Source organism: Streptomyces sp. NPDC093018 (genome assembly GCF_040684035.1).
Taxonomy (GTDB): domain Bacteria; phylum Actinomycetota; class Actinomycetes; order Streptomycetales; family Streptomycetaceae; genus Streptomyces; species Streptomyces murinus.
In genome coordinates, this window is record NZ_JBFBFF010000012.1 from 1 (window position 1) to 98,691 (window position 98,691).

91 protein-coding genes are annotated in these 98,691 nt (G+C 72.4%); 44 read left to right on the forward strand and 47 right to left on the reverse strand.

The genetic code is table 11. The annotated features are described in order from the left end of the window. Positions 1-314 (reverse strand): sugar phosphate nucleotidyltransferase (locus tag AB0N90_RS24790; protein WP_365200043.1); only part of this gene is annotated, 314 nt, incomplete at its 3' end. Then, positions 311-2,113: a DUF5941 domain-containing protein gene (locus tag AB0N90_RS24795; RefSeq protein ID WP_365200044.1), complete on the reverse strand. Its 1,803-nt coding sequence runs from the start codon at positions 2,111-2,113 to the stop codon at positions 311-313. The genes AB0N90_RS24795 and AB0N90_RS24790, both read right to left, overlap by 4 nt. Positions 2,114-2,448: 335 nt before the next feature. On the opposite strand from AB0N90_RS24795, the gene galE reads away from it, so the two are divergent. The 3 genes from galE (at position 2,449) to idi (ending at position 5,328) form a co-directional block, all read left to right on the forward strand. Continuing rightward, positions 2,449-3,420 carry a UDP-glucose 4-epimerase GalE gene (gene galE / locus AB0N90_RS24800; RefSeq protein WP_365200047.1) on the forward strand — a complete coding sequence of 324 codons (972 nt, stop codon included), beginning with the start codon at positions 2,449-2,451 and terminating at the stop codon, positions 3,418-3,420. Between the two features lie 134 nt (positions 3,421-3,554). Then, entirely contained in the window at positions 3,555-4,496 is a 942-nt protein-coding gene (locus AB0N90_RS24805; RefSeq protein WP_365200049.1) for a cation diffusion facilitator family transporter, read from the forward strand. A 238-nt stretch (positions 4,497-4,734) separates the two neighbouring features. Next, positions 4,735-5,328 carry an isopentenyl-diphosphate Delta-isomerase gene (idi, locus tag AB0N90_RS24810; protein ID WP_365200054.1) on the forward strand — a complete coding sequence of 198 codons (594 nt, stop codon included), beginning with the start codon at positions 4,735-4,737 and terminating at the stop codon, positions 5,326-5,328. Between the two features lie 42 nt (positions 5,329-5,370). Here idi and AB0N90_RS24815 read toward each other — a convergent pair whose 3' ends face one another. Both AB0N90_RS24815 and AB0N90_RS24820 read right to left on the reverse strand, forming a co-directional pair. Next, positions 5,371-5,862, reverse strand: a complete 492-nt coding sequence (locus AB0N90_RS24815) for an ATP-binding protein (RefSeq protein ID WP_365200454.1) — start codon at positions 5,860-5,862, stop codon at positions 5,371-5,373. Positions 5,863-6,010: 148 nt separating this feature from the next. Then, the gene (locus AB0N90_RS24820) at positions 6,011-6,592 is read right to left on the reverse strand and encodes a DUF308 domain-containing protein (RefSeq protein ID WP_361676010.1); all 582 of its coding nucleotides are present in this window, start codon (positions 6,590-6,592) and stop codon (positions 6,011-6,013) included. A 163-nt stretch (positions 6,593-6,755) separates the two neighbouring features. Between AB0N90_RS24820 and AB0N90_RS24825 the strand changes: the two genes are divergently transcribed. Continuing rightward, positions 6,756-7,511 (forward strand): enoyl-CoA hydratase-related protein, encoded by a 756-nt coding sequence (locus AB0N90_RS24825; RefSeq protein ID WP_365200057.1) that lies wholly within the window; start codon positions 6,756-6,758, stop codon positions 7,509-7,511. Positions 7,512-7,779: 268 nt separating this feature from the next. After that, positions 7,780-8,064: a hypothetical protein gene (locus AB0N90_RS24830; protein WP_365200059.1), complete on the forward strand. Its 285-nt coding sequence runs from the start codon at positions 7,780-7,782 to the stop codon at positions 8,062-8,064. Between the two features lie 95 nt (positions 8,065-8,159). Here AB0N90_RS24830 and AB0N90_RS24835 read toward each other — a convergent pair whose 3' ends face one another. Together AB0N90_RS24835 and AB0N90_RS24840 are read right to left on the reverse strand one after the other, a co-directional pair. Beyond that, positions 8,160-8,795 carry a DJ-1/PfpI family protein gene (locus AB0N90_RS24835; RefSeq protein ID WP_361675753.1) on the reverse strand — a complete coding sequence of 212 codons (636 nt, stop codon included), beginning with the start codon at positions 8,793-8,795 and terminating at the stop codon, positions 8,160-8,162. 33 nt (positions 8,796-8,828) lie between these two features. Then, a complete protein-coding gene (locus AB0N90_RS24840; RefSeq protein ID WP_361675750.1) occupies positions 8,829-9,800 on the reverse strand; it encodes a DJ-1/PfpI family protein in 972 nt (323 codons plus the stop codon). 194 nt (positions 9,801-9,994) lie between these two features. On the opposite strand from AB0N90_RS24840, the gene AB0N90_RS24845 reads away from it, so the two are divergent. Together AB0N90_RS24845 and AB0N90_RS24850 are read left to right on the forward strand one after the other, a co-directional pair. Then, positions 9,995-12,436 (forward strand): Tex family protein, encoded by a 2,442-nt coding sequence (locus tag AB0N90_RS24845; protein WP_365200063.1) that lies wholly within the window; start codon positions 9,995-9,997, stop codon positions 12,434-12,436. Between the two features lie 202 nt (positions 12,437-12,638). Beyond that, a complete protein-coding gene (locus AB0N90_RS24850; RefSeq protein ID WP_361675744.1) occupies positions 12,639-13,310 on the forward strand; it encodes a hypothetical protein in 672 nt (223 codons plus the stop codon). A gap of 57 nt (positions 13,311-13,367) precedes the next feature. Here AB0N90_RS24850 and AB0N90_RS24855 read toward each other — a convergent pair whose 3' ends face one another. Then, a complete protein-coding gene (locus AB0N90_RS24855; RefSeq protein WP_365200065.1) occupies positions 13,368-15,008 on the reverse strand; it encodes an ABC-F family ATP-binding cassette domain-containing protein in 1,641 nt (546 codons plus the stop codon). Between the two features lie 173 nt (positions 15,009-15,181). Between AB0N90_RS24855 and AB0N90_RS24860 the strand changes: the two genes are divergently transcribed. Beyond that, positions 15,182-16,099 carry an FAD-dependent oxidoreductase gene (locus tag AB0N90_RS24860; RefSeq protein WP_365200457.1) on the forward strand — a complete coding sequence of 306 codons (918 nt, stop codon included), beginning with the start codon at positions 15,182-15,184 and terminating at the stop codon, positions 16,097-16,099. Positions 16,100-16,201: 102 nt separating this feature from the next. Here the strand turns inward: AB0N90_RS24860 and AB0N90_RS24865 are convergent, their stop codons facing one another. Further along, on the reverse strand, positions 16,202-18,178 hold the full coding sequence (locus AB0N90_RS24865) for a Xaa-Pro dipeptidyl-peptidase (RefSeq protein ID WP_365200067.1): 1,977 nt from the start codon (positions 18,176-18,178) through the stop codon (positions 16,202-16,204). A 184-nt stretch (positions 18,179-18,362) separates the two neighbouring features. Between AB0N90_RS24865 and AB0N90_RS24870 the strand changes: the two genes are divergently transcribed. Further along, positions 18,363-19,850 (forward strand): M1 family metallopeptidase, encoded by a 1,488-nt coding sequence (locus AB0N90_RS24870; protein ID WP_365200069.1) that lies wholly within the window; start codon positions 18,363-18,365, stop codon positions 19,848-19,850. A gap of 208 nt (positions 19,851-20,058) precedes the next feature. On the opposite strand, the gene AB0N90_RS24875 is transcribed toward AB0N90_RS24870, so the two are convergent. Together AB0N90_RS24875 and AB0N90_RS24880 are read right to left on the reverse strand one after the other, a co-directional pair. Next, positions 20,059-20,538 carry an Appr-1-p processing protein gene (locus AB0N90_RS24875; protein ID WP_365200071.1) on the reverse strand — a complete coding sequence of 160 codons (480 nt, stop codon included), beginning with the start codon at positions 20,536-20,538 and terminating at the stop codon, positions 20,059-20,061. Positions 20,539-20,580: 42 nt separating this feature from the next. Next, positions 20,581-22,044 (reverse strand): amino acid permease, encoded by a 1,464-nt coding sequence (locus AB0N90_RS24880; RefSeq protein ID WP_365200074.1) that lies wholly within the window; start codon positions 22,042-22,044, stop codon positions 20,581-20,583. 264 nt (positions 22,045-22,308) lie between these two features. Here AB0N90_RS24880 and AB0N90_RS24885 point away from each other — a divergent pair, with 264 nt between their 5' ends. Continuing rightward, positions 22,309-23,055, forward strand: a complete 747-nt coding sequence (locus AB0N90_RS24885; protein WP_365200460.1) for a MerR family transcriptional regulator — start codon at positions 22,309-22,311, stop codon at positions 23,053-23,055. On the opposite strand, the gene AB0N90_RS24890 is transcribed toward AB0N90_RS24885, so the two are convergent. The 3 genes from AB0N90_RS24890 to AB0N90_RS24900 all read right to left on the reverse strand — a co-directional run bounded on the left by AB0N90_RS24890 (position 23,044) and on the right by AB0N90_RS24900 (position 27,697). Beyond that, a complete protein-coding gene (locus tag AB0N90_RS24890; RefSeq protein WP_365200077.1) occupies positions 23,044-25,224 on the reverse strand; it encodes a 3-hydroxyacyl-CoA dehydrogenase NAD-binding domain-containing protein in 2,181 nt (726 codons plus the stop codon). The two genes, AB0N90_RS24885 and AB0N90_RS24890, sit on opposite strands and share 12 nt — an antisense overlap. A 41-nt stretch (positions 25,225-25,265) precedes the next feature. Further along, positions 25,266-26,480 (reverse strand): acetyl-CoA C-acetyltransferase, encoded by a 1,215-nt coding sequence (locus AB0N90_RS24895; RefSeq protein WP_365200080.1) that lies wholly within the window; start codon positions 26,478-26,480, stop codon positions 25,266-25,268. Positions 26,481-26,542: 62 nt separating this feature from the next. Then, positions 26,543-27,697, reverse strand: coding sequence for a CaiB/BaiF CoA-transferase family protein (locus tag AB0N90_RS24900; RefSeq protein ID WP_365200082.1), 1,155 nt, complete (start codon positions 27,695-27,697; stop codon positions 26,543-26,545). A gap of 218 nt (positions 27,698-27,915) precedes the next feature. Between AB0N90_RS24900 and AB0N90_RS24905 the strand changes: the two genes are divergently transcribed. Continuing rightward, positions 27,916-29,085, forward strand: coding sequence for a saccharopine dehydrogenase NADP-binding domain-containing protein (locus AB0N90_RS24905; protein ID WP_365200084.1), 1,170 nt, complete (start codon positions 27,916-27,918; stop codon positions 29,083-29,085). Positions 29,086-29,175: 90 nt separating this feature from the next. After that, entirely contained in the window at positions 29,176-29,364 is a 189-nt protein-coding gene (locus tag AB0N90_RS24910; protein ID WP_365200086.1) for a hypothetical protein, read from the forward strand. Here AB0N90_RS24910 and AB0N90_RS24915 read toward each other — a convergent pair. Next, positions 29,313-30,062, reverse strand: coding sequence for an endonuclease V (locus AB0N90_RS24915; RefSeq protein ID WP_365200088.1), 750 nt, complete (start codon positions 30,060-30,062; stop codon positions 29,313-29,315). The genes AB0N90_RS24910 and AB0N90_RS24915 overlap by 52 nt on opposite strands. Before the next feature lie 60 nt (positions 30,063-30,122). Here AB0N90_RS24915 and AB0N90_RS24920 point away from each other — a divergent pair, with 60 nt between their 5' ends. Then, entirely contained in the window at positions 30,123-30,419 is a 297-nt protein-coding gene (locus AB0N90_RS24920; RefSeq protein WP_365200090.1) for a YciI family protein, read from the forward strand. Between the two features lie 13 nt (positions 30,420-30,432). Here AB0N90_RS24920 and AB0N90_RS24925 read toward each other — a convergent pair whose 3' ends face one another. Both AB0N90_RS24925 and AB0N90_RS24930 read right to left on the reverse strand, forming a co-directional pair. Further along, positions 30,433-30,771, reverse strand: a complete 339-nt coding sequence (locus tag AB0N90_RS24925; RefSeq protein ID WP_365200092.1) for a plasmid stabilization protein — start codon at positions 30,769-30,771, stop codon at positions 30,433-30,435. 96 nt (positions 30,772-30,867) lie between these two features. Next, the gene (locus tag AB0N90_RS24930) at positions 30,868-31,965 is read right to left on the reverse strand and encodes an oxidoreductase (protein WP_365200093.1); all 1,098 of its coding nucleotides are present in this window, start codon (positions 31,963-31,965) and stop codon (positions 30,868-30,870) included. Positions 31,966-32,197: 232 nt separating this feature from the next. On the opposite strand from AB0N90_RS24930, the gene AB0N90_RS24935 reads away from it, so the two are divergent. The 5 genes from AB0N90_RS24935 (at position 32,198) to AB0N90_RS24955 (ending at position 38,041) form a co-directional block, all read left to right on the forward strand. Next, entirely contained in the window at positions 32,198-32,611 is a 414-nt protein-coding gene (locus tag AB0N90_RS24935) for an SsgA family sporulation/cell division regulator (protein WP_361675704.1), read from the forward strand. Between the two features lie 150 nt (positions 32,612-32,761). After that, positions 32,762-33,775 carry an alpha/beta hydrolase fold domain-containing protein gene (locus tag AB0N90_RS24940; RefSeq protein WP_365200095.1) on the forward strand — a complete coding sequence of 338 codons (1,014 nt, stop codon included), beginning with the start codon at positions 32,762-32,764 and terminating at the stop codon, positions 33,773-33,775. A gap of 309 nt (positions 33,776-34,084) precedes the next feature. Then, positions 34,085-35,719, forward strand: coding sequence for an ABC-F family ATP-binding cassette domain-containing protein (locus tag AB0N90_RS24945; protein WP_365200097.1), 1,635 nt, complete (start codon positions 34,085-34,087; stop codon positions 35,717-35,719). Between the two features lie 338 nt (positions 35,720-36,057). Then, entirely contained in the window at positions 36,058-36,834 is a 777-nt protein-coding gene (gene ddaH, locus AB0N90_RS24950) for a dimethylargininase (protein ID WP_365200100.1), read from the forward strand. 229 nt (positions 36,835-37,063) lie between these two features. Continuing rightward, entirely contained in the window at positions 37,064-38,041 is a 978-nt protein-coding gene (locus tag AB0N90_RS24955) for an acyl-ACP desaturase (protein ID WP_365200101.1), read from the forward strand. 61 nt (positions 38,042-38,102) lie between these two features. On the opposite strand, the gene AB0N90_RS24960 is transcribed toward AB0N90_RS24955, so the two are convergent. Beyond that, positions 38,103-38,348 (reverse strand): WhiB family transcriptional regulator, encoded by a 246-nt coding sequence (locus AB0N90_RS24960; protein ID WP_037659718.1) that lies wholly within the window; start codon positions 38,346-38,348, stop codon positions 38,103-38,105. 257 nt (positions 38,349-38,605) lie between these two features. Here AB0N90_RS24960 and AB0N90_RS24965 point away from each other — a divergent pair, with 257 nt between their 5' ends. Continuing rightward, on the forward strand, positions 38,606-39,385 hold the full coding sequence (locus tag AB0N90_RS24965) for a VOC family protein (protein ID WP_365200102.1): 780 nt from the start codon (positions 38,606-38,608) through the stop codon (positions 39,383-39,385). Between the two features lie 175 nt (positions 39,386-39,560). On the opposite strand, the gene AB0N90_RS24970 is transcribed toward AB0N90_RS24965, so the two are convergent. After that, the gene (locus AB0N90_RS24970) at positions 39,561-40,661 is read right to left on the reverse strand and encodes a LacI family DNA-binding transcriptional regulator (RefSeq protein WP_365200105.1); all 1,101 of its coding nucleotides are present in this window, start codon (positions 40,659-40,661) and stop codon (positions 39,561-39,563) included. 73 nt (positions 40,662-40,734) lie between these two features. After that, the gene (ligD, locus tag AB0N90_RS24975; protein WP_172624586.1) at positions 40,735-41,754 is read right to left on the reverse strand and encodes a non-homologous end-joining DNA ligase; all 1,020 of its coding nucleotides are present in this window, start codon (positions 41,752-41,754) and stop codon (positions 40,735-40,737) included. 132 nt (positions 41,755-41,886) lie between these two features. Here ligD and AB0N90_RS24980 point away from each other — a divergent pair, with 132 nt between their 5' ends. After that, complete coding sequence (locus AB0N90_RS24980; RefSeq protein WP_365200108.1) at positions 41,887-42,957, forward strand: ATP-dependent DNA ligase; 1,071 nt, start codon at positions 41,887-41,889, stop codon at positions 42,955-42,957. An 86-nt stretch (positions 42,958-43,043) separates the two neighbouring features. On the opposite strand, the gene AB0N90_RS24985 is transcribed toward AB0N90_RS24980, so the two are convergent. After that, positions 43,044-44,234: a zinc-dependent alcohol dehydrogenase gene (locus AB0N90_RS24985; protein ID WP_365200110.1), complete on the reverse strand. Its 1,191-nt coding sequence runs from the start codon at positions 44,232-44,234 to the stop codon at positions 43,044-43,046. Between the two features lie 199 nt (positions 44,235-44,433). Here AB0N90_RS24985 and AB0N90_RS24990 point away from each other — a divergent pair, with 199 nt between their 5' ends. Continuing rightward, positions 44,434-45,417, forward strand: coding sequence for a DUF3048 domain-containing protein (locus AB0N90_RS24990; RefSeq protein ID WP_365200112.1), 984 nt, complete (start codon positions 44,434-44,436; stop codon positions 45,415-45,417). 22 nt (positions 45,418-45,439) lie between these two features. On the opposite strand, the gene AB0N90_RS24995 is transcribed toward AB0N90_RS24990, so the two are convergent. Then, positions 45,440-48,118, reverse strand: coding sequence for an AAA family ATPase (locus tag AB0N90_RS24995; protein ID WP_365200115.1), 2,679 nt, complete (start codon positions 48,116-48,118; stop codon positions 45,440-45,442). Between the two features lie 174 nt (positions 48,119-48,292). On the opposite strand from AB0N90_RS24995, the gene AB0N90_RS25000 reads away from it, so the two are divergent. The 3 genes from AB0N90_RS25000 to AB0N90_RS25010 all read left to right on the forward strand — a co-directional run bounded on the left by AB0N90_RS25000 (position 48,293) and on the right by AB0N90_RS25010 (position 52,327). After that, positions 48,293-49,633 carry an MFS transporter gene (locus AB0N90_RS25000; RefSeq protein ID WP_365200118.1) on the forward strand — a complete coding sequence of 447 codons (1,341 nt, stop codon included), beginning with the start codon at positions 48,293-48,295 and terminating at the stop codon, positions 49,631-49,633. Continuing rightward, complete coding sequence (locus AB0N90_RS25005) at positions 49,624-50,829, forward strand: anhydro-N-acetylmuramic acid kinase (protein WP_365200120.1); 1,206 nt, start codon at positions 49,624-49,626, stop codon at positions 50,827-50,829. Before AB0N90_RS25000 ends, AB0N90_RS25005 begins: the two co-directional genes overlap by 10 nt. Positions 50,830-50,902: 73 nt before the next feature. Beyond that, entirely contained in the window at positions 50,903-52,327 is a 1,425-nt protein-coding gene (locus tag AB0N90_RS25010) for a DUF2510 domain-containing protein (RefSeq protein WP_365200123.1), read from the forward strand. Positions 52,328-52,470: 143 nt separating this feature from the next. On the opposite strand, the gene AB0N90_RS25015 is transcribed toward AB0N90_RS25010, so the two are convergent. After that, a complete protein-coding gene (locus tag AB0N90_RS25015) occupies positions 52,471-53,085 on the reverse strand; it encodes a TetR/AcrR family transcriptional regulator C-terminal ligand-binding domain-containing protein (protein ID WP_361675665.1) in 615 nt (204 codons plus the stop codon). Between the two features lie 211 nt (positions 53,086-53,296). Between AB0N90_RS25015 and AB0N90_RS25020 the strand changes: the two genes are divergently transcribed. Next, positions 53,297-54,097 (forward strand): phosphatase PAP2 family protein, encoded by an 801-nt coding sequence (locus AB0N90_RS25020; RefSeq protein WP_365200125.1) that lies wholly within the window; start codon positions 53,297-53,299, stop codon positions 54,095-54,097. Next, positions 54,094-55,065 (forward strand): hypothetical protein, encoded by a 972-nt coding sequence (locus AB0N90_RS25025; protein WP_365200127.1) that lies wholly within the window; start codon positions 54,094-54,096, stop codon positions 55,063-55,065. Before AB0N90_RS25020 ends, AB0N90_RS25025 begins: the two co-directional genes overlap by 4 nt. Positions 55,066-55,188: 123 nt before the next feature. Here AB0N90_RS25025 and AB0N90_RS25030 read toward each other — a convergent pair whose 3' ends face one another. From AB0N90_RS25030 to AB0N90_RS25040, 3 genes are all read right to left on the reverse strand, one after another. Next, entirely contained in the window at positions 55,189-56,064 is an 876-nt protein-coding gene (locus AB0N90_RS25030; protein WP_365200130.1) for a phospholipid scramblase-related protein, read from the reverse strand. Positions 56,065-56,130: 66 nt separating this feature from the next. Continuing rightward, positions 56,131-58,179, reverse strand: coding sequence for a phosphocholine-specific phospholipase C (locus AB0N90_RS25035; RefSeq protein WP_365200132.1), 2,049 nt, complete (start codon positions 58,177-58,179; stop codon positions 56,131-56,133). A 118-nt stretch (positions 58,180-58,297) separates the two neighbouring features. After that, positions 58,298-58,969, reverse strand: coding sequence for a hypothetical protein (locus AB0N90_RS25040; protein WP_361675651.1), 672 nt, complete (start codon positions 58,967-58,969; stop codon positions 58,298-58,300). 261 nt (positions 58,970-59,230) lie between these two features. Here AB0N90_RS25040 and AB0N90_RS25045 point away from each other — a divergent pair, with 261 nt between their 5' ends. Then, a complete protein-coding gene (locus AB0N90_RS25045; RefSeq protein WP_361675648.1) occupies positions 59,231-59,887 on the forward strand; it encodes a helix-turn-helix transcriptional regulator in 657 nt (218 codons plus the stop codon). Positions 59,888-60,006: 119 nt separating this feature from the next. Then, positions 60,007-60,237, forward strand: coding sequence for a hypothetical protein (locus AB0N90_RS25050; RefSeq protein WP_365200135.1), 231 nt, complete (start codon positions 60,007-60,009; stop codon positions 60,235-60,237). A 163-nt stretch (positions 60,238-60,400) separates the two neighbouring features. Here the strand turns inward: AB0N90_RS25050 and AB0N90_RS25055 are convergent, their stop codons facing one another. The 3 genes from AB0N90_RS25055 to AB0N90_RS25065 all read right to left on the reverse strand — a co-directional run bounded on the left by AB0N90_RS25055 (position 60,401) and on the right by AB0N90_RS25065 (position 63,370). Then, a complete protein-coding gene (locus tag AB0N90_RS25055) occupies positions 60,401-61,084 on the reverse strand; it encodes a 4'-phosphopantetheinyl transferase superfamily protein (protein ID WP_365200136.1) in 684 nt (227 codons plus the stop codon). After that, positions 61,032-61,949, reverse strand: coding sequence for a metallophosphoesterase (locus tag AB0N90_RS25060; RefSeq protein WP_365200139.1), 918 nt, complete (start codon positions 61,947-61,949; stop codon positions 61,032-61,034). Before AB0N90_RS25060 ends, AB0N90_RS25055 begins: the two co-directional genes overlap by 53 nt. A gap of 83 nt (positions 61,950-62,032) precedes the next feature. Then, positions 62,033-63,370, reverse strand: a complete 1,338-nt coding sequence (locus AB0N90_RS25065; RefSeq protein WP_365200140.1) for a 6-phospho-beta-glucosidase — start codon at positions 63,368-63,370, stop codon at positions 62,033-62,035. Positions 63,371-63,637: 267 nt separating this feature from the next. Here AB0N90_RS25065 and AB0N90_RS25070 point away from each other — a divergent pair, with 267 nt between their 5' ends. Both AB0N90_RS25070 and AB0N90_RS25075 read left to right on the forward strand, forming a co-directional pair. Beyond that, entirely contained in the window at positions 63,638-64,480 is an 843-nt protein-coding gene (locus tag AB0N90_RS25070; RefSeq protein WP_361675633.1) for a hypothetical protein, read from the forward strand. 136 nt (positions 64,481-64,616) lie between these two features. Continuing rightward, positions 64,617-65,015: a hypothetical protein gene (locus tag AB0N90_RS25075; protein WP_365200143.1), complete on the forward strand. Its 399-nt coding sequence runs from the start codon at positions 64,617-64,619 to the stop codon at positions 65,013-65,015. Here the strand turns inward: AB0N90_RS25075 and AB0N90_RS25080 are convergent. From AB0N90_RS25080 to AB0N90_RS25090, 3 genes are all read right to left on the reverse strand, one after another. Beyond that, on the reverse strand, positions 65,006-65,371 hold the full coding sequence (locus AB0N90_RS25080) for a MerR family transcriptional regulator (protein WP_365200145.1): 366 nt from the start codon (positions 65,369-65,371) through the stop codon (positions 65,006-65,008). The genes AB0N90_RS25075 and AB0N90_RS25080 overlap by 10 nt on opposite strands. A 112-nt stretch (positions 65,372-65,483) precedes the next feature. Beyond that, positions 65,484-66,446 (reverse strand): aldo/keto reductase, encoded by a 963-nt coding sequence (locus AB0N90_RS25085; RefSeq protein ID WP_365200148.1) that lies wholly within the window; start codon positions 66,444-66,446, stop codon positions 65,484-65,486. A 41-nt stretch (positions 66,447-66,487) separates the two neighbouring features. Next, on the reverse strand, positions 66,488-67,390 hold the full coding sequence (locus tag AB0N90_RS25090) for an AraC family transcriptional regulator (protein ID WP_361675621.1): 903 nt from the start codon (positions 67,388-67,390) through the stop codon (positions 66,488-66,490). Between the two features lie 146 nt (positions 67,391-67,536). Between AB0N90_RS25090 and tkt the strand changes: the two genes are divergently transcribed. The 8 genes from tkt to AB0N90_RS25130 all read left to right on the forward strand — a co-directional run bounded on the left by tkt (position 67,537) and on the right by AB0N90_RS25130 (position 77,245). Beyond that, positions 67,537-69,612 carry a transketolase gene (gene tkt, locus AB0N90_RS25095; RefSeq protein WP_365200150.1) on the forward strand — a complete coding sequence of 692 codons (2,076 nt, stop codon included), beginning with the start codon at positions 67,537-67,539 and terminating at the stop codon, positions 69,610-69,612. A 19-nt stretch (positions 69,613-69,631) separates the two neighbouring features. After that, the gene (gene tal, locus AB0N90_RS25100; RefSeq protein WP_085567561.1) at positions 69,632-70,777 is read left to right on the forward strand and encodes a transaldolase; all 1,146 of its coding nucleotides are present in this window, start codon (positions 69,632-69,634) and stop codon (positions 70,775-70,777) included. Further along, positions 70,774-72,360, forward strand: a complete 1,587-nt coding sequence (gene zwf / locus AB0N90_RS25105) for a glucose-6-phosphate dehydrogenase (protein ID WP_365200153.1) — start codon at positions 70,774-70,776, stop codon at positions 72,358-72,360. The genes tal and zwf overlap by 4 nt, the downstream gene beginning before the upstream one ends. After that, the gene (gene opcA, locus AB0N90_RS25110; protein WP_361675608.1) at positions 72,357-73,283 is read left to right on the forward strand and encodes a glucose-6-phosphate dehydrogenase assembly protein OpcA; all 927 of its coding nucleotides are present in this window, start codon (positions 72,357-72,359) and stop codon (positions 73,281-73,283) included. Before zwf ends, opcA begins: the two co-directional genes overlap by 4 nt. Before the next feature lies 1 nt (position 73,284). Beyond that, entirely contained in the window at positions 73,285-74,943 is a 1,659-nt protein-coding gene (gene pgi / locus AB0N90_RS25115) for a glucose-6-phosphate isomerase (RefSeq protein WP_365200156.1), read from the forward strand. 2 nt (positions 74,944-74,945) lie between these two features. Then, entirely contained in the window at positions 74,946-75,824 is an 879-nt protein-coding gene (gene gnd, locus AB0N90_RS25120) for a phosphogluconate dehydrogenase (NAD(+)-dependent, decarboxylating) (protein ID WP_136103119.1), read from the forward strand. Between the two features lie 2 nt (positions 75,825-75,826). After that, positions 75,827-76,420 (forward strand): histidine phosphatase family protein, encoded by a 594-nt coding sequence (locus AB0N90_RS25125; RefSeq protein WP_365200159.1) that lies wholly within the window; start codon positions 75,827-75,829, stop codon positions 76,418-76,420. 150 nt (positions 76,421-76,570) lie between these two features. Beyond that, positions 76,571-77,245, forward strand: coding sequence for a TetR/AcrR family transcriptional regulator (locus AB0N90_RS25130; RefSeq protein ID WP_365200160.1), 675 nt, complete (start codon positions 76,571-76,573; stop codon positions 77,243-77,245). Positions 77,246-77,278: 33 nt separating this feature from the next. Here the strand turns inward: AB0N90_RS25130 and AB0N90_RS25135 are convergent, their stop codons facing one another. After that, entirely contained in the window at positions 77,279-77,875 is a 597-nt protein-coding gene (locus tag AB0N90_RS25135; RefSeq protein WP_365200162.1) for a helix-turn-helix domain-containing protein, read from the reverse strand. On the opposite strand from AB0N90_RS25135, the gene AB0N90_RS25140 reads away from it, so the two are divergent. Continuing rightward, positions 77,768-78,895, forward strand: a complete 1,128-nt coding sequence (locus AB0N90_RS25140) for an NAD(P)-dependent oxidoreductase (protein ID WP_365200165.1) — start codon at positions 77,768-77,770, stop codon at positions 78,893-78,895. The genes AB0N90_RS25135 and AB0N90_RS25140 overlap by 108 nt on opposite strands. 14 nt (positions 78,896-78,909) lie before the next feature. On the opposite strand, the gene AB0N90_RS25145 is transcribed toward AB0N90_RS25140, so the two are convergent. The 3 genes from AB0N90_RS25145 to AB0N90_RS25155 all read right to left on the reverse strand — a co-directional run bounded on the left by AB0N90_RS25145 (position 78,910) and on the right by AB0N90_RS25155 (position 80,885). Beyond that, the gene (locus tag AB0N90_RS25145) at positions 78,910-79,347 is read right to left on the reverse strand and encodes a PPOX class F420-dependent oxidoreductase (RefSeq protein WP_361675590.1); all 438 of its coding nucleotides are present in this window, start codon (positions 79,345-79,347) and stop codon (positions 78,910-78,912) included. Between the two features lie 176 nt (positions 79,348-79,523). Further along, on the reverse strand, positions 79,524-80,234 hold the full coding sequence (locus AB0N90_RS25150) for a YcnI family protein (protein ID WP_361675587.1): 711 nt from the start codon (positions 80,232-80,234) through the stop codon (positions 79,524-79,526). Positions 80,235-80,279: 45 nt separating this feature from the next. After that, complete coding sequence (locus AB0N90_RS25155; protein ID WP_365200168.1) at positions 80,280-80,885, reverse strand: hypothetical protein; 606 nt, start codon at positions 80,883-80,885, stop codon at positions 80,280-80,282. Between the two features lie 348 nt (positions 80,886-81,233). Between AB0N90_RS25155 and AB0N90_RS25160 the strand changes: the two genes are divergently transcribed. Beyond that, positions 81,234-81,917 (forward strand): hypothetical protein, encoded by a 684-nt coding sequence (locus AB0N90_RS25160; RefSeq protein WP_365200170.1) that lies wholly within the window; start codon positions 81,234-81,236, stop codon positions 81,915-81,917. Between the two features lie 23 nt (positions 81,918-81,940). After that, on the forward strand, positions 81,941-82,312 hold the full coding sequence (locus tag AB0N90_RS25165) for a hypothetical protein (RefSeq protein ID WP_365200172.1): 372 nt from the start codon (positions 81,941-81,943) through the stop codon (positions 82,310-82,312). Between the two features lie 302 nt (positions 82,313-82,614). Here the strand turns inward: AB0N90_RS25165 and AB0N90_RS25170 are convergent, their stop codons facing one another. The 6 genes from AB0N90_RS25170 to AB0N90_RS25195 all read right to left on the reverse strand — a co-directional run bounded on the left by AB0N90_RS25170 (position 82,615) and on the right by AB0N90_RS25195 (position 88,820). Next, positions 82,615-84,015 (reverse strand): GH1 family beta-glucosidase, encoded by a 1,401-nt coding sequence (locus AB0N90_RS25170; RefSeq protein ID WP_365200175.1) that lies wholly within the window; start codon positions 84,013-84,015, stop codon positions 82,615-82,617. Further along, the gene (locus AB0N90_RS25175; protein ID WP_361675998.1) at positions 84,012-84,851 is read right to left on the reverse strand and encodes a carbohydrate ABC transporter permease; all 840 of its coding nucleotides are present in this window, start codon (positions 84,849-84,851) and stop codon (positions 84,012-84,014) included. The genes AB0N90_RS25170 and AB0N90_RS25175 overlap by 4 nt, the downstream gene beginning before the upstream one ends. Positions 84,852-84,858: 7 nt before the next feature. Further along, on the reverse strand, positions 84,859-85,848 hold the full coding sequence (locus AB0N90_RS25180; protein ID WP_365200176.1) for a sugar ABC transporter permease: 990 nt from the start codon (positions 85,846-85,848) through the stop codon (positions 84,859-84,861). A 5-nt stretch (positions 85,849-85,853) separates the two neighbouring features. Then, on the reverse strand, positions 85,854-87,170 hold the full coding sequence (locus AB0N90_RS25185; protein WP_365200178.1) for a sugar ABC transporter substrate-binding protein: 1,317 nt from the start codon (positions 87,168-87,170) through the stop codon (positions 85,854-85,856). Between the two features lie 172 nt (positions 87,171-87,342). Next, positions 87,343-88,086, reverse strand: a complete 744-nt coding sequence (locus AB0N90_RS25190; protein WP_365200181.1) for a MerR family transcriptional regulator — start codon at positions 88,084-88,086, stop codon at positions 87,343-87,345. Positions 88,087-88,220: 134 nt separating this feature from the next. After that, the gene (locus AB0N90_RS25195; RefSeq protein ID WP_361675564.1) at positions 88,221-88,820 is read right to left on the reverse strand and encodes a TetR/AcrR family transcriptional regulator; all 600 of its coding nucleotides are present in this window, start codon (positions 88,818-88,820) and stop codon (positions 88,221-88,223) included. Positions 88,821-88,943: 123 nt separating this feature from the next. On the opposite strand from AB0N90_RS25195, the gene AB0N90_RS25200 reads away from it, so the two are divergent. After that, on the forward strand, positions 88,944-89,957 hold the full coding sequence (locus AB0N90_RS25200; protein ID WP_365200184.1) for a zinc-binding dehydrogenase: 1,014 nt from the start codon (positions 88,944-88,946) through the stop codon (positions 89,955-89,957). 149 nt (positions 89,958-90,106) lie between these two features. Here the strand turns inward: AB0N90_RS25200 and AB0N90_RS25205 are convergent, their stop codons facing one another. Continuing rightward, positions 90,107-90,916: a helix-turn-helix domain-containing protein gene (locus tag AB0N90_RS25205; protein WP_365200186.1), complete on the reverse strand. Its 810-nt coding sequence runs from the start codon at positions 90,914-90,916 to the stop codon at positions 90,107-90,109. Between the two features lie 241 nt (positions 90,917-91,157). Between AB0N90_RS25205 and AB0N90_RS25210 the strand changes: the two genes are divergently transcribed. Next, positions 91,158-92,426, forward strand: coding sequence for a S53 family peptidase (locus AB0N90_RS25210; RefSeq protein WP_361675556.1), 1,269 nt, complete (start codon positions 91,158-91,160; stop codon positions 92,424-92,426). Positions 92,427-92,580: 154 nt separating this feature from the next. Further along, a complete protein-coding gene (locus AB0N90_RS25215) occupies positions 92,581-93,000 on the forward strand; it encodes an ASCH domain-containing protein (protein WP_365200189.1) in 420 nt (139 codons plus the stop codon). Between the two features lie 58 nt (positions 93,001-93,058). Here the strand turns inward: AB0N90_RS25215 and AB0N90_RS25220 are convergent, their stop codons facing one another. The 5 genes from AB0N90_RS25220 to AB0N90_RS25240 form a co-directional block, all read right to left on the reverse strand. Then, positions 93,059-93,940, reverse strand: coding sequence for an alpha/beta hydrolase (locus AB0N90_RS25220; RefSeq protein ID WP_365200191.1), 882 nt, complete (start codon positions 93,938-93,940; stop codon positions 93,059-93,061). Between the two features lie 227 nt (positions 93,941-94,167). Then, entirely contained in the window at positions 94,168-95,295 is a 1,128-nt protein-coding gene (locus AB0N90_RS25225; RefSeq protein WP_365200194.1) for an aminotransferase class V-fold PLP-dependent enzyme, read from the reverse strand. After that, positions 95,288-96,631 (reverse strand): hypothetical protein, encoded by a 1,344-nt coding sequence (locus tag AB0N90_RS25230; protein ID WP_365200196.1) that lies wholly within the window; start codon positions 96,629-96,631, stop codon positions 95,288-95,290. The genes AB0N90_RS25225 and AB0N90_RS25230 overlap by 8 nt, the downstream gene beginning before the upstream one ends. After that, entirely contained in the window at positions 96,628-97,464 is an 837-nt protein-coding gene (locus AB0N90_RS25235) for an alpha/beta hydrolase (RefSeq protein WP_365200199.1), read from the reverse strand. Before AB0N90_RS25235 ends, AB0N90_RS25230 begins: the two co-directional genes overlap by 4 nt. A 20-nt stretch (positions 97,465-97,484) precedes the next feature. Then, a complete protein-coding gene (locus AB0N90_RS25240) occupies positions 97,485-98,336 on the reverse strand; it encodes a class I SAM-dependent methyltransferase (protein WP_361675537.1) in 852 nt (283 codons plus the stop codon). Positions 98,337-98,691: the final 355 nt, after the last annotated feature.

Genomic DNA, 98,691 nt, shown 5'->3' on the forward strand with positions numbered 1-98,691 from the left:
AGCGCGTCGCGCCCGCACCACAGGGAGTAGGCGTTGTTCCACTCCTCGGCCTTGTCGTTGTCGATCAGGGTGAGCTTGAGGCCGTACTTCTCCTCAAGGGCGGCCTGGCGCGCGTAGACGGCCTCCTTGCGGTAGCCGACGATGATCGCGACCTCGGTCAGCCCGATCTCCGCGAAGTTGCCGAGGGTGAGGTCGAGAACCGTGGGCTCGCCCTCCATGCCCGCGGGCCCCACCGGCACCAGCGCCTTGGGCAGGGTGTCCGTGTAGGGGCGCAGACGCCGTCCGGCGCCGGCCGCCAGCACGAGGCCGATCATGCGGTTTCTCCTTCATCGTGTACGGCGGGTGCCCCTGCGGACACCCAGAACCGGATGCTCTCCGCGAGCACCACCAGGGCGACGATCACGGCGAGCACCGTGAGCGCGGCCGTGAACTGCGCGGCGGTGAGCGCCGCGGCCAGGACGGTGACGAGCAGGGTGCGCCCGTCGTGCCCCCCTATGGAGCGCACCAGCCAGGCCGGTGGCGCTCCGGCGTTGCCGCGGATGCGGTACACCGTGTCGTAGTGATGGTAGGCGACCGCCGCCACCAGCCCGAAAGCCGCGGGAAGCGCCCCGTTCACGCCCGCTTTACCGGCGAGCGCGAGGACGGTGCCGTACTCGGCGGCGCGGAAGAACGGCGGGACCAGCCAGTCGAGGGCGCCCTTGAGCGGGCGGGCGACGGCGAGGGCCGAGGTGAGGACGTAGACCAGCGCGCCGATCACCGGCACCACCGAGCCGTGGCCGGAGAAGGCCGAGCAGGCGACGACCGCGGCGCCGCCGAGCAGGGCGACGGCGGGAACGGCGAGGCCGGGCAGACCGCGCCGGGCGACCCGCCCGACCGCCTCGGCGAGCGGGCCGGAGTCGGCGAGGTCGGCCAGCGCCTGCGCGGCGCGGTCGGTGCGGTGCGCCTTACGGGTCAGCGAGCGCAGCACCCGGCCCGCGGTGGTGTACGTGGCGGCGAAGGCGCAGCCGACGAGCAGCGCGTAGAAGGTGATCCGGGGGGTGGTGACGGCGGTCAGGACCGCGATCATCGCCCAGCGCTCGCCGATCGGCAGCACTATCATCCGGCGCACCCAGACCGTCCAGCCGACGCTGTCCAGCTTGTCGGAGAGGGCGGCGGTGGGGCTGGTGTTGGCGGTGGCGTCGTGGTTGGCCTCGTTGAAGGAGAAGTCGACCACGTGCCGGCAGGTCTGGAGGACCATCGCGCCGAGCGCGAGCGCCCAGACGTCGTCATGGCCGCCGCGGGCCGCGCCCAGGGCGAGCCCCGCGTAGTAGGCGTACTCCTTGGCCCGGTCGAAGGTGGCGTCGAGCCAGGCGCCGAGGGTGGAGTACTTCAGGGCGTAGCGGGCGAGCTGACCGTCGGTGCAGTCCAGCACGAAGGAGGCGATCAGCAGCACGCCGGCGGCTATGAAACCGCCGCGGGTGCCGGTGGCCGCGCAGCCCGCCGCGATCAGCGCGGTGAGCAGCGAGGCGGTGGTGACCTGGTTCGGGGTCAGACCGCGGCGCGCGCACCAGCGGGCGATATAGCGCGAGTACGGGCTGATGCAGTACGTGGTGAAGAAGCCGTCGCGGGACTTCACGGCCGACTTCAGGCGTACGGCCTCGTCGTCCACGGCGGCGACGGCCTGGCGCGCCTCGTTGCGGGCCTGCGGGTCGGCGGGTACGACGGCGACGAGGCTGCCCAGTTCGGGGCGGTGGACCTCGCTGCCGTCGGCGTCCAGCTCGGTGACGATCCGGTCGGCCAGGCTGCCGACGGCGACCGCGGTGCCGCCGCCCGAGGAGGTCTCGCGGGCCACGGCGCGGGTCAGCGCCTGCCGGGCGGCCGGCTGCGCGGTGACGGCGCCGGGGACGGCGGCGAGCGGGAAGCGGGGGTCGGTCAGGCCGAGCCGCAGCGCGTGCGCATGGCCGACGAAACCGGCGTCGACCACGGCCACACGGTCACCGGCGGGAGCGGCCGCGAGCAGCGTCTCGGCCTCGGCGGTGCTCTCCGCCGTCCGGACGTCGAAGCCGAGGGACCGCAGATCGCTCTCTAGCGACGATCCGGGGACCGGCTGACCGGTGACGATGGCGGTCGGCAACCGAACTCACTCCCTGGGTGCCGGCGCGTCGGCGCCGGTCTTCTGCATGGTGGGACGCCCCTTGCCTGCGGCACCCGGGCGGCATGTCGGCAGAGGGTATCGGATGAACCGAAGCCCGTGTTCACCGGCCGTTCACGACCTGTCCCGCGTCCGGGGCCCCGCCCTTTGCCGCGATCATCATGAGCGATTTTGCCCCCACCCCACAAACCGCGGCCGCAGATGCGGGCATCCGGGACACGTGGGTCGACGAGGGGTGTGCGGTCGGTCGCCGAGGGCTACGGACCGCCTCACCGGCGCCGGTGCGCGATCCCCCGCGGAGCATAGGGTGAGGAAACATGACCTGGCTGATCACCGGCGGTGCCGGATACATCGGGGCGCATGTGGCACGCGCCATGGCCGGCGCCGGCGAGAAGGTCGTCGTCCTGGACGACCTCTCCGCCGCCGTGCCCGCACGGCTCCCCTCCGACGTCCCGCTCGTCACCGGCTCCACCCTGGACGGCACCCGGCTGCGCGAGGTCCTCGCGGAACACGGCGTCACCGGCGTCGTCCACCTCGCCGCCCGCAAGCAGGTCGCCGAGTCCGTCGCCGAACCCACCCGCTACTACCGGGAGAACGTCGGCGGCCTCGCCACCCTCCTGGACGCCATGGCGGCCTCGGACGTCCACCGGCTGCTGTTCTCCTCCTCCGCCGCGGTGTACGGCAACCCGGACGTGGACCTGATCACCGAGGACACCCCCTGCGCGCCGGTCAACCCCTACGGGGAGACCAAGCTGGCAGGCGAGTGGCTGGTCCGGGCGGCCGGGCGGGCGTACGGGATCTCCACCGTGTGCCTGCGCTACTTCAACGTGGCGGGCGCCGCCGCGCCGGAGCTCGCGGACACCGGTGTGTTCAACATCGTGCCGATGGTCTTCGACCGGCTCACCCGCGGCGAGGCCCCCCGGATCTTCGGCGACGACTACCCGACGCCGGACGGCACCTGTGTGCGGGACTACATCCATGTGGCCGACCTCGCCGAGGCCCACCTCGCCGCGGCGCGCCGCCTCGCCGGGGACGCCCCGGCCGGCGATCTCACGCTGAACATCGGCCGCGGCGAGGGCGTCTCGGTCCGGGAGCTGATCACGGTCATCGGGGAGGTCTCGGGCGACCTGAGGGAACCGGTCGTGGAGCCCCGCAGGCCCGGCGACGCGCCCCGCGCGGTCGCCTCCGCCGAACGCGCCGCCCGGGAGCTGGGCTGGCGCGCCCGCCGCGATGTCCACGAGATGGTCGCCTCGGCCTGGGAGGGCTGGCGGCTGCACCACGGGAAGTAGCCGTCGGCGCCCTGACCAGCGGATCGTTTCCGCAGGTCAGGGCACATGACAACGGTGTTCAGTACCGCGTTGCCCCATACCCCCCGCCCGTAGTTCACTGGGCCTCCGGACGACCACGGAAGGACGGTTCCGCCATGGGGGCTGGGCACGATCACGGGCATGCGCACACCCATGCGCCACCCACGGGCACGGCCGCGGCCGCCTACCGCGGCAGACTGCGGATCGCCCTCTGCATCACGCTGACGATCATGGTGGTGGAGATCGCCGGCGGGCTCCTCTCGGACTCCCTCGCGCTGATCGCGGACGCCGCGCACATGGCGACCGACGCGGTGGGCCTCGGCATGGCGCTGCTGGCGATCCACTTCGCCAACCGCCCGGCGAGCGCCAACCGCACCTTCGGCTACGCCCGCGCCGAGATCCTCGCCGCGCTGGCCAACTGCGTGCTGCTGCTCGGCGTCGGCGGCTACGTCCTGTACGAGGCGATCCAGCGGTTCGTCACCCCCGCGGACACCCATGGCGGTCTGATGATCGTGTTCGGCGCGATCGGTCTGGTGGCGAACTCCGTCTCGCTGACCCTGCTGATGCGCGGCCAGCAGGAGAGCCTGAACGTGCGCGGTGCCTTCCTGGAGGTCGCCGCCGACGCGCTGGGCTCGGTCGCGGTGATGATCTCGGCCGCCGTGATCCTGCTCACCGGCTTCCAGGCCGCCGACCCGATCGCCTCGCTCGTCATCGGGCTGATGATCGTGCCGCGCACCCTGAAGCTGCTGCGGGAGACGCTGGACGTGCTCCTGGAGGCGGCGCCCAAGGACGTCGACATGGCGGAGGTCAGGGCGCACATCCTGGCGCTGGACGGCGTGGAGGACGTACACGATCTGCATGCCTGGACGATCACCTCGGGCATGCCGGTGCTGTCCGCGCACGTGGTCGTCAGCTCGGAGGTGCTCAACGCCATCGGGCACGAGAAGATGCTGCACGAGCTCCAGGGCTGCATCGGCACGCACTTCGACGTCGAGCACTGCACCTTCCAGCTGGAGCCGGGCGGACACGCGGAGCACGAGGCGCGGCTCTGCCACTGACCCGCCCGCGGACCGCCGCCGTACCACCGGCGGTCCGCCGCCGTACCCGACACGGAAGCCATTCATCCGTTCGATAGCACCCGGGCGGTTCCCTCCCGTGGCCTGAGGGCACGATGATCTACCGGGTCCCCCTTCCGGCGCCGTCGCACGCTCTGACATGCGGGTGTGCCGGGAAGTGCCGGGAGTGCCGGATTCGTACGGCAGACTTGGGGGGCGAAGACCGAGGCGAAGGATGGGTATGCCGATCACACCTGCCACCGAGACGCACAGCTCGACGAACGGCGCCGCACAGGCGATCCTGCTGGAACTCGTCGACGAGAAGGGCGTGACCATCGGCACCGCGGAGAAGCTCGCGGCCCATCAGGCGCCGGGGCAGCTGCACCGCGCGTTCTCGGTGTTCCTCTTCGACGAGCAGGGCCGGCTGCTGCTCCAGCAGCGGGCGCTCGGCAAGTACCACTCCCCCGGCGTGTGGTCCAACACCTGCTGCGGCCACCCCTACCCCGGTGAGGCGCCGTTCGCGGCCGCCGCCCGGCGTACGTACGAGGAGCTGGGCGTGTCCCCCTCGCTGCTGGCCGAGGCGGGCACCGTGCGCTACAACCACCCGGACCCGGCCTCGGGCCTGGTGGAGCAGGAGTTCAACCACCTGTTCGTCGGCCTGGTGCAGACGCCGCTCGCGCCGGATCCGGAGGAGGTCGCCGAGACCGTCTTCGTGACCGCGGGGGAGCTGGCCGAGCGCCATGCCCGGGACACCTTCTCGGCCTGGTTCATGACGGTGCTGGACGCGGCCCGCCCCGCGGTCCGGGAGCTGACGGGCCCGGCCGCGGGCTGGTGACGCCCCGCGAGGCGTCCCGAATCCCAGGGATACGCGGGAGCCTCAGGGATACGCGGGCTTGAGCGGCAGGGCGGCCCAGATCACCTTGCCGCCGCTCGCGGTGTGCTCCACGTCGACCACTCCGCCCGCCTCCCGGGCCACCTCGCGCACCAGGAGCAGCCCCCGCCCGCCGGTCCGGCCGTGATCGGCCTCCAGGGCCGTCGGGCGGTAGGGGTGGTTGTCCTCCACGGACACCCGCACCCACTCGGCGCCGACCGCGACCTCCACGGCCACCGTGGGCGAGAGCAGCGCCGCGTGCTTCACGGCGTTCGTGACCAGCTCGGAGACGATCAGCAGCAGGCCCTGCACCAGTTCCTCGGAGACCGGCACGCCTTGGCGCAGCAGCAGGTCCCGCACCGCGTGCCGGGCCTGCGGGACCGAGGCGTCCACCGCGGCCGCGGTGAACCGCCAGACGCCCTCGTACGGCAGTGGGTGGGGCGCACGCTCGGCGCCCCCCGCTGGGCGCGGGCCGTCCCCGCGCCCGTGGTTGTCCATCGTCCGGTCGCCACCCTCGCGCTCGATTGTCACCACGCGTCGAGTGTTGGTAACGACCGCCTCCGCTCCGGACGTCTGACCAGAAGTCGCCGGGTATCGAGCGCTTTCTGACCGACTGCTTATGACAACGTCACGTGTCGGACTGTTTTCATCCCTCCCGCTGCTCGCTGACGAGTCCGACGATCCGGCGGCCGCCGTAGCCGGTGGCGATCAGGCCGAGGCCGTCGAAGAGCAGCGCGAGCGAGAAGAAGGCGCCGATGACGTACTGGCTGCTGCTGGGCCAGTGGGCGAGGACCAGGATGCCGAGCAGCAGGTCGAAGACGCCGAGCAGCAGGGTCCAGCCGAACTGGGGGCCGCGCACGACCATGCTGCCGACCATCCGGAAGAGGCCGGCGGACAGGAAGAGCAGCGCGGCGAACATGGTGAGCGCGGCGGCGGCCGCGTGCGGCACCCGGATGACGACGACGCCGGCCGCGATGTTCAGGGCGGCCACGATCACGCCGAGCCAGAAGTAGTTGGTGCCGCGGGCCTGGATCGCGTGCAGCAGTCCGACGATCCCGCCGATCAGCAGCAGCCAGCCGAACAGCAGCATCGAGGTGAGCGTGGCGACCCCGGTGTAGACGAGCCCGACGAGTCCGGCGAGGACGAGGATCACGCCGAGCACCGCGAGCAGGCCGAACCCCTGGCGCATCGATGTCGCCCTGTCCTTGGGCTTGCGCGCCCTGGCCATCGCCACCTCCTCGGGAATCAGCGCCGATTCCGCCAATTCCGCCGTTTCCCCTGGAATCCCGTGCATCTTGAATCCCATGAATCCTCTTTGTGAGCATTCTCCCTTTATGTCCCCCTCGGGGGCGGTCTCGTAACTCCGGAGGCGGGCGGATAGCATCCGGCGCATGGAGCCCCAGCTGTCCCACCAGGTCACCGACTCCGTCGCCACGGTCGTGATCGGCAATCCGGCCAAGCGCAACGCCATGACGGCCGAGATGTGGCGGGCGCTGCCGCCGCTGCTCGCGGACCTCGCGCGCGATCACGGGGTACGCGCGCTGGTGCTCACCGGCGAGGGCACCACCTTCTGCGCGGGCGCGGACATCTCCACGCTGCGGGGGTCGGCCCATCCGGCGCAGGGTCTCGCGGTGGCGGCGGAGGAGGCGCTGGCCGCGTTCCCGAAGCCGACGGTGGCCGCGGTGCGCGGGTACTGCGTGGGCGGCGGGGTGCAGCTCGCGGCGGCCTGCGACCTCCGACTGGCCGAGGAGGGCTCCCTGTTCGGGGTGACCCCGGCGCGGCTGGGCATCGTCTACGCCTCCTCCTCGACCCGTCGGCTGGTGTCGCTGGTGGGCCCGGCCACCGCCAAGTACCTGCTATTCACGGCCGAGTTGATCGACACCGGGCGCGCGCTGCGCACCGGCCTGGTGGACGAGGTGCTGCCCGAGGGCGAACTCGACAAGCGGGTCGCCGAGTTGACGCGGACGCTGGTCTCCCGCTCGGGACTCACCCAGGCCGCCGCCAAGGAGTTCGCGAACGGCCGCGAGGACCGGGACGCCCACTGGACGGAGCAGGCCCGCACCGCCGAGGACACCGCGGAGGGCGTGGCCGCCTTCCTGGAACGCCGCTCCCCGCACTTCACCTGGACCCCGCCCGCCTCTCGATAGCCGGCGGAGCGGCGCCGGGGCCGCCCGATCGGCGCACACTCTGTTACTCACTTTCGGGTGAGCGCGGGGGCGCACAGGGGCGTGAAACCGCAGGAAGAGGGCGCATTCAGGGCATAAATGGTTGCTACAGGCGACTGTTACAGAAGTCCCTTATATCCGTAATGGCGTCCGCGCGTCCCCCGTGGCGGCCGGGGTGCGGGTCGCAGGGTGTGGGCGTGCGGCCGACCGGTCGCCACCTGCGCACCACACCCTTGTGAAGGGGGACCTCGTGTCCGTTCTCGCCTCTGTCCGCAGACTGACCGCCGCCGGTGTCCTGGCCGCCGCCCTCGTGGGCGCGGCCGCCCTGCCGGCCGCCGCCGCGGGTCAGCCGACGGCTCGTCCGCACCACGCCGTCACCACCGACGCGCGGCACTTCCCGTACCCCGGCGGCCGCTGGGGCCATGACCACCGGCGCGGCGGGGACCACCGCGGCGACGGCCTTCGCAACGGCCACCGGCACGGCTGGGACGGCCGCTTCGGCGACCACGACCGCCGCGGGCACCGCTGGCACTGATCCGCTCCACGAGCCGCCGTCGGCATCGGGGCTCGCCGGGGCCGGGCAGGACATCTCCTGCCCGGCCCCGCCGCGTGCGCGCGGCCCCTTCGCGGTCACGACAGATCGAAACGGCCGCCCGCCCGCAGTTCCTCGACCAGGTGGGCGGGCGCCTTCTCCGGGGACCCGGCGTCGTAGGGCGGCTGCGGGTCGTACTCGGTCCACAGCTGGACGGCCTGGGCGTGTTCGTCGCCCGCGATCCGGCCGACCAGGGTGAGCGCCATGTCGATGCCGGAGGAGACCCCGGCCGCGGTGACGTACTTGCCCTCGGTCACCACCCGCTCGCCGGTGGGCCGGGCGCCGTACTTCTCCAGCATCGGCAGCACGGCCCAGTGGCTGGTGGCGCGGCGGCCCTCCAGCAGCCCGGCGGCGGCGAGCAGCAGCGAGCCCGAGCACACCGAGGTCGTCCAGGTGCTCGTCGCATCGGCGGCGCGCAGCCAGTCGAGCAGTACGGGGTTCTCCAGCTGGGCCAGGGTGCCGGGGCCGCCGGAGACGACGACGATGTCCGGGTCCGGCAGCTCGTGCAGGGCGCGGTCCGCGGTGAGGGCGAGGAAGCCGGTCTCGGTGCGGACGGCTCCGGCCCGCTCGGCGACGAAGGTGAGGCGGGCGTCCGGGAGGCGGCTGAGGATCTCGTAGGGCCCCACGACGTCGAGGGCGGTGAAGCGGTCGTAGACGACGACGGCGATCTGCACGGCGGTTCCTTTCGGTTCGGTTGACGGTGGTCCTCAGTCGACGGCGGCGGGGCGGAAGCGGCGCCGGTACTCCGCCGGGGCCGTGCCGAACGCCTTGAGGAAGGCGCGGCGCATGGCCTCGGGGGTGCCGTAGCCGCTGGCCCGGGAGATCTCCTCGACGCCGTCGGGGGTGTCCTCCAGCAGACGGCGGGCGTGTTCCAGCCGGACCCGGTCGACGTAGCGGCCGGGGGTCACGCCGGTCTCGTCGCGGAAGGCGCGGGCGAAGTGGCGGGGGGAGAGCGCGGCGCGGGCGGCCAGGGCGTCCACGCTCAGGTCGGTGTCCGGGTGCTCGGTGATCCACCGCTGCACGTCCCGCAGCGGCTCGCGCAGGGCGGTCTGGGCGGCCAGCTGGACGCTGAACTGTGCCTGGTTGCCGGGGCGGCGCAGGAAGACCACGAGATGCCGGGCGAGACAGAGCGCGACGTCCCGGCCCAGGTCCTCCTCCACCAGGGCGAGCGCGAGATCGATGCCCGAGGTCACGCCCGCCGAGGTGGCGATGCGGCCGTCGCGGACATAGATGGGCTCGGGGTCCACGCGCACCGCCGGACGGTCGTGCGCGAGTTGCTCGCAGTAGGCCCAGTGGGTGGTGGCCCGGCGGCCGTCGAGCAGTCCCGCGGCGGCGAGCAGGAAGGCGCCGGTGCACACCGAGACCAGCCGCTGGGCGCGCGGGCCGTGGGCGCGCAGCCAGTCGACCAGCCGCGGGTCGGGGGCGTGGGTGCCCTCGCCCCCGGGGACCAGCAGGGTGTGCGGGTCCGCCGCCCCGGTGCGCGCCCCGGTGAGCGCCTCGTCCGGGACGAGCGTCAGTCCGCTGGATGTGCGCACCGGGGCGCCGTCCAGGGACGCCGTGCGGATCCGGTACGTGCCGGGGGTGTGCGCCTCGGCACCGGCGAACACTTCGAGGGGCCCGGTGACGTCCAGGCTCTGGACCCCGTCGAAGACCAGGAAGAGAAGGGTGCGCTGCGGCATGTCCCCGATTCTTCGGGACCGGGCGGATGACCGCAATGACGAATTTCCCACCTTTTCTGCCATCGGGAACATGCGCGGGCGACAGGGCCCGGCGCCGGGTCCGGCGCCCCGCCGGGAGACGCCCTGATCCACGGTTGTCGGTGTCACCTGCCACAATTGCCGCGCAACCTCAGTGGAGAAGGCGGTACGGGATCGTGACGACACCCGGGTCCATCGAAGCAGGATCCATCGAAGGCAGGATCGCCGAGGAACTCGGCGTACGGGAGCGGCAGGTGAAGGCCGCGGTCGAACTGCTCGACGGCGGTTCGACCGTGCCCTTCATCGCCCGCTACCGCAAGGAAGCGACCGAGATGCTCGACGACGCGCAGCTGCGCACGCTCGAGGAGCGGCTGCGCTATCTGCGGGAGCTGGAGGAGCGGCGGACCGCGATCCTGGAGTCGGTGCGCGAGCAGGGCAAGCTCACCGAGGAGTTGGCGGCCCGGATCCGCGGCGCCGAGACCAAGGCGCGCCTGGAGGACATCTACCTCCCGTACAAGCCGAAGCGGCGCACCAAGGCGCAGATCGCGCGTGAGGCGGGCCTGGAGCCGCTGGCCGAGGGCCTGCTGGGCGATCCGTCGGTGGAACCGCTGTCGGCGGCCGCCGCGTTCGTGGACGCGGACAAGGGCGTCGCCGATCCGGGGGCGGCCCTGGAGGGCGCGCGGGCGATCCTCACCGAGCGGTTCTCCGAGGACGCCGACCTGATCGGCGAGCTGCGCGAACGCATGTGGGTGCGCGGGCGGCTGGCCGCGAAGGTGCGGGAGGGCAAGGAGGAGGCGGGCGCCAAGTTCGCCGACTACTTCGAGTTCGCCGAGCCGTTCACCGACCTGCCCTCGCACCGCATCCTGGCGATGCTGCGCGGCGAGAAGGAGGAGGTGCTCGACCTCGTCCTGGAGCCCGAGGAGGCGACCGAGGGGCCCTCTTCGTACGAAGGGATCGTCGCCCACCGCTTCGGCATCGCCGAGCGCGGCCGCCCTGGCGACAAGTGGCTGACGGACACCGTCCGCTGGGCCTGGCGCACCCGCATCCTGGTGCACCTCGGCATCGACCTGCGGCTGCGGCTGCGCACGGCCGCCGAGGACGAGGCGGTGAACGTGTTCGCGGCGAACCTGCGCGACCTGCTGCTCGCCGCCCCGGCCGGCACCCGCGCCACGCTGGGCCTGGACCCCGGTTTCCGCACCGGTGTGAAGGTCGCCGTGGTCGACGCCACCGGCAAGGTCGTCGCCACGGACGTGATCCACCCGCATGTCCCGGCCAACAAGTGGGACGAGGCGCTCGCCAAGCTGGCCCGGCTCGCGCAGGAGCACGCGGTCGATCTGATCGCGATCGGCAATGGCACCGCCTCCCGCGAGACCGACAAGCTCGCCGCCGAACTCATCGCCAGGCACCCCGAGTTGAACCTCACCAAGGTGATGGTCTCGGAGGCCGGCGCCTCGGTGTACTCGGCCTCCGCGTACGCCTCCCAGGAACTGCCCGGGATGGATGTGTCGCTGCGCGGCGCGGTCTCCATCGCCCGGCGCCTCCAGGACCCGCTGGCCGAGCTGGTGAAGATCGACCCGAAGTCCATCGGTGTCGGCCAGTACCAGCACGACCTGTCCGAGGTGAAGCTCTCCCGCTCGCTGGACGCGGTGGTCGAGGACTGTGTGAACGGCGTCGGCGTGGACGTCAACACCGCGTCCGTGCCGCTGCTCGCCCGGGTGTCGGGCGTCTCGGCGGGCCTCGCGGAGAACATCGTGGCGCACCGGGACGAGAACGGCCCCTTCACCTCCCGCTCGGAGCTGAAGAAGGTGGCGCGGCTCGGCCCGAAGGCGTACGAGCAGTGCGCGGGCTTCCTGCGCATCCGCGACGGCGCCGACCCGCTGGACGCCTCCAGCGTGCACCCGGAGTCGTACCCCGTGGTGCGGCGCATGGTGAAGACCTCGGGCCAGGAGGTGGCCTCCCTCATCGGCAACACGGGCGCGCTGCGCTCGCTGCGCCCTGCCGACTTCGTGGACGACACCTTCGGTCTGCCGACCGTCTCGGACATCCTCAAGGAGCTGGAGAAGCCGGGCCGCGACCCGCGTCCGGCGTTCAAGACGGCCACCTTCAAGGAGGGCGTGGAGAAGATCTCCGACCTGTCCGCCGGGATGGTCCTGGAGGGTGTGGTGACGAACGTGGCGGCCTTCGGCGCGTTCGTGGACATCGGCGTCCACCAGGACGGCCTGGTCCATGTGTCGGCGATGTCCAAGACGTTCGTCAAGGACCCGCGGGACGTGGTGAAGCCGGGCGACATCGTCAAGGTGAAGGTCCTGGAGGTGGACATCCCGCGCAAGCGGATCGGGCTGACCCTGCGTCTGGACGACGAGGCGGCTCCGGCGGACCGGTCCGGCGGCGGCAGGCGCCAGCGCGGCGCCCGCCCGCCCCAGCAGCGGCAGGGCGGCCAGGGTCAAAGCCAGGGCCAGGGCCAGGGTCAAAGCCAGGGCCAGCGACAGGGCGGTCAGGGGCAGCGGCAGGGCCGCGGTGGCGGTGACCGGGGCGGACGGCAGGCGCCGGCCCCCGCGAACAGCGCCATGGCGGACGCGCTGCGCCGCGCGGGTCTGCTGAACCCTAAGCAGCGCTGACCCGCCGGCGGGGCCGGAGCCGGGACGGCTCCGGCCCCGCCGCATGTCTTCCGCACCAGGGGATACCGGCCGAACCAGACTTTTCCCCGTATCGAGGGGTTTGAGGCAAGGAAACGCACGAAGCGGGCACAGCGCCCACCCGCCCCCTCCACACTCACTTCTGTGCACGTGACCGTGCACGCGAAGCAATGGGGAGGACTCTGTGTTCCGCACTACCAAGCAGCGCCTGGCGGCGTGCACGGCCGCCGCAGCCGTCGCCGCCGCGGCGGCCACGTTCGCCGCTCCGACGGCGGCCACCGGCGCCGCGGCCCGAGGTGAACTGACGTACGGCAGCGTCATCCTGCTCCAGAACCAGTACGGCGGCGACGGCGGCTACCTCGACACCAACGGTGTCTCCAGCCAGCCGGGTGCCACCTACAACGTGAGCACCAATGACCGGCCCAACAGCCGCGGTCCGGCCACCTCGGAGTGGCGGGTCGTCTCCGCCACCGGCAAGGCCACCGGTGCCCGGGTGGTCAGCGGTGACGTCGTCTACCTGATCAACCAGTACGGCAGCCACCACACGTACCTGGACACCAACGGCGTCTCCGACCAGGCGGGCGCGAAGTACAAGGTCTCCGCCACCACCACCAAGGACCGGGGTCCCGGCACCGGCAAGTGGCACATCTTCGGCGTGCGGTCCTCGCCGGCCGACGGTCACATCCGCACCGACGACATCGTGCATCTGCTCAACGACTACGGCTCCGCCAACGGTGGCTTCCTCGACACCAACGGCCGCTCCTCCCAGGGCGGGGGCGCCAAGTACGGCGTCTCCACCAGCCCCTACAGCGACCGCGGCACCGGCACCGGGTCCTGGAAGGTACTGCCTTCCTGACCTGACGCCATGACCCGCCGGGCCCCGGGGACGCCGTATCCCCGGGGCCCGGCGCCGTCAGTGCTCGGTCACCTTGCCCGCCGCGACCTCCCAGCGCCTGCTCAGCCGGACCGCGTCGAGCATGCGGCGGTCATGGGTGACCAGCAGCAGGGTGCCCGTGTAGGCGTCCAGGGCGGACTCCAACTGTTCGATGGCGGGCAGGTCGAGGTGGTTGGTGGGTTCGTCCAGGACGAGCAGGTTGACGCCCCGGCCCTGGAGCAGGGCGAGGGCGGCGCGGGTGCGTTCGCCCGGGGAGAGGGTCGCGGCCGGGCGCAGCACATGGTCCGCCTTGAGGCCGAACTTGGCGAGCAGGGTGCGGACCTCCCCCGGTTCGGTGTCGGGGACGGCCGCGCAGAAGGCGTCCAGCAGCGCCTCGGGGCCGTGGAACAGGCCCCGGGCCTGGTCGACCTCGCCGACCAGCACGCCCGAGCCGAGGGCCGCGTGCCCGGAGTCCAGCGGGACCCGGCCGAGCAGGGCGGCCAGCAGGGTCGACTTGCCCGCGCCGTTGGCCCCGGTGACCGCGACCCGGTCGGCCCAGTCGATCTGGAGGCTGACCGGCCCGAAGGCGAAGTCGCCGCGCCGGATCTCGGCGTCCCGCAGCGTCGCCACCACCGCGCCGGAGCGCGGGGCGGAGGCGATCTCCATCCGCAGCTCCCACTCCTTGCGCGGCTCCTCGACCACATCGAGGCGCTCGATCATGCGCTGGGTCTGCCGGGCCTTGGCGGCCTGCTTCTCGCTGGCCTCGCTGCGGAACTTGCGGCCGATCTTGTCGTTGTCGTTGCCCGCCTTGCGCCGGGCGTTCTTGACGCCCTTGTCCATCCAGGACCGCTGCATCTGGGCCCGGTCCAGGAGGGCGGCCTTCTTGTCGGCGAACTCCTCGTACTCCTCGCGGGCGTGCCGCCGGCCCGTCGCGCGCTCCTCCAGATAGGCCTCGTAGCCGCCGCCGTAGAGGTTGATCCGCCCCTGCGCCAGGTCGAGTTCGAGGACCTTGGTGACGGTGCGGGTGAGGAACTCGCGGTCGTGGCTGACGACGACGGTGCCCGCGCGCAGCCCGGTGACGAACCGCTCCAGGCGCTCCAGCCCGTCGAGGTCGAGGTCGTTGGTGGGCTCGTCCAGCAGGAAGACGTCGTAGCGGGAGAGCAGCAGGGAGGCGAGTCCGGCGCGGGCCGCCTGGCCGCCGGAGAGCGAGGTCATCGGCTGGTCCAGGCCGACGGCGAGGCCGAGGGAGTCGGCCACCTCCTCCGCGCGCTCGTCCAGGTCGGCGCCGCCGAGGTCGAGCCAGCGCTCCAGGCTCACCGCGTAGGCGTCGTCCGCGCCGGGCGCGCCGTCCACCAGCGCCTGGGTGGCTTCGTCCATGAGCCGCTGCGCCTCGGCCACGCCGGTGCGGCGGGCCAGGAACTCACCGACGCTCTCCCCCGGCCTGCGCTCGGGCTCCTGGGGCAGATGGCCGACGGTGGCGGTGGGCGGGGACAGGCGCAGTTCGCCCTGCTCGGGCGTGAGCAGTCCGGCGAGCATCCGCAGCAGCGTGGACTTGCCCGCGCCGTTGGCGCCGACCAGCCCGATCACCTCGCCGGGCGCCACGACGAGGTCGAGCCCGGAGAAGAGCGAGCGGTCGCCGTGCCCGGCGGCGAGATTCTTGGCGACGAGGGTGGCAGTCATCAGGACGCCGATCCTAGTGGGCCCGCCGCCCCGGCCGATTCCGGCCGCCCCGTCTCCTGTGAGTATCCCCACGTCAGCCGATGTGCGCCGGGCTCTGACGGGGACGGCGGGGCAGGGCCTATGGTCCACACGTGAACAGCGTGAGCAGCGTGGACCGTGAGACGGACGGCGAAGTGATCGTGGTCGGCGGCGGGGTCGTCGGCCTCACCACGGCCGTGGTGCTGGCCGAGGCCGGGCGCCGGGTGAGCGTATGGACGCGGGAGCCCGCCGAGGAGACCACCTCGGCGGTCGCCGGCGGCCTGTGGTGGCCGTACCGCATCGAACCGGAGCGGCTGGTCGGCGCCTGGGCGCTGGAGAGCCTCGCCGTCTACGAGGAACTGGCGGCGGATCCCGGGCGGACGGGTGTACGGCTGGTCGACGGCGTCCATCAGGGGGCGCGCCTGGCGGAGCTGGGCGACTGGGCGGCCCGGGTGCCGGGGCTGCGCGCGGTGCCGGACGGGCTGGCGGCGCGGCTGCCGGTGATCGACATGCCGACGCATCTGAGGTGGCTGCGGGAGCGGCTGGTGCGGGCCGGTGGCACGGTGGTGCTGCGCGAGGTGGCCGATCTCGCCGAGGTGCCCGCGGCCGTGGTGGTCAACTGCGCGGGGCTCGGGGCGCGTTCGCTGGCCGGGGACGACACGGTGCGTCCGGTGCGGGGGCAGTTGGTGCTGGTGGAGAATCCCGGGATCGACACGTACTACACGTCCGTCGACCATTCCTCGCCGGTCGCCGCGTACTTCATCCCGCAGCCGTACGGGCTGATCCTCGGCGGTACGGCGCAGGAGGACGACTGGTCGCTGGAGCCGGACCCGGGCACGGCGGCGGAGATCGTCGCCCGGTGCGCACGGGTGCGGCCGGAGATCGCGGGGGCGCGGGTGCTGGCCCACAAGGTGGGGTTGCGGCCGTACCGGGACGCGGTGCGGCTGGAGCGGGAAGTCCTGGACGGGGGCCGGGTGGTGGTGCATTCGTACGGCCATGGCGGTGCGGGCGTGACGGTGGCGTGGGGGTGTGCGCGGGAGGTTGCCGGACTGGTTCTGGACCCGGACGCGTAGGCGGTTTTCTCGGGGGCTCGCGGCGGTCGTATGTGCCGCGGGTCGTGTCCGGCTGGTCGCGCAGTTCCCCGTGCCCTGGGGGAACTGCGCGGCCGTCAGTTCTCAGTCACCCGGGATGCGGCTGGGCCTGCGCGGGGTGCTCAGGCCCTTCAGGCGCTTCGGTGCCGGGGTTTTCGCCGTCGTGCCGGATGTCGCGCGGGCGAAGGCCTGCGCGCCGCCCACCAGCGGCAACTGGGCGGATGTACCGCCGAGTTGGACCGTCACCGTCGGCTTCGTGGACGGCGGGTCGATGAGGTCGCGGTCGGTTCCCGCGACGATCAGGGCGAGGCGGTGGCCCTTGGGGACGACATGGTCGGTGGCGGCCAGGGTGAGGGTCATCGTGTAGGACCGGCCCGGGGTGAGGGGGACGCCCTTGGCGAGGGAGGCGTAGTGGCCGAGGTCGGCCCAGCCGCGGCTGAAGACCGTGTAGTCGACGTCGGCCGTCTTCGCGGCGGTCTCCAGGTAGCAGGCGCTGTCACCGGCCGTGCTCGCGCCCCAGCAGGTGCGGTTCTTCAGGGTGGTGATGCCCTCGGCGTCGTCGGAGTAGTCGCGGATGGTGTCCGGGCCGACGTCGACGAGCACGGCGGACAGATGGGCCGAGGCGGTGCTCGGGGTCGCGGTGACCGTCACCCGTGACATGCCGGACAGCCGCAGGTCCTGGGTGAGGGGCGCGGTGAGGAAGCCGGTCTTCCCGGGTGTGGACGTGGTGAGTTGGGCCGCCCAGTCGGTCTCGCCGAGCTTGGGGTCGTCGGTGAAGGTCTCGGTGCCGGTGGCGCGGTGCAGGCCGAGGGTGCCGACGCCGGGCGCGGTGCCGGGGGCGGGGTGCAGGGTGGTGGCGCGGGTACCGGCGGGCGGCCAGGTGGCGGAGGTGACCCACTGGTCGGGGTGGCGTTCGATGTCGGCCACCGGCTCGCGGTCGATGCCGTTGTCGTAGCCGAGGAGTTCATGGTCGAACCAGCGGTGCAGGGTGTCGACCCAGGCGCCGCGCCGGTAGTCGAAGGGGTCGACATGGCCGGTCTGGGACAGCCACAGCTTGCGCTCCACGCCGTTCTTTGCGAGGGCGTCCCACCACTGGCCGAAGTGCTTGGTGCGGACGTTGAGGTCCTGCATGCCCTGGGCCACGAACACGCTGGCGCGCACCTTGGCCGCGTCCTTGACGTAGTCCCGCTCGGTCCACAGCGGGGTCCAGTCGCCGCTGCGCGGGCTGCCGTCGGTGAGTTTCTTCTGCTCGGCCGCGCAGTGGGCCGCGGCCGCGTCGCTCTGGACGTATCCGGCGAGGTCGGCGGGGCCGCCGTCGTAGAGCGGGGCGCCCTGGGCGAAGTAGTAGTCGTACCAGGAGGAGATGGCGCTGATCGGCACGATGGTCTTCAGGCCCTTGACGCCGGTGGCGGCGACGCCATTGGCGATGGTGCCGTCCCAGCTCTTGCCGATCATGCCCGTTCTGCCGTTGGTCCAGGTGGCCTTGACGGTGCGGGTCCCGGTGCGGCTGGTGTAGGCGGTGGCGCGGCCGTTGAGCCAGTCGATCACGGCTTTGGCGGACTGCACGTCGGAGCGGCCGCCGACGTCGACACAGCCGTCGGAGCGGTCGGTGCCGGCGAGGTCGACGCCGACGAAGGCGTAGCCGCGGGGCACGAAGTAGTTGTCGTAGAACAGCGGCATCTGGACGACATGGCCGCTCGCGTCGTACGTCTTGACCTGGTTCTCGTTGCCCCGGCCGCAGCAGGAGTAGTACGGGCTCGCGTCCATGATGACCGGCACCTTGCGGCCCTCGCGGGCCGGTTCGGCGGGGCGGACGATGTCGGCCGCGACGCGGTCGTGCCTGCCGTCGCCGTCCTCGTCGAGGCCGGTGTCCACCCACACGGACTCGCGGACGGCGTGGGCGTAGGAGTAGACGGGGGCGCTCTCCCGGGGCGCTGCGGCCTGGGCGGCGGCCGGGGTGAGGAAGGTGGCCAGCAGGGCCGCGACGGCGGCCGTCGCGAGCGCTCTCCAGAGGGTGAGGCGCGTGCGCAGGGGCGCTCGGACAGATGTGCTCTTCGGCATGCGCGGACGATAGTCCTGTCAACTGCCGTACAGAAGAGTGCGTTACGGCACCCGGGTGGCTGATTGCGGCCGAATGGCGATCGTGTGACAGCAGGGGTCATGGACAGAGCAAGGGGCACAGGGGGTGAATAGGCTCCGGACAGTCCCGTGAAAGCACCCGCAGTCCCCACGACTTGGAGCTGACGTGCACCGCAGAATCATCGCGCCGGGCGCACTGGCGGCGGCCTCCCTCCTGCTGGCGATCCCGGCATCGGCCGCGAGCTACTCCCCCGGCGCGCCGGGCATCGGCGACCCCTACTACCCGTACTACGGCAACGGCGGCTACGACGTCTCGCACTACGGTCTGCGGCTGCGCTACCAGCCGAAGACGGACGAGTTGCAGGGCACCGCGACGATCAAGGCGCGGACCACCCAGGATCTGTCCAGTTTCGACCTGGACTTCCTGCTGGATGTGAGCCAGGTGCGGGTCAACGGCGTCAAGGCGTCCTTCACCCACGCCGAGCAGCATGAACTGGTGATCACGCCGAAGCGGCCGCTGGCGAAGGGCACACCGATCACGGTGGAGGTCCGCTACAGCGGGGTGCCGTCCACGAAGAGCGCCTACGGCTTCACCACCTGGCACCGCACCCCGGACGGCGCGGTCGCGGCGGACGAGCCCGAGTCGGCGTGGTGGTGGTTCCCGTCCAACGACCACCCGAGCGACAAGGCGACGTACGACGTCTCGGTCAGCGTGCCGCAGGGCACCCAGGCGATCTCCAACGGCGCGCTGCGCTCGGTCTCCTCGAAGCGGGGCTGGACCGACTACTCCTGGCGGCAGGACAGGCCACAGGCGACCTATCTGGCCACGCTCGCGATCGGCGCGTTCGACATCACCACGAGCCGGTCCGGGCGCGGGGTGCCGGTGATCAACGCGTACAGCAAGGACCTGGGCGCCGATGACGCGGCGGCGCGGGCGAGCGTGGAGCGCACCGGGGAGATCGTCGACTGGCTGAGCAACTATTTCGGGCCGTATCCGTTCGCCACGGCCGGTGGTTATGTCCCGAACACGACGACCGGGTACGCGCTGGAGACCCAGACCCGCGTCTACTACAGCCCCAAGCAGTTCGCGAAGGGCGCCAACCCCTCGGTGGTCGTGCACGAGCTGGCCCACCAGTGGTACGGCGACGACGTGTCACTGAAGGGCTGGAAGGACATCTGGCTCAACGAGGGCTTCGCGACGTACGCGCAGTGGCTGTGGTCGGAGCACGAGGGCCAGGGCACGACGCGGCAGCTCGCCGACCAGGTGTACTCCTCGCACCCGGCCGACGACCCGTTCTGGAAGGTCGCGCCCGGTGACCCCGGTCCGGACGACCAGTTCGACGACGCCGTCTACGACCGGGGCGCGGCCGCGATCCAGGCGCTGCGCGACACGGTGGGCGACCGTGTCTTCTTCCGCATCCTGAAGGGCTGGCCGAAGGCGCACGCCTACGGCAACGCGTCCGTGGCCGACTTCGAGAAGTACGCCGAGCAGATCTCCGGCAAACCCCTCGCGGGGCTCTTCGACGCGTGGCTGTACCAGCCGGTGAAGCCGGCGGCGTCGGCGGCCCGCGGGTTCGCGGCCGCCGGTACGACCCTCGCGCGGCCGAAGTCCTGGAAGGCCGTCGAGGCGGCGCACGGCGGCCTCGACCGCTGATCCTGCGCACCGGGGCGGCCCGGCCGTGTCGCCCTCCCGGCTCAGCGCGTGCGCGTGGTGGGGCGGGAGGGCGCGGCGGGCCGCGTCGAGGGCGCTCCCGGCCGGGCAGGTCGTCGCCGAAGCCCCTGTCCACCGGCGGGCGGGACGCGCGGTTTCAGGTCCCGGCCGGTCCCCCGTGGTCGTACACCCCGACCGCGAGGGCGCCGGTTCAGTCCCCGTGGTCGTACACCGTGACCGCTGTCCCCCGGCCGGTCAGCCGCTCGGTGACGAGTGGCTCGACGCGGGACCATGTGCCACCGGCCAGGCCGCAACCTATGCGGGGCATGTGCACGGAGGCGCCGAGGGCGAGGGCATGGGCGGCGAGGCCGGTGAGGGCGGTGTCGATCGCCTCGTAGCGCACCGGAACGCCCTTGCTGCCGGTCCTGATGCCGTGCTGGCCGACCATGTTGGCCACCCAGGTGCGCGGGTCGACCTGGACGAGCTGGACCGCGCCCAGCCCGAAATCGTTGTGCGCGCGGTCGCGGTGCCAGGCGCGGTAGGCCCGCTCCGGCTCCGGCCAGCGGCGGGAGAGGGCGAGGACGAAGCCCTTGCCCCAGCCGCCGATGTCATTGCAGACATGGGCGATGATCTTCGGGCCCTTGCCCGACGGAGTGGTGGCGTCACCCCGGACGAATGCGATCTCCGGCATGACGCCACCGTAGAGGCTGCCACTGACAGTGGCGCCGGACAGCTACTTCGCGAGCTGGGACGGGTTCTGCTCGGAGCCCGCGTTCACCCGGCGCCGGACGCCGAACCAGCCCGCGACGAGCATGACGGCGAGCACCGGGATGAGCAGCAGGGTCTTGCGGCCGACCTCGTGGTCGTCCCACATCATGCCGAGGCAGACCAGCAGGAAGGCGATCGTGGCGATCTCGGTGACCGGGGAGAACTTCAGCTGGAAGTGCGGCCGGGTCACCAGGCCCGCGCGGGCGCGGCGGACGAAGACCGCGTGGCAGATCATGATGATCACCCACGTGCTGATGATCCCGAGCGAGGCGACGTTCAGCACGATCTCGAAGGCCTGGCTGGGCACGAGGTAGTTCAGGCCGACGCCGAGGACGCAGATGCCGCAGGTCAGCAGGATGCCGCCGTAGGGCACCTGGCTGCGGCTCATCACCCGGGTGAACTTGGGCGCGGAACCCGACATCGCCATGGAGCGCAGGATGCGGCCGGTGGAGTAGAGGCCGGAGTTCAGCGAGGACATGGCGGCGGTGAGGACCACGAGGTTCATCACGTCGCCGGCCGCGGGGATGCCGATCTTGGACAGGACGGTCACGAACGGGCTCTGGTCGGCGGAGTACACCGAGCCGGGCAGCAGCAGCGCGAGCAGGACGACCGAGCCGACGTAGAAGAGGCCCACGCGCCACATGATCGAGTTCACCGCGCGCGGGACGACCTTCTCCGGCTCCTCGGTCTCACCGGCGGCGACGCCGACCAGCTCCAGGGCCGCGTACGCGAAGATCACGCCCTGCATCACGAGGACGACCGGCATCAGGCCGTGCGGAAAGATCCCGCCGTGGTCGCTGATCAGGCTCAGGCCCGGCGTGTAGCCGTCGACATGGTGCTGGGTGGCCAGCAGGAAGATGCCGATGAACATGAAGCCCACCAGGGTGGCGACCTTGATGATCGCGAACCAGAACTCCATCTCACCGAAGATCTTCACCGAGATCAGGTTCACGGTGAGGACCACGGCGAGCGCGATCAGCGCCAGCACCCACTGCGGGATGGGCGTGAAGAAGCTCCAGTAGTGCGTGTAGAGCGCGATCGCGGTGATGTCCGCGATGCCGGTGGTCGACCAGTTCAGGAAGTACATCCAGCCGGCGACATAGGCGCCCTTCTCGCCGAGGAACTCACGCGCGTACGACACGAAGGACCCGGAGGAGGGCCGGTACAGGACCAGCTCGCCCAGCGCGCGTACGACGAAGAAGGCGAAGATGCCGCAGACCAGGTAGGCCAGGGCGAGCGCGGGGCCCGCGTTGTGCAGGCGCCCTCCGGCGCCGAGGAACAGTCCGGTTCCGATGGCGCCGCCGATGGCGATCATGTTGACGTGGCGGGCCTTGAGGTCCTTGCTGTAGCCGGCGTCGCCCGCGTCGGCGGGCGTCTGCACCGCCGGTGTGGGGGCGGCCTGTGCCGATTCCACGGCGTCCTTGCTCACGGGTGGTACCACTTCCTGGTGCGCCCGGGCCTGAGCCCGGGGGTCGTGCAGGGCTTGGCCCGCACCACCCGATGAGTCGCGGCACAGACCAAGCCAGCAGCTTCCCAGACACGCCGGGCATTACGCGGTGGTCCACGTCACAGAGCGTTACTTCTCACATGATCTTCCCAGTGTCCACATGATGTTCACCACGGTGCGTACACGACGGGTGCGTGACGTCCCGACGGGTTTCACAGTAGTGGTGTGACAGCGATACTGCTGCACATGACGACCGATGCCGGGGAGCTGAGCCTCACCGTCGACGAGCTGGCCGCACGGGCAGGGGTGACGGTGCGGACCGTGCGCTTCTACGGGAGCAAGGGGCTGCTGCCGCCGCCGGTGATCGGGCCGCGGCGGGTGGGCCGGTACGGGGCGGGGCATCTGGCGCGGCTGGCGTTGATCGAGGAGCTGCAGCGGCAGGGGATGACGCTGGCGGCGATCGAGCGGTATCTCGGTCAGCTGCCGTCCGATCTGTCCGCCTACGACCTGGCCATCCACCGGGCCGTGGTCGCCTCCTGGGCGCCGGACTCCGTGGAGACCCTCTCGCGCGCCGAGCTGGACCGGCGGGCGGGACGGGTGCTGGCCGACGAGGAGTTGGAGCGGCTCGCGGCGGCCGGGGTCCTGATCCCCGGGGACGCGAGCGACACCGACGGAGCGGACGGCGGGGCGGACGACGGCTTCCGGGTCGACACCGGGCTGCTGCGGCTCGGCCTCGAACTGCTGGACGTGCCGCTGTCGCAGGGCACGATCCTCGCGGCGCGCGAGGTGCTCATGGAGCACTCGCGCGCCGCGGCCCGTGAGCTCGCCCGGCTCTTCCGCGGCGAGGTGGCCGAGCGGGACACCCGCGATGTGCGGGACCTGTCCGCGCACATCCACCCGCTGGTGGTGCAGGCGCTGCTGACCACGTTCCAGCGTTCGCTGCGCGAAGAGCTGAGCGAGCTGCTCAGCGGCGAGGGACCGTCAGGCGGCTGAGTCCGCGAAGGGCTCGCCCCGGTCCGCCTTCGCCACCAGCAGCGCCGGCGGCTCGAACCGCTCGCCGTAGGTCTCGGCGAGTTCCCGGGCGCGGGCCACGAAGCCGGGCAGGCCACCCTCGTAGCCGTTGATGTACTGGAGCACGCCGCCGGTCCAGGCCGGGAAGCCGATGCCGAGGATGGAGCCGATGTTGGCGTCGGCCACCGAGGTCAGCACGCCCTCCTCCACCAGGCGCACGGTGTCCAGCGCCTCGGAGAAGAGCATCCGCTCCTGCATGTCCTTGAACGGGATCTCGTACCCGGCCTTGGTGAAGTGCTCGCGCAGGCCCGGCCAGAGCCCGGCGCGCTTGCCGTCCTGCGCGTAGTCGTAGAAGCCGGCACCGCCGCTGCGGCCGGGGCGCTCGAACTCGTCGACCATGCGGTCGATGACGCCGTCGGCCGGGTGCGCGGTCCAGGTGCCGCCGGCCTCCTCGACGGCACGCTTCGTCTCGTTGCGGATCTTGCGCGGCAGGGTGAGGGTCAGCTCGTCCATCAGGGAGAGCACCTTGGCCGGGTAGCCGGCCTGGGCGGCGGCCTGCTCGATGGAGGCGGGCTCGATGCCCTCGCCGACCATGGCGACGCCCTCGTTGATGAACTGGCCGATCACCCGGGAGGTGAAGAAGCCGCGCGAGTCATTGACGACGATCGGCGTCTTGTTGATCTGCCGGACCAGGTCGAAGGCGCGGGCGAGGGCCTCGTCGCCGGTGCGCTCGCCCTTGATGATCTCGACCAGCGGCATCTTGTCGACCGGCGAGAAGAAGTGCAGCCCGATGAAGTCGCCCTGGCGCTCGACGCCCTCGGCGAGGGTGGTGATCGGCAGGGTGGAGGTGTTGGAGCACAGCAGCGCGTCGGGCGCGAGAACGGACTCGATCTCCTGGAACACCTTGTGCTTGAGCGCGGTGTCCTCGAAGACGGCCTCGATCACCGCGTCGCAGCCGGCGACATCGGCGGCGTCCCCGGTGGGCGTGATCCGGGCGAGCAGCGCGTCCGCCTTCTCCTGGGTGGTACGGCCCCGGGAGACGGCCTTGGCGCACAGCTTCTCGGAGTAGTTCTTGCCCTTGAGCGCGGCCTCCAGGGAGACGTCCTTGAGGACGACCTCGATGCCCGCGCGGGCGCACGAGTAGGCGATGCCCGCGCCCATCATGCCGGCGCCGAGCACGGCCACCTTGCGGACCTCGCGGGACTCGATGCCCTTGGGCCGGTTGGCGCCGGAGTTGACCGCCTGGAGGTCGAAGAAGAACGCCTGGATCATGTTCTTCGCGGTCTGCCCGGTGACCAGCTCGGTGAAGTAGCGGGTCTCGATGGTGCTCGCGTTCTCGAAGTCGACCTGGGAGCCCTCGACCGCCGCGGCCATGATGTTGCGCGGCGCCGGGTAGGGCGCGCCGTTCGTCTGCTTGCGCAGATTGGCCGGGAAGGCGGGCAGGTTGGCGGCGAACTTCGGGTGGGCGGGAGTGCCGCCCGGGATCCGGTAGCCCGGGACGTCCCAGGGCTGCTGGGACTCGGGGTGCTCGTCGATGAAGGCGCGGGCCTTGGCCAGCATCTCCTCCGGCGTCTGCGCCACCTCGTGGATCAGCCCGTTCTCCTGGGCGCGCCGCGGGGTGTACTGGGTGCCCTGGAGCAGCACCTTGAGCAGCGCGTCGGTGATGCCCATCAGGCGCACGGTACGGGTGACACCGCCGCCCGCGGGCAGCAGGCCGAGGGTGACCTCCGGGAGGCCGATCTTGGAGCCGGGGGCGTCCAGCGCGATGCGGTGGTGGGAGGCCAGCGCGATCTCGTAACCGCCGCCCAGGGCCGCGCCGTTGATGGCGGCGACGACCGGCTTGCCGAGGGTCTCGATGCGGCGCAGCGCGTTCTTGATCGCGGTCGCGGTGTCGAAGACGGCCTGGGCGTCCTCGGGGCCGGCCTGGATCATCTCCTTGAGGTCGCCGCCCGCGAAGAAGGTCTTCTTGGCGGAGGTGTAGATGATGCCCCGGATGGAGTCCTTCTCGGCCACGGCGCGGTCCGCGATCGCCTCGATGGAGGCCTTGAAGGCCTGGTTCATCGTGTTGGCGGACTGGTTCGGGTCGTCCAGGACCAGGGTCACGACACCGGTGTCGTCCTGCTCCCAGCGGATGGTGGTGCTCTCGGTCATGACAGTCGTCTCCGTTGAAGTCGCTTGGTTCCGCGGGGAGTTCAGATGCGCTCGATGATGGTGGCGATGCCCATGCCACCGCCCACGCACAGGGTGACGAGGCCGTAGCGCTTGTCCTGGCGCTCCAGTTCGTCCACGAGCATGCCGACGAGCATGGCGCCGGTCGCGCCGAGCGGGTGGCCGAGGGCGATGGCGCCGCCGTTGACGTTGACCTTCTCCAGCGGCAGGCCCATCTCCTCGACGAAGCGCAGCACGACGGCGGCGAACGCCTCGTTGATCTCGACCAGGTCGATGTCGTCGATGGTGAGGCCGGCCTTGGCGAGGGCCTTGCGGGTGGCGGGCGCGGGGCCGGTCAGCATGATGGTGGGCTCGGAGCCGGAGACCGCGGCCGAGACGATCCGCGCGCGCGGGGTGAGGCCGTAGCGCTCGCCGACCTCCTTGGAGCCGATCGCGACGAGCGAGGCGCCGTCCACGATGCCGGAGGAGTTGCCCGCGTGGTGGACGTGGTCGATCTTCTCCACCCAGTGGTACTTCTGCAGCGCCACGGCGTCGAAACCACCGAGTTCGCCGATGTCGGCGAAGGACGGCTTGAGCTTGGCCAGGGTGTCGGCGGTGGTGCCGGGGCGCGGGTGCTCGTCCCGGTCGAGGACCACCAGGCCCGCGCGGTCCTTGACCGGGACCACGGAGCGGCCGAAGCGGCCCTCCTTCCAGGCGTTGACGGCGCGCTCCTGGGACAGCGCCGCGAACTCGTCCACGTCCCGGCGGGTGAAGCCGCCGATGGTGGCGATCAGGTCGGCGCCGATGCCCTGCGGCACGAAGTTGACGTCCAGGTTGGTCATCGGGTCGTTGAACCAGGCGCCGCCGTCCGAGGCCATCGGGACCCGGGACATCGACTCCACGCCGCCCGCGAGGACCATGTCCTCCCAGCCGGAGCGGACCTTGGCCGCGGCCAGGTTGACGGCCTCGAGGCCCGAGGCGCAGAAGCGGTTCTCCTGCACGCCCGCGACGGTGTCCGGCAGCCCGGCGGCGATCGCGGCGATGCGGGCGATGTCGGAGCCCTGGTCGCCGACGGGGCCGACGACGCCGAGCACGATGTCGTCGATGGCGGCCGGGTCGAGGCTCGGGAAGCGGTCGCGGATCTCGTGGATGAGGCCGACGACCAGGTCGATGGGCTTGGTGGCGTGCAGGGCGCCGTTCGCCTTGCCGCGGCCGCGCGGGGTGCGGATCGCGTCGTACACGTACGCTTCGGTGCTCACTGGGATGCCTTTCGGGAGGGTCGGCCGAGCGGTTCGGTTGCGCAGCAGATGGGTCGGTGGGCTCAGTCGGCGGCCGGGGTGGGCCGGTCGGCGCCGGTGAGCGCGGGTATGTCCCAGTCCCGGGCCACGGCCTCGGTGTCGGCGCCGGGCAGCGCGGGTCCGGTGCGCAGCGCGGTGGGGGTGGCGGAGAAACGGGGCGCGGGGGCGGGCTGGGTGATGCCGCCGTGGTCGGTGAAGGTGCCGCGGGCGGCCAGGTGCGGGTGGTGCGGGGCCTCGCGCAGCGACAGTACGGGGGCCACGCAGGCGTCGGAGTCCGCGAACAGGGCGGTCCACTCGGCGCGGGTGCGGTCCCGGAAGCGGGCGGTGATCGCCGCGCGCAGTTCCGGCCACCGGGTGAGGTCGGTGCGGGCGCCTCGCAGGTCGTCCAGGCCGAGCAGGCGCAGGAACTCGGCCGAGAACTTCTCCTCCAGGGCGCCGACCGCCATATGGCCGCCGTCGGCGGTCTCGTAGGTGCCGTAATAGGGGCAGCCGCCGTCCAGGAGGTTGGCGCCGCGCCGGTCCTGCCAGGCGCCGGCGGACAGCATGGCGTGGATCATCGCGGACAGGTGGGCGGTGCCGTCCACGATGGCGGCGTCCACGACCTGGCCGGTGCCGGTGGCACGCGCGTGGTGCAGGGCGGCGAGGACGCCGACGACCAGGTAGAGCGAGCCGCCCGCGTAGTCCCCGAGGAGGTTGGCGGGCACGGCCGGGGGTTCGCCGGGGCGGCCGATCATGCCGAGGGCGCCGGTGACGGCGATGTACGACACGTCATGGCCCGCGCGCTCGGCGAGGGGGCCGTCCTGGCCCCAGCCGGTCATCCGGCCGTAGACCAGGCGGGGGTTGCGGGCGTGGCAGTCGGCGGGGCCGACGCCGAGGCGCTCGGCGACGCCCGGCCGGTAGCCCTCGACGAGGATGTCGGCGCGCTCGGCGAGGTCCAGTACACGGGCGGCGCCGTCCGGGGACTTGAGGTCGACCACGATCGAGCGCTTGTTGCGGTTGGTGATGTCGTGCGCGGGGTCGACGCCGAGGCCGGGGCCGCCGGGGCGGTCCACCCGGACCACGTCGGCGCCGAGGTCGGCGAGCAGCATGGCGGCGAACGGGCCGGGCCCGATGCCGGCCAGCTCCACCACGCGCACGCCGCCGAGCGGGCCCCGCTCTGCTGGTGCCGCCGTGCTCATGCCGTCCCCCAAGCGTGTGACACAACTGATGTAACACCGGTGATGCTATGAACGCGTTCCATCCGGCACAAGACCTGAACGAGCAAGCGCTTAGCCAAGTGCCCATCCGGCTGAAAATCACCCGGCGCCTGCGGGGCGCTCACCTCACGCTAGCCTCGGCCACCGACAGCGGCGCGGGCTGCGCGACCGAGGGGTGTCATGAGCAGGCGAGGTGGGTCATGAGCGGGCTGGACCGTCCCTACGACGTGGTGCTCTACGGGGCGACCGGCTTCGTCGGCACCCTGACAGCGGAGTATCTGGCGGCGCACGCGCCACAGGGCCTGCGCTGGGCGATCGCCGGGCGCGACGAGGTGAAGCTGCGGAGGCTGCGGGACCGGCTGCCCGGGGGCGCGGACATCGGTGTGCTGCGTGCCGACGCGTCCAGGCCGGCCGGGCTGCGCGATCTGGCCGAGCGGACCCGGGTGGTGGCCACGACCGTCGGGCCGTACCTGCGCCACGGCGAGGAACTGGTCGCCGCCTGCGCGGACGCCGGGACGGACTATCTGGACCTCACCGGCGAGCCGGAGTTCGTGGACCTGATGTACGTACGGCACGACGCCCGCGCCCGGGAGACCGGCGCGCGCCTGGTGCACGCGTGCGGGTTCGACTCCGTGCCGCACGATCTGGGCGTGCACTTCACGGTGAAACAGCTGCCGGAGGGTGTGCCGCTGCGGGTGGACGGCTATGTGACGGCGGACGCGGCGTTCTCCGGCGGCACGCTGGCCTCGGCGCTCGACCAGGTCGCGCGCGGGCGCACGATGCTGGCCGCCGCCCGCGACCGGGCGCGGCACGAGCCGCGGCTGTACGGGCGGCGGGTGAGCGCGCCGACCGGGGCGCCGCGGTTCGCCCCGGAGGTCGGCGCGTGGGCGCTGCCGCTGCCCACCATCGACCCGCGGATCGTGAGCCGTTCGGCGCGGGCCCTTGACCGGTACGGCCCCGACTTCCGCTACCGGCACTTCGCGGCGGTCCGCCGTCTGCCCGTCGCGCTCGGCGGGGCGGCCGCGGTCGGTGCCGCGGTGGCCGCCGCCCAGCTGCCGCCCGTGCGCCGGTGGCTGTCCGACCGGCTCGGGCCCGGCGAGGGGCCCGGCGCGGAGAAGCGGGCCAGGAGCTGGTTCCGGGTCCGCTTCGTCGGCGAGGGCGGCGGCAGGCGCGTCTACACGGAGGTCTCGGGCGGCGACCCCGGATACGACGAGACGGCCAAGATGTTCGCCGAGGCCGCGCTCTGCCTCGCCCTTGATGTTCTGCCGACGACATCCGGCCAGGTGACGACGGCCCAGGCGATGGGCGACGCGCTGACGGACCGGCTGCGGGCGGCCGGGATCACCTTCCGGGTGGCCGCCGAGCGGTGACCGGGATCGTCCGGTGCGCGCATCTCGTCCCGAGGCCCGGTGCGAGGATGGGCGTTCGCACCGGACGAAGCACAAGGAGGCGCGGCAACAGTGAAGTTCGTGCTCGAAGTGACCGTGGACGAGAACGCGCCGGCGCAGGAGCGGGCCGCCGAGCTGGGCCGGATCCTGCGCTACTGGGGCGGCAATCTGCACCACTACGCGCTGGAGCCGGGCGACGGCTCGCCCGTCTACGACTCCCAGTACAAGGAAGTCGGCGTTTGGCGGCTCGCCGACGACTGAGCGGACCCGGCCGCCGTCGCCTCCTTGAGCGCCCTGCGGCACAGGCCGTCCGCGCGCCGGGTGGTCTCCGGGAGGCGGTAGGCGGGGGTGAGGGCGAGCGTGTGGGCGAGGGCGCCCGCCAGGGAGACCCGGTGGCCGACGGAGACGAAGACGGGTTTGACGGCCTCGCGGGTGCGAAGGGCGCGGCCGACCTCCTCGTCCCCGGCGAGCAGCGGTGCAAAGCTGCCGCGGGCGGCGGCGGGCTCCTCGTACGTGAAGGTGAACGGGTTCTTGGCGACCCCGATGGTGGGCAGGCCTGTGAGGACACCCAGATGGCTCGCCAGACCGAAGCGGCGGGGGTGGGCGAGGCCGTAGCCGTCGCACACCACCAGGCCGGGCGCGACGGGCAGGGACTCCAGGGCGGCCAGGACCGTGGGAAGCTCACGGAAGGCGAGCAGACCGGGGACGTACGGGAAGGACACCCGGCCGACCGCGGTCGACTCGGCGAGGACCTCCAGGGTGGCGGCGTCCAGGACGACGGCCGCGGCGGCGACCAGGTCGCGCTCGTCGTCATAGGCCACGTCGACCCCGGTCACCCGGCCGGTGCCCGGCGGCGGTCCGGGCTCGTCGAGCACCACACGGGCGCGCAGTTCGTCCTGGACCGCGCGGGCCTGCGCCTCGGTGGCGGGCCAGCCCGCCGGTACGCCTACGGTCGTCATGTCGGCCGACTGTACGTGCCCGGCCCGGGGCACCCCGCCCCCGGGGTTAGGCTCGCGATCATGTTCGTACTGGAGCTGACCTACACCGCGCCCCTCGACGCCGTGAACGCCCTGCACGCCGACCACATGGCATGGCTGGGGGAACAGTTCGAGAAGGGCGTCTTCCTGGCGTCGGGGCGCAAGAACCCGCGCGACGGCGGGGTGATCCTGGCCGTCGCCGAGGACCGCGCCCGCATCGAGGAGATCGTGGCGGCCGATCCGTACACCGTCGGCGAGGTGTGCGCCTACCGGATCACGGAGTTCACCGCCACCACGACGGTCCCGGAGCTGGCCCGGTACCGGCAGACCCCGGCCTGAGGCGGCCGGCCGGTCAGCCCTTCTCGGCGTTCAGCGCGCGCTGAAGCTGGTCCTTGTTCATGTTCGAGCGGCCCTCGATGCCGCGCTGCTTCGCCTCGTTGTACAGCTGGTCGCGGGTCGGGCCCTGGGGTCCTGTCCGGTTGCCCGACCGCTGGCCGCCGCGCCTGCCCGACGACATGTCCTGGGTCGAGGTGCGGCTCGCCGTTTTGGACTCGCCGGACCGGGCGCGCTCCTTGTTGACGGTCCGCGCGGCGATCTCCTCGGCGCGTCCCTCGCTCTCGCCCCGTTCCCGCGCGCTCTCCTTGATGTGCTCGTACTGGCGTTCGCGTTTGGGGCTGGAACCGGCCGGCATGATCGCTCCTTTCGCCTCGAAGGCTCGTACGAGCGATCTCCAAGGGCCCGTACGACGCCTTCGGGGCGCGAGTACCCGGCTGCCGGCGTGCCTACCTCACCGTTCCAGCCGGGCCACCCTGCCCTGCTCGCCGGCCGCCCAGCAGCCGAGGTCGGGGGTGCAGGAGACGGTGTCGTAGGAACCGGTGTCGATCGTGCGCCAGGTGCGGCCGCCGTCCGTGGTCAGATCGGTGCCGGTGGGCCCGACGGCGAGCGCCGAGGTGCGGCTGTGCGGGAGCCAGGCGGCGCCGGAGCGGTAGGCGGGCGGGGGTGTGGCGGACGGCTGCCAGGTACGCCCGCCGTCCCGGGTGACGGCGGCGGCCTTCGGCGAGGGCTGTCCCGCGCCGTAGTCGCCGCCGACGGCGAGGCCGTGGTCGCGGTCGCGGTCGCGGAAGGCGAGCGCGAAGACCCCGCGGGCCGGGTCCCCGGCCGGAACCGGGGTGTCGGTGGCGGTCCAGGTCAGCCCGCGGTCGGCGGAGTGCAGCACGCGCGCGCGGGCGCCGCCGCCGGTGGCCAGCCAGGCGTCCCTGGCTCCCGAGGTGACCAGGCACTGCCCGCTCGCCGCGAAGCCCGCCTCGCCGTCCAGGGCGGGCGGCATCCCGGCCGGGGGCAGCACCCGCCAGGAGCGGCCGCCGTCGCTCGTGGACAGGATGCGGAACCTCCCGCCCACGGGGTCGCCCATGGCGAGGCCGTGGCGTCGGTCGAAGAAGGCCATGCAGTCGTAGAACGCGTTCGGATCGGTGTTGCGGAAGGACTCCGTCCAGCTCGTCCCGCCGTCGTCGGTGCGGTACACCCGGGACGCCTCGCCCTCGCCGATGGCCAGGACCACCGCGTGCCGCGCGTCGAACGCCTCGACGTCCCGGAACTCCAGGGCGGACGCGCCGGGCGGGGAGACGTTTCGCCAGGAGGTGCCGCCGTCCCGGGTGAGCAGGACGGTGCCGCCGGTGCCGGCCAGCCAGGCGGTGTGCCGGTCGACGGCGGCCAGGCCCCGGTAGCGGACCTGCGGGGTGCCGGGGTCCTTCGCGGCCCAGTGCACGCCCTGAGGCCGGCCGAGCGCGGCGGCCGGGGGGACGGTCAGCGCGGCCAGCGCCGCGCCGCACGCGACTCCCGCCGCCGTCAGCCTGCCCGTCCGCCGGGGGCCTCGCGTACCCCTCATGTCCCGCTTGTCCCTCGTGCTCCCCATGCGCCTCATGGCGGGCGAAGCTAGTCCACCGCCCGGTCGCCGTCCAGAGGGCCAACTGCCGTACGCGCCAAGGGCGGCCGCGCGTGCATGAACGCGGTGACCGAGGTCACTCGTTCCCCAGGTGCACGTCCCGGCCCGTTCCGTCGTCTCATCCAGTGCCGGGAGTCACCAGGCCGCAGTCCAGCCGTCACGAGGGAGCAAGGCGTTGTCCACCGTCATCGAGCAGCCCGTAGAAGCCCGCCTCGTCGCCGCCGCGCCGCGTATGCCGAGCATCCCCGCCACGCTGCGGTACGACCGCTGCGACCCGTTCGCCGTGCGGATGACCTTCCCCGCCCCGGCCACCCTGGAGGGCGTCGAGGTCTGCTGGACCTTCGCCCGTGAACTGCTCGCCGCCGGGCTGCTGGCACCCGAGGGCCAGGGCGACGTACGGGTGCGGCCGTACGGCTACGACCGCATCGTGCTGGAGTTCCACGCCCCCGAGGGCACCGCCGTCGTCCATGTGCGCGCCGGCGAGATACGCCGCTTCCTGGAGGCGGCCGGCGAGCTGGTGCCGGTCGGCCTCGAACACCTCCAGCTGGACCTGGACCACCACCTGGCCGAACTGATGCGGGACGCCTGACCGGCGCGATCCGCACGGTGGCCCGGACGCGCCCGAACAACGCGTTCAGCTCCCCGTAGTCGTACCCGTAGGTCTCCTCCCCCAGCAGCCGGCGCGGGAGCGGTCCGGAATTCGGTGGCCCGTGGGGACGGGTACCGCCGGCGTGCGCGCGTGAATCTCGAATCGGGCAAGACCGGGGCTGTTCCGTCGGACGCCGAGATCCAGGTGGAGTGGGACGCCTTTCTGGCCGAGGTGCCGGACCCGGCGCCGATGAGTCAGGAGCAGCTGGCGGAGATCCGGGAGTCGGTCGCGGCCGCGGTGGCGGCGATCGACGACCTCGGCCCAGGCGGCCGGTTCATCGTCTCCGAGCACTCGGTGCCCGGCCAGAACGGCGCCCCGGAGGTCCCGTTGCCGGTCTGCACTCCTGCCGGGGTGCCCGCCTCGCGGCCCGCGCCGTACTACGCGCACGGCGGCGGCTTCTTCTGCAACGACCACCGCCTCGATCTGAACCAACTGCTGGAGACCGCCGAGCGCTTCGGGGCCACACTGGTCTCGGTCGGCTACCGGCTCGCGCCCGAGCACCGCTACCCGGCGCAGATCGAGGACGCCTACGCGGGCCTGCTGTGGGTCGCCGACCACGCGGACGACCTCGGCATCGACCCGGAGGGCATCGTCGTCACGGGCAACAGCGCCGGTGGCGGCCTCGGCGCCGCACTCGCCCTGACCGTGCGCGACAAGGGCGGTCCCCGCCTGCTGGGCCAACTGCTGATGTACCCCATGCCGGACGACCGCAACAACAGCCCCTCCGCCCTGCAGATGGACGGCGTCGACTTCCGGGACCGCGGCTTCAACGGGTTCGGCTGGAGGGCGCTGCTCGGTGCCGCCCAGGGTGGGCCCGACGTGCCCGCGTACGCCGCGCCCGCCCGCGCCACCGACCTGAGCGGGCTGCCGCCCGCCTTCCTCGACGCCGGCTCCGCCGAGTGTCTGCGCGACGAGGTCCTCGCCCACGCCGACCGCATCTGGCACGCCGGCGGCCGCGCCGGGCTGCACGTCCGGGCCGGTGGGATCCACGCCTTCGACCGTGAGGTCCCTGAGGCCCGGATCAGCCAGGACGCGATCGAGGCCCGCCACCGCCGGCTGGAGCGGCTGCCGGCCGACGCGTCGGGGAGCCAGGGCCCGGACTGATCCACAAGACCGGCCCTGAAACAACACGAGGGCCTCGCGTCGATAAATGTTTTGACTCCCGTCGGCGGTGCTCCTACCGTTTGTCTCGGATCTGTTGCCGTCGATCGGAGTAGGACGTTGCTCGTCTGAGGTTCGGAGACACCGCGTCGCACCGGTGAGGTGTGCGTGGCGTACGACCCTCGGCGTTCGAGCCGTCCTCCGGCACAGGCCTTTTTCTTTTGTACGGCCTCCGGGTGACCCTTCGGTTCCCGCCCCGCGGTGTCTCAAGACGCGTCCGCGAAACCGCACCCACTCCCCCGCGAGGCCCTCATGTCATCCGCGTCATCCTCTTCCTCTTCCGTCAACCTTTCGTCCCTGTCCTTCGCCTGGCCCGACGGCACCACCGTGTTCGACGGGCTCGACGTCTCCTTCGGCCCCGGCAGGACCGGGCTCGTCGGCGTCAACGGATCGGGAAAATCAACCCTGTTGAAGCTCATCGCGGGTGAACTCGCCCCGGCCGACGGCACCGTCAAGGTCATGGGCGACGTCGGCTACCTCCCGCAGAACGTCACCCTGGACACCGCGCTCCGCGTGGACCGGGCCCTCGGCATCGCCGAGCAGCGGGCCGCGCTGCACGCCATCGAGGCGGGCGACGTGTCCGAGAAGCACTTCGAGACGGTCGGCGACGACTGGGACGTCGAGGAGCGCGCCCTGGTCACCCTCGGCGAACTCGGCCTGGGCCACATCGGCCTCGACCGCACCGTCGGCGAGGTCTCCGGCGGCGAGTCGGTACTGCTGCGCCTCGCGGCGCTGCTGCTGCGCCGCCCGGACGTGCTGCTCCTGGACGAGCCCACCAACAACCTCGACCTGTACGCGCGCCGCCGCCTCCACCAGGCCGTCGCCGCCTGGCCCGGGGTGCTCGTCGTCGTCAGCCACGACCGCGAACTCCTCGACCTGGTCGACCAGATCGCGGAACTGCGCACCGGCGAGGTCGCCTGGTACGGCGGCAACTTCTCGGCCTACGAGGAGGCGCTGTCCGTCGAACAGGAGGCCGCCGAGAGGATGGTCCGGGTCGCCGAGGCCGATGTCCGCAGACAGAAGCGCGAACTGTCCGACGCCCATATGAAGCTGGCCCGCCGCAAGCGGTACGGGCAGAAGATGTTCGAGTCCAAGCGCGAGCCGAAGATCGTGATGGGCGCCCGTAAACGCGCCGCCCAGGAGTCGGCGGGCAAGCACCGCATCATGCACGAGGAACGCCTCGCCGAGGCCAAGGAGCGCCTGGACGACGCGGTGGACGCGGTGCGCGACGAGGACGAGATCCGCGTCGACCTGCCGTACACCGCCGTACCGCCGGGCCGCCAGGTGCTCACCCTGGAGAACCTGGCGATGGCCTACGGGGCGCGTATCGAGGGGATCCTCGATCTGCGCGGCCCCGAACGGATCGCGCTGGTGGGGCGCAACGGCGCGGGCAAGACGACGCTGCTGCGCACGGTCGCCGGGGAACTGGCGCCGACGGCGGGCACCGCCACCGCGCATGTCCCGCTGCGGTTCCTGCCCCAGCGCCTGGACGTGCTGGACGACGAGCTGACGGTCGCCCAGAACGTGGCCCGGTTCGCGCCGGGCGCCACCAACAACCGGGTCCGGGCGCGCCTGGCCCGCTTCCTGTTCCGGGGCGCCCGCGCCGACCAGCGGGCGGCCACCCTGTCCGGCGGCGAGCGCTTCCGGGCCGCGCTGGCCGCGCTGATGCTGGCCGAACCGGCACCCCAGCTGCTCCTGCTCGACGAGCCGACCAACAACCTCGACCTGGCGAGCGTCCGGCAGCTCACCTCGGCCCTGGAGTCGTACGAGGGGGCACTGCTGGTGGCCAGCCACGACCTGCCGTTCCTGGAGTCGATCGGCATCACCCGCTGGCTGCTGATGGCCGACGGCGAGCTGAAGGAGATCGCCCCGGAGGAGGTGGGCTAGGGCCTCTCGTTTGGATCATGCCGGGCTCGCGGGCCCTGGCACCGCGCCTCGCGGCGTTGTCGTCGGTTGCCATGGCTCCGCCATGGCGCCCTCCTCCGCCTTGCGATGCACGGCACCAGACCCCGCTCCCCGATCCGATCTGATCCAAACGAAAGACCCCAGGCCACTCGGAAGCGGCGTGGGCGCGGCGGGGTGTCCGGTGCGGGCGCGGCGGAGCGTCTCGGGAGGGCCACAGCCTGATGACGAGGGTTTTGTTCCGGCCACGTCGGGCTGCATGATGGCGGACCGGCGTCGCACCTGCGGCGCAGGCACCGCGTCCCCGACCGGAAAGGCCCGTCGTGCCCAGCAAGAAGGCCCTCGTCCGCCGTCCGAGCCCCCGTCTCGCCGAGGGCCTGGTGACCCATGTCGAGCGGCAGAAGGTCGACGTCGGGCTCGCCACCGAGCAGTGGGAGGCGTACGTCGAGGCGCTGCGGGCGCACGACTGGGAGATCTGCGAGGTCGAAGGGGCCGACGACTGCCCGGACTCGGTGTTCGTGGAGGACACCGTCGTCCTGTTCCGCAATGTCGCGCTGATCACCCGGCCGGGCAGCGCGTCCCGCCGCCCGGAGACCGCCGGTGTGGAGGAGGCGGTGGCCGGCCTCGGCTGCTCGGTGAACTGGATCTGGGATCCGGGGAGCCTGGACGGCGGCGATGTCCTGAAGGTCGGCGACACCGTCTACGTCGGCCGCAGCGGGCGCACCGACGCGGCCGGTGTGCAGCAGCTGCGGGCCGCGTTCGAGCCGCTGGGCGCACGAGTGGTGGCCGTACCGGTGAGCAAGGTGCTGCATCTGAAGTCGGCCGTGACCGCACTGCCGGACGGCACCGTCATCGGGCACATCCCGAAGATGGACCGGCCCTCGCTGTTCCCCGGCTTCCTCGCGGTGCCCGAGGAGTCCGGCGCGCAGGTGCTGCTGCTCGGCGGGCACAAGCTGCTGATGGCGGCGAGCGCCCCGAAGACCGCCGAGCTGCTGACCGACCTCGGCTACGAGGTGGTCACGGTGGACATCGGCGAGTTCGAGAAACTGGAGGGCTCGGTCACGTGCCTCTCCGTACGACTGCGGGAGCTGTACGCCTGACCGGGTGAACCCCTCCCTCCGACGGCCCTGGGACCGGCGTGTCCCGGGGCCGCTCCGTACCCGCGGACGACCCCGGCGCACCACCTGATCTGGGAGTCTCTTACGACGGCCTTAACCTACGGTTTCGTAACCTACGGATTCGTAGCTTACGATCACGTAGGTTTCTCGGCACCGCTCGCCGGTACCCCTCGTTTGTGCTCTCCCCCGTTCGGCGTCCCCTGGAGTTCCCGTGACGATCACTTCTCCCCATCTCGGCAGCCCGTCCGTCTGGACCGACGCCCGGCTCCTGTACGCGCTGGAGGAAGTGGTGGAGGGGGAGTTGAACCGGCATCTGAAGGTCGCCAAGGACTGGATGCCGCACGAGTACGTGCCCTGGGGCGACGGGCGCAACTTCCCGGCCCTGTTCGAGGACGGCGAGGCCTGGGCGAAGGACCAGTCCAAGGTGACCGAGATCGGTCGCACCGCCCTGGTCGTCAACCTGCTGACCGAGGACAACCTGCCCAGCTACCACCACGAGATCGCCAGCCTGTTCGGCCGCGACGGCGCCTGGGGCACCTGGGTGCACCGCTGGACGGCCGAGGAGGGCCGGCACGGCATCGTGATGCGGGACTATCTGCTCGCCTCGCGCGCGGTGGACCCGGACAAGCTGGAGCAGTTCCGCATGGCCCACATGAGCGAGGGCTTCGAGTCCGACAACCGGCACTCGATGCTGCACTCGGTCGCCTATGTCGCCTTCCAGGAACTGGCCACCCGGATCTCGCACCGCAACGCCGGTCATCAGTCCGGTGACCCGGTGTGCGACCGGATGCTCGCCCGGATCGCGACCGACGAGAACCTGCACATGGTGTTCTACCGCAACCTGCTCAAGGCGGCGTTCGAGCTCGCGCCCGATCTGACGATGCAGGCGGTCCGGGACGTCGTCGTCGGCTTCCGGATGCCCGGACACGGCATTCCCGGTTTCGAGCGGGCCGCCGCGCAGATGGCGATCGGCGAGGTCTACAACCTGCGCATCCACCATGACGACGTGCTCCAGCCGGTGCTCCGCTTCCTGAAGGTCATGGAGCTCGACGGCCTCGGCCCGAAGGGGCGGCAGGCGCAGGAGGAACTCGGCCTGTTCATGGGCGGCCTGGACACGGAGGCCGGCCGGTTCGACGAGAAGCTGGCCGCGCGCAAGGCGCGGATGGCGGCGCGGGCCGCCGGCCACTGAGCGAGGCGGTCCCCGACCCCGGCGGTCGCCGGTTGGCCGGTCCCCGATCGCGGGCGGCCGGTCAGCCGGAGGTGCGGCGCAGGGCGAGACGTTCCTTCTCGGACAGGCCGCCCCAGACGCCGAAGCGCTCGTCATTGGCGAGGGCGTACTCGAGGCAGGCCGGGCGCAGCTCGCACATCCCGCAGATGCGCTTCGCCTCGCGGACCGAGCTGCCCGGCTCGGGGAAGAAGAAGTCCGGCCCCGTCTGCGCGCACAGGGCCTGCGCCTGCCAGGTCGGGTCGGCCGGGGTGATGGTGTCGAGGTGCATGGCCAGGATCATGCCGATCGGCGAAAAACGTTCGATCAACGCGCGCTCAACGCCGTCGTCGGGGCCCCCGGCCGCATCGATGATGCTCCCCGGGGCCGGCCGGTTGCACGGCGGCGCGCGGAATTCTCGAAAACCCAGCGGACATGCCAGGTCACCGAAGGTGAGGGCGCGCCCCGGCCGAGCTCCGGCGGCGCCTGTCAGTGGGCGGTGCCAGACTCGGCAGTGCACGGGACGGGACCCCTTCGAGGAGGGCGGCAATGCTCACCACCGATTTCGTCGACGGCGCGCCGAACTGGCTCGATATCGGCGCCCCGGACATCGACGGCGCGCGCTCCTTCTACGGCTCCCTGTTCGGCTGGCACTTCGAGTCGGCGGGTCCGGACGCGGGCGGCTACGGCTTCTTCCAGCTGGACGGGAGGACCGTCGCGGGTGGCATGCGGTGCGGACCCGAGCAGGGGCCGCCGGCCTGGACGCTGTACTTCAGGACCGCGGACGCCGCGGCGACCGCCCACGCGGTCGAACAGGCCCAGGGGCAGGTGCTGTTCGGGCCGGTCGATGTGATGGGCCAGGGGCACATGGCGGTCCTCGGCGACCGGGCCGGGGTGAAGTTCGGACTCTGGCAGCCCGGCCGCACCAAGGGCGTGGACGTGGCGAACGCGCCGGGCGCCCTGTGCTGGGCCGAGCTGCACACCCCGGACATCGCGGCGGCGGCCGCCTTCTACCACCGGGTGCTCGGACTTGAGACCTCCGGTGTGACCCTCCCCGGCGGTGTGTATACGTGCGTCAATCCGGCGGGCGCCGGGGAGGACGCGATGTTCGGCGGGATGGTGCCGCTGGCCCGGACGGAGGACGAGCCGTACTGGCTGCCGTACTTCGCGGTCGAGGACACCGACGCGATCGTGGCCGAGGCACGACGGCTCGGCGGCTCGGTGACCGCTCCGGCCGTGACGGTCGAGGGCGTGGGCCGCATCGCCGGGCTGGCCGATCCGTACGGGGCCCGGTTCGCGGTGATCAGGGGCGAGCGGGCGCGGGAGTGAGGCGGTGACCGGGGGCCCCGCGGGGGCTGGGGCCGGCCGGGGCGAGTCGGGCTCGCGGCGGACGGCTGACGGCTGACGGCTGACGGCTGACGGCTGACGGCTGACGGCTGACGGCTGACGGCTGACGGCTGCTGCGTACCGGCTCAGGTGCGTACGGGCTCAGGTGCGTACCGGCTCAGGCGGACGTCCGGCGGATCAGGGTGGTCGGAAGGATCACGCCGGGTCCGGGAGTCCGAGCCGCCGGGTCGAGGCCGCCCGGACCGGAGGTGTCACCCGGCCCGGCCCCGGCTGAGCCGTCCCGCAGGGCGGACGCTCCCCGCAGCAGCAGACGGGCCATCAGGCGGCCCATCTGTTCGATGTCCTGACGGACCGTGGTCAGCGGCGGGTCGGACTGCTCGGCCAGCGGCAGCATGTCGTCGAAGCCGACCACGGCCACGTCCTCGGGCACCCGCAGCCCCCGCTCCCGCAGCACCCGCAGCGCGCCCAGCGCGGTGAGGTCGTTCGCGGCGAACACGGCGTCCACATCGGGGCGGCGGTCGAGGAGTTCCCGCATGGCCCGCTCCCCGCCGGCCGGGGTGAAGTCGCTCTCCACGACCAGCGAGGGATCGCCGCCGCCCTCGGCCGTCTCCGCCATGACATCCCGGTAGCCGTCGAGCCGGTCCACGGCCGAGGTCTGGTCCAGGGCGCCGGTGATGTGCGCGATCCTGCTCCGGCCGAGCCCGGCCAGATGGCGTACGGCGATGCGCGCGCCGCCCCGGTTGTCGGTGTCCACGTACAGCGGTGTGCCGGTGCGGTCCCGCCAGCCCGGCCGGCCGCCGAACACGGTGGGCACCCCGGCGTCATGGATGAGTCCGGGCAGCGGGTCGTCCAGGTGCAGGGAGAAGACCAGCGCCCCGTCGACATGGCCTCCGGCGAGATAACGGGCCACCCGGGTGTGATCGTCCCGGCCCTCGGTGAGCAGCAGCACCAACTGGTTGTCGTGGGCGGTCAGTTCCTTGCTGATGCCGCGCAACTGGAGGGCGAAGAAAGGGTCGGTGAAGACCCGGGCCTCCGGTTCGGCGATGACGACGGCGACGGCGTCGTGCCGCTTCGTGACGAGGCTGCGCGCCGCCTGGTTGGGGACGTAGCCCAGTTCGGCCACGGCCCGCCGTACCCGCTCGGCCAGTGATTCCCGTACGCCGTATCCGCCGTTGACCACCCGTGACACGGTGGCTCTGGAGACCCCGGCGCGCGTCGCCACGGCCTCCAGGGTGGGACGTGACACTGCCTCGGGCACCACGGGACTCCTCATCGGCCGGTTACCGCCCAGGATAACGAGGGTTCGGTGCCCGGCGGGGCGCCGTCGGCCCTCAGGGCGCGGGGTCCTTGCGGGCCCGGCTCGGCTGGACGCGTTTGGGTTCACCGGGCATCTTCGGGTACTCCGGTGGGTACGGCAGATCGCCGAGCCCGTGGTCGTGCTCGTCGCGGCGGGCCAGCTCCAGCAGGGCGTCCAGGGAGTGGGCGTGGTCGTCCATGTCGGCGTGCACGTCGCCGAGTTCGGCGAACCGGGCCGGCATGGTGGCCAGGTCGAAGTCGCGGGGGCGGGCGGAGTCGACCTCGCTCCAGCGCAGCGGCGCGGAGACGGTGGCCTCCGGGCGGGGCCGTACCGAGTAGGCGGAGGCGATGGTGCGGTCGCGGGCCGTCTGGTTGTAGTCGACGAAGATCCGGGCGCCGCGCTCCTCCTTCCACCACTTGATGGTGACCTGTTCGGGCATCCGGCGTTCCAGCTCCCGGCCGACGGCGATGGCGGCGCGCCGTACCTGGGTGAAGGTCCAGCGGGGTTCGATGGGCACGAAGACATGCAGTCCCCGGCCGCCGGAGGTCTTCGGCCAGCCGCGCAGTCCCCCGAACTCGTCGAGTACGGCGCGCAGTTCATGGGCGGCACGGACGGCGTCCGTGTAGTCGGTGCCGGGCTGCGGGTCGAGGTCGATGCGGAGTTCGTCGGGGTGGTCGACATCGCCGGCGCGCACCGGCCAGGGGTGGAAGGTGAGGGTGCCGTACTGGGCGGCCCACACCACGGCGGCCTCCTCGGTCGGGCACATCTCGTCGGCGCTGCGGCCGCTGGGGAAGGTGATGTGGGCGGTCGGGATCCAGTCGGGCATGCCCTTGGGGGCGCGTTTCTGGAAGAACCACTCCCCCTCGATGCCGTCCGGGTAGCGCTCCAGGGTGGTGGGCCGCTCGCGCAGCGCGCGCAGGATGCCGGGGCCGACCGCGATGTAGTAGCGCGCGAGGTCCAGCTTGGTGAAGCCGCGCTCCGGGAAGAACACCTTGTCCGGGCTGGACAGCCGTACGGTCCGCCCGGCGACCTCCAGTTCCAGCGCTTCGGCCATGCGGCCACCGTAGGCGCCCCCCGCGCGGCTCGCACACCGGGCGCGGGCGGTGCGCATGCGGGTGCGTACACGGGTACGCGCATGGGCGCGCACGCCGGGCGGGCAAGGGCGCGCACGAGCAGAATTTGAGCCATGGAGCTGCCCGTGATGCCGCCCGTGAAGCCGATGCTCGCCAAGTCGGTGGCGAGGATCCCGCCGGGCATGCACTACGAGGCGAAGTGGGACGGGTTCCGGGCGATCGTGTTCCGCGACGGCGCCGAGATCGAGCTGGGCAGCCGCACCGGCAAGCCGTTGACCAGGTATTTCCCCGAGCTGGTCGAGGCGCTGCGGGAGCGGCTGCCGAAGCGGTGCGTGCTCGACGGGGAGATCGTGATCGCGCGGGCCGGGCATCTGGACTTCGACGCGCTGACCGAGCGGATCCATCCGGCCGCCTCCCGGGTGCGGACGCTGGCGGAGCGGACCCCCGCGTCCTTCGTCGCCTTCGATCTGCTGGCGCTGGACGACCACGCCCTGCTGGACGTGCCGCTCACCGATCGCCGGGCGCTGCTGGACCGGGCCCTCGCCGATGCCGGGCCGCCGGTGCATCTGGCGCCCGCGACGACGGATCTCGCGGTGGCCGAGCAGTGGTTCGAGCGGTTCGAGGGCGCCGGGCTCGACGGGATCGTCGCCAAGCCGCTCGATCTGCGCTACCGGCAGGACGAACGGGCCATGTTCAAGATCAAGCACGAGCGCACGGCCGATGTCGTCGTGGCCGGGTACCGGCTGCACAAGAGCGGCCCGGTGGTGGGCTCGCTGCTGCTGGGCCTGTACGACGGGCAGGGCAGGCTCCAGCACGTGGGCGTGTCGGCCGCGTTCCCCATGAAGCGGCGCGCCGAACTGATCGAGGAACTGGCGCCGCTGCGGATGGACGACGTCACCGGGCACCCCTGGGCGGCCTGGTCCGAGGAGGCCGCGCACGAGAACGCGCGGCTGCCGGGCGCGCCGAGCCGCTGGTCGGGCAAGAAGGACCTGTCCTGGGTACCGCTGCGGCCCGAGCGGGTGGCCGAGGTCGCCTACGACCACATGGAGAACGGGCAGCGCTTCCGGCACACCGCGCGTTTCCGCCGCTGGCGCCCCGACCGGACGCCCGAGAGCTGTACGTACGCCCAGTTGGCGGAGCCGGTGCGGTACGACCTCGCGGAGATCCTCGGAGAGAAGGACTGAGACCGCCGCCGCCGAAACGCTCGGCCCCCTGCCGCCACGGCTTCATGAGGACCTTGGCCGCCACGGCTTCATGAGGATCTTGATCGCTACGGCTTCATGAGGATCTTGATCGCGCCGTCCTCCTTGCGCTGGAACATCTCGTAGGCGTGCGGCGCCTCGGACAGCGGCACCCGGTGCGTCGCGAAGTCCTCGACGCCGAGCGGGTCGTCGTCGGTGAGGTACGGCATGATCTGGTCGCTCCAGCGGCGGACGTTGGCCTGCCCCATCCGCAGCTGGGTCTGCTTGTCGAACAGGGTGAGCAGCGGGATCGGGTCGGCCGTGCCGCCGTAGACACCGCTGAGCGAGATGGTGCCGCCCCGTCGTACCAGGTCGATCGCCATGTACAGGGCGCCGAGCCGGTCGATGCTGAAGCGTTCCGCGAGGGGGGCCGCGACCGCGCGCGGCATCAGGGCGGTGGCCTGCTGGGCGAGCCGTGCGGCCGCGCTGCCGTGGGCCTCGGTGCCGACGGCGTCGATCACCGCGTCCGGGCCCCGGCCGCCGGTCTCGTCGCGGATCGCGTGGATCAGCGCCTTCTCGTCGTCGAAGGTCCGCAGGTCGTACGTCTTCACTCCGCGCCGGTTCGCCCGCGCGAGCCGCTCGGGCACCAGGTCGATGCCGAATACTTGTTCGGCGCCGCGTGCCTTGGCGATCCGGCAGGACATGTCGCCGATCGGGCCGAGGCCGAGGACCGCGACGCTGCCGCCGGGCGGGATCGCCGCGTACTCGACGGCCTGCCAGGCGGTGGGCAGCACATCGGAGAGATAGACGAAGCGGTCGTCCGGCGGGCCCTCGGGCACCTTCATCGGGCCGAACTGGGCCTGCGGCACCCGCAGATACTCGGCCTGGGCGCCCGGTACGGCGCCGTAGAGCCGGGTGTAGCCGAACAGGGCCGCGCCCATGCCCTCGCCGGTGACCTGGGTGGTCTCGCACTGGGTGGTGAGCCCGGAGTCGCACATGAAGCAGTGCCCGCAGGAGATCTGGAACGGCACCACGACCCGGTCGCCGGGCTTCAGGTCCGTCACCTCCGAGCCGACCTCCTCCACGATGCCCATGGGCTCGTGGCCGAGGATGTCGCCCGGGGTCATGAACGGGGTGAGCACCTCGTACAGATGCAGGTCGGAGCCGCACAGCCCGCTGGAGGTGATGCGGATGACGGCGTCGGTGGGCTTCTCGATCCTCGGGTCGGGCACGTCCTCCACCCGCACGTCCCGCCTGCCCTGCCAGGTGACTGCCTTCATGAGGTCGCGCTCCTCTTCGGTCGCGTACGTCCGTTCTGCGGTGGCGGCCGGGTACCCGTGCGTCCGGACGCCGAATCCCCTGGTGGGCACGGCGGGGGTGCCGGGCGGGTGCCGGAGGCGGGCACAGCGGGTATGACTCGCGTGCGCGCACGATCGCACGGCGGACGGCGGATGACGCATGACGGACGGGGTGGCGAGGGTGGGTGGAAGACGCGGTCGGCGACGAGGTGCCGGGAGACCTGGTCGGCGAAGGGCCGCGGTGACGGCGGTCGTGCTGGTCGCCGCCCTGGCGTCGGGGTGCGGCGGGTACGGCGACCGGCATGACCGGGGGCCGGTTCCGACCCGGCCCCCGTCCCCCACCGCGCCGGGCGGCTCGCCGCTCGCCGTGAAGATCGACAATGTGCCGGCGGCCCGCCCGGCGACCGGGCTCGACGCCGCCGACGTGGTGTACGCGGAGCAGGTCGAGGGCGGGCTGAGCCGGCTGATGGCGGTGTACGCGAGCCGGCTGCCGAGCGCCGTCGGACCGGTGCGCAGCGCCCGCGAGTCCGATCTGGAGCTGCTCGGCCAGTTCGACCGGCCGTATCTGGCCTTCTCCGGTGCCCAGCGCACGCTGCTGCCGCTGATCGAGCGGGCGCCGGTGCGACCCGAGTCGCCCGAGGAGGCAGCCGCCGCCTACTACCGGGACAGCGCGCGGGCCGCACCACACAACCTCTGTCTGCGCCCCGCGCGCCTGCTGCGCTCCGCACCGGGCGAGGGCGCGCTGACCACGGGCTTCCGCTACGGCCCCGACCCCTCCGGCGGCACCCCGGTGGCCTCGCGCACCGTGCGCTATCCGGCGGCCCGGTTCACCTTCACCTGGTCGGCGGCCCGGCACGGCTGGCTGATCGCGATGGACGGCACCCCCACGCTCGCCACGGACGGCCCCCGCCCGGCGCCGCCGACGGTCGTCGTCCAGTACGTCCAAATCCGCGACTCGCAGTACCACGACGTGCTCGGCAACCCCACCCCCTACACCGAGACGGTCGGCTCCGGGCGGGCGGAGGTGCTGCGCGACGGCCGTTCCTTCGCCGCCACCTGGTCGCGGCCCGCGGCGAACGGCGGTACGACGTTCACCGGGGCGGACGGCGCGCCGCTGGACTTCGCCGCCGGTCAGGTGTGGGTGGTGTTCGCGCGGGCGGCCTGAACCGCCCTGCGGCGCGGGAGGGTTACCGTGCTCCTCCCTCGTCGAGCGCCGCCCTCGCCTGTGCGACCAGGCCGTCCGCCCCGCAGGAGCGGGCCAGGTCCAGACCCCGGTCGAGGTCGGCGGCGGAGCGGGCGAGGATGCCGTACTCGATGCGGGCGGCCGCGTGTTCGTACTGGGAGGGCGAGGCCTCCAGATAGGTGACGGCGCGGCCCGCGAGCTGGAGTGCGCGGGCGCCGGTCTCGAGCGCGGCGGCACAGCGCAGGGCCTCGCCGATGGCGGTGTCCGTGCCGAAGCGCTCGGCGTGCCGCCGGGCGTCGGCGGCGAGCCGCTTGCTGCGGGCCGGGTCCTGGACCGCGAGGGCCCGGGCGAGGTCGACCGACCAGGGTGCGAGGACCGGGTTGTGGCCGCCCCGGGAGACGGCGGTCTTCTCGGCGGCCTCCAGCTCGTTGACACCCTCTTCCGTACGGCCGACGGCGAGCAGCAGCCGGCCGCGCACCGAGCGGACATCGGGCAGCACGATGGTGGACGGGTACGGCGGGGCGAAGCCGTACTGCTCGGCGACCGACCAGGCTTCGTCGACGCGGCCGCGGGCGAGCAGGGTGTCGACCAGACCGCAGGTGGCGGACCAGTGCAACGGCAGGCGTCGGCCCACCCGTTCGGCGAGGACGAGGGCTTCGCGCAGATTGGTCTCCGCGTCCCGCAGGCGGCCCTGCCGACGGTAGGCCAGGCCCAGGTAGGCGTTGGCCAGGGAGAGATGGCCGCCGTGCCACCCGGCGCCGGTGTACACGCGCAGGGCCTCGGCGAACAGGCTCTCGGCGCGGTCGAGCCGGTCGGTGTAGACGTAGGCGCTGCCGAGCATCATCAGCAGTTCGATGCCCCACTCGCGGTCGGTCCAGCCGAGGCCGGGCGCGAGCCGCCCGTTGACGAGGGCCCGGTCGCAGAGTTCGACGATCTCGGCGGCGCTCTCGCCGTGCGTCATGGCGTCGAAGCCGCGCAGGATCAGCAGCGCGCGTTCGGTGTTGTCGCGACCGGTGCAGGTGGCGGCGAGTTCGGCGAGGCGGTGGGAGCGGGCCGGGGCGACGGTCTCGCCGTGGATGCCCTCCCACATGTACTGGAACGCCTGCAACCGCATCCGCACGGGCCCCGGTTCGTGCCGGGCGGCCTCGGCCTCGATGGTGCGGACGGCCTCCTCCAGCTGGTCGTTGTGGAGCAGGGCCTGGGAGAGGCGGACCACGGCGTCGACGCGTTCGCCGCCGTCGAGGCCGCGCATGCCGAGGGCGCTGCGCAGCTGGCTGATGGTGACGGCGGGCGCGGTCAGCAGCGTGGCGCAGCCCAGTTCGTACAGGACATGGGCGTGGATGTCGGGGCGGGGCGGCTCCTCCAGGGCGCGTTCGAGGCAGACGCGGGCCGCGTCGGGCGCGCCGACGGCGAGGTGTTCGCGGGCGGCCTCGCGCAGCCGCTCGACCAGTCGCTCGTCGGCCTCCGGATGGACTTCGAGGAGGTGCCGGGCCGCTTCGGCGGCGCCCCGGCCCAGCTCGGTGACGATCTCGGCGGCCACGCCGTGCATGGCGGTGCACACGCCCGGCGGGATGGAGTTGTAGACGGCGGAGGCGATCAGCGGGTGCACGAACTCCAGCTCGCCGCCCCGGTGTTCACTGGCCGCGGGCTCGGGTGTGGTGAGGATGCGGGCGGTGCGCAGCAGACCGGCGCAGTGCCGGGCGGTGTCCTCGTCCATGGTGGCGAGGCGGGCGACCGACTCCAGGGTGATGCCGGTGCCGAGGACGGCGGCGGCCCAGGCGAACTGGGTGGCCTGGAGGCCGAGTTCCTTGATCCGGTCGACGAGTCCGCCGCCGCGGGCCGCGCGGTTGAGGGCGCGCAGTTCCCCGGCGCGGGCCTCCACCGGCGACAGTTCGCTCTCCTGCACCTTGGCGAGGAGCTCGACGGCGTCGTACGGATTGCCCGCGGTGACGGCCCAGACCTCGCGGCAGAACGCGTCGTCGGCGTGCCGGCCGAGGGTGGCGCGGGTGAGTCCGGCCGCCGCGCCGGGGGTCAGCTCGCGCAGGTTGTTGACGGGGCGGCCCGCGGCCTCGGCGACCGCGTCGAGGTGCCGGGCGCTCTCCCCGCTGACGTCGCCCGGCCTGCGGGCGACCACGACCAGGACGGACAGGTCGTGCAGGCGTTCGGCGAAGGCGGCGAGCCAGCGCAGGGTCTCCTGGTCGGCCCAGTGCGCGTCGTCGATCAGCAGCACCAGCGGCCATTCGCGGCGGGCGAGCCGGCGGACGGCGGCCACGAGGCCGTCGCACACGTACTGCGGGTCGGCGCTCTCCTCCTGCGGTTCGGCTATGCCGAGGGCGGGACCGGCGATGTCGTACCAGTCGCCGAGGTACTCGCGGGCCTCCTCGGGCAGCAGCGACAGCAGCGCGGGCTGGAGCAGCTGCCGTACCACGTTGAAGGGCACGGACCGCAGGGTCTCGGCGCCGCGTGTGTACCACACGGTGCAGCCCCGGCGTTCGGCCATCCGGCGGGTCTCGGTCAGCAGCGCGGTCTTGCCGAGGCCCGCCTCGCCGCGGAAGACCAGCAGGCCGCCCGCGGAGGACTCGTCGGCGCGCAGTTCCTCGATGGCCCGCGCGACGGTGTCGATCTCCGCGTCCCGCTCCCACAGGGGAGCCGAAGCGGCCGCCGCCGGCCGTCCCTCCGTCATCCCGTTACCTCCCCAAGGTCGCCCGAATGACGTACAGACCCCGAGCGTAGCCGTCCGGTGGGATATGTGGTGGCCGGTCGGGGCAGCTCTTGCACAGCCGGGTGAAAGTTCGGGCGGCCGGGCGACGCGGGGCCGCCCCGATCAGCGGTGTCGTCGGCGGACGGAGCGTCAGCGGTGAGCGGGACGAGGCGGGTTGCGCGGGCGCGTACGGCGGGCCGGGGCCCCGGGGTGCGGGCGGTGGCGGCGGGGTCGGTCGGGAACTTCGTGGAGTGGTATGAGTTCGCGGTCTACGGCTTCCTCGCGACCGTGCTCGCCGAGCGCTTCTTCACCCCGGCGGGCGGCGGCGCGGTGGAGGGGCTGGTGCGGACGTACGCCTCCTTCGCGCTCGCGTTCTTCTTCCGGCCGCTGGGCGCGGTGCTGTTCGGCAGGCTGGGCGACCGGTACGGGCGGCGGCCGGTGCTGATCGGGGTGGTGGCGCTGATGTCGGGCGCGACGGCGCTGATCGGGACGCTGCCGACGTACGGCGCGGTCGGGGCCCTCGCGCCCTGGCTGCTCACGCTGCTGCGGATCGTCCAAGGCCTCGCGGCGGGCGGGGAGTTCGGCGGCGCGGTGGCGGTGCTGACGGAGTTCGCCCCGCCCGGGCGGCGGGGGCTGTACGGGGCCTGGCAGTCCTTCACGGTGGCGCTGGGGCTGCTGGGCGGCGCCGGGGTCACGGCGCTGACGGCGGCGGTGCTGGGCGCGGAGCGGCTGTCCGCGTGGGGATGGCGGCTGCCGTTCCTGCTGGCCGTGCCGCTGGGCCTGCTGGCGCTGTGGCTGCGCAGCGGCCTCACGGAGACTCCGGAGTTCCTGGAGCGGGCCAACGCCCCCGAGGCAAAGCTCGGTTGGGGGGCGCTCGTGCTCGCGGCGGCGCGGGTGACGGGCTGGGCGGCGGCCGGTTACACCTTCCTGGTGGTGCTCCCCTCGTACCTCCAGGCCGCGCTGCACACGGGTTTCGCGCAGGCGCTGCTGGCCGCGGCGGTGGCCAACGCCGGGTTCGCCGCGGCGATCCTGCCCGCCGGGGTGCTCAGCGACCGGGTGGGGCGGCGGCCGGTGCTGCTCGCGGGCGCGGTGCTGGTGGTGGCGACCGCGCTGCCGGTGCTCGATCTGCTCCGGGATCCCGGCGCTTCGACACTTGCGAAGGCCCTCGCGCTGGCCGGCGCCGGCGCGGTGGTGGGTCTGATGGCGGGCCCGGGGCCTGCCCTGCTCGCCGAGATGTTCCCCTCCCACATCCGCTGGACCGGCCTCGGCCTCGCCTACGCCCTGTCCAACGCGGTCTTCTCCGGCTGCGCGGGCCTGATCATCACGGAGGCGGTGCGCAGGACCGGGAATCCGGACGTACCCGGGTACTACGCGGCGGCCGCGTGCGCGGTGAGCGCGGCGGCCCTGCTGAAGAGGGCGCCACAGGAGGGGAGTTGGCGTTGTAGGCCAACGGAAGAAGCGGCACCGGAAGCGAGTTGGAGGAAGCGGTGCGAGTGATCGGGCTGATGTCCGGGACGTCGTACGACGCCGTGGACGCGGCGGCCGGCGATCTGCGGCTGGACGGCGACACCTTGGTGCTGCGGCCCCTCGGGATGGTCGGTGCGCCGTACGAGGAACCGTTGCGCGCGGCGCTCGCGAAGGCGATGCCGCCCGCGGAGAGCGGCTTCGAGACGGTGTGCCGCCTGGACACCGGGATCGGGCGGGCGTTCGCGGCGGCGGCGGTGCGGGCGGACCGGGAACTGTGCGGCGGGCGGGCGGAGTTGGTGGCCTCGCACGGGCAGACGGTCTACCACTGGGTGGCCGACGGGCGGGTGCGCGGCACCTTGCAGCTCGGGCAGCCCGCGTGGATCGCGGAGGCGACCGGGCTGCCCGTGGTCGCCGACTTCCGGGCCCGGGACGTCGCGGCGGGCGGCCAGGGCGCGCCTCTGGTCAGCCTGTTCGACCTGCTGTGGCTGCGGGGCAGGCCGGGCCGCCCGGTGGCGCTGAACATCGGCGGCATCGCCAATCTGACCGCACCGGACGGCACCGCCTTCGACACCGGTCCTGGCTGTGCGCTGCTGGACGCGGCGGCGCGGGAGTTCAGCGGCGGGCGGCTGGCCTACGACGCGGACGGGGCGCTCGCCGCCCGCGGCCGCCCCGACCCGCGGCTGCTGGAACGGCTGCTGGCGGAGCCGTACTACGCTCTGCCCGCGCCGCGCACCACCGGCAAGGAGCTGTTCCACGCCGGATATCTGCGGTCCGCCGGTGCCTTCGACGGGGGCCGCCCGGAGGATGTGCTGGCCACGCTCGCCCTGCTGACCGCGCGGACGGTCGCGGACGCGGTGCGGTCCGTCGGCGCGAGCGAGGTGATCGCGTCCGGCGGGGGCGTGCGCAATCCGGTGCTGGTGCGTCTGCTCCGGGAACTGCTCGACGGGATTGCGCTGCGTTCCTCGGACGAACTCGGGCTGCCCGCCGCAGCGAAGGAGGCGTACGCCTTCGCCGTGCTCGGCTTCCTCACCGTGCACGGCCTCGCGGGCACCGATCCGCGCAGCACGGGGGCGCGGCGGCCGAGCGTACTGGGGTCGGTGACGCCGGGGCGGGACGGATTCCGGATGCCGGTGGCCGCGAGGCGCGCGCCGGTGCGGCTGGTGATCGAGGGCGGGGCGGGGAGCCGGACGGCGCCGGCCGAAGAAGCCGAAGAAATCGAGAGGTGATTTGTCCCGGGTCGGCGGGATTGGCGGCAGATCCTCTCATCGCACTTTCACGGTTGCCTCTTACGGTGGGGCCATGACGCAGGTGACTCCTCCCGGGTGGTACCCCGACCCCGGGCAGACGCATGACGGCCCACCCACCGAGCGCTGGTGGGACGGCACGGCCTGGACCGACCGGGTCCGCCCCGCCGGGACGGCCGCGCCGTGGGGTCCCCCGGCACAGGTGGCTCCGGCGGATCAGCCGGAGACGGGGCGGCCGGAGACGAGTGGCGCGGAGACGGGCCGGGCGTCGGACGACGGCCGGACACCGGAGAACGACCCGGCGGCGCAGGCCGACCCGTCGGCAGCCACCGGCATCGGGGCGCAAGCCGACTCGGCGGCAGCCACCGGCACCGGAGCGCAGGCCGGCCCGGAGGCGCAGGCGTCTTCCGTGCCGCCCGTCGGCCAGACCCCCCTCGCCGGTCCCGCGGCGGGGACCACTCCCCTGCCGTCCATCGGCCAGGCGCCGCCCGCCGGTCAGGTGCCGCCCGGCTACGGCGCCCACCCCGGCCACCAGCCCCCGCCCGGGCAGCCCGGCTACCCGGCGTACACCGGCTACCCCTCCTATCCCGCGTCGCCCCCGCCGCCCTCGCGCAGCGGGCTGCGGACCGGCATAGCCGTCGCCGCGGCGGTCGCGGTGCTGGCCTGCATCGGGATCGGCGTCTACGCGCTCACCGACGACAACGGCGGGAGCAACGACCGCGCCGGGGTGCGGCAGGGCGCGAGCGGCGGGCAGGACGGCGGCGGGTTCGGCGGCCCGGGCGGCGCCGGTGGGTCCGACGGCTCCGGTGGTGCCTCCGGCGGGCAGGGCGGTCCGGGCGGCTCCGGCGGCCTGGGCGGCTCCGGCGGTCCGGGTGGTTCGGACGGCTCGGGCGGCTCGGACGGCTCCGGCGGCTCCGGCGGTCAGTCGCCTTCGCCCTCGCCCAAGATCAAGGGCGGCGGGACCGTGCCGGACTCGATCGACGGTGTCAGCCTGCCCGTGCCGAAGGGCTGGACCGGGCAGGCGATCAGCGTCGGCGCGCAGGTCACCTCGGACAACTCCTACAAGTGCCCCGGCAACAGCTCCCAGACCTGCACCGCGGGCGGCGCCTACACCGCGCCCGCCGTGGCACTGGGCACCGACGGCGACACCGCGGAGCAGGTCGCGAAGGCGGACATCGCGGCGAACGCGAAGGAGTCGTACGGCGGCAGCACCTACGGCAGCATCACCTCGCACCAGCAGCTGGCCGCGGAGGCGGTGACGGTGGCCGGGCAGAAGGGCTATCTGGTGCGCTGGAAGGCGGTCACCAGCAAGGGCGCCGACGGCCTGGTCGAGTCGGTCGCCTTCCCCTCCCCGAACGACGCCCGGCAGATGGTGGTCGTGCGCTTCGGCATCGACGTCGGGCAGGACACGTCGGTCATCGACGAGATCCTGAAGGGGATCAAGGTCTCCTCCGGCGGCGGGGACGGCCAGAACGTCTGACCGGGGCCGAAGAGTCCGGCCGGGTGGGGTTCCCCTCCGCTCAAGGGGAACCCCGCCCGGCCGGGGGTGCGCGCCGCCCCCGTCCCCACGGTGCGGCGCGGGCAGACCGCCGTTCAGTCATCCCGTGAACGGCGGTCTGGGTCCTAGGTCAGTGCGAGCGCGGGCAGCACGGTGGCCTCCACGAACCGGAGCAGATAGTCGGCGTCGGCGTACTGGCCGCTGAGCACGGGCCGTACGCGCAGCACGCCGAACATCATGGCGGGGATGAACTCCAGCGCGGGATGGCCCGCGGGGATCTCGCCGCGCGCCACACCCCGGTCGAGGATCTCCTGGAGCGCGGCGATCTCGGGGTGCACCAGCGCCTCGCGCAGCGCCTGGGCCAGCTCCTCGTCCTGGGTCACCGCGGATCCGAGCGCCTGGAGCAGCTTGGTGTCCTTGCCGGACCAGTCGCCCGCGGCCCGCGCGGCCCGGCGCAGGTCCTCGGCGAGCGATCCGGTGTCGATGCCGGCGAAGCGCACCCGCCCCCGGGCCCGCAGCGCGGCGGCCACGAACTGGGGTTTGTTCTTCCACTGCCGGTAGAGCGTGGACTTGCTGCACCGGGTGGTGGAGGCGACGCCCTCCATGGTCACGGACTCGTAGCCGCACTCGCGGATCTGTTCCAGCACGGCGTCGAAGAACTCCCGCTCACGCTCCGGCGTGATCTTGGAGCGGCGCGAGGCGACGACCGTCTCCGGTCCCTCCGCGGCCTGCGACGTCATGTGGTGTTTCCCCTCGCTCATGGGCTCGGGCGCCCCCGGGCCCAGTTTCCAGTGTGTCGCACTTCAATCGATACACGAGTGTACCGGTACTCCATCGTATCGGTACACTGCCGTATCGGTACACCAACGTATCGGTACGGACACGTACCAAAGCGTTGCCGCACCGTACCGAAGCACCGCCACACACGATCGTCAGCGAAGGGGCCGGGGGATGACTGCGCTCACCGAGCCTGCCGAGGCAGAAACGGACCCGGACGCCGCCGCGCGTCCGGGGCTCATACGCGAGTTGCTGCTCGTCGCGGGGCTCTTCCTCGTCTACAAGCTCGGCCGGCAGCTGGCCACCGGCCACACCCTGCGCGCCTTCCACAACGCCCATCGCGTCTGGGACCTCGAACGGTCCCTGCACCTGCCGCACGAGACCGCCGTCCAGTCGGCGCTGCTGCACAGCGACACCCTCGTCCATGTGGCCAACACCTACTACGCCACGGTGCACTTCCCGGCCACGCTCGCCTTCCTGGTCTGGCTCTACCTCCGGCGCCCCGCACACTACGTCTGGGCCCGCCGGGTCCTCGCCGTGGTCACCGCGGCCGCCCTGGTGCTGCCCTTCACCTTCCCGCTGGCCCCACCGCGGATGCTGGCCGGAACCGGTCTGGTGGACACCGCCCGGATCTACGGCCCCTCCGTGTACGGCCCACCGGCCCACGACCATCTCTCCAACCAGTTCGCCGCGATGCCCTCGCTGCACTTCGGCTGGGCGCTGATGGTGGCGATCGGCCTGATCACGGCCACCCGCTCCCGCTGGCGCTGGCTGTGGCTGCTGCACCCGCTGCTCACCCTGCTGGTGATCGTGGGCACCGCCAACCACTACTGGCTGGACGCGCTCGCCGCGACCGCCATGCTGGGCGTCGCCCTCGCGCTGCTCCGGCCCCCGCACCGCACCACCACCGCGGCGGGCCGCGGCACCGGCCGGATCGTCCCGCGCCAGCGGGTCCTGGCGGGAGCGGCCCGGTGAACGCCGCCGAACTGGTCGCCGTCGCGCTGTCCCTGGTCTCGGCCGTGGCCTACGCGCTCGCCGCCGTCGCCCAGGAGCGCCTCGCCGCCCGCGACGACGGGGCCGGGCTGCTGCGGCTGCTGGGCACGGGCGCCTGGTGGTCGGCGGTCGGCCTGAACGCGGCGGCCGCGCTGCTGCATGTCGCGGCCCTCAAGTACGGTCCGCTGACCGTCGTACAGCCGCTCGGCGCGCTGACCCTGGTGGCGGCCGTGCCGCTGGGCGCGCGGGCGGCCGGGCGGCGGGTCAGCGCGGTGGAGTGGCGCGGTACGGCGCTCACCCTGCTCGGCCTCGGCGCGGTGCTGGTCACCGCGTCGGGCCCGGCGCCCTCCCGGGTGCTCAGCCTGCCGGAGGCGGTCGCGGTGGCCGGTACGACGGCCGCGCTGGTCGGCGCCCTGTCCTGGCCCGGCACCCGGCCGGGGCTGCGGCACGCGACCGCGTCCGGGTTCGCCTCGGGCGTCGCCTCCGCGCTCACCCAGACCGTGACCGTGGCCGCCACCGACCGCTCGGGCCCGGTGCTGAGCACCAAGGTGATCGTGGTCGCGACGCTGGTCGCGGGGTTCGCCGTCGGCGGGCTGCTGCTCTCGCAGACGGCCTATCGCGGCGGCCTCGGCGCCCCGCTGGCGGTCGTCACCCTGGCCAACCCGATGGCCGCCGCGCTGATCGGGCTCACCCTGCTCGGGCAGGGGCTCACCGGTGGCGCGGGCGGGGTGCTGCTGGCGCTCGCCGGGGCGGCGCTGGCCGCCCGGGGTGTGGTGCTGCTCACCCGGGTCACCAGGCAGACGGCGGACGGCGTGGAGCCGCACGACCATCCGGTGGCCGCGGTGCTCGCCCTGCGCGCGGAGACGGCGGCGGCCGAACCCGCCCTGCGGTCCCAGCTGCCGGAGCAGCCCGGACGACCCGAACAGCCGGGGCATCTCACGGCGCTGTGACCGCGCTGCCCGCAGACGTCGGCGGTCGGTGCGCGCGTTCCCGCGTGCGCCGACCGCCGTTGCCGTACTCGGTGTTCTGCCGTGCTGTCTGCTCTGTGGTGCGTGCCCCCGTACGGGAGGCGGTCAGTTCCAGCCCCGCGAGTCCTGCTTGAGCGCGGTGTCGACGGTCAGGGCCGTCGCGACCACCAGGCTCAGCAGCGGCTCGGGCAGCTGGTAGTGGATCTGGAGGACGTAGTTGTCCGCCGAGGTGAACAGCGTCTTGGCGAGGCCTTCCCAGGTCTTGGTGATCCGGGCCACCTCGTTGTCCGCGTGGTCGACGATCGCGAAGTTCCACGCCCGCCAGTTCTCCGCCTTGATCGCGCCGACCTGCTGGCCGTTCACGTTCATCGCGAAGTTGATCTTGCCGATCATGTTCTGCTGGACGATCTCACCGACCGGCGAGCCGTCCGGGCGGGACACGATCACCCGGGACTTGAAGATCTTCGCGGGCCGGGTCAGCAGCAGCTGCGGCTGGCCGTAGGCGTCGCGGATCTCCAGCTTGTGGGTGAGGAACTGGTCCCAGCTGGAGACGAAGCGCAGGATCTTGCGCAGCGCGCCCTGCCCGACCTCGGTGACCGAGCCGAGCTCGCGGCCGTTCTGATCCATGACCTTGTACTCGTTGGTCAGCTCGATCAGCTTGGCCTTCTGGTTCACCACCAGCACCGGCTCGGTGAACAGGGTGCCGCCGCCGGGGCCGCCGGCCACCACACCGGCCTGCTGCTGCACCTGGCGCTGCACCCGGGCGTCGGGAGCCTGCTGCTGCGGGAACTGCTGCTGCGGCGCGGCCTGGTGGGGCTGCTGGGCCTGCTGCTGCGGTATGGCCTGCTGGGCCGCCGGGGCCTGCTGGGCCTGGTTGTTCGTGTGCTCGGTCCACTGGCTGCCGTCCCAGTAACGGAGCGTCTGAGGCGCGCCGTGCGGGTCCGGGTACCAGCCTGCCGGGGTGTTTGATTGCGTGGTCACCGGGGCACACTACCCTGCTCCGACCCGTACCTGACCAGCCCGGCGGAAGCGGTGTTCATCGCCCGTTCACTCCGTCGCGAGCGCCGGGTCGCTGACGCCGGGCCGCCCGTTCTCCACGTGCCCGGCGAAGCCGCGCAGGAAGGCCGGGTCGTCCGCCGAGGTCACGGTCAGGTCGTACCAGAGGTGGCTGTGCGTCAGGTCCACGGTGTGCCGGACGCGCGCGCCGGGGCGTACGGACACGGTGACCGGGGCGCCGCCGTAGCCGCCGGCTATCTTCAGCCGGGCCGTGCCGGAGCCCTTGTTGGTGAGGGTGAGTTCGACGTGGTCGCCGGTGTGCCGGGCGGTCACCTCGGGGCCCGCCGTCTTGTTGCCGCCCTTGAAGACGCGCAGGAAGCCGTTGGGGCCGTGCACGGCGAGGTCGTAGGAGCCGCCGGAGTAGGCCGAGTTCCAGGTGTCGGACAGGGTCTTGCCGGCCTCGGTGGTGTAGGTCCAGGGGCCGTCGCCGCGGTTGCCGGAGGTGACGAGGAAGACGGCGCCCGCCTTCGCGCCCGAGGCGAAGGTGAGGGTGAAGGTGCCGGCCGAGGTGTCCGCGGAGCCGTCCACGGCGGGCGCGTACTTCAGCGGGCGGGTGGGGCGGCTGCCGCGCTCCTGCCGGGGCAGCGAGGGGTTCGCGGGCGGCTTGGGCACATAGTCGGGGTGCCGGTCGTGGTCCGGCGGCGCGTAGCCGGCCGTCGAGGGCAGCGAGACGGGCTTGGTGTCCTTGCGGGAGAAGTCGAAGGCGCTGGTGAGGTCGCCGCACACGGCCCGGCGCCAGGGCGAGATGTTCGGCTCGCGCACCCCGAAGCGCTGCTCGATGAAGCGGATGATCGAGGTGTGGTCGAAGGTCTCGGAGCAGACGTAGCCGCCCTTGCTCCAGGGCGAGACGACCAGCATCGGCACCCGCTGGCCGAGACCGTACGGTCCCGCCGTGTATCCGGCGCCGCCCGGGTACAGGTCGGCCGAGGCGTCGACCGTGGACTTGCCCTGGGCCCCGGAGGCGGCCGGGAAGGGCGGCACCACGTGGTCGAAGAAGCCGTCGTTCTCGTCGTAGGTCAGGAACAGGGCCGTCTTCGCCCACACCTCGGGGTTGGAGGTGAGCGCGTCGAGGACCTGGGAGACGTACCAGGCGCCATAGTTGGCGGGCCAGTTCGGGTGCTCGGTGAACGCCTCGGGGGCGGCGATCCAGGAGACCTGCGGGAGCGTCCCGGCCTTGACGTCGGCCCTCAAGCGGTCGAAGAAGCCCTCGCCGGCCTTCGCGTCCGTGCCGGTGCGGGCCTTGTCGTACAGCGGGTCGCCGGGCTTCGCGTCGCGGTACTGGTTGAAGTAGAGCAGCGAGTTGTCGCCGTAGTTGCCCCGGTAGGCGTCGTCGATCCAGCCCCAGCCGCCGTTCGCGTCCAGGCCGTCGCCGATGTCCTGGTAGATCTTCCAGGAGACGCCCGCCTGCTCCAGGCGCTCGGGGTACGTCGTCCAGCCGTAGCCCTTCTCGTCGTTGCCGAGGACCGGGCCGCCGCCTTTGCCGTCGTTGCCGACGTAACCCGACCACATGTAGTAGCGGTTGGGGTCGGTGGAGCCGATGAACGAGCAGTGGTAGGCGTCGCAGATGGTGAAGGCGTCCGCGAGGGCGTAGTGGAAGGGGATGTCCCGGCGGGTCAGGTGCGCCATCGTGGTGGCGGACTTGGCGGGTACCCACTTGTCGTACTTGCCGCCGTTGAACGCGGTGTGCCCGTCGTTCCAGCCGTGCGGCAGGTCCTGGAGGAAGGCGAGGCCGAGGTCGTCGGCGTCCGGGTGGAAGGGCAGGATGTCCCGGGTGCCGTCCGACTGCTGCCAGACGGAGCGGCCGTTCTGGCTCACCGGGCGCGGGTCGCCGAAACCGCGCACGCCCCTGAGCGAGCCGAAGTAGTGATCGAAAGAACGGTTCTCCTGCATCAGTACGACGATGTGCTCGACGTCCTGGACCGAGCCGGTGCGATGGTTCGCTGGCAGGGCGGCGGCGCGCTGGATGCTGCTCGACAGCGCCGTGAACGCCGTCGTGGCGCCCGCGATCTGGAGAAAGCGCCGACGGTTGACTTCGGTCATGGGGGGTGGGTCCTCTCGTCCTGACGTCCGTGCTGTGCCGCGCCGAGTGTTCCAAGCCCGGCGAACGTCAGGGAAGGGTGAGATGACGCCGATGTGAAAGTACGGGACTCGCGGGGTGTCAGCCCTCGGGCGGCGGGACGACCGTCAGATGCGCCGGCATGGCGCGCTGCCTGCGCGGACGGCGGACCGGCGCGGCGGGCCCCCGGGAGTCGCGCGGGACCAACGTCAGGCGCCGGCAGCCCAGTTCGCGCAGCGCCTGGGGCGTCTCGTCCACGATCCGGCACTCGGTGGGGCCCCGGCGCGGATCGGGGTGCAGCAGCAGCCGTACGGCCCCGTCGAGCCGGGTGCCGCGCTCGCCGACGGCCCGGATCCAGTGCGGCAGGCCCTGCCGGTAGGCGGCGTCCATGAGCGGGTCCTGCATGATCTCCCGGCGGATGGCCTGGAGTTCGGGATCGTGGCCGTAGGCGTCCATGGCGCCCTTGAACTGGGCCAGCATCGGCAGGCACCAGCCCGCCTCGTGGTCGCCGAGGACGAGCCCGGCGTCCGGGTGGAACAGCACGAACCGCAGGAAGTTGTCCCCGGGCATGGCCGTGGGGTGCGGGCGCGCCCCGCCGAAGAGCGTGGCGTAGGCGTCATTGGCCAGCACCACGTCCCAGCGGTGGTCCACCACCAGGGACGGGAAGGGCACGGCGTCCAGCAGCACGCCGTAGTCCTGTAGGTACGACTGGGTCTCGGAGGTCTCGGGGACGGGCCGCGGCGCCGGCCGCTGCCCTCCTGCCTGATGTGCCATCGGGAGGTCACCCCTCTTGCCTCTGCGGCCTTCACGCGGCGATGCGATCCTGCTTCCCCGCGAGGAGTGATGTCAACTATCGTGGCATTCCACGCCGGTTGACGGCTGAAATTCGCCACAGTTGTGGCGACACCTGGATGTGGGTTCACGGCACGGGCTAATCTCCGGGAAGTTCACGGCGACCGCCGGTCCTGGTACCGAGCATGCGGGATGCACGGACGCACCTGTTGCCCTTGCTTGAGAGACGTAGGAGTTCTGTCGGTGACGGATGGCTACGAGGATCCGGGCGCCGCGGCGACCGCCCAGCTGCCGGCCGTCGTCGCCCGCGTCACCGCGCTCGCGGAGCGCCTCGGGGTGACCCAGGCCGAGGTCTTCGACATGGCGCGGCTCTCGGTCGCCTGCGGGGTGCCCGAGCCGGTGGTCAAGGCGCTGCTGAGCGGGCGTCCGGCGGGCGAACCCGATGTCCAGGCGCGGTTTCTGCAGCGCCTCGGGCTGCTGCGGCGCACCCGGCTGAAGCCGAACGGCCGCAAGTACACCCAGCAGGAGATCGCCGACGGCGCGGGCATGTCCCGGCAGCAGGCCGGTGCCCTGATCAACGGCGACCGGCGGCCCACCATGGAGCACTGCGACGCGTTGCAGCGCTTCTTCCGGGTGCACGCCGGGTTTCTGACAGCGGAGGACCCGGAGGCGCTGGCGGGCGCGCTCCAGCGCACCGAGCAGGAGCTGCTCCAGAAGCTGGCCGACCGGGAGCGGGCCGCGGCCGGGCCCGCCGAAGACCCGCTGGAACGGCTGCTCCAGGACCACGGGGTGCGCGGAATCGCCTGGCGGGCCGCGCAGTTGCCGACCGACCAGCACCGGGACAAGGTCGCGGAATGGCTGGACATGCTCCTGGAGAGCGTGAAGCGGCCGGAGGCCTGACGGCACCCGGGACACAGGCCGAGGTGCGGTTTCGCCCGATTGTCAGTGGTGGGCGGCAAGCTGGTGTGCGTGCGCCGCAGCGCGCGTGACCGTGCCGCCTACTCGGGGAGAGCCGACCGATGCCCACCGCCGTACTGACCGACCATGAGCGCACCGCCGTCCAGGCCTACTTGCGGCTGCTGCACACGGTGCGCGCCGCCTTCGACGGTCCACCGGAGGGGGCGCCGCCCGCCCTGGTGCCGCCGTCCGTGCTCGCCGAGGCGGAGACGGCCCTGATGCGGGCGGGCCTCGCGGGCAATGAGGAGGAGTTCTTCCGGATGCTGGGCGAGTGGTGCCCGTCGGCCGGCTGAAGGGGCGGCGGGCCGGTCCGGGGGACGCGGGACCGCCGTAGCGGTGCTCGCCGTAGCGCTGATCGTCGGGCGCCCGTGCTCGTCAGCCGGGCGCCCGGCCGTCAGATGACGCCCGGGCCCGCCGGGTGGCGTGCGGGCCCCGTCAGGTGGCGTGTGTGCCTCGTCAGGTGGCGTGCGGGATGACGACCGTGGTGGTCACCAGGGCGTCCCGGGCGGCCCAGCGGCCGTCGAGGACCTGGAGGCGGCGGCCGCCGACGAGGGGGCCGGGGACCAGGAGTTCGGCGTGCAGGGTGCCGTGCGGTGCGCCGTCGGGGGACGGGCACAGGGTGATGTCGGCCTCGGAGAAGTCCAGCCACTTGCGGGTGAGCGGGAACCACGCCTTGTACACCGATTCCTTGGCGCTGAACAGGATCCGGTCCCAGTGCACGGCGGGCCGCTGCTCGGCGAGGCGCGCGAGGCGTGCCGTCTCGGCGGGCAGGAAGACGGAGGGGCCGACGCCGTCGGGCAGCGGGCCGTGCGGTTCGGCGTCGATGCCCAGCGAGACGAGGTCGGTGGCGCGGACCAGCGCGGCGGCGCAGTAGCCGTCGCAGTGGGTCATGCTGCCGACGATGCCCGCCGGCCACTGCGGGGCGCCCCGCTCACCGCTGACCACGGGCCTGGGCGGGATGCCGAGCTTCTCCATGGCCCGCCGGGCGCAGCCGCGCACGGCGGCGAACTCGCGGCGCCGCTTGGCCACGGCACGCGCGACGAGCACCTCTTCCTCCGGGTGGAGGGGGGTGTCCCACAGCGGGTCGTCACGAAGTGCCTCCACGGCCACGACCGACTCCGGGAGCAGCTCCTCGATCACCGGCTTCCACCTCCTCCCTCTCCTCCATCGGCAGGATGCGGCGCGCCGTGCCCGGCTTCTGCGAACGCTTGCGCCACTCACGGGGGTAGCCGACGGAGACCTCGGTGAAGCGGACTCCGTCGTGCCAGGTGGTGCGGGGGATGTGCAGATGGCCGTAGACCATGGTGGCGACGCGGAACCGGCGGTGCCAGTCGGCGGTCAGCTCGGTGCCGCACCACATGGCGAACTCGGGGTGCCACAGCACCTCGGTGGGGTGCCGGTGCAGGGGGTAGTGGTTGGCCAGCACGGTCGGCAGGTCCGCGGGCAGCGCCGCGAGCCGCTCCTCGGTCCGTGCCACCCGCTCGCGGCACCATGCCTCGCGGCTCGGGTACGGGTCGGGGTGCAGCAGGTACTCGTCGTTGCAGACGATGCCGGTGCTCTCGGCGTAGGCGAGGCCCTCGGCCTTGGTGGTGCAGCCGGCGGGCAGGAAGCTGTAGTCGTAGCCGAGGAACAGCGGGGCGACGGCGACCGGGCCGCCGGGGCCCTGCCACACCGGGTAGGGGTCCTCGGGGGTGAGGACGCCGAGTTCGCGGCAGACCTGGACCAGATGCTCGTAGCGGGCGACGCCGCGCAGCTGTACGGGGTCCTTCGGGTGGGTCCACAGGTCGTGGTTGCCCGGTGTCCACAGGACCTTGCGGAAGCGGGCCGCGAGGGTGGCGAGGGTCCAGCGGATGTCCTCCACCGTCTCCGCGATGTCGCCCGCGACGATCAGCCAGTCCTCCTCGCCCGTCGGGTGCAGCTGCTCCACGAGCGCCCGGTTCTCCGGGTAGGAGATGTGCAGATCGCTGATGGCCAGCAACTGGCCGGGACCGGTCGTCGGCTCCACCCCGTGTCCCCCTTCCCATCAGCGGTTTGTCTGGTCCACAAGAACATACTTGGGTGCGGCGTTCAAGAGCCTCTTGAGCCGGTCTACTTGAGGTAGGCGAGACCCGGATGGACCGCGAGGTAGCCGTCCGTCAGCCGGCGCGCCACGTTCACCGAGTCGACCAGGGGATGCAGGGCGAACGCCTTGAGGGCGGTGGCCCGGGAGCCGGACTCGGCGGCGGCGAGGACCTCGCGTTCCACCGCCTTGACCGAGGAGACCAGGCCGGTGGCGTGGTCGGGCAGCGGGGCGGTGGCCAGCGGGTGGGCGCCGTTGGCGTCCACCAGGCAGGGGACCTCGATGACCGCGTCGGCGTCCAGGTCCGGCAGGGTGCCCTGGTTGCGGACGTTGAGGATGAGGGTCGTACGGGCGTCGCGGGCGATGGCGCGCATCAGGGCGAGGGCCACCTTCTCGTAGCCGCCGGAGAGGTCCTCCTCCTCGCGTTCGCCGGCGCCCGCGGTCTCCCGGTTCTCCGCCATGTACGTCGCCTCGCGCTCGGCGCGGGTGCGGTCCCAGGTGCCCAGCGCGGAGACGTCCGGGCGCCCGGCCTCGGCGTAGAAGCGGGCCTGCTGGTCGCGCAGGAAGGCGCCGCGGGTCGCCTCGGCCTCCTGGTAGGCGCGGACGGTCTCGCGGTTGAAGTAGTAGTAGTGCAGGTACTCGTTGGGGATCGCGCCGAGCGAGCTCAGCCAGTCGGGGCCGAACAGCCTGCCCTCCTCGAAGGAGCCGAGCAGCGCGGGATCGGCGAGCAGCCGGGGCAGTTCGTCGCGTCCGGCGACACGCAGGCCGCGGACCCAGCCGAGGTGGTTGAGGCCGACGTAGTCCACGAAGGCGTCCTTCGGGTCGGCGCCGAGGACCCGGGCGAGGCGCCGGCCGAGGCCGACCGGGGAGTCGCAGATGCCGATGACCCGGTCGCCGAGGTGCCGGGACATCGCCTCGGTGACCAGACCGGCCGGGTTGGTGAAGTTGATCACCCAGGCATCGGGGGCGAGGCGGGCCACCCGGCGGGCGATGTCGGTGGCGACGGGCACGGTGCGCAGCCCGTAGGCGATGCCGCCCGCGCCGACCGTCTCCTGCCCGAGCACGCCCTCGGCCAGCGCGACCCGCTCGTCGTCCGCCCGGCCGTCGAGGCCGCCGACACGGATCGCGGAGAAGACGAAGTCGGCGCCGCGCAGAGCCTCGTCGAGGTCCGTGGTGGTGCTCACCCGGGGCGCGTCGGGGCTCTCGGCGGCCTGCTCGGCCAGGACCCGGGAGACCGCGTGCAGCCGGCCGGCGTCCAGGTCGTGCAGGACGACCTCGGTGACCCGGCCCGGGGCGCGGTCGGTCAGCAGCGCGCCGTACACGAGCGGCACGCGGAAGCCGCCACCGCCCAGAATCGTGAGCCTCACGTCACCACGCACCTTTCCCGAGTCCCGAGACCCCTGCCACGGCACATCATCCCCGCGCGCCGCCTCCCGGCGCACCTTCCGGGCCCGCTCGCTTCCCTTCCGGTCCCTCGGAGGCAGCGGGTCCGTCCCCGGGGATCCCCGGGCCCGTCTCCGAGGATCGCCGGGACGTCGGCCGGAACCGGCGCACCCGACGCGTCGCCGTCACCCGGTGGCCGCCGATCCGTGGTTGCATGCGAACCCCGACTCCACAGCTGTGACAGGAGCCTGATGAAGCGTCAACTCGCCGCGCTCACCGCACTGGTGGGCGCCCTCGTGTGTGCCGCCCCGAGCGCGTCGGCGGCCGAGCCGGCCCGGTGGACGGCGGCCGGGACGTCGTACACCGACACCCTGGGCGGCGGCCAGGGCCTCGCCAGCCGGGCCGACGGCTCGCTGCTGCACCGCGGACTGCTGGACATCCCGCTGGATCTGCGGATCAAGGGCTGGAACCACGTGGGCGACCCGGACATCGCGCGCGGCTATGTCTTCGACGCCTACCAGGGCGCGGACTCGGCCACGTCGAAGATGTACGCGGTGACCACACCGGACGGCAAGCGGTACGACTATGTGCATCCGCTGGATCCGGGCGAGAAGGTGAACAACTCCTTCGCCGCGGTCTCGCCCGACGGGCAGTGGCTGGTCTCCGGCGAGTGGGAGGACCAGGACCGGCTCCAGGTGTTCCCAGCGCCGCTGCTCAACCCGGCCACTCCGCGCACCGGCGGGACGCTGGCCCAGGCCGGGCAGATCACCCTGGACAAGCCGGTGCGCGACATCCAGGGCTGCGACTTCGTGACCGGCACCCGGCTGGTGTGCGCCTCCGACGACGGCTCGGGCACGCTGTTCCCGCAGAGCCGGCCGCTCCTCCAGGTCGATCTGCCGCACCCGCTGGACGGCAAGCCGGTCACCGGCCGGGTGAGCAGCCTCTTCGGGCTCCCCCAGCAGAGCCTGTGCAAGGGCACGTTCGAGGCCGAGGGCGTCGACTACGACCCCGGCACCGGCACCCTGCGCACCGAGGTGATCGCACCGGGCGTGTGCGCGGTGGCGACGACGGTGTACGCGTACCACCTGGACTAGTTCCGACGGCCGGGTGGCGAGCGGCGCGGGCGGCGGGGCCGGCAGTCCTGGCGGACGGTTCCGGCCGGCTTCGTGAACGTCAACCGGTCCGGCTTCGGGCACTGATCCGCCGCGGGGGCCGGGGTAGCGTTCCGGCATGACGTCACGGCCCCCCCGGTTCCCGCCGTATCCGGTCCGCGGTGTGCGCGTGCTGCACCAAAGGCAGAACTGCGCGCCGCAGTTCGCGCTGATCGTGGTGGACTTCGAGCCCGCCGCGGCGGAGGGTGTCGTCTTCGAGGTGGCCGAGGGGCTGACGGTGGAGTACGAACCCGCCGCGGAGCTGCCGCGTTTCTTCGCCGCGGCCGCCGCGGGCATCGAGGAGCATCTGAGCCTGCCGGAGCACGGGGTCGTCGCGGCGGCCAGGGTGGTGCTGCGGCAGGCCCGCGCGGACACCTTCGGCTCCAGCGAACTGGCGTTCAAGATCGCCGGGTATCTCGCGGCCCGGGAGGCGCTGGAGCGCACGGCGCGGGCCGGCTCCGCCGAGGCTCAGCTGTAGTAGGCGATCTTCTCGTCGAGCACCGCCATGGCCCGGCGCAGCGCCGCCGCCCGCTGCTCCAGGGCCGCGCGGCGCTCGCGCAGGAAGGACACCCGGTCCTGCGGGGGCTGTCCGGCGCGCAGGAGGGCGACGAAGCCGCGCAGGTCCCCGATGCCGAGACCGGCTTCCCGGAAGCAGGTGACCAGGCCGATCCAGAAGACGTCGTCCTCGGTGTACTCCCGGCGGCCGCCCGCGGAGCGCCGGATCGGGCCGATGAGCCCTTCGCGTTCGTAGTAGCGCAGGGTGTCGAGGGAGACACCGGTGCGGTCGGCCGCCTGCGCGGGCGAGAGGACCGCGGTCGGGCTGCTCGGGGTCATGGGGGCTCCTTGGGAGCGGAGTTCGTGGGAGCGGGGGTCGTGGAAGCGGGGTTCATGGAAGCGGGGTTCGTGGAAGCCGGGTTCGTGGAGGCGGGATTCGTGGGAGCGGCCGCTAGCGTGCCGCCGCGAGGCGCGCCATGTGCTCGTCGTCGAGCCGCACATGGCGTGCGGCGAGCGCCTCCTCGACGTGGTCCGTGCGGCTCGCGCCGACGATGGGCCCGATCCCCTGCCGCATCAGCCAGGCGAGGACGATCTGGTTCCGGGTGGCCGAGAGTTCGCCCGCGACGGCGTCCAGGACGGCGAGGACCCGTTCGGTGCCGGGGTGATCATAGGCCGGCGGCAGCGGCTTGTCCGGGCGGGTGTACGAGCCCCACAGCAGCGAGCTGTACGACCACACCGTGAGCCCTTCCGCCGCCGCGAGGTCCAGGTCCTCGGCGGTGAGCATGCGGTGGCCGGCCTCCGCGACGGGGGTGAGCGGGCGCGGCTGGAGGAGCGAGTGCCGCAGTTGCAGGGCCGTCCAGGGTTCCAGGTGCCGCTCCCGCGCGAGGGACCGGGCGCGCTCGACGCGCCAGGCGGCGTGGTTGGCCGCCCCGATCCGCAGGGCCACTCCCCTGCCGACCAGTTCACCGAAGGCGCCGACCGTCTCCTGAAGCGGCACGGCGCGGTCCTCGGCGTGCGCCCAGAGCAGATCGATGTGCTCGACGCCCAGGCGGCGCAGACTCCCCTCGGCGCCCTTGCGGACGGCGGGGGCGGAAAGGCCTTCCGCGCTCTGTGGCCAGGAGCCCGGCACCAGTGGGTTCTGCCGGACCTTCGTCGCGATCCGTACCGCGTCGCGCGCTCCCGGGCGGGCCCGTAGCCAGGCGCCGATGACCCGTTCGCTGGCGCCGCCGACGCCCTCGGGATCGGCCCAGAAGGAGTAGCAGTCGGCGGTGTCGAGCCAGCGGCCGCCGCCGGCGACGAAGGAGTCGAGGACCGCGAAGGCCCGCTCGCGGTCGACGCGGGTTCCGAAGTCCATGGTGCCGAGGACGATCTGGGGAGGGGTGCTGCGCACCCGGCCGGTGTTCATGCGGCCCATGCTCGGATCTGGAGCGCGCTCCAGGTCAAGAGCCGTGCTGGTTACCGCAGTTCGGCGCGGAAGGCCACCGGTGTTCGCCCGGTGTGCAGTTGGAAGAACTTGGAGAAGTTCGCCGCGTCCGGGAAGCCGACGGCGGCGCCGACCCGGCCGATGGGCAGCTCGGTGTGGGCGAGGAGGCGTTTGGCCTCCAGGACGACGCGTTTGTCGATGAAGCCCTTGGGGGTCTCGCCGGTGGCGGCGCGGACGGCGCGCACCAGGGTGCGGCGGGAGTAACCGAGCGCGTCGGCGTAGGCGCTGACGCTGTGATTGGTGGCGAAGCCCTGCTCGACGGCGTCCCGGAACAGGGTGAAGGTGTTGTCCGACTGCTGCCGTGAACCGGGCGCCGAGCTGGCGGCGAGGTGCGCGAGGCGCAGCAGGAACGCCGTCAGCTCGTGCCGCAGGACGGCGGCGTGCAGGCTCGGCGGGAGCGTCGTGGTGTCCTCGTACTCGCGGCGCAGCTGCTCCAGGGCCGCCCCGAGCGCTTCGAGCTGGGCCGCCCCGGGGTGCAGCAGCGGCGGCAGGTCGTAGCGGTACAGGCCGGTGGCCTCCACGGTGGCACGCGGCAGGAAGCCGGGCTGCATGGTCAGCACGGTTCCGCGGTACACGCACTCACGGGAGAAGCGGTGGACCTGTCCGGGGCGTATCCACAGCAGGTCGCCGGCCGCGGCCTCGTACTCGGTGAAGTCGACCATATGGCGTACGGGGCCCTCGGTGAACAGCAGGACCACATGGAAGTCGATGCGGTGGACGCGGTCCAGCGGGATGTCGGCCCGCCAGCCGCGGTCGGCCCCCATCCGGCCGATCCGCATGCCGACGCCGCCGACGGCCAGCTCGGTCGGGAAGGGGAGGGTTCGGATGCCGTCACCGACCGCCGCGCCGCCCTCTTGGGGCGTTGTGTCAGCCATGTCCTTTTCGTGCCGTCCCTGCTCCGCGATCACTGTCCCAGATTCACCACAGGGTGACACATCCCGCCCTTCCGTTGAAAAAGTCAGACTTTTAAGTTTGAACGCGTCCGGCCAGCCCTTCCGTACTGAACGAGGACTTCTTGAAGATGAGCACGCAGACTTCCGGTGGCTTCGAGTGGACCGATCTCGACCGGCGGGCCGTGGACACCGCCCGCCTGCTGGCGGCCGACGCGGTACAGAAGGTGGGCAACGGCCACCCGGGCACCGCGATGAGCCTGGCGCCTGCCGCGTACACGATCTTTCAGAAGGTGATGCGTCACGACCCGGCGGACCCGGAGTGGACCGGCCGTGACCGGTTCGTCCTCTCCCCCGGCCACACCTCGCTCACCCTGTACATCCAGCTGTTCCTGGCCGGGTACGAGCTGGAGCTGGACGATCTGAAGGCGTTCCGCACCCAGGGCTCCCGGACCCCGGGCCACCCCGAGTACGGGCACACCGCGGGCGTGGAGACCACCACCGGACCGCTCGGCCAGGGCGCCGCCAACGCGGTGGGCATGGCGATGGCCGCCCGCTACGAGCGCGGCCTGTTCGACCCTCAGGCCCCCGCGGGCACTTCCCCCTTCGATCACACCGTCTGGGCGATCGTCTCCGACGGCGACCTGGAGGAGGGTGTCTGTGCCGAGGCGTCCTCGCTCGCCGGTCACCAGAAGCTCGGCAACCTGGTCTTCCTCTACGACGACAACCACATCTCCATCGAGGGCGACACCGCGACCGCCTTCTCCGAGGACGTCCTGAAGCGGTACGAGGCCTATGGCTGGCACACCCAGCGCATCGCGCCCACCGCCGACGGCGATGTGGACGTACCCGCCCTGTACGCGGCCCTCCAGGCGGCGCGGAACGAGACCGGGCGGCCCTCGATCATCGCGATGCGCACGATCATCGCCTGGCCCGCACCGAACGCCCGCGACACCGAGGCCTCCCACGGCTCGGCGCTCGGCGCGGCGGAGATCGCGGCCACCAAGCGGCTCCTCGGCTTCGATGCGGAGCAGTCCTTCCAGGTCGAGGACGCGGTCCTGAAGCACGCCCGGCGGGCCCTGGACCGGGGCGCCGAGGCGCACGCGGCCTGGGACAAGCGGATCGCCGAGTGGCGGGGCGCCGAGCCGGAGCGCGCCGCCCTGTTCGACCGGATCAGCCGGGGCGAGCTGCCCGCGGGCTGGGAGGACACCCTGCCGGTGTTCGAGGAGGGCGGGTCGGTCGCCACCCGCGCCGCCTCCGGCAAGGTGCTCCAGTCGCTGGGCCCGGTGCTGCCGGAGCTGTGGGGCGGCTCCGCCGACCTCGCCGGCTCGAACAACACCGACATCGACAAGTCCAGCTCATTTCTCCCCGAGGGCAACCCGCTGCCGACGGCCCACCCCTATGGTCGTACCGTGCACTTCGGCATCCGCGAGTTCTCCATGGCGGCGGAGATGAACGGCATCGCCCTGCACGGCAACACCCGCATCTACGGCGGCACCTTCCTGGTGTTCTCCGACTACATGCGCAACGCGGTGCGGATGTCCGCGCTGATGCAGCTGCCGGTGACGTACATCTGGACGCACGACTCCATCGGCCTCGGCGAGGACGGCCCGACCCATCAGCCGGTCGAGCACCTGGCCTCGCTGCGGGCCGTCCCGGGTCTGAACGTCGTCCGCCCGGCGGACGCCAACGAGACCGTGATCGCCTGGGCCGAGATCCTGAAGAGGCACGCCACCAGCCCTGCCCCGCACGGGCTCGCGCTCACCCGCCAGGGCGTGCCGGTGTACGCGCCGAACGAGGACGCGGCCAAGGGCGGCTATGTGCTGCGCGAGTCCTCGACGGAGGTCCCGGAGGTGATCATCATCGCGACGGGCTCCGAGGTGCAGCTCGCCGTGGCCGCGCGGGAGCTGCTGGAGGCCGAGGGCACCGGCACCCGGGTGGTCTCGATGCCGTCCGTGGAGTGGTTCGAGGAGCAGCCGCGCGCATGGCGCGAGCGGGTGCTGCCGCCGGCCGTGCGGGCCCGGGTGGCGGTGGAGGCCGGCATCGGGCTGACCTGGTACCGCTATGTGGGCGACGCGGGCCGGATCGTCTCCCTGGAGCACTTCGGTGCCTCCGCCGCCGCGGGAACCCTGTTCACCGAGTTCGGCTTCACCCCCGAGAACGTCGCCGCGACGGCCCGCGAGTCGCTCGCCGCCGCGCGCGCCTGACACCGACACACAAAGAAAGATGATCACTGTGACCGAAGCAATCGCTACCCCGGGAGCCCTCAAGCGCCTTGCCGACGAGGGTGTGTCCATCTGGCTGGACGACCTGTCGCGGGGGCGGATCACCTCGGGCAGCCTCGCCGACCTGGTGGCGAGCGGCAGCGCCGTCGGTGTCACCACCAACCCGTCGATCTTCCAGGCGGCCATAGGCTCCGGCGAGGGTTACGAGGAGCAGCTCACCGATCTGGCCGTACGCGGGGTGACGGTCGACGAGGCCGTGCGGATGATGACCACCGCCGACGTCCGCGACGCCGCCGACGTCCTGGACTCCGTGTACCGGGCGACGAACGGCCGCGACGGCCGGGTCTCCATCGAGGTCGACCCCCGTCTGGCGCATCGCACCGCGGCCACCGTCGCCGAGGCCAAGCAGCTGTTCTGGCTGGTCGACCGCCCCAACGTGATGATCAAGATCCCGGCGACCAAGGCGGGCCTGCCGGCCATCACCGAGGTCGTGGGGCTCGGCATCAGCGTCAATGTGACCCTGATCTTCTCCCTGGAGCGCTACCGCGAGGTCATGGCCGCCTACCTGGCCGGTCTGGAGAAGGCCCGCGAGCGCGGCATCGACCTCTCCACCATCCACTCGGTGGCGTCGTTCTTCGTCTCCCGCGTCGACTCCGAGATCGACAAGCGGCTGACCGCGCTGGGCACCGACGACGCCCTCGCGCTCAAGGGCCGCGCGGCCCTCGCCAACGCGCGACTGGCCTACGAGGCGTACGAGGAGGTCTTCGCGTCGGACCGCTGGCTGGCGCTCGCCGGTGACAAGGCGAACAAGCAGCGTCCGCTGTGGGCGTCCACCGGTGTGAAGGATCCCGCGTACAAGGACACCCTGTATGTGGACGACCTCGTCGCGCCGGGCACGGTCAACACCATGCCGGAGGCCACCTTGAACGCCGTCGCCGACCACGGCGAGATCACCGGCGACACGGTGACCGGCGGCTATGCGCAGGCCCGTGCCGACCTCGGCGCGATCGAGCGGCTCGGCATCTCCTACGACGAGGTCGTCCAGCAGCTGGAGGACGAGGGCGTCGCCAAGTTCGAGACGGCCTGGCAGGACCTGCTGGACGCGGTGGCGAAGTCCCTGGAGAGCAAGGGAGTTGACGCGCGATGACCGAAAAAGCGAGCCCTGCCCCGGCGCCTGAGGAGGTGCGGGTGCCCCTCGTGCCGGCCGCCGACTGGGTGAACCCGCTGCGGGACACCCGGGACCGCCGCCTCCCGCGCATCGCGGGCCCCTCCGGCCTGGTCATCTTCGGGGTGACCGGTGACCTGTCCCGCAAGAAGCTGATGCCGGCCGTGTACGACCTGGCCAACCGCGGTCTGCTGCCGCCGGGCTTCTCCCTGGTGGGCTTCGCCCGCCGCGAGTGGGAGGACCAGGACTTCGCGCAGGTCGTCCACGACTCGGTGCGCGAGCACTCGCGCACCCCGTTCCGCGAGGAGGTGTGGCAGCAGCTCGCCGAGGGCATGCGCTTCATCCCCGGCGACTTCGACGACGACACCGCGTTCAAGCAGCTCAAGGACGCCGTGGAGGAGCTGGACGCCTCCCGCGGCACCGGCGGCAACTTCGCGTTCTATCTCTCGGTGCCGCCGAAGTTCTTCCCCAAGGTCGTGCAGCAGCTGAAGAAGCACGGCCTGGCGAGCCCGCCCGAGGGCTCCTGGCGGCGCGCGGTCATCGAGAAGCCGTTCGGCCACGACCTGACCAGCGCCCGTGAGCTGAACGCGCTGGTGCACGACGTGTTCGAGCCGGACCAGGTGTTCCGCATCGACCACTACCTGGGCAAGGAGACGGTCCAGAACATCCTGGCGCTGCGCTTCGCCAACCAGATGTACGAGCCGATCTGGAACCGCAGTTACGTCGACCACGTCCAGATCACGATGGCCGAGGACATCGGCATCGGCGGCCGGGCCGGCTACTACGACGGCATCGGCGCCGCTCGTGACGTCATCCAGAACCATCTGCTCCAGCTGATGGCGCTCACCGCCATGGAGGAGCCCATCGCGTTCGACGCGGAGGCGCTGCTCACCGAGAAGCTGAAGGTGCTCAAGTCGGTGCGGCTCCCGGACGACCTGGGCGAGCACACCGTGCGGGCGCAGTACGCGGGCGGCTGGCAGGGCGGCGAGAAGGTCGTCGGCTACCTCGAAGAGGACGGCATCGACGCGACGTCGAAGACCGACACCTTCGCCGCGATCAAGATCGGCATCGACAACCGCCGCTGGGCGGGCGTCCCGTTCTATCTGCGCACCGGCAAGCGGCTCGGGCGCCGGGTGACGGAGATCGCGGTGGTCTTCAAGCGGGCCCCGCACTCCCCGTTCGACTCCACCGCCACCGAGGAGCTGGGCCAGAACGCCATCGTGATCCGCGTCCAGCCGGACGAGGGCATGACGGTCCGCTTCGGTTCCAAGGTGCCGGGTACCTCGATGGAGATCCGGGACGTCTCCATGGACTTCGCCTACGGCGAGTCGTTCACGGAGTCCAGCCCGGAGGCGTACGAGCGGCTCATCCTGGACGTGCTCCTGGGCGACGCCAACCTGTTCCCGCGTCACCAGGAAGTGGAAGAGTCCTGGAAGATCCTCGACCCGATCGAGCAGTACTGGGCGGCGCACGGCCGTCCGGCACAGTACGCGTCGGGCAGCTGGGGACCGCGGGAAGCCGACGAGATGCTCGCACGAGACGGACGGAGCTGGCGCAGGCCATGAAGATCGACCTGACCGACACCACGGCAAGCAAGATCAACAAGGCGCTGGTGCAGGGCCGCCGAGCGATCGGCACCCCGGCCGTGGGCATGGTCCTGACGATGGTCATCGTCACGGACGAGGAGAACGCCTACGACTCGATGCGGGCCGCCGAGGAGGCCTCGCACGAACACCCCTCGCGCACCCTGGTCGTCATCAAGCGGCACGCCCGCACCCTGCGCGACCGCACCCACTCGCGCCTCGACGCCGAGGTCCGGGTCGGCTCGGAGGCCGGGACCGGCGAGACGGTGGTGCTGCGCACCTACGGCGAGGTCTCCGACCACGCCGACTCGGTGGTGCTGCCGCTGCTGCTGCCGGACGCCCCGGTCGTGGTGTGGTGGCCGGTGGACGCGCCCGACACGCCGTCCAAGGACCCGCTCGGCGCGCTCGCGCAGCGCCGGATCACCGATCTGTACGCGGTGGAGCGGCCGATGGAGGTCCTGCAGGCCCGCGCCCGCACCTACGCGCCCGGCGACACCGACCTGGCCTGGACCCGGCTGACGCTGTGGCGCTCGATGCTGGCCGCCGCGCTCGACCAGGCGCGGGCGAAGGTGACGTCGGCGGCCGTGGAGGCCGAGGCGGACAACCCCAGCGCCGAGCTGCTGGCCCGCTGGCTGGAGGCACGGCTGGGGGTGAGCGTGGACCGCGTGGTCACCGAGGGTCCGGTGGTCACCGCCGTACGGCTGGGCACCCGCGACGGCGAGATCGTCGTGGACCGCCCCGAGGGCCCGCTCGCGACGCTCACCCTGCCGGGTCAGCCGCCGCGCACCCTCGCCCTGAAGGTCCGCCCCACCTCCGAACTCATCGCCGAGGAGCTGCGCCGCCTCGACGCCGACGAGATGTACGCCATCGCCCTGACCGGCGAGGCCGCCAAGGAGAACGCCTGAGATGGCCGACGCCCACTATCCCAACCTCATCCACCGGCCCGAGTGGACGGCGCTCGCCGACCACCGCGCCGAGGGGCCGCTGCATCTGCGCGAGCTGTTCGCGTCGGACCCGGGCCGCGCCGAGCGGTACGTGGTCCGGGTCGGTGATCTGCACATCGACTACAGCAAGCAGCTGATCACGGACGAGACCCTGGCCCTGCTCCAGGAACTCGCCACCGCCACCGATGTGTTCGGGCTGCGGGACGCCATGTTCCGCGGTGAGAAGATCAACATCACCGAGGACCGCGCGGTGCTGCACACGGCGCTGCGCGCGCCCCGGGACGCGGTGATCGAGGTCGACGGCGAGAACGTGGTGCCCCAGGTGCACGCCGTCCTCGACAAGATGAGCGACTTCGCGGAGCGGGTGCGCTCCGGCGCCTGGACCGGGCACACCGGCCGGCGGATCCGCAATGTCGTCAACATCGGCATCGGCGGCTCCGACCTCGGTCCCGCGATGGCGTACGAGGCGCTGCGCAGCTTCGCCGACCGCGATCTGACCGTTCGCTTCGTGTCGAACGTGGACGGCGCGGATCTGCACGAGGCCACCCGCGATCTGGACCCGGCCGAAACCCTGTTCATCGTCGCGTCCAAGACGTTCACGACGATCGAGACGATCACCAACGCGACGTCCGCGCGATCGTGGCTGCTCGAAGCGTTCGAGGGCGACGACAAGGCCGTGGCGAAGCACTTTGTGGCGCTTTCGACCAACTCGGCCAAGGTGACCGAGTTCGGTATCGACCCGGACAACATGTTCGAGTTCTGGGACTGGGTCGGCGGCCGCTACTCGTACGACTCCGCGATCGGCCTCTCCCTGATGATCGCCATCGGCCCGGACCGGTTCCGCGAGATGCTGGACGGCTTCCACCTGGTCGACGAGCACTTCCGCACCGCGCCCGCCGAGGCCAACGCCCCGCTGCTGCTGGGCCTGCTGGGCATCTGGTACGGCAACTTCCACGACGCCCAGTCGCACGCCGTACTGCCGTACAGCCACTATCTGTCCAAGTTCACCGCCTACCTCCAGCAGCTCGACATGGAGTCCAACGGCAAGTCGGTGGACCGGCACGGGCGCCGGGTGGAGTGGCAGACGGGTCCCGTGGTGTGGGGCACGCCCGGCACCAACGGGCAGCACGCCTACTACCAGTTGATCCACCAGGGCACCGAGCTGATCCCCGCCGACTTCATCGGCTTCGCCCGCCCGGTCGGCGAGCTGAGCGGTGAACTCGCGGCGCAGCACGATCTGTTGATGGCCAACTTCTTCGCCCAGACCCAGGCGCTCGCCTTCGGCAAGAGCGCCGAGGAGGTCCGCGCGGAGGGCGTGCCCGAGGAGCAGGTGGCGCACCGCACCTTCCACGGCGACCACCCGACCACGACGATCCTGGCCGCCGAGCTGACCCCGTCCGTACTGGGCCAGCTGATCGCGCTGTACGAGCACAAGGTGTTCGTCCAGGGCGCGGTGTGGGACATCGACTCCTTCGACCAGTGGGGCGTGGAGCTCGGCAAGGTCCTCGCCAAGCGCGTCGAAGCCGCCCTCACGAAGGGCGCGGACGTCCCCGGCCTCGACCCCTCCACCACGGCCCTCGTCGCCGCCTACCGCACTCTCAAGAACGCATCGGAGAACTGATCATGCAGCTCGGTCTCATCGGCCTCGGCAAGATGGGCGGCAATATGCGCGAGCGCATCCGCCGCGCCGGCCACACCGTCATCGGCTACGACCGCAACCCTGAGGTCTCCGACGTCAAGAGCCTCGCCGAACTGGTCGAGAAGCTGGACGCGCCCCGCCAGGTGTGGGTGATGGTCCCGGCCGGCACGGCCACCCAGACCGTCGTGGACGAGCTGGGCGACCTGCTGGAGCCCGGCGACACGGTGATCGACGGCGGCAACTCCCGCTGGACGGACGACGAGAAGCACGCCGCGGCGCTCGCCATCAAGGGCATCGGCTTCGTGGACGCGGGCGTCTCCGGCGGGGTGTGGGGCCTGCAGAACGGCTACGCACTCATGGTCGGCGGCGAGAAGGAGAACGTGGAGCGGCTCCAGCCGATCTTCGACGCGCTCAAGCCGGAGGGCCCGTACGGCTATGTGCACGCGGGCCGGGTCGGCGCCGGGCACTTCTCCAAGATGGTCCACAACGGCATCGAGTACGCCATGATGCAGGCGTACGCCGAGGGCTGGGAGCTGCTGGAGAAGGTGCACTCCGTGGAGAACGTCCGCGAGGTGTTCCGCTCCTGGCAGGAGGGCACGGTCATCCGCTCCTGGCTGCTCGACCTCGCGGTCAACGCGCTGGACGACGACGAGCACCTGGAGAAGCTGCGCGGCTTCGCGGAGGACTCCGGTGAGGGCCGCTGGACCGTCGAGGCGGCCATCGACAACGCGGTGCCGCTCCCGGCGATCACCGCCTCGCTGTTCGCCCGGTTCGCCTCCCGGCAGGACGACTCGCCGCAGATGAAGATGATCGCGGCGCTGCGCAACCAGTTCGGCGGCCACGCGGTCGAGAAGAAGGGCTGACCGTGGCGGACCTTCTGCTGGTCCGCCACGGGGAGACGGAGTGGAGCAGGTCGGGGCAGCACACCAGCTACACCGACCTGCCCCTGACCGACCGCGGCGAGGAACAGGCCAAGTCCCTCGCCCCGCTCCTGTCCGGCCGGACCCACGCCCTCGTGCTCAGCAGCCCGCTCGGCCGCGCCCTGCGCACCGCCGCGCTCGCGGGCCTGACCGGGGTCGAGCCCGAACCCGCGCTGCACGAATGGGACTACGGCGGCTACGAGGGCATCACCACCGCCGAGATCCATCGCACCCGCCCCGACTGGGACCTGTGGTCCGACGGGGTGGCGCCGGGGCCCGAGGGGCATCCGGGCGAGACACCGGCCGAGGTCGGCGCCCGCGCCGACCGGGTGCTGGACCGGGTGGCCGGGGCGCTCGCCGCGGACGGCCCCGATGTGGTGCTCGTCGCCCACGGCCACTTCCTGCGGGTCCTGACGGCCCGTCGGCTGGGCCTCGGGCCCGCGCAGGGCCGGCTGTTCCAGCTGGCCACCGGCACCGTCAGCCGGCTGTCCACCGAGCACGGGTACCCGGTGATCGCCGAGTGGAACCGGCGGCCGTAGCGGTCGGCGACCGCGGCTTTTCCGGTCCGTGGCCCGGGGCACCTCGTGTGCTCCGGGCCACGGCGACCCCCGTACTGTCATGTTCGCGTCCTAGAATCGACGGCACCGAGCGCGCCACCGAGGCGGCCCGAGGCCCGAAGGAACCACCCGATGACCAGCGTCGATGAGCCGATACGACCCGACGGGCGGGTGCGCGACGCCGCCCGCACCAAGGCCGAGATCCTCGACATGGCCACCCGGGAGTTCGCGCGGGCCGGCTACGAGGGCGCCCGCGTCGAGGAGATAGCCGCCCGCACCCGCACCACCAAGCGGATGATCTACTACTACTTCGGCGGCAAGGAGCAGTTGTTCACGGCCGTCCTCGAACGGGCCTACGGCGCGCTGCGCGAGGCCGAGCGGCGCCTGGACGTCGCCCACCTGGACCCGGTCGCGGCGATGCGGCGGCTGGCCGGGCTGATCTTCGACCATCATGAGCGACACCCCGACTACATCCGCCTGCTGAGCATCGAGAACCTCCAGTGCGCCGAGGACTCCGCGCCCTCGGGGCGGCTCGACGCGATCGGTTCCCCGGCGCTGGACGTGCTGCGCGAGATCCTCGCCGCCGGGCGGGAGTCGGGGGTGTTCAGGGCGGACGTGGACGCGGTCGACCTGCACGCGGTGATCAGCTCGTTCTGCTTCTTTCGCGCCGTCAACCGGCGGGCGTTCGGCGCCCTGTTCGGCCGCGACCTGGTGGACCCGGACCGGCGGGAGCACTACCGGATGATGCTCGGGGACATGGTGATCGCGTACCTGACGACGGAGGGTGCGGGCGCGCCCGTTCACTGACGCGCGCCCGCTCACCGACGCGCGGCCGGGAACTCACGCGGGCCGGGTCACCGCCGCGTCGAGCAGCGGGCCCAGTTCGCGCACCACCGTCGTCAGGGGCCGTACGTCCCGCTCGGCCCGTGCCAGCAGGATCGCGCCCTCCAGGGCGCTGATCATCAGCGTGGCCAGGTCCGCGGACCGGGCGGTGGGCACGCCCATGGCGGTGAGGGCCTCGGCGAGCGGGGTCCGCCAGGCGGTGAAGGCGGCGGCCACGGCGGCACGGGTGATGTCGTCGGAGGCGGCGCGGTCGACAGCGGCGGCGGCGACCGGGCAGCCCGCGCCGAAGCCGTCCCGGTCGTACTCCTCGGTCCACTGCGCGGCCATCGCCGCGAACAGCGCGCTCGGCGTCGGCTCGGCCACCTGCTCGACGAAGCGCCCGATGCGCTTGCCCGCGTACCGTCCGGCCCAGGCGACGGCCTCGCCGACCAGCTGTTCCTTGCCGCCCGGGAAGTAGTGCTGGAGGGAGCCGCGCGGGGCGCCGGCGTGTGCGGCGACCTCGCGCATGCCGGTCGCGTTCACCCCGTCGCGCCGGATGAGCTGGGCCGCGCTGAACACCATCCGCTCGCGCGGGCCGCGCTGCCGCTCGCGCATGTCCTCGCCTCCGTCTCTCACTCCGGAACAAACCCGGGGACACCCCAGGGGACAACCCAGGGGCAAGCCTATGACCGCCGTCATAACGTTCGCTACTATGACCGCTGTCATAATCGGCCCGTGGAGCGAAGGGCGGCCCCCGTGCGCGTCGGATTCATCGGTCTCGGAGTGATGGGCGGGCCCATGGCCCTGCGCCTGGCGGCGGCCGGCACCCCATTGGTGGTCTGGAATCGCACCCCGCACCGCGCCGAGCCGCTGCGCGCGGCCGGTGCCGAGGTCGCGGGGGACGCCGCCGAGGTGTTCGCGCGGGCCGAGGTGGTGCTGCTGATGCTCGCCGACGAGCCGGCCGTCGACACGGTCCTCGGCCGCGGCACCCCGGAGCTGGCCGCGCGGGTCGCGGGACGGACCGTCGTCCACATGGGCACGACCTCGCCCGAGTACTCCGCCGCGCTGGAGACGGACGTCCGCGCCGCCGGCGGCCGCTATGTCGAGGCGCCGGTGTCCGGGTCCCGAGTGCCCGCGGAACAGGGGCGGTTGGTGGCCATGCTCGCGGGTGAGACGGCCGCGGTGGAGACGGTACGGCCGCTGCTCGCGCCGATGTGCCGGGAGACCTTCGGGTGCGGTGCGGCGCCGGGCGCGCTGCTGATGAAGCTCTCGGTCAACCTGTTCCTGATCACCCTGGTGACCGGGCTGACCGAGGCCTTCCACTTCGCCGAACGGCAGGGCCTGGACCCCCGGCTGTTCCTGGACGTCCTCGACGCGGGCCCGATGGCCAGCCCGGTCTCCCGGATGAAGGCGCCCAAGCTGCGCGACCGGGACTTCGCGGTGCAGGCCGCCGCGCTGGACGTCCTGAAGAACAACCGCCTCGTCGCCGAGGCCGCCCGCAAGGCCGGTCTGGCGTCCCCGCTGCTCGACGCCTGCCACGCCCTCTTCGAGGAGACGGTGAGCCAGGGGCACGGCGCCGAGGACATGGTCGCCGTACTGCGGGCGATCGAGGCGCGGACGCAGAGCGCGGCCTAGGAGGGCTGTTTGGGTCAGCGCTTGGGGATGCCGTACACCCGTGCGACATGCAGCCGGACGACCAGTCGGCGGTCGCGGACCATCGCGGCGCGGTACTCGTCCCAGTCCGGATGCTCGCCGATGACCGCCCGGTAGAGCCGGATCAGCTCCGCCACGGTCTCGTCATGGGGGTCCTCGGCGACCGGGGACAGCTCGGCCATGCCCTCGGCGACGGTGTACGCCCACCGGTCGTCGCTGGTGACGTGGTACGAGGCGCGGGGGTCGCGGCGCAGATTGCGGGTCTTGGCGCGGTCGTCGGTGACGGAGATCCGGATGATCCGCTCGTCCGGGTCGTAGGCGTGGCTGACATTGGACAGCTGGGGGCGGCCGTCGCGGCGGAGGGTGACCAGCACGCCGCCGTGTCCTTCGGAGAGCAGCGGGAGGAGCGCGTCCTGCGTGGAGTCCTGAGTCATGAAGAGATCAACCGCGGGTGGTGGGGGCCGCATTCCCGGCGCGGGGGGGGGCGCCGGTCGGGGGCGCTCAGGGAGATATGCCCGAGCGGTGCTGGAGCGGATCAACATCCTCGACGCTTCGCGCTCCCGCGCGCCGGTGGGCCGCGCACGAGGTGCGGGCCCACCGGTGTCCCTCGCTACGACCGTGCCGAGGACCGGCCGCGCAGCAGGGCGAACGCGGCCGTGGCGAGGCCCAGGACGCCGATCACCAGACCGGCGACGCCGAGTTCGCGGGCGGTGGAGTCGCTCGCCTTGGCGGTGGTCGCGGCGGCCGTCTTGGCAGGGGCGGCGGCGGGTGAGGCGTCGTCCGCGGTGAGCTTCAGGGACGGGGCCGGGTTCTCCGGCTCGTCGTCGCCCGAGGCCGGCTGCTCGATCCAGCGGACGACCTTGCCGTCCGAGTAGGTCTGCAGCGTCTTGAACACCAACTGGTCGGTGTCCTCGGGGAGTTCACCGAAGGCGACGTTGAAGTCCTCGTACTGCCCCGGTTCGATCTTCCCCCCGGTGAAGGTGATCTCGGAGGCGGCCTCGGTGATGGTGCCGTCGTCGGTCTTGACCGGCGTCTTCAGCTTGGTGGTGGTCACCTTGGCGCTCCAGCCGTCCCCCGGGTGGACCAGGACGCCGAGGACGGGGTGGTCGGTGGGCAGGAAGACCTGGACCTTGCTGGTGTAGGCGTGGTCCTCCTCGTTGGGCACTCGGAAGGTCAGCACGCCGTCGGTGGCGCCCTTGGCGTAGCTCTCCGGGTGGACGGTGACATGCGCGGCGGCGGCACCGGCGGCCAGCAGGACCGAGGCGGCTGTGAGGGCGGTGACGGCGCCGGCGCGGCGCAGGGTGGTGCGTGATGCGGACATGGTGAGTCGATCTCCGTACGGTGACGAGTGACAAAGGCTCGGGGGTCAGAGCGGGTACGGGATCGGGGCGGGCGGTCCGCGCCGGGTGACCGCGTGCCGCAGCGGGGCCCGGCGGGGCGGGACGTCGGCGGACCGCTCGCGCGGGACCGGCTCGGCGGTGGCGGGCAGCGGGGCGGGCCGCCACCGGGTGCGGAGGGCGGGAACCAGCGCGGCGGTGCGCCGCAGCAGCGACCACAGCGCGGCCTCGCCCCGCCGCAGCCACCAGGAGGCGGCCAGGGCGGCGAGGAGGTGGGCGGCCGTGGCATGGGCCGTGGCGTGCGCGGCCGTGGCATGCGCGGCAGGTCCGACCATACCGGGCATGCCGGGCATAGGGGCGCCGGTGCGGGTCGTACCGGAGTCGCTGTGGGCCGCGTCGAAGCCCAGGTGCAGCCCCGCCTGGGTGAGCAGCATCGCCGCGCCGATGCCCGGCCCCGACCGCTCCCGCGCGCCCAGCGTCCAGCCGAGCGCGAAGACCGCGAGGAAACCGACCCCGTCGCAGCGGAGCGAGGGCGGCTGCCCCATGGCCAGCCCATGGCCCGCGGCGGCCAGCAGCACGCACACCGCGGCGAACACCGCGGCCCGCAGGCCCCTCACCGCCCAGGATGCGCTCACAGTCAGGGATCCTGCCACGGCCGGGTGATCCTCGCGCCACCGATGCCCGGTCCGGCTCCCGGCCGTCGAGCGGTGCTCGCCCGCCTGGGTCCGCCCGGCCGTCGCGGTGCGCCGGGGCGACGCGGCCGACGCTTCCCGTCGCGGGCGCCGCCCGCTGTTCGCTCGTCCAGGTGAACGCTCGCCCGTTCGGGCGTCGCGGTGGACGCTCCTGGAGAGCATCACGGCGTGGAGAGCCACCGGACCGAGGGGAGCGGCGTGGTGAACGGGGAACGTGGTGGGAGGACCCGAGGCGGCAGCGCCGGGGGAACGGCTCACGGCTCGACCGGCGGTGCGGGGCAGGGCAGGAGGATGCCGAGGGGCCCGGTCGCCGCGGCCGCGGTCGTGCTCGCCGCGGCCGTGCTCGTCGCCCCGGCCGCCCAGGCGGCTCCGGAGCGGTCCGGCGCCGGGGCGGCGGTGAGTGCCGCGGCTGTCGCGGACGCTGCAGGCCGGAGCTACACGGCGGCGACGGTCACCGGGAACGTACGCACGACGTTGCGCTTCACGTTCAAGGGTGGCCCGAAACTCTCCCGCACGGATCTGGACCGCATCGGCGCGCGGCTCGGACTCGGCAAGGGCAGCCTGCGTGCGGCGCCGGGCCGGACGGCCCGGACCGGCGCGGCCAAACGCCCTTCAGCGACGTTGCGTTGTGACAAGAACCCGAGCTGGAGCAACGCCAACGGTACCCTCGCGGCCCGGTTCAACTGTCACCACTCCACCATCAACTGGGGATTCAAGATCTCCGCCCGCGTGCAGTCCGTCATCACCGGCAACGTCCGTGAGTCCGGTGTCTCCTGGTGGCGGAACGGACGGCGGATGCCGAAGAACGCGGGTCATGTCGTGGGCAGGAGCTACCACTTCCACGGCACACTGAAGCCGGTCGAGCATGCCGATCACGTCCAGTTCCAGGACTACATGACCTTCCGTGTCGACATCGGCGGTCGCCCGGGCACGGGCTCGCTGACCTGGGCGGCGGACGTGACGGCGAAGAAGTAGGACCGACGGACGGGCGGTGGCTCATGGCACTCGACGTACGGACGGTACGCGGCTGGGCGGAGTCCCTTCTGCGCAGTCTGGAAGCGCCGGAAGGAGCCGTGCTCAAGGTCGGCACGGAAGGCACGGCCCCCGGTACCGGGGCCGGTGTGCACGTCACCCTCACCTACCCGGACGGCACCTCGGTCACGGTGGACCTGGACGACGCGCTGCCCGAACCCGAGGCGCTGCTCCTCTTGGCGGAGCAACTCCAGGACAGCGTCATCGAATCCACCGGCGGCCAACCGGTCCCCCGGTGCCCGGCCCCCGGCCACACCCACCCCGCGACGCCTCATGTCTCCAACGGGACCCTTGACTGGCACTGCCCGGTGAACGACGGCCGAGAGGTCCACCTGTGAACAGGGCCGGCGGCTGATCCGTCCCTGCGCCCCCCGAGCGGGTGGTGGCACGCCGCAAAAAGCACGGGCACGGCATCGCGGCGCTCTCCGACCTGCGGCGCTCTCGGGGGCGGGAGCGGGGCTGGTGGTCGCCGACGGACAGTTCGTCATCGCCGCCTCCGCCGGCGCCGCGGCAGCGCCTTCGGGAGGAGCGATCACCGGTGCCTTCGTCGCCGATACCGGGAGCCGGGCCGCGGCACGCCGGTTCGAGATGGCGGACCTGCCGGGGTCCTGTGCCACGGCCGCAGGACCCCCGGCCGGGCTCAGGCGGCGCTGCGGCCCCGTTCCCGGTGTGCGCGCACGATCTCCGCATACCGGTGCCCGCTGCCCTTGATGGTGCGGGCCTGGGTCCGGTAGTCGACGTGGACCAGGCCGAAGCGCTTGTCGTAGCCGTACGCCCATTCGAAGTTGTCCAGCAGGGACCAGGCGAAGTAGCCGGCCAGCGGGGCGCCCCGGCGGGCGGCGGAGGCGCAGGCGGCGAGGTGGGCCTCCAGATAGTCCTGGCGTTCGGGGTCGTGGACGGTGCCGTCGGGGCGGACCGTGTCGGGGAAGGCGGAGCCGTTCTCGGTGAGGTAGAGGGTGCGGGCGCCGTACTCCTCGGTGAGCCGGAGCAGCAGGGTCTCGATGCCGCCGGCGTCGATCTCCCAGTCCATGCCGGTGCGCGGGACGCCCTCGCGGCGGACGGTGCGGGCGTACGGCGCGGGGCCCTCGGGGTCGTCGACGACATGGGCCGGGAAGTAGTAGTTCAGGCCCAGCCAGTCCAGGGGTGCGGCGATTGTCTTCAAGTCGCCGTCCCGCAGCGGGAGTTCGACGCCGTATGTCTCGATCATGTCGGCCGGGAAGCCGCGGCCGTGCACGGGGTCGAGCCACCAGCGGTTGACATGGCCGTCGTGCCGGCGGGCGGCCGCGATGTCCTCGGGGCGGTCGGTGGCCGGGTGCACGGTGGAGAGGTTGTTGACGATGCCGATCCGGGCGTCCGGGACGGCGGCGCGGACGGCCTCGGTGGCGAGGCCGTGGCCGAGGAGCAGATGGCAGGAGGCGCGGACCGCGGCGGTCAGATCGGTTTGGCCGGGGGCCATCGTGCCCTCCAGGTGGCCGATCCAGGCCGAGCAGGACGGCTCGTTGAGCGTCGCCCAGAGCTTGACGCGGTCGCCGAGGCGCCGGGCCACGGCGTCGGCGTACGCGGCGAACGCGTGGGCGGTGTCCCGCTCCGGCCAGCCGCCGCGGTCCTGGAGCGTCTGCGGCAGGTCCCAGTGGTAGAGGGTGACGGACGGGGTGATGCCCGCCGCCAGCAGGTCGTCCACCAACGCGTCGTAGAAGGCGAGGCCCTTGGGGTTCACGGGGCCGGTGCCGCCGGGGACGACGCGCGGCCAGGCGGTGGAGAGCCGGTAGGCGTTGAGGCCGAGGCGGCGCATCAGGGCGATGTCCTCGCCCCTGCGGTGGTAGTGGTCGCAGGCGACGTCGCCGTGGTCGTCGCCCGCGATCTTCCCCGGGGTGTGCGCGAAGGTGTCCCAGATGGAGGGGGTCCGGCCGTCCTCGGCGACGGCTCCCTCGATCTGGTAGGCCGAGGTGGCCGTGCCCCACAGGAAGCCGTCCGGGAGTGCGGCGAGGTCGATGCGTTCGGACACGGAAGTCCCTTCGGAATACGGGGTGTTGCCGGTCATTTGACGGCCCCCGCCGTCAGTCCGGCCACGAGATAGCGCTGGAGCAGCAGGAATCCGGCCACCACGGGGACGCTGACGACCAGCGAGGCGGCCATGATCTGGTTCCAGTAGACGTCATTGAGGGTGGAGTAGCCCTGGAGGCCGACGGCGAGGGTGCGGGTGGTGTCGTTCGTCATCACCGACGCGAACAGCACCTCGCCCCACGCGGTCATGAACGCGTAGACGGCGACGGCGACGATGCCGGGGACAGCGGCCGGTACGACGATCCGGAACAGCGCGCCGAGCGGCCCGCAGCCGTCGACCAGCGCGGCCTCGTCCAGGTCGCGCGGCACCGAGTCGAGGTACCCGGTCAGCATCCAGATGGAGAACGGCAGGGAGAAGGTGAGGTAGGTGAGGATCAGACCGCCGCGGGAGCCGAACAGGGCGATGCCGGTGGCGTTGCCGATGTTGACGTAGAGGAGGAAGAGCGGGAGCAGGAAGAGGATGCCGGGGAACATCTGGGTGGACAGCACGGTGACCGTGAAGACGCGTTTGCCCCGGAAGTCGTAGCGGCTGACCGCGTAGGCGGCGAACACCGCGACGACGACGGACAGTACGGTCGCCGAGCCCGCCACGATCAGCGAGTTCACGAAGTAGCGGGCGAGCGGCACCGTGGACCACATGTCGATGTACGGGCGGATCGTCAGTCCGCTGGGCACCCAGCGGAACTTCCCGGAGACGTCCGCGAGCGGCTTCAGCGAGCTGGAGAGCATCACGTACACCGGGAGCAGCACGAAGCCGGTGAGCAGGGTGAGGAAGACCCGCCGGGCCCAGCGGAACGAACGCGGCGGTGCCAGCGGCGAGTCAGACATCGGTGGTCCTCCGCTCCCGCGTGGTCGCCAGCAGATAGCCGCCCGTCACCACGAGCAGGAAGAGCAGCAGCAGGACGGACATGGCGGAGCCGGTGCCGAAGTTCCAGGTGACGAAGGAGGCTTGGTAGATGTGCACGGAGACGAGGTCGGCGGCCTCGGGCGCGGACCTGCCGAACAGCACATAGGGCGTGTTGAAGTCGTTGAACGTCCAGAGGAACAGCACCAGGACCAGGACCTGGTTGACCGGTCGCAGGGACGGCAGGGTGATGCGGCGGATCCGCTGCCACATGCCGGCGCCGTCCAGCGCGGCCGCCTCGTACAACTCGCCCGGGATGTTCTGGAGTCCGGCCGTCACCACGAGGAAGGCGAACGGCCAGCCCTTCCACACCGAGACGGTCAGCAGGGCGTAGAAGCTGTTGTCGCCGATGAGCCAGAAGGCGGGCTCGGCGCCGAGGTGCAGCTGGTCGTGCAGGACGTGGTTCACCAGCCCGTTGTCGTGCTGGAACATGAACACCCAGGTGATGACGGCCGCGTAGACGGGCAGCGCGTACGGCACCAGGAACAGGGCGCGCAGCAGGCCGCGGCCGCGGAAGGTGTCCTGGAGGAAGAGGGCGGCGGCGGTGCCGATCAGCCAGCACAGGGCGACGGACAGCAGCGTGAAGCCGACGGTGACCAGGAAGGAGTGCAGCAGGGCCGCGCCGACGGGGGCGTGGAAGTCCACCGACAGGCGGTAGTTGCCGAGCCCTGACCAGGGGGCGGTGCCCCAGTCGCGGATGTAGAACTGGGTGAGTTCCTTGAAGCTCATCACGATGCCGATGACCATCGGCACCAGGTGGACGAGGAGTTCGAGGACGAGGGCGGGCAGGAGCAGCAGATACGGCAGCCCGGCGCGGCGGATCCTCCCGGGACGGCGGCGGGCCGAGGACGCCGCTGTCCCGGGAGGAGACTTCGCCACCGACTCCTCAAGGGTGTTGGTGGTCATGGCCGTTACGCCGCCGGCATCTGCTGCTGGGCCTTCTGGAGCGCGGCCCTGACCGAGTCGGTGGTCACCGCGCGCCCGGCGGCGGCGTCGGCGAACAGGTCCTTGACGGCGGTGCCGACCGTCGTCTCGAACTGCGATTCGGCGGGCACCTGCGGCAGGGCGGCGGCGCTGGTGGCGAGGGTGTTCTTCAGGACGGTGTTGGCGGGGGTGTTGAACGCGGGGTCGTTCTGCGCCGAGGTGACCGCCGGGATGGAGCTGTAGGCCTTGTTGAGGATCTTCTGCTCCTCGTCGGAGGTCATGAACTTCACGAACTTCGTCGCCCCGTCGAGGTTGTGGGTGTTGCGGAAGACCGCGATGTTGATGCCGGCGGCCATCGAGTTGATCCCGGTGCCGGGCCCGGGTGTGCCGGAGCGCACCGGCACGGGCGCGACGCCGTACTCGCTGTCCTTCATCCCCTGGGAGGCGAGGTTGGCGGAGGCCGACTGCCACAGCAGCATGGCCTGGCGGCCCTTGGCGAAGTCGCTGACGGACTGGTTCTGCGCGTACTCGGCGTCCCCGGTCGGGATGACCTGGTCCTTGGCCATCAGATCGACATAGCTCTTGACCGCGTCGACGACCTTGGGGTCGGTGAAGTTCGGCTTGCCGTCGGCGGTGAAGAAGTCGGTGCCGCGCTGCTTGGCGAAGACGAAGATGTGGTGGATGTTCTCCGAGACGTTGGAGCCCTCGGCGCCGAGCGGGGAGCTGCCCTTGGCCTTGATCTTCTTGCCGTCGGCTATCAACTCGTCCCAGGTGGCGGGCGGTTGGGAGATACCGGCGTCGGCGAAGATCTTCTTGTTGTAGTAGAGCGCGTACGCCAGCGCGTACAGCGGCACGGCGGCCGGGTCCTTGCCCTGGACGCCGGTGGAGGCGAGCGCGGACGGCACGAACCGGCTCTTGCCGCCGATCTTGTCGAAGTTCTTGGTGTCCCAGGGCAGCAGCGCGCCGCTCGCCTGGAGGGAGGCGCTCCAGGAGTTGCCGATGTTCAGCACGTCGGGGCCCTGACCGGAGGTGGTCGCGGTCAGGATCCGGTTGAGCAGGTCGGGCCAGGGCACGACCTCCAGCTTCACCTTGATGCCCGTCTGCTTCTGGAACTTGTCGAGTTCGGGCTGGAGTACCTGCTTGTCGACGGCGACGCTGGCGCCCTGGTTGGAGGCCCAGTAGGTCAGCGTCTTCGGCGCGTCGTCGGACCCGCCCCCCGTGGACGAACCGCCTCCGCAGGCCGTCGCCGTGAGGGCGAGAGAGAGGGTGACGGCGCCGACGGCCGCGGCTCGGATGCTGCGCATGTCTCCAGGTGTCCCTTCCGGGCGTCGAGAGCCTTCGGGATCGCGCACCGGGAGCGGTCGGTACGACCGCTGCCCTCCAAAGGCCCTCACGTCTTAATTTAGGACGTGAGTTAATCGGCGCGGGCGCGTGCCGTCAAGGGATCCGACAGAGGTTCCTCGCGTTCCGGCGCCCTCAGCGCGCGTCGGCGAGAAGTGCGCGCGCCGTCCGGTCGAGCAGGGGCGCGCGGCTCTCCGGGCGCGGCCGGTCGTTGATCACGGCCAGGAGGCCGAGGTACAGCTCGCGGCGCGGGTCGGCGGCGAGGCGGAGCCGGTCGAGGAGGCGGGCGCGCACGGCGTCGTCGTCGGACCGGCCGAGGAGGCGGGCGTAGTGGGCGGTCACGGAGGCGAGGACCCGGGCGGCTTCGGCCGATTCCGGGCCGGTGCCCGCCGCCACGGCCGGGCCGACCTGGTCGTGAAGGACGCCCCACAGTCCCCGGCCGGGACCACCGACACCCCGCCCTTCACCCGCCTCGGCCTCCGCCAACCGCCGTAGGACGTCCCGGAATTCCGGGTCCTGGGTCAGCTGCGCGAGTTCGGCCCAGGCCCGCAGCTGTTCCGTGCGCGGGTCGTCGGGCAGTTCGGGCGTCATCGTACGACCGGCCGCCGCGAGGCACGGGTCGGCGGCGGCGCCGAACACCGCGTCGAGGAACTCCTCGACGAGACGGCGGCGTTGCCGCTCGGTGAGCCTGGCCAGCCGGTGCATGAGGTCCAACTCCCTTGGGTCCGGGTCGCGTTCGGCCACCGCCGTCAGCACCGCGCGCCCCAGCCACAGGGTGCGGATCTGCATCGCCAGGGCTTCGGCATGCGCCCAGGCCGCCTCGGGGAGGGCGGCCTCGCGGTCCACGACCCTGCGGACCGTGACCTGATCGATGCCCAACTCGCGCAGGGTCCGCACCAGTTCCGGACGCGCGACGGCGTCGGCGCCGTACCGCCGGTGGCCCGCGGGGCTGCGCCCACCTTGGCGCCTCCCCCTGGGGGATGCGCAAGCGCCCCAGCGCCCCCTGGTCCGGGTCAGGGGCCGGCCGGGGGGCGCGGGAGGGTGCCCGTGAGGGTCAGGGTGACGAGGCGGGTGGCGAGGTGCTCGTCGAGGGGGGCGCCGCTGATCAGGGCGCGGGTGAACAAGGCGCCGCTGATGGCCTCGATGACGAGGCCGGGGTCCGTGTCCGGGGCGAGTTCGCCGCGCTCGACACCCCGGCGGACCATGACGGCACCGCGTTCGAGGCGCTCGGTCCAGTAGGGGAGGCGGCGGTCCGGCAGGGTGTCGTCGCGTTCGACGCTCAGCCGCAGCAGCGCCTCGCCCTGCGCGGTGGCGAGCAGCCGGGCGAGCGCGCCGAAGTACGTGGCGAGGTCGTCGCGGACGTGTCCGGTGTCCGGCACGGGCATGGCCGCGTCGAGCTGTTCGGTCAGCGCTTCCAGGATCAGGTTCTCGCGGGTCCCCCACCGCCGGTAGACGGAGGTCTCATGGACGCCGGCGGCGCGGGCGACGGCACCGACGGTCGTACCGGCGAGCCCCTGTGCGGTCAGGACGTCCACGGTGGCGGCGAGCACGGCGGAGCGCATCCGGGCCCCGCGGCGGCGCAGGGGCGGTGCGTTCTGGTCGGACGAGGGCATGGTCAACCATAACGCAGGGTTACTTGCTTTAGCCCGAGGGCGGGCGTAGGTTTCATCGCAAGGCGACTTGCGTTAAGGGGCTCGCGGCCCCAGGGGTCGCCGCCGCGCCAAGGAGGCCATGTCATGGAGCAGATGCTCGCCGCCCGGCTGCACATCCCGAGCCGCACCCTGCGGATCGAGGAAGTGGCGAAGCCCGAACCCGGCCCCGGCCAGGTCCTGGTGAAGGTGGAGGCCGCGGGCGTCTGTCTGTCGGACGTCCATCTGATCGACGGCACCCTCACCCCGCTGCTGCTGCGCGGCGACACGGTCACCCTGGGCCATGAGGTGTCCGGCACCATCGCCGGGACCGGCCCCGGCGTCACCCGCTGGACCCCGGGCCAGCGGGTCGTGCTGTACGCCGGTGAGATCCGCGAGGGCGTCACGTACACCCGGGGCGTGGACTACGACGGCGGCTGGGCCGAGTACGCGCTCTCCTCCGAGCACGCCCTGACCGAGCTGCCCGCGGCCATCCCCTTCGACCAGGGCGCGATCATCCCGGACGCGGTCTCCACGCCCTGGGGCGCGATCACCGTCACGGGTGCCGTGAAGCCCGCCGAGGCGGTCGGCGTCTGGGGCGTCGGCGGGCTCGGCGTCCACGCGGTCCAGCTGCTGCGGACCGTCGGCGCGTACCCGGTCGTCGCGATCGACCCCAACCCCACCGCCCGCGAGCGCGCCCTCGCCCAGGGCGCGGACCTGGCGCTCGACTCCGCCGACCCGGCGCTGCGCGAGCGGATCCGCGAGGCGACCGGCGGGGCGGGTCTCGCCGCCGCGTTCGACTTCGCCGGTGTCCCCGCGGTCCGCGCGCAGGCGCTGTCGGTGCTCGCGGCCAAGGGCCGGCTGGTTCTCGTGGGCCTCACCGACCAGCCGCTGACCGTCGCCGACGGCACCCGCTTCAGCTATCTCCAGCAGCAGATCCTCGGGCACTACGGCTCCGACATGCCGGTCGCGCTGCCGCAGCTGCTGGCCCTGCTCCAGGGCGGCCGGCTGGACTTCTCCGCCTCGATCAGCGGCGAACTCCCGCTGGCGCAGGCGGCCGAGGCGGTCGAGCGCCTGGAGAACAAGACCGGCGACCCGATCCGGCTGATCCTGCGCCCCTGACCGGGCGGCTCCGGGAGGGCAGCTCGGACAGGGCGGGCGGTGGCGGGAACACCGGCAGGTGATCCCGCCACCGCCTTCGCACATCTCACCGCTTCTTCACATCCGGCCACTCCCCCGCCCCGGCCATCTCCGCGCCGCAGCAGGGAAGTTCACGACTCCGGACCCGGCCGGGCCGCCGCCCACACCGTGTCGAACGCCAGCCGCAGGCAGGCCGCGAGAGCCGGATGTTCGATGAACAGGGTCGTCGTGGTGTCCGCCCCCGCCACCGGGTCCGGCATGTCGCACAGGACGAGGGACGCGTCGGCGATGACGAGCTTGAGCGGGAGGTCGGCGGCGAAGCGCGCCTCCTCCCCCGCGGCGGCGAACCGCCGTACGTGGTCGGCGGTCTCGGGGTCGGCCAGGGTGTCGGAGAGGTAGATCGCACGGACCGTGCCGCCGCCCTGATGAAGGCGCCGCACGGCGGTGATGCCCGCCGTGTTCTCGGGCGGCGCGACGAAGGGGGGTTTGCAAAAGGTGAGGAGTTCGTGACGAGCCTGAAACTGGATATCGGCAAAACGTTCACCGATCGCCTTCGGGTCGCGCAGCACCTCGATGTAGTCCAGGGGGTCGGTGTGCTGCCGGCCCTGGGTCCACAACGGACCCAGCAGAGCGGCCAGTTCCTGAGAGGACCGCTCCAGTCGGTCGACGGTCTCCCGCTGGGCGGACATCAGCCGGGCCAGGGCCGGCTCAGGAGGCACCGCGGAGTACGTCGTCACACGTCCGGGGCGTGCGGTGGCCAACTGCCGCCGCACCAGGGCGTCCAGGACGTCGTACACGCGCTGGCGCGGCACATCGGCCTCGCGGGCCACCTCGGCGGCCGTGTAGGAGCCGCGCCTGATGAGTGACAGATAGACCCGGGCCTCGTAGCGGGCGAGCCCGAGGGACATCAGACGGTTGACGGTGGTGTCGTCCAGCTCCATGGCCGCACAACATATCGGCCGTTCAAAGAGCTTGGGCCAAGGTTTTACCAACTGCCCTTGTTCTCAACGGCAAACAGTCAATAACCTCGACCCCAGCCACCACTGACCGGGGTGGCAGATCCATCGACATGCCCAGAACCAGACTCCGGCCGGCCACCCCCAACGGTGGGTTGTCATGCCTTTGACATGCCCATCAGGCCGTCGCTCCGGAGTCGACCATCCCCCCACGGAGGGCAGTTCTTTGCATTCCCACCGCAGAAGGAACCGCATACGCCGCAGCGCTCCTGCGCTGCTGTCCGCGGCGGCGCTGATCACCGGCGGCGTGGCCGTCGCCACGCAGACGTCGGCCTTCGCCACCACTCCTGCCGCCGCGCACGCGGCGACCACCTCCGCGGCCGCGTCGGTGCACACGCACCGGCTGTGTTCGCAGCCGAGCAAGCCCGGTTACATGGCCTGCCAGTCGGTCGAGCGCACCGACATCGCCCAGCACAAGTCCCTCGGCCGCAACGACACCCCGCAGGGTTTCGGGCCGTCCGACCTGGCCGCCGCCTACAACCTCCCGAAGGACGGCGGCAAGGGGCAGACGGTCGCGATCGTCGACGCCAACGACGACCCGAACGCCGAGAAGGACCTGGCGGCCTACCGCTCCCAGTACAACCTTCCCGAGTGCAGCACGGACAACGGCTGCTTCAAGAAGATCGACCAGGACGGCGGCAGCAACTACCCGACGCCGGACGCGGGTTGGGCCGGGGAGATCTCCCTCGACGTCGACATGGTCAGCGCGGCCTGCCCGCAGTGCAACATCCTGCTGGTCGAGGCCAAGTCGGCGAACATGGACGACCTGGGCGCGGCCGTGAACCAGGCCGTCAAGCAGGGCGCCAAGTTCGTGTCCAACAGCTACGGCGGCAGCGAGGGGTCCGACGACACCACCGCGGACGACCAGTACTTCAAGCACCCCGGCGTCGCCATCACCGTCAGCTCCGGTGACAGCGGCTACGGCGTCGAGTACCCGGCGGCCTCGCAGTACGTGACGGCGGTCGGCGGCACCTCGCTGAAGAAGGACAGCAGCACCCGCGGCTACTCCGAGACCGTCTGGGGTACCTCGGCCGGCGGCGACGGCGCGGGTTCGGGCTGCTCGCAGTACGACGCCAAGCCGTCCTGGCAGAAGGACACCGACTGCGCCAAGCGCGCGGTCGCCGACGTCGCGTCCGTGGCCGACCCGGCCACCGGTCTCGCCGTCTACGACACCTACCAGGCCAGCGGCTGGAACGTGTACGGCGGCACCAGCGCCGCCGCGCCCTTCATCGCCGGTGTCTACGCCCTCGCGGGCGCCCCGGGCTCGGGTGACACCCCGGCGTCGTACCCGTACTCCCACCCGGACCAGCTGAACGACGTGACCAGCGGCTCGAACGGGTCCTGCGACGTCGCCTACCTGTGCCAGGCGGGCAAGGGCTACGACGGCCCGACGGGTCTCGGCACCCCGAACGGGACCGGCGCCTTCACCAAGTAGTCCGGGAACCCTCCGGACCGGGTGAGCGCCTCGACGCCGGTCCGTCCGACCCCCGCCGCGGGTCGGACGGGCCGGCGTTCCGCGTTCCGCTTTCCGGTGCAACTCCGTTGTGATCTACACGAGTTCGGGTACGCCGTCGGGTACGCTCGGCCGCATGAGTGCTGACGATCTCCCCAAGCTCGCCCTCGCCTTCCCCGGCCCGGAGCGGGACAGCGGGGTCGAGGCCATCATCAGCGGCCGCAAGACGGCCATGACGGCGCTGGTCGAGATCCTGGAGCGGATAGGGCAGCCCGTCCCAGAGGCCGGCCAGCGGTACGCGGTGCTCGACTCGGACGACCGTACGGCCGTCGTGATCGAACTGACCGAGGCCCGGGTGATCCCGTTCCGCGAGGTGGACGACCGGTTCGCGCTGGACGAGGGCCGCGGCTACGCGAACGTCCAGGAATGGGCCGCCGCGCACCGGGACTTCTTCCGCGGTGAGCAGGTGACCGAACTGCTCGGCTACACACCCGTCGTGGACGACGACGCGCTGGTCGTGGCCGAACGGTTCCGGGTGGTCGACGCGGAGGGCTAGTACCGGGTGGTCGACATGGAGGACCGGAACTCCTCGGCGTCGCGATGCGCGCGCACGCTCAGCCTGTGTGGGCCACCAGTGCGTCGATGAGCGTGGGCCAGAGTTCGCGGGGGCGGTCGTGGCCCATGTCGGGGAGCAGCAGGAGTTCGGCACCGGGCACCAGTTCCGCGGTGCGCCGGCCGCCGCTGGGGTCGATCAGTGTGTCGTCCAGGCCGTGGATCACCAGTGTCGGTACCCGCAGTTCACGGAGCGCGTCCGCGCGGGAGCCGCTGAGGATCATGGCGCCGAGCTGTCGTCCGATCCCCGCGGGGTGGTAGGCGCGGTCGTAGCTCGCGGCGGCCAGTTCGCGCAGCGCCGCGGCGTCGCCGTACCGCTTGGAGGCCCACACCAGTTCCTTCTCCGCCGCCGCTACGTACCCCTCCCGGTCCGCGGGCCTCGGTCCGAACAGCACGGCCTGCGCCTGGGGGCTCGGCCTGCCGTACTCGCTCTCGCCGGTCGAGGACATCATCGAGGTCAGGGTCAGTACCCGCTCCGGGGCGGCGACGGCCATCGTCTGGGCGATCATTCCTCCCATCGAGGCGCCGACCACATGGGCGCGTTCGACACCGAGCGCGGTGAGCAGGCCGAGGCCGTCGGCGGCCATGTCGGAGAGCCGGTAGGGGACCATCGCGAGCGCGGCGGGAAGGTCACCGGAGCTGACGGCGGCGATGAACTCGCCCATGTCGACGGGGTGGTCGTCGAACCCGGTGGACAGCCCGCAGTCGCGGTTGTCGTACCGGATCACATAGCGGCCGCGGGCCGCGAGCGCCCGGCAGAAGTCCTCGTGCCAGGCGAGCAGCTGCGCGCCGAATCCCATCACGAGCAGGACCGGGGGGTCGCCGGGGTCGCCGAAGGTCTCGTACGCGAGGGACACCCCGGGAGACACACCGATGATCGACATGCGGAGAGACTGTCACGGCCGGCCGTGGCACGCACCTGGGATTCCGGCGCGACCGTTCCCGGCGGGCGTGGCGGACGCGGCGGACGCGGCGGACGTGCGGAAGGCCCCGCCGGACGTATGACCGGGCCCCGCCGGGCGTATGACCGGGCCCCGCCGGGCGTATGACCGGCGGGGCCTTCGTCGTCACGACCGCTTCTTCGGCGTGTTCCCCTCGACCGCTCCCGCCCCTACGCGCCCCGCGCCTTCGCCAGGTGCCGTATCGACTCCTCCAGCGCCCCTTCCAGTTCCATCAGTCGGGGCAGCGGGATCTCGCCCATGGTGGCGATGCGGAAGTGGGTCCGCGACAGGCGGCCCTGGCCCGCGTAGATGACGTAGCCGCGCTGTTTCAGCTCGTCGTGCAGCGCGGGGTAGGTGACGCCGGTGGGCAGTTCGAGCGCGGTGACCGAGTTCGCGCGGTACGGCTCCTCGATCAGGACCGGCAGGCCCAGCCGGGCGAACCCGGCGCGCACCACGGCCGCCCGCTCCCGGTACAGCCGGACGCGTGCCGCGTACCCGCCGGCGGTCTCGTACTCGGTGATCGCCTCGTCCAGCGCGTAGCACGTCTGGACGGCCGGGGTGAACGGGATGTCCCCGGCGCGCTGGGCCGCCAGCTGGGCCGCGGGGTCGAGGTAGACGCTGCGCCGGGGCACCGCGGCGACCCGGTCGACGCCCTTGGCGGTGGACAGCAGCAGGAAGGAGACGCCGGGGATGCCGTGCAGGCCCTTGTTCGCGGTCCCGCAGATGATGTCGGCGCCGACCTCGGCGAGATCGGGTGACTCGATGGCCGTCGAGCTGATCGTGTCGACCAGGAAGACCGCTTCGTGATCACGGACGATCGCGCCGATCTCGGCGATCGGGTTGAGCATTCCGGTGGTCGTCTCGTGATGCACGCACGCGACGGCATCGATATGCCCGTCCGAGCGCAGCCGATCGGCGATGGCGACCGGATCGACCGGAGTGGTCCAGGGTGCCTCCACCACGACCGTCTCGATCCCATGGGCCTCGGCCATGGCCAGCAGCCGGGCGCCGTACACGCCGTTGTCGACGACCAGCAGCTTGCGTCCGGCGCGGACCGAGCCGATCACGGCCGTCTCCATGGCCGCCGTGCCGGAGCCGGTGATCAGCACCGTCTCATGGGTGTCCGGCACGCCGAGGCAGCGGGGGATCGAGGTGCGCAGCCGGGCGAGGAGTTCGGCGAACTCCGGTTCGCGGTGGCACAGATCGCCCCGCAGCAGGGCCGCGCGCACCCCCGGGGAGGTGCCCGCGGGGCCGGGGTTGAGGAGGACGAGGTCGTCCGGGGCCGCGAGGTCACTCATCGTCGCCCCAGTAGACCGGTGCCGGGATGGCGCCCTGGAGGCCGTTGATCATCAGGTGGCCGTCGCCCTTGATGCCGTAGCGGCGGATGGCGCCGACGAACTCGCCGTCCAGGACGTAGGAGCCATAGACCACGGGGACGGTGATCTCGTGCAGGTCACCGGAGTCGTCCTGGTAGGAGAGGGGCTTCGGGGTCGCCGTCATCAGCTCCTGTACGACCCAGGGGCGCTCGGCGCCGGCCGCCTGCTCGATCAGGGCGGACCAGTCGGCGGCGGTGAGTTCGCGGCCGATGAGGACGTCCCGGCCCTTCTCCCCCAGCGCGGGCTTGATCACCAGGCGGTGCTGGTTGCGCAGCGACCAGTCGAGCAGGTCGACGCGCTCGCCCCGCCAGAAGGTGTGGCGCTCGGTGAGCCGCCGGGTCCAGGGCACCGCCTCGGTGAGGTCGGCGGCGAGGGAGGGCGGCAGTTCGCCGGTGAACTCCTCGTCGGAGAGCATGGCGAGGGTGGCCTTCGTGGCGAGGATCTCGCCCCACAGGCCGGTGACGGACCGCAGTGCGCCGTCGCGGGCGGCGGCGGAGATCCGGCCCAACTCGGCCATGTGGTGGGGGTTCTCGGCGTCCGGCAGGAAGTAGCGGTGGACCAGCCCGATGCGTGCACCCCGGTGCCAGGCGGCGCCGTCGCGGATCTCGATGTCCTCCATGTGCACGGAGCGCGCGGTCAGTCCGTGCCGGGCCAGTTCCAGCACCAGGGAGCGGTAGTGCCAGTTGTCGAAGTGGTCGTCGCCGGCCGCCTCGTCGGCGTAGTAGGTGAGGGCGATCAGGCCGTCCTCGTGCGTCAGATGCCGGCGCAGAACGTCCGCGAAACGGCCCATCAGGTACCGGGGTTCGCCGCAGGCACCGAACTCCGGCCTGAGCACGTCCGCCCGGTGGGCGCGCAGCAGCATGTCGTTGAGCGGGAACAGGCCCGCGAGGGAGCCCGCGTTGACGTCGACGATGACGCAGCGCTCGGGTCCGGTGCCGTCGGTGGTGCCGAGGATCATGTCGGGGCGGCCGATGAGATGCCAGTCCCGCGCGGGCAACGACTCCCACATCGGGATCAGTTGCTCGGGCAGGCCGAGGGCCTTGGCCATCCGGCCGGCGTCGCCGTCGTGGCGGTCGATGAACGCCTCGACGCCGCGCCGGAAGGTCGTCCAGGTGCGGGACATCTGTCCGAAGGTGGCCGTGGGCAGCCGGGCGGCCGACAGGGCGAACCGGAAGGGTACGGGTACGGCGTCCAACTCGGCGGTGACGGAGGCCAGTTCCGCCGGGGTGAGCGCGCGGGGTGCGAGGAGTCCGGTCATCGGGCCGCCTCCGCGAGGAAGGCGCGGGCCTTCTGGAGGAACTCCTCGGGCCGCTCCATGGTGATCATGTGGCCGAGGTCGTCGATGTACTCGGCGCGCGCCCCGGGGATGTCGCGCGCGAGCCGCTCGCCGATCTCGATGGCGTCCGGCTGGTCCATGCCGCCGATCAGCACGAGCGTGGGCACCTGGAGGGAGCCGAGCCGTTCGGCGGCGTTGGGCACGAGTTCGAGTTCGTCGGGCTCGTTGCCCGTCTCGGCGACCGTCCTGCGCCTGCGGTCGTAACCCGCGGTGGCGGTGATCCGCAGCCGTGCGATCAGCGTCGGGTCCATGTCCGCGAGGGTCCGCTTGGGTCCGGCGACCCAGCTGCCGAGGCTGATGTCGAGGGCTTTGTCGTCGTCACCGGCCCAGATGAGGTCCTCCTCGGCCATCCGGTTGGTGTTCACCTCGTCGGTCCACACATGCTCCCGGCTGACCGGGGCGGCCAGCAGCAGGGAGCGGACCCTGGCGGGGTGCAGCACCGCGAACTCCACGGCGATGCGGCCGCCGAAGGACGGGCCGATCACATGGGCGCGCTCGATGCCGAGGTGGTCGAGGAGGGCGGCGAGGTCGTCGGCGGACTGGTACGGCGCGTCCGGGTATCCGGAGCGGCCGAAGCCCCGGCAGTCGTAGCGGACCACGGTGTAGTCCTCGGCCAGGTCCTCGAACTGGCCGTCCCAGATGGTGGTGTTGCCGTTGCCGGTGTGCAGCAGGACCACGGCGTCGCCGGAGCCCGCGCGTTCGTAGTAGAGCTCCGTGCCGTTGACGGGTGCGAAGCCGGTCTCGTGGTTCGTCATGTCTCTCTCCTCGTGCTGGCTCAGCCGCGGGCGGCGGTCAGCGCGCCGGTCAGCGGGGTGGAAGGCAGGGCCAGTGACTCGCTGTAGCCGGCGGCGCGGATCTCCACCAGGAGGTCCTCCTGGGTCAGGGAGCTGCCGCCGTTGACCGCGGTGACCAGGTCGGACATCGCGTTGACGATGGGGAGTTCGGAGTCGGCGGCGAAGGTGGTGGCGATCACCCAGCCGCCGGGGCGCAGCACCCGGCGCACCGCTTCGAGGGCCTTGGGGATCGCGTCCGGTGACATGAAGCTCAGCGGCAGCCAGGCCAGGTCGTAGACCGCGTCGTCGGCGAGGTCGGTGACATCGCCGTGGCGCAGCTCGACCCGGTCGGCGCAGCCCGCCTTGTCGATGACGGTGCGGGCGAGGCCGAGGACCCGGGCCATGCGGTCCACGCCGACGACCCGGGCGCGCGGCCAGCGTTCGGCGATCCGGGCGGCGAGCTGGCCGGTGCCCACGCCGACGTCGAGGAAGGCGGCATCCGTCCGCTCGGCGATGCCGGTGAGACCGAGGACGGGTGCGGCCTCGTCCACGATCCAGTCGGCGACCTGGCGTGAGCCGCGGCCCTGGGCGAGCAGGACCTCGTCGGGCATGTCGCCCCAGCCCTTGGTGGGGCCCTCGGCGAAGGCCGCGGCCTGGGCGAGCTGGCTGGTCAGGGCGGCGGCGAACTCCGGATCGTGGTGGCCGACCGGCAGTCCGGACAGGGTGAGCGCCCGTTCCACCGCGGCGCGCTGCTGCGGGCTGAGGTCGTCGCGGCCCTGTGCGGCGTAGGCGGCGACGGCCCAGGCCGCGTCGACCAGTCTGCTGAGTTCGAACTGCATCTGTGCGCCGAGCATGATGCTGCCTCCTTGGGCGTCAAACCGAGTCGGGGCGAGGGGGCCGGGCCGGACGGGGCGACCGGGGGCGGCCTGGCGGGGCAGTGCCCGCGGGGTCCGGGCCGGGGCGGGGCTGCGGGGGTCCGGGCCGGGGGGCTGCGGGGGTCCGGGCCGGGGCGGGCCGGGCACGGTCGGCCAGGGCAGGCCTGGCAGGGCCAGCCGGGGCCAGCAGGGCACGGTCGGGTGGGGCGGGCAGGGCGGTCGGCCGGGGCGAGCAGAGCATGGTCGGCTGGGGCGGGCAGGGTGCGGTCGGCTGGATCGAGCCGGGCCCGGCTCGGTTCAGCCGGGTCCAGCTCGGTTCAGCCGGGTCCAGCTC

Coding starts and splice junctions, on each gene's coding strand:
- AB0N90_RS24915 (WP_365200088.1), bottom strand. CDS start 30,062: ATGACGACCGTAGGCGTACCGGCGGGCTGGCCCGCCACCGAGGCGCAG.
- opcA (WP_361675608.1), top strand. CDS start 72,357: ATGAAGATCGACCTGACCGACACCACGGCAAGCAAGATCAACAAGGCG.
- AB0N90_RS25135 (WP_365200162.1), bottom strand. CDS start 77,875: ATGCGCGAGCGGCAGCGCGGCCCGCGCGAGCGGATGGTGTTCAGCGCG.
- AB0N90_RS24865 (WP_365200067.1), bottom strand. CDS start 18,178: ATGCCGAAGAGCACATCTGTCCGAGCGCCCCTGCGCACGCGCCTCACC.
- AB0N90_RS24965 (WP_365200102.1), top strand. CDS start 38,606: ATGCTCACCACCGATTTCGTCGACGGCGCGCCGAACTGGCTCGATATC.
- AB0N90_RS25240 (WP_361675537.1), bottom strand. CDS start 98,336: ATGCTCGGCGCACAGATGCAGTTCGAACTCAGCAGACTGGTCGACGCG.
- AB0N90_RS25145 (WP_361675590.1), bottom strand. CDS start 79,347: ATGACTCAGGACTCCACGCAGGACGCGCTCCTCCCGCTGCTCTCCGAA.
- AB0N90_RS25090 (WP_361675621.1), bottom strand. CDS start 67,390: ATGGCTGACACAACGCCCCAAGAGGGCGGCGCGGCGGTCGGTGACGGC.
- AB0N90_RS24820 (WP_361676010.1), bottom strand. CDS start 6,592: ATGGCCAGGGCGCGCAAGCCCAAGGACAGGGCGACATCGATGCGCCAG.
- AB0N90_RS24905 (WP_365200084.1), top strand. CDS start 27,916: ATGAGCGGGCTGGACCGTCCCTACGACGTGGTGCTCTACGGGGCGACC.
- gnd (WP_136103119.1), top strand. CDS start 74,946: ATGCAGCTCGGTCTCATCGGCCTCGGCAAGATGGGCGGCAATATGCGC.
- zwf (WP_365200153.1), top strand. CDS start 70,774: ATGACCGAAAAAGCGAGCCCTGCCCCGGCGCCTGAGGAGGTGCGGGTG.
- AB0N90_RS24855 (WP_365200065.1), bottom strand. CDS start 15,008: ATGACTGCCACCCTCGTCGCCAAGAATCTCGCCGCCGGGCACGGCGAC.
- AB0N90_RS25180 (WP_365200176.1), bottom strand. CDS start 85,848: ATGACCACCAACACCCTTGAGGAGTCGGTGGCGAAGTCTCCTCCCGGG.
- AB0N90_RS24960 (WP_037659718.1), bottom strand. CDS start 38,348: ATGCACCTCGACACCATCACCCCGGCCGACCCGACCTGGCAGGCGCAG.
- AB0N90_RS24980 (WP_365200108.1), top strand. CDS start 41,887: ATGGAGCTGCCCGTGATGCCGCCCGTGAAGCCGATGCTCGCCAAGTCG.
- AB0N90_RS25195 (WP_361675564.1), bottom strand. CDS start 88,820: ATGCCCTCGTCCGACCAGAACGCACCGCCCCTGCGCCGCCGCGGGGCC.
- AB0N90_RS25230 (WP_365200196.1), bottom strand. CDS start 96,631: ATGACCGGACTCCTCGCACCCCGCGCGCTCACCCCGGCGGAACTGGCC.
- AB0N90_RS24920 (WP_365200090.1), top strand. CDS start 30,123: ATGTTCGTACTGGAGCTGACCTACACCGCGCCCCTCGACGCCGTGAAC.
- AB0N90_RS25015 (WP_361675665.1), bottom strand. CDS start 53,085: ATGACGTCGCAGGCCGCGGAGGGACCGGAGACGGTCGTCGCCTCGCGC.
- AB0N90_RS24995 (WP_365200115.1), bottom strand. CDS start 48,118: ATGACGGAGGGACGGCCGGCGGCGGCCGCTTCGGCTCCCCTGTGGGAG.
- AB0N90_RS25035 (WP_365200132.1), bottom strand. CDS start 58,179: ATGACCGAAGTCAACCGTCGGCGCTTTCTCCAGATCGCGGGCGCCACG.
- AB0N90_RS24930 (WP_365200093.1), bottom strand. CDS start 31,965: ATGAGGGGTACGCGAGGCCCCCGGCGGACGGGCAGGCTGACGGCGGCG.
- tkt (WP_365200150.1), top strand. CDS start 67,537: ATGAGCACGCAGACTTCCGGTGGCTTCGAGTGGACCGATCTCGACCGG.
- AB0N90_RS24825 (WP_365200057.1), top strand. CDS start 6,756: ATGGAGCCCCAGCTGTCCCACCAGGTCACCGACTCCGTCGCCACGGTC.
- AB0N90_RS25070 (WP_361675633.1), top strand. CDS start 63,638: ATGAAGCGTCAACTCGCCGCGCTCACCGCACTGGTGGGCGCCCTCGTG.
- AB0N90_RS24985 (WP_365200110.1), bottom strand. CDS start 44,234: ATGAAGGCAGTCACCTGGCAGGGCAGGCGGGACGTGCGGGTGGAGGAC.
- AB0N90_RS24925 (WP_365200092.1), bottom strand. CDS start 30,771: ATGCCGGCCGGTTCCAGCCCCAAACGCGAACGCCAGTACGAGCACATC.
- AB0N90_RS25050 (WP_365200135.1), top strand. CDS start 60,007: ATGCCCACCGCCGTACTGACCGACCATGAGCGCACCGCCGTCCAGGCC.
- AB0N90_RS24900 (WP_365200082.1), bottom strand. CDS start 27,697: ATGAGCACGGCGGCACCAGCAGAGCGGGGCCCGCTCGGCGGCGTGCGC.
- galE (WP_365200047.1), top strand. CDS start 2,449: ATGACCTGGCTGATCACCGGCGGTGCCGGATACATCGGGGCGCATGTG.
- tal (WP_085567561.1), top strand. CDS start 69,632: ATGATCACTGTGACCGAAGCAATCGCTACCCCGGGAGCCCTCAAGCGC.
- AB0N90_RS25170 (WP_365200175.1), bottom strand. CDS start 84,015: ATGACCGGCAACACCCCGTATTCCGAAGGGACTTCCGTGTCCGAACGC.
- idi (WP_365200054.1), top strand. CDS start 4,735: ATGCCGATCACACCTGCCACCGAGACGCACAGCTCGACGAACGGCGCC.
- AB0N90_RS25215 (WP_365200189.1), top strand. CDS start 92,581: ATGAGTGCTGACGATCTCCCCAAGCTCGCCCTCGCCTTCCCCGGCCCG.
- AB0N90_RS24805 (WP_365200049.1), top strand. CDS start 3,555: ATGGGGGCTGGGCACGATCACGGGCATGCGCACACCCATGCGCCACCC.
- AB0N90_RS24885 (WP_365200460.1), top strand. CDS start 22,309: ATGACGACCGATGCCGGGGAGCTGAGCCTCACCGTCGACGAGCTGGCC.
- AB0N90_RS25075 (WP_365200143.1), top strand. CDS start 64,617: ATGACGTCACGGCCCCCCCGGTTCCCGCCGTATCCGGTCCGCGGTGTG.
- pgi (WP_365200156.1), top strand. CDS start 73,285: ATGGCCGACGCCCACTATCCCAACCTCATCCACCGGCCCGAGTGGACG.
- AB0N90_RS25020 (WP_365200125.1), top strand. CDS start 53,297: ATGACTGCGCTCACCGAGCCTGCCGAGGCAGAAACGGACCCGGACGCC.
- AB0N90_RS25130 (WP_365200160.1), top strand. CDS start 76,571: ATGACCAGCGTCGATGAGCCGATACGACCCGACGGGCGGGTGCGCGAC.
- AB0N90_RS24815 (WP_365200454.1), bottom strand. CDS start 5,862: ATGGACAACCACGGGCGCGGGGACGGCCCGCGCCCAGCGGGGGGCGCC.
- AB0N90_RS25235 (WP_365200199.1), bottom strand. CDS start 97,464: ATGACGAACCACGAGACCGGCTTCGCACCCGTCAACGGCACGGAGCTC.
- AB0N90_RS24875 (WP_365200071.1), bottom strand. CDS start 20,538: ATGCCGGAGATCGCATTCGTCCGGGGTGACGCCACCACTCCGTCGGGC.
- AB0N90_RS25165 (WP_365200172.1), top strand. CDS start 81,941: ATGGCACTCGACGTACGGACGGTACGCGGCTGGGCGGAGTCCCTTCTG.
- AB0N90_RS25010 (WP_365200123.1), top strand. CDS start 50,903: ATGACGCAGGTGACTCCTCCCGGGTGGTACCCCGACCCCGGGCAGACG.
- AB0N90_RS25205 (WP_365200186.1), bottom strand. CDS start 90,916: ATGGAGCTGGACGACACCACCGTCAACCGTCTGATGTCCCTCGGGCTC.
- AB0N90_RS25225 (WP_365200194.1), bottom strand. CDS start 95,295: ATGAGTGACCTCGCGGCCCCGGACGACCTCGTCCTCCTCAACCCCGGC.
- AB0N90_RS25085 (WP_365200148.1), bottom strand. CDS start 66,446: ATGGGCCGCATGAACACCGGCCGGGTGCGCAGCACCCCTCCCCAGATC.
- AB0N90_RS25160 (WP_365200170.1), top strand. CDS start 81,234: ATGCCGAGGGGCCCGGTCGCCGCGGCCGCGGTCGTGCTCGCCGCGGCC.
- AB0N90_RS25220 (WP_365200191.1), bottom strand. CDS start 93,940: ATGTCGATCATCGGTGTGTCTCCCGGGGTGTCCCTCGCGTACGAGACC.
- AB0N90_RS25185 (WP_365200178.1), bottom strand. CDS start 87,170: ATGCGCAGCATCCGAGCCGCGGCCGTCGGCGCCGTCACCCTCTCTCTC.
- ligD (WP_172624586.1), bottom strand. CDS start 41,754: ATGGCCGAAGCGCTGGAACTGGAGGTCGCCGGGCGGACCGTACGGCTG.
- AB0N90_RS24890 (WP_365200077.1), bottom strand. CDS start 25,224: ATGACCGAGAGCACCACCATCCGCTGGGAGCAGGACGACACCGGTGTC.
- AB0N90_RS24840 (WP_361675750.1), bottom strand. CDS start 9,800: ATGCCGCAGCGCACCCTTCTCTTCCTGGTCTTCGACGGGGTCCAGAGC.
- AB0N90_RS24945 (WP_365200097.1), top strand. CDS start 34,085: ATGTCATCCGCGTCATCCTCTTCCTCTTCCGTCAACCTTTCGTCCCTG.
- AB0N90_RS25080 (WP_365200145.1), bottom strand. CDS start 65,371: ATGACCCCGAGCAGCCCGACCGCGGTCCTCTCGCCCGCGCAGGCGGCC.
- AB0N90_RS25150 (WP_361675587.1), bottom strand. CDS start 80,234: ATGTCCGCATCACGCACCACCCTGCGCCGCGCCGGCGCCGTCACCGCC.
- AB0N90_RS25040 (WP_361675651.1), bottom strand. CDS start 58,969: ATGGCACATCAGGCAGGAGGGCAGCGGCCGGCGCCGCGGCCCGTCCCC.
- AB0N90_RS25200 (WP_365200184.1), top strand. CDS start 88,944: ATGGAGCAGATGCTCGCCGCCCGGCTGCACATCCCGAGCCGCACCCTG.